Source organism: Desulfobacterales bacterium, assembly GCA_034003325.1.
GTDB lineage: Bacteria > Desulfobacterota > Desulfobacteria > Desulfobacterales > JAFDDL01 > JAVEYW01.
In genome coordinates this window covers 115,343-230,685 of record JAVEYW010000002.1, presented here as the reverse complement: position 1 = coordinate 230,685, position 115,343 = coordinate 115,343, and the positions used below count along the sequence as shown (strand labels likewise).

At 50.1% G+C, this 115,343-nt stretch carries 97 protein-coding genes (1 of these 97 cut by a window edge); 45 read left to right on the top strand and 52 right to left on the bottom strand.

The window, feature by feature from the left end:
- Positions 1 to 15 precede the first annotated feature (15 nt).
- Entirely contained in the window at positions 16 to 1,821 is a 1,806-nt protein-coding gene (locus tag RBT11_03050) for an ATP-binding cassette domain-containing protein (GenBank protein ID MDX9785730.1), read from the top strand.
- 13 nt (positions 1,822 to 1,834) lie between these two features.
- Here RBT11_03050 and ilvM read toward each other — a convergent pair whose 3' ends face one another.
- Positions 1,835 to 2,080 carry an acetolactate synthase 2 small subunit gene (ilvM, locus tag RBT11_03045; protein ID MDX9785729.1) on the bottom strand — a complete coding sequence of 82 codons (246 nt, stop codon included), beginning with the start codon at positions 2,078 to 2,080 and terminating at the stop codon, positions 1,835 to 1,837.
- On the bottom strand, positions 2,077 to 3,720 hold the full coding sequence (gene ilvG, locus RBT11_03040; protein MDX9785728.1) for an acetolactate synthase 2 catalytic subunit: 1,644 nt from the start codon (positions 3,718 to 3,720) through the stop codon (positions 2,077 to 2,079). Before ilvG ends, ilvM begins: the two co-directional genes overlap by 4 nt.
- A gap of 579 nt (positions 3,721 to 4,299) precedes the next feature.
- Here ilvG and RBT11_03035 point away from each other — a divergent pair.
- The 3 genes from RBT11_03035 to RBT11_03025 all read left to right on the top strand — a co-directional run bounded on the left by RBT11_03035 (position 4,300) and on the right by RBT11_03025 (position 7,392).
- Positions 4,300 to 4,785, top strand: coding sequence for a DUF3124 domain-containing protein (locus tag RBT11_03035; protein ID MDX9785727.1), 486 nt, complete (start codon positions 4,300 to 4,302; stop codon positions 4,783 to 4,785).
- A 45-nt stretch (positions 4,786 to 4,830) separates the two neighbouring features.
- The gene (locus tag RBT11_03030; GenBank protein ID MDX9785726.1) at positions 4,831 to 6,816 is read left to right on the top strand and encodes a cation:proton antiporter; all 1,986 of its coding nucleotides are present in this window, start codon (positions 4,831 to 4,833) and stop codon (positions 6,814 to 6,816) included.
- 87 nt (positions 6,817 to 6,903) lie between these two features.
- Positions 6,904 to 7,392, top strand: coding sequence for a universal stress protein (locus tag RBT11_03025; GenBank protein ID MDX9785725.1), 489 nt, complete (start codon positions 6,904 to 6,906; stop codon positions 7,390 to 7,392).
- Between the two features lie 92 nt (positions 7,393 to 7,484).
- Here the strand turns inward: RBT11_03025 and RBT11_03020 are convergent, their stop codons facing one another.
- Positions 7,485 to 8,801 carry an MFS transporter gene (locus RBT11_03020; protein ID MDX9785724.1) on the bottom strand — a complete coding sequence of 439 codons (1,317 nt, stop codon included), beginning with the start codon at positions 8,799 to 8,801 and terminating at the stop codon, positions 7,485 to 7,487.
- A gap of 55 nt (positions 8,802 to 8,856) precedes the next feature.
- Here RBT11_03020 and RBT11_03015 point away from each other — a divergent pair, with 55 nt between their 5' ends.
- Positions 8,857 to 9,720 carry a hypothetical protein gene (locus RBT11_03015; GenBank protein MDX9785723.1) on the top strand — a complete coding sequence of 288 codons (864 nt, stop codon included), beginning with the start codon at positions 8,857 to 8,859 and terminating at the stop codon, positions 9,718 to 9,720.
- Positions 9,721 to 9,734: 14 nt separating this feature from the next.
- On the opposite strand, the gene RBT11_03010 is transcribed toward RBT11_03015, so the two are convergent.
- Positions 9,735 to 10,283 (bottom strand): NUDIX hydrolase, encoded by a 549-nt coding sequence (locus RBT11_03010; protein ID MDX9785722.1) that lies wholly within the window; start codon positions 10,281 to 10,283, stop codon positions 9,735 to 9,737.
- A gap of 38 nt (positions 10,284 to 10,321) precedes the next feature.
- On the opposite strand from RBT11_03010, the gene RBT11_03005 reads away from it, so the two are divergent.
- From RBT11_03005 to RBT11_02990, 4 genes are all read left to right on the top strand, one after another.
- Positions 10,322 to 10,561: a hypothetical protein gene (locus RBT11_03005; GenBank protein MDX9785721.1), complete on the top strand. Its 240-nt coding sequence runs from the start codon at positions 10,322 to 10,324 to the stop codon at positions 10,559 to 10,561.
- A gap of 367 nt (positions 10,562 to 10,928) precedes the next feature.
- On the top strand, positions 10,929 to 11,522 hold the full coding sequence (locus RBT11_03000) for a PAS domain S-box protein (GenBank protein MDX9785720.1): 594 nt from the start codon (positions 10,929 to 10,931) through the stop codon (positions 11,520 to 11,522).
- 40 nt (positions 11,523 to 11,562) lie between these two features.
- The gene (locus RBT11_02995) at positions 11,563 to 14,535 is read left to right on the top strand and encodes a PEP/pyruvate-binding domain-containing protein (GenBank protein ID MDX9785719.1); all 2,973 of its coding nucleotides are present in this window, start codon (positions 11,563 to 11,565) and stop codon (positions 14,533 to 14,535) included.
- 84 nt (positions 14,536 to 14,619) lie between these two features.
- Positions 14,620 to 16,599, top strand: a complete 1,980-nt coding sequence (locus RBT11_02990) for an LOG family protein (protein ID MDX9785718.1) — start codon at positions 14,620 to 14,622, stop codon at positions 16,597 to 16,599.
- Positions 16,600 to 16,670: 71 nt separating this feature from the next.
- Here RBT11_02990 and RBT11_02985 read toward each other — a convergent pair whose 3' ends face one another.
- From RBT11_02985 to RBT11_02970, 4 genes are all read right to left on the bottom strand, one after another.
- Positions 16,671 to 16,898, bottom strand: a complete 228-nt coding sequence (locus RBT11_02985) for a cold-shock protein (protein MDX9785717.1) — start codon at positions 16,896 to 16,898, stop codon at positions 16,671 to 16,673.
- A 219-nt stretch (positions 16,899 to 17,117) separates the two neighbouring features.
- Positions 17,118 to 19,025 (bottom strand): molecular chaperone DnaK, encoded by a 1,908-nt coding sequence (gene dnaK / locus RBT11_02980; protein MDX9785716.1) that lies wholly within the window; start codon positions 19,023 to 19,025, stop codon positions 17,118 to 17,120.
- A gap of 262 nt (positions 19,026 to 19,287) precedes the next feature.
- Positions 19,288 to 19,695 (bottom strand): Hsp20/alpha crystallin family protein, encoded by a 408-nt coding sequence (locus RBT11_02975; protein MDX9785715.1) that lies wholly within the window; start codon positions 19,693 to 19,695, stop codon positions 19,288 to 19,290.
- A 13-nt stretch (positions 19,696 to 19,708) separates the two neighbouring features.
- Positions 19,709 to 20,167 (bottom strand): Hsp20/alpha crystallin family protein, encoded by a 459-nt coding sequence (locus RBT11_02970; protein MDX9785714.1) that lies wholly within the window; start codon positions 20,165 to 20,167, stop codon positions 19,709 to 19,711.
- A 198-nt stretch (positions 20,168 to 20,365) separates the two neighbouring features.
- On the opposite strand from RBT11_02970, the gene RBT11_02965 reads away from it, so the two are divergent.
- Positions 20,366 to 21,007 (top strand): hypothetical protein, encoded by a 642-nt coding sequence (locus tag RBT11_02965; GenBank protein ID MDX9785713.1) that lies wholly within the window; start codon positions 20,366 to 20,368, stop codon positions 21,005 to 21,007.
- On the opposite strand, the gene RBT11_02960 is transcribed toward RBT11_02965, so the two are convergent.
- The gene (locus RBT11_02960) at positions 20,985 to 22,277 is read right to left on the bottom strand and encodes a lactate racemase domain-containing protein (protein MDX9785712.1); all 1,293 of its coding nucleotides are present in this window, start codon (positions 22,275 to 22,277) and stop codon (positions 20,985 to 20,987) included. The two genes, RBT11_02965 and RBT11_02960, sit on opposite strands and share 23 nt — an antisense overlap.
- Before the next feature lie 260 nt (positions 22,278 to 22,537).
- On the opposite strand from RBT11_02960, the gene RBT11_02955 reads away from it, so the two are divergent.
- The 4 genes from RBT11_02955 to RBT11_02940 are packed head-to-tail and all read left to right on the top strand — an operon-like array spanning position 22,538 to position 25,242.
- A complete protein-coding gene (locus RBT11_02955) occupies positions 22,538 to 22,759 on the top strand; it encodes a 4Fe-4S binding protein (GenBank protein ID MDX9785711.1) in 222 nt (73 codons plus the stop codon).
- Entirely contained in the window at positions 22,749 to 23,897 is a 1,149-nt protein-coding gene (locus tag RBT11_02950; protein MDX9785710.1) for a 2-oxoacid:acceptor oxidoreductase subunit alpha, read from the top strand. Before RBT11_02955 ends, RBT11_02950 begins: the two co-directional genes overlap by 11 nt.
- A 2-nt stretch (positions 23,898 to 23,899) precedes the next feature.
- A complete protein-coding gene (locus tag RBT11_02945; GenBank protein ID MDX9785709.1) occupies positions 23,900 to 24,709 on the top strand; it encodes a 2-oxoacid:ferredoxin oxidoreductase subunit beta in 810 nt (269 codons plus the stop codon).
- Positions 24,706 to 25,242, top strand: a complete 537-nt coding sequence (locus tag RBT11_02940; protein MDX9785708.1) for a 2-oxoacid:acceptor oxidoreductase family protein — start codon at positions 24,706 to 24,708, stop codon at positions 25,240 to 25,242. The genes RBT11_02945 and RBT11_02940 overlap by 4 nt, the downstream gene beginning before the upstream one ends.
- 550 nt (positions 25,243 to 25,792) lie before the next feature.
- Here RBT11_02940 and RBT11_02935 read toward each other — a convergent pair.
- The 5 genes from RBT11_02935 to RBT11_02915 all read right to left on the bottom strand — a co-directional run bounded on the left by RBT11_02935 (position 25,793) and on the right by RBT11_02915 (position 30,394).
- Positions 25,793 to 27,142 carry a cyclic 2,3-diphosphoglycerate synthase gene (locus RBT11_02935; GenBank protein ID MDX9785707.1) on the bottom strand — a complete coding sequence of 450 codons (1,350 nt, stop codon included), beginning with the start codon at positions 27,140 to 27,142 and terminating at the stop codon, positions 25,793 to 25,795.
- Positions 27,143 to 27,192: 50 nt separating this feature from the next.
- A complete protein-coding gene (gene arcC / locus RBT11_02930) occupies positions 27,193 to 28,119 on the bottom strand; it encodes a carbamate kinase (protein ID MDX9785706.1) in 927 nt (308 codons plus the stop codon).
- A 38-nt stretch (positions 28,120 to 28,157) separates the two neighbouring features.
- Positions 28,158 to 29,168 carry an ornithine carbamoyltransferase gene (gene argF / locus RBT11_02925; GenBank protein ID MDX9785705.1) on the bottom strand — a complete coding sequence of 337 codons (1,011 nt, stop codon included), beginning with the start codon at positions 29,166 to 29,168 and terminating at the stop codon, positions 28,158 to 28,160.
- 736 nt (positions 29,169 to 29,904) lie between these two features.
- Positions 29,905 to 30,015 (bottom strand): cold shock domain-containing protein, encoded by a 111-nt coding sequence (locus RBT11_02920; protein ID MDX9785704.1) that lies wholly within the window; start codon positions 30,013 to 30,015, stop codon positions 29,905 to 29,907.
- Between the two features lie 34 nt (positions 30,016 to 30,049).
- A complete protein-coding gene (locus RBT11_02915; protein ID MDX9785703.1) occupies positions 30,050 to 30,394 on the bottom strand; it encodes a YajD family HNH nuclease in 345 nt (114 codons plus the stop codon).
- Positions 30,395 to 31,072: 678 nt separating this feature from the next.
- Between RBT11_02915 and RBT11_02910 the strand changes: the two genes are divergently transcribed.
- Entirely contained in the window at positions 31,073 to 31,267 is a 195-nt protein-coding gene (locus RBT11_02910) for a hypothetical protein (GenBank protein ID MDX9785702.1), read from the top strand.
- 263 nt (positions 31,268 to 31,530) lie between these two features.
- On the top strand, positions 31,531 to 32,166 hold the full coding sequence (locus tag RBT11_02905; protein ID MDX9785701.1) for a vitamin K epoxide reductase family protein: 636 nt from the start codon (positions 31,531 to 31,533) through the stop codon (positions 32,164 to 32,166).
- Positions 32,167 to 32,205: 39 nt separating this feature from the next.
- Here the strand turns inward: RBT11_02905 and RBT11_02900 are convergent, their stop codons facing one another.
- The 3 genes from RBT11_02900 to RBT11_02890 form a co-directional block, all read right to left on the bottom strand.
- Complete coding sequence (locus RBT11_02900; protein MDX9785700.1) at positions 32,206 to 32,598, bottom strand: universal stress protein; 393 nt, start codon at positions 32,596 to 32,598, stop codon at positions 32,206 to 32,208.
- 141 nt (positions 32,599 to 32,739) lie between these two features.
- Entirely contained in the window at positions 32,740 to 33,348 is a 609-nt protein-coding gene (pncA, locus tag RBT11_02895) for a bifunctional nicotinamidase/pyrazinamidase (protein ID MDX9785699.1), read from the bottom strand.
- Entirely contained in the window at positions 33,345 to 34,769 is a 1,425-nt protein-coding gene (locus tag RBT11_02890) for a nicotinate phosphoribosyltransferase (GenBank protein MDX9785698.1), read from the bottom strand. The genes pncA and RBT11_02890 overlap by 4 nt, the downstream gene beginning before the upstream one ends.
- 314 nt (positions 34,770 to 35,083) lie before the next feature.
- On the opposite strand from RBT11_02890, the gene RBT11_02885 reads away from it, so the two are divergent.
- Positions 35,084 to 35,827, top strand: a complete 744-nt coding sequence (locus tag RBT11_02885; GenBank protein MDX9785697.1) for a 3-oxoacyl-ACP reductase family protein — start codon at positions 35,084 to 35,086, stop codon at positions 35,825 to 35,827.
- A gap of 41 nt (positions 35,828 to 35,868) precedes the next feature.
- Positions 35,869 to 36,207 (top strand): hypothetical protein, encoded by a 339-nt coding sequence (locus RBT11_02880; GenBank protein ID MDX9785696.1) that lies wholly within the window; start codon positions 35,869 to 35,871, stop codon positions 36,205 to 36,207.
- A 33-nt stretch (positions 36,208 to 36,240) separates the two neighbouring features.
- Here the strand turns inward: RBT11_02880 and RBT11_02875 are convergent, their stop codons facing one another.
- From RBT11_02875 to RBT11_02860, 4 genes are all read right to left on the bottom strand, one after another.
- Positions 36,241 to 37,230 (bottom strand): rhomboid family intramembrane serine protease, encoded by a 990-nt coding sequence (locus RBT11_02875; GenBank protein MDX9785695.1) that lies wholly within the window; start codon positions 37,228 to 37,230, stop codon positions 36,241 to 36,243.
- Positions 37,227 to 38,090 (bottom strand): carboxylating nicotinate-nucleotide diphosphorylase, encoded by an 864-nt coding sequence (gene nadC / locus RBT11_02870; protein ID MDX9785694.1) that lies wholly within the window; start codon positions 38,088 to 38,090, stop codon positions 37,227 to 37,229. The genes RBT11_02875 and nadC overlap by 4 nt, the downstream gene beginning before the upstream one ends.
- Entirely contained in the window at positions 38,087 to 40,747 is a 2,661-nt protein-coding gene (locus RBT11_02865; GenBank protein MDX9785693.1) for a valine--tRNA ligase, read from the bottom strand. The genes nadC and RBT11_02865 overlap by 4 nt, the downstream gene beginning before the upstream one ends.
- A 193-nt stretch (positions 40,748 to 40,940) precedes the next feature.
- On the bottom strand, positions 40,941 to 41,822 hold the full coding sequence (locus RBT11_02860) for a hypothetical protein (GenBank protein MDX9785692.1): 882 nt from the start codon (positions 41,820 to 41,822) through the stop codon (positions 40,941 to 40,943).
- A gap of 138 nt (positions 41,823 to 41,960) precedes the next feature.
- On the opposite strand from RBT11_02860, the gene RBT11_02855 reads away from it, so the two are divergent.
- The gene (locus RBT11_02855; GenBank protein MDX9785691.1) at positions 41,961 to 42,725 is read left to right on the top strand and encodes a 16S rRNA (uracil(1498)-N(3))-methyltransferase; all 765 of its coding nucleotides are present in this window, start codon (positions 41,961 to 41,963) and stop codon (positions 42,723 to 42,725) included.
- Positions 42,726 to 42,737: 12 nt separating this feature from the next.
- Here the strand turns inward: RBT11_02855 and RBT11_02850 are convergent, their stop codons facing one another.
- Positions 42,738 to 43,232: a DUF4124 domain-containing protein gene (locus RBT11_02850; protein ID MDX9785690.1), complete on the bottom strand. Its 495-nt coding sequence runs from the start codon at positions 43,230 to 43,232 to the stop codon at positions 42,738 to 42,740.
- Positions 43,233 to 43,511: 279 nt separating this feature from the next.
- Between RBT11_02850 and RBT11_02845 the strand changes: the two genes are divergently transcribed.
- The 6 genes from RBT11_02845 to RBT11_02820 all read left to right on the top strand — a co-directional run bounded on the left by RBT11_02845 (position 43,512) and on the right by RBT11_02820 (position 56,452).
- On the top strand, positions 43,512 to 44,621 hold the full coding sequence (locus RBT11_02845; GenBank protein MDX9785689.1) for an SPFH domain-containing protein: 1,110 nt from the start codon (positions 43,512 to 43,514) through the stop codon (positions 44,619 to 44,621).
- An 88-nt stretch (positions 44,622 to 44,709) separates the two neighbouring features.
- Complete coding sequence (locus RBT11_02840; GenBank protein MDX9785688.1) at positions 44,710 to 45,837, top strand: hypothetical protein; 1,128 nt, start codon at positions 44,710 to 44,712, stop codon at positions 45,835 to 45,837.
- Positions 45,838 to 46,000: 163 nt separating this feature from the next.
- The gene (locus RBT11_02835; GenBank protein ID MDX9785687.1) at positions 46,001 to 47,395 is read left to right on the top strand and encodes a UTP--glucose-1-phosphate uridylyltransferase; all 1,395 of its coding nucleotides are present in this window, start codon (positions 46,001 to 46,003) and stop codon (positions 47,393 to 47,395) included.
- A 112-nt stretch (positions 47,396 to 47,507) separates the two neighbouring features.
- On the top strand, positions 47,508 to 51,815 hold the full coding sequence (locus tag RBT11_02830) for an amylo-alpha-1,6-glucosidase (GenBank protein MDX9785686.1): 4,308 nt from the start codon (positions 47,508 to 47,510) through the stop codon (positions 51,813 to 51,815).
- A 37-nt stretch (positions 51,816 to 51,852) separates the two neighbouring features.
- Positions 51,853 to 54,405 (top strand): alpha-glucan family phosphorylase, encoded by a 2,553-nt coding sequence (gene glgP / locus RBT11_02825; protein MDX9785685.1) that lies wholly within the window; start codon positions 51,853 to 51,855, stop codon positions 54,403 to 54,405.
- 1 nt (position 54,406) lies between these two features.
- Positions 54,407 to 56,452, top strand: coding sequence for an alpha amylase C-terminal domain-containing protein (locus RBT11_02820; protein ID MDX9785684.1), 2,046 nt, complete (start codon positions 54,407 to 54,409; stop codon positions 56,450 to 56,452).
- A 27-nt stretch (positions 56,453 to 56,479) separates the two neighbouring features.
- Here RBT11_02820 and RBT11_02815 read toward each other — a convergent pair whose 3' ends face one another.
- The 10 genes from RBT11_02815 to RBT11_02770 form a co-directional block, all read right to left on the bottom strand.
- Positions 56,480 to 56,845, bottom strand: coding sequence for a hypothetical protein (locus tag RBT11_02815; protein MDX9785683.1), 366 nt, complete (start codon positions 56,843 to 56,845; stop codon positions 56,480 to 56,482).
- Positions 56,823 to 57,524 carry a YkgJ family cysteine cluster protein gene (locus RBT11_02810; protein MDX9785682.1) on the bottom strand — a complete coding sequence of 234 codons (702 nt, stop codon included), beginning with the start codon at positions 57,522 to 57,524 and terminating at the stop codon, positions 56,823 to 56,825. The genes RBT11_02815 and RBT11_02810 overlap by 23 nt, the downstream gene beginning before the upstream one ends.
- 113 nt (positions 57,525 to 57,637) lie before the next feature.
- Positions 57,638 to 59,068: a tRNA uridine-5-carboxymethylaminomethyl(34) synthesis GTPase MnmE gene (gene mnmE / locus RBT11_02805; protein MDX9785681.1), complete on the bottom strand. Its 1,431-nt coding sequence runs from the start codon at positions 59,066 to 59,068 to the stop codon at positions 57,638 to 57,640.
- 323 nt (positions 59,069 to 59,391) lie between these two features.
- Positions 59,392 to 60,240, bottom strand: a complete 849-nt coding sequence (gene jag, locus RBT11_02800) for an RNA-binding cell elongation regulator Jag/EloR (GenBank protein MDX9785680.1) — start codon at positions 60,238 to 60,240, stop codon at positions 59,392 to 59,394.
- Positions 60,241 to 60,255: 15 nt separating this feature from the next.
- Positions 60,256 to 61,914: a membrane protein insertase YidC gene (yidC, locus tag RBT11_02795; protein MDX9785679.1), complete on the bottom strand. Its 1,659-nt coding sequence runs from the start codon at positions 61,912 to 61,914 to the stop codon at positions 60,256 to 60,258.
- Between the two features lie 216 nt (positions 61,915 to 62,130).
- The gene (yidD, locus tag RBT11_02790; GenBank protein ID MDX9785678.1) at positions 62,131 to 62,361 is read right to left on the bottom strand and encodes a membrane protein insertion efficiency factor YidD; all 231 of its coding nucleotides are present in this window, start codon (positions 62,359 to 62,361) and stop codon (positions 62,131 to 62,133) included.
- The gene (gene rnpA / locus RBT11_02785; GenBank protein MDX9785677.1) at positions 62,358 to 62,708 is read right to left on the bottom strand and encodes a ribonuclease P protein component; all 351 of its coding nucleotides are present in this window, start codon (positions 62,706 to 62,708) and stop codon (positions 62,358 to 62,360) included. Before rnpA ends, yidD begins: the two co-directional genes overlap by 4 nt.
- Positions 62,709 to 62,751: 43 nt before the next feature.
- Complete coding sequence (rpmH, locus tag RBT11_02780; protein MDX9785676.1) at positions 62,752 to 62,886, bottom strand: 50S ribosomal protein L34; 135 nt, start codon at positions 62,884 to 62,886, stop codon at positions 62,752 to 62,754.
- A gap of 231 nt (positions 62,887 to 63,117) precedes the next feature.
- Positions 63,118 to 64,659 carry an Rne/Rng family ribonuclease gene (locus RBT11_02775; protein MDX9785675.1) on the bottom strand — a complete coding sequence of 514 codons (1,542 nt, stop codon included), beginning with the start codon at positions 64,657 to 64,659 and terminating at the stop codon, positions 63,118 to 63,120.
- 15 nt (positions 64,660 to 64,674) lie between these two features.
- A complete protein-coding gene (locus RBT11_02770; GenBank protein ID MDX9785674.1) occupies positions 64,675 to 67,197 on the bottom strand; it encodes a TIGR03960 family B12-binding radical SAM protein in 2,523 nt (840 codons plus the stop codon).
- 207 nt (positions 67,198 to 67,404) lie between these two features.
- Here RBT11_02770 and RBT11_02765 point away from each other — a divergent pair, with 207 nt between their 5' ends.
- Positions 67,405 to 68,760 carry a Do family serine endopeptidase gene (locus RBT11_02765; GenBank protein ID MDX9785673.1) on the top strand — a complete coding sequence of 452 codons (1,356 nt, stop codon included), beginning with the start codon at positions 67,405 to 67,407 and terminating at the stop codon, positions 68,758 to 68,760.
- 35 nt (positions 68,761 to 68,795) lie between these two features.
- The gene (asnS, locus tag RBT11_02760) at positions 68,796 to 70,178 is read left to right on the top strand and encodes an asparagine--tRNA ligase (protein MDX9785672.1); all 1,383 of its coding nucleotides are present in this window, start codon (positions 68,796 to 68,798) and stop codon (positions 70,176 to 70,178) included.
- A 5-nt stretch (positions 70,179 to 70,183) separates the two neighbouring features.
- Here asnS and gyrB read toward each other — a convergent pair whose 3' ends face one another.
- From gyrB to rdgC, 4 genes are read right to left on the bottom strand one after another with little or no spacing between them, the layout of a single operon-like run.
- The gene (gene gyrB / locus RBT11_02755) at positions 70,184 to 72,604 is read right to left on the bottom strand and encodes a DNA topoisomerase (ATP-hydrolyzing) subunit B (protein MDX9785671.1); all 2,421 of its coding nucleotides are present in this window, start codon (positions 72,602 to 72,604) and stop codon (positions 70,184 to 70,186) included.
- On the bottom strand, positions 72,604 to 73,725 hold the full coding sequence (dnaN, locus tag RBT11_02750; GenBank protein ID MDX9785670.1) for a DNA polymerase III subunit beta: 1,122 nt from the start codon (positions 73,723 to 73,725) through the stop codon (positions 72,604 to 72,606). The genes gyrB and dnaN overlap by 1 nt, the downstream gene beginning before the upstream one ends.
- Positions 73,726 to 73,728: 3 nt before the next feature.
- A complete protein-coding gene (locus RBT11_02745) occupies positions 73,729 to 74,259 on the bottom strand; it encodes a hypothetical protein (protein ID MDX9785669.1) in 531 nt (176 codons plus the stop codon).
- Between the two features lie 4 nt (positions 74,260 to 74,263).
- Positions 74,264 to 74,878, bottom strand: coding sequence for a recombination-associated protein RdgC (rdgC, locus tag RBT11_02740; protein ID MDX9785668.1), 615 nt, complete (start codon positions 74,876 to 74,878; stop codon positions 74,264 to 74,266).
- Positions 74,879 to 75,436: 558 nt separating this feature from the next.
- Between rdgC and RBT11_02735 the strand changes: the two genes are divergently transcribed.
- Entirely contained in the window at positions 75,437 to 76,531 is a 1,095-nt protein-coding gene (locus tag RBT11_02735; GenBank protein MDX9785667.1) for an endonuclease Q family protein, read from the top strand.
- Between the two features lie 58 nt (positions 76,532 to 76,589).
- Entirely contained in the window at positions 76,590 to 76,712 is a 123-nt protein-coding gene (locus RBT11_02730) for a hypothetical protein (GenBank protein ID MDX9785666.1), read from the top strand.
- An 86-nt stretch (positions 76,713 to 76,798) separates the two neighbouring features.
- Here RBT11_02730 and RBT11_02725 read toward each other — a convergent pair whose 3' ends face one another.
- The 11 genes from RBT11_02725 to RBT11_02675 form a co-directional block, all read right to left on the bottom strand.
- Positions 76,799 to 78,946, bottom strand: a complete 2,148-nt coding sequence (locus tag RBT11_02725; GenBank protein ID MDX9785665.1) for an HD domain-containing protein — start codon at positions 78,944 to 78,946, stop codon at positions 76,799 to 76,801.
- 224 nt (positions 78,947 to 79,170) lie between these two features.
- A complete protein-coding gene (locus RBT11_02720) occupies positions 79,171 to 79,518 on the bottom strand; it encodes a MerR family transcriptional regulator (protein MDX9785664.1) in 348 nt (115 codons plus the stop codon).
- Between the two features lie 46 nt (positions 79,519 to 79,564).
- Complete coding sequence (gene pheT / locus RBT11_02715) at positions 79,565 to 81,988, bottom strand: phenylalanine--tRNA ligase subunit beta (protein MDX9785663.1); 2,424 nt, start codon at positions 81,986 to 81,988, stop codon at positions 79,565 to 79,567.
- Between the two features lie 33 nt (positions 81,989 to 82,021).
- Positions 82,022 to 83,029 (bottom strand): phenylalanine--tRNA ligase subunit alpha, encoded by a 1,008-nt coding sequence (pheS, locus tag RBT11_02710; protein ID MDX9785662.1) that lies wholly within the window; start codon positions 83,027 to 83,029, stop codon positions 82,022 to 82,024.
- Positions 83,030 to 83,110: 81 nt separating this feature from the next.
- Complete coding sequence (gene rplT / locus RBT11_02705; protein ID MDX9785661.1) at positions 83,111 to 83,464, bottom strand: 50S ribosomal protein L20; 354 nt, start codon at positions 83,462 to 83,464, stop codon at positions 83,111 to 83,113.
- A gap of 26 nt (positions 83,465 to 83,490) precedes the next feature.
- A complete protein-coding gene (gene rpmI / locus RBT11_02700) occupies positions 83,491 to 83,688 on the bottom strand; it encodes a 50S ribosomal protein L35 (protein MDX9785660.1) in 198 nt (65 codons plus the stop codon).
- Positions 83,689 to 83,905: 217 nt separating this feature from the next.
- A complete protein-coding gene (infC, locus tag RBT11_02695) occupies positions 83,906 to 84,529 on the bottom strand; it encodes a translation initiation factor IF-3 (protein MDX9785659.1) in 624 nt (207 codons plus the stop codon).
- A gap of 153 nt (positions 84,530 to 84,682) precedes the next feature.
- Positions 84,683 to 85,063 (bottom strand): LysR family transcriptional regulator, encoded by a 381-nt coding sequence (locus tag RBT11_02690; GenBank protein MDX9785658.1) that lies wholly within the window; start codon positions 85,061 to 85,063, stop codon positions 84,683 to 84,685.
- 176 nt (positions 85,064 to 85,239) lie between these two features.
- The gene (fdhF, locus tag RBT11_02685) at positions 85,240 to 88,014 is read right to left on the bottom strand and encodes a formate dehydrogenase subunit alpha (GenBank protein ID MDX9785657.1); all 2,775 of its coding nucleotides are present in this window, start codon (positions 88,012 to 88,014) and stop codon (positions 85,240 to 85,242) included.
- Positions 88,015 to 88,410: 396 nt separating this feature from the next.
- Positions 88,411 to 88,971, bottom strand: a complete 561-nt coding sequence (locus RBT11_02680; protein MDX9785656.1) for a nucleoside deaminase — start codon at positions 88,969 to 88,971, stop codon at positions 88,411 to 88,413.
- Positions 88,972 to 88,974: 3 nt separating this feature from the next.
- Positions 88,975 to 89,538: a type I restriction enzyme HsdR N-terminal domain-containing protein gene (locus RBT11_02675; protein ID MDX9785655.1), complete on the bottom strand. Its 564-nt coding sequence runs from the start codon at positions 89,536 to 89,538 to the stop codon at positions 88,975 to 88,977.
- Positions 89,539 to 89,747: 209 nt separating this feature from the next.
- Between RBT11_02675 and RBT11_02670 the strand changes: the two genes are divergently transcribed.
- From RBT11_02670 to RBT11_02660, 3 genes are read left to right on the top strand one after another with little or no spacing between them, the layout of a single operon-like run.
- A complete protein-coding gene (locus RBT11_02670; protein MDX9785654.1) occupies positions 89,748 to 90,809 on the top strand; it encodes a deoxyguanosinetriphosphate triphosphohydrolase in 1,062 nt (353 codons plus the stop codon).
- Between the two features lie 11 nt (positions 90,810 to 90,820).
- Positions 90,821 to 91,450 (top strand): hypothetical protein, encoded by a 630-nt coding sequence (locus RBT11_02665; GenBank protein MDX9785653.1) that lies wholly within the window; start codon positions 90,821 to 90,823, stop codon positions 91,448 to 91,450.
- Positions 91,447 to 92,232 (top strand): YkgJ family cysteine cluster protein, encoded by a 786-nt coding sequence (locus RBT11_02660; protein MDX9785652.1) that lies wholly within the window; start codon positions 91,447 to 91,449, stop codon positions 92,230 to 92,232. Before RBT11_02665 ends, RBT11_02660 begins: the two co-directional genes overlap by 4 nt.
- Before the next feature lie 21 nt (positions 92,233 to 92,253).
- Here RBT11_02660 and RBT11_02655 read toward each other — a convergent pair whose 3' ends face one another.
- Complete coding sequence (locus RBT11_02655; protein MDX9785651.1) at positions 92,254 to 93,069, bottom strand: SDR family oxidoreductase; 816 nt, start codon at positions 93,067 to 93,069, stop codon at positions 92,254 to 92,256.
- 2 nt (positions 93,070 to 93,071) lie between these two features.
- Positions 93,072 to 93,809 carry a YkgJ family cysteine cluster protein gene (locus tag RBT11_02650; GenBank protein MDX9785650.1) on the bottom strand — a complete coding sequence of 246 codons (738 nt, stop codon included), beginning with the start codon at positions 93,807 to 93,809 and terminating at the stop codon, positions 93,072 to 93,074.
- A 559-nt stretch (positions 93,810 to 94,368) separates the two neighbouring features.
- Between RBT11_02650 and aprB the strand changes: the two genes are divergently transcribed.
- From aprB to qmoC, 5 genes are all read left to right on the top strand, one after another.
- Positions 94,369 to 94,800: an adenylyl-sulfate reductase subunit beta gene (gene aprB, locus RBT11_02645; protein MDX9785649.1), complete on the top strand. Its 432-nt coding sequence runs from the start codon at positions 94,369 to 94,371 to the stop codon at positions 94,798 to 94,800.
- A gap of 81 nt (positions 94,801 to 94,881) precedes the next feature.
- Positions 94,882 to 96,858: an adenylyl-sulfate reductase subunit alpha gene (gene aprA / locus RBT11_02640; GenBank protein ID MDX9785648.1), complete on the top strand. Its 1,977-nt coding sequence runs from the start codon at positions 94,882 to 94,884 to the stop codon at positions 96,856 to 96,858.
- 343 nt (positions 96,859 to 97,201) lie between these two features.
- Positions 97,202 to 98,479: a CoB--CoM heterodisulfide reductase iron-sulfur subunit A family protein gene (locus RBT11_02635; GenBank protein MDX9785647.1), complete on the top strand. Its 1,278-nt coding sequence runs from the start codon at positions 97,202 to 97,204 to the stop codon at positions 98,477 to 98,479.
- A 10-nt stretch (positions 98,480 to 98,489) separates the two neighbouring features.
- Positions 98,490 to 100,823, top strand: coding sequence for an FAD-dependent oxidoreductase (locus RBT11_02630; GenBank protein MDX9785646.1), 2,334 nt, complete (start codon positions 98,490 to 98,492; stop codon positions 100,821 to 100,823).
- Between the two features lie 58 nt (positions 100,824 to 100,881).
- Positions 100,882 to 102,030, top strand: a complete 1,149-nt coding sequence (gene qmoC, locus RBT11_02625) for a quinone-interacting membrane-bound oxidoreductase complex subunit QmoC (protein MDX9785645.1) — start codon at positions 100,882 to 100,884, stop codon at positions 102,028 to 102,030.
- A 133-nt stretch (positions 102,031 to 102,163) separates the two neighbouring features.
- On the opposite strand, the gene sat is transcribed toward qmoC, so the two are convergent.
- Positions 102,164 to 103,441: a sulfate adenylyltransferase gene (gene sat, locus RBT11_02620; GenBank protein MDX9785644.1), complete on the bottom strand. Its 1,278-nt coding sequence runs from the start codon at positions 103,439 to 103,441 to the stop codon at positions 102,164 to 102,166.
- Positions 103,442 to 103,675: 234 nt separating this feature from the next.
- Here sat and recN point away from each other — a divergent pair, with 234 nt between their 5' ends.
- The 7 genes from recN to RBT11_02585 all read left to right on the top strand — a co-directional run bounded on the left by recN (position 103,676) and on the right by RBT11_02585 (position 110,738).
- On the top strand, positions 103,676 to 105,382 hold the full coding sequence (gene recN / locus RBT11_02615; GenBank protein MDX9785643.1) for a DNA repair protein RecN: 1,707 nt from the start codon (positions 103,676 to 103,678) through the stop codon (positions 105,380 to 105,382).
- 36 nt (positions 105,383 to 105,418) lie between these two features.
- Positions 105,419 to 107,611, top strand: coding sequence for an ATP-binding protein (locus RBT11_02610; protein ID MDX9785642.1), 2,193 nt, complete (start codon positions 105,419 to 105,421; stop codon positions 107,609 to 107,611).
- A 95-nt stretch (positions 107,612 to 107,706) separates the two neighbouring features.
- Positions 107,707 to 107,952, top strand: a complete 246-nt coding sequence (locus tag RBT11_02605) for a zinc ribbon domain-containing protein (GenBank protein MDX9785641.1) — start codon at positions 107,707 to 107,709, stop codon at positions 107,950 to 107,952.
- 155 nt (positions 107,953 to 108,107) lie between these two features.
- Positions 108,108 to 108,800, top strand: coding sequence for a transcriptional repressor (locus tag RBT11_02600; GenBank protein MDX9785640.1), 693 nt, complete (start codon positions 108,108 to 108,110; stop codon positions 108,798 to 108,800).
- Between the two features lie 19 nt (positions 108,801 to 108,819).
- Positions 108,820 to 109,488 carry a metallophosphoesterase family protein gene (locus RBT11_02595; protein MDX9785639.1) on the top strand — a complete coding sequence of 223 codons (669 nt, stop codon included), beginning with the start codon at positions 108,820 to 108,822 and terminating at the stop codon, positions 109,486 to 109,488.
- Positions 109,489 to 109,557: 69 nt separating this feature from the next.
- A complete protein-coding gene (locus RBT11_02590) occupies positions 109,558 to 109,971 on the top strand; it encodes an SH3 domain-containing protein (protein MDX9785638.1) in 414 nt (137 codons plus the stop codon).
- Between the two features lie 83 nt (positions 109,972 to 110,054).
- Positions 110,055 to 110,738: a tetratricopeptide repeat protein gene (locus tag RBT11_02585; GenBank protein ID MDX9785637.1), complete on the top strand. Its 684-nt coding sequence runs from the start codon at positions 110,055 to 110,057 to the stop codon at positions 110,736 to 110,738.
- Positions 110,739 to 110,742: 4 nt separating this feature from the next.
- Here RBT11_02585 and RBT11_02580 read toward each other — a convergent pair whose 3' ends face one another.
- On the bottom strand, positions 110,743 to 112,119 hold the full coding sequence (locus RBT11_02580) for a sigma-54 dependent transcriptional regulator (GenBank protein MDX9785636.1): 1,377 nt from the start codon (positions 112,117 to 112,119) through the stop codon (positions 110,743 to 110,745).
- On the bottom strand, positions 112,119 to 113,606 hold the full coding sequence (locus RBT11_02575) for an ATP-binding protein (GenBank protein MDX9785635.1): 1,488 nt from the start codon (positions 113,604 to 113,606) through the stop codon (positions 112,119 to 112,121). Before RBT11_02575 ends, RBT11_02580 begins: the two co-directional genes overlap by 1 nt.
- Before the next feature lie 948 nt (positions 113,607 to 114,554).
- On the opposite strand from RBT11_02575, the gene pilM reads away from it, so the two are divergent.
- A protein-coding gene (gene pilM, locus RBT11_02570) for a type IV pilus assembly protein PilM (GenBank protein MDX9785634.1) crosses the window boundary here: on the top strand, positions 114,555 to 115,343 show its 5' portion. Its footprint extends 294 nt past the window's final position; 789 of the gene's 1,083 nt are visible here — the first part of the coding sequence; the start codon lies at positions 114,555 to 114,557; its stop codon lies beyond the right edge, outside the window.

Sequence of the window (115,343 nt, the reverse complement as noted above, 5' to 3'; positions counted from 1 at the left end):
GGTAACGGACAGCGCATGGTACTGATCAACCTGCAGAATGTCTCCTACGGGTTCGGCGGTGTGCAACTGCTGGAACAGTTGAATTTGCAAATTAACAAGGGGGACCGGATTTGTTTGTTGGGCCGAAACGGCGAGGGGAAGTCCACGCTGATGAAGCTGATCTGCGGGGAGGTATTGCCGGATGGCGGGGAAGTGATTCGTCCAAAAGGGATTCGAATGGCGCGATTGCCCCAGGAGGTGCCCCAGCTCATGGCGGGAACGGTTTTTGACCTGATATCCCGCAATGATACCGAAATCGGCGGATTCGGCGGGGAGCCACCCGAGCCTCACCGGGTCAATGCAGTCTTGACGCAGTTTCAATTGCCGCCCCAGGCACCTTGCGAGTCGTTATCCGCCGGCCAAAAGCGGCAGGCCTTGCTGGCCCGCGCGTTTGCGCGAAAACCGGACCTGTTGCTGCTCGATGAGCCCACCAACCACCTGGATATCACCGCGATCGAACGGCTGGAAAACGATCTGCTGCGAATGGGAACCACCCTGGTGCTGGTGACCCATGATCGCGCTTTTTTGCAGAAACTGGCGACCGCCATTGTGGATATCGACCGGGGGCAAGCCGTTCGCTGGAACTGCGATTATGCCACCTATTTACGGCGAAAAGAAGAGGCCCTTCAAACCGAGGCGGATCACGCCGCAAAGTTCGACAAAAAACTGTCTCAGGAAGAAGCCTGGATTCGCCAGGGAGTAAAGGCCCGCCGAACGCGCAATGAGGGCCGGGTGCGCGCTCTCGCGAAGTTGCGGGAGATTCGAAAAGCACGGCGCGAGCGGACCGGCGATGTCACCATGACCGCGCAAACGGCCGAGAGATCCGGAAAACTGGTGATCGAGGCAACGGATATTAGCTACGCGTACTTGGGCCGACCCATTATTCACCGGTTTTCAACCACCATTTTGCGCGGCGATCGGGTGGGCATCATGGGGCCCAATGGGGCCGGCAAAACCACCTTGCTGAGCTTGCTGCTCGGCCGGCTGGTACCTGCAGAGGGGCATGTGCGACACGGCACCGGGCTTGAAATTGCGTATTTTGATCAGCTTCGCGGCCAGTTGGATGAGGACAAAACCGTTCGGCAAAACGTCGCCGACGGCAATGACACCATTGAGGTAAACGGCCGAAGACGGCATGTGATCGGATACTTGAAAGATTTTCTTTTTGCGCCGGACCGGGCCAACAGCCCGGTGCGCGTGTTATCCGGCGGTGAGCGCAACCGGCTGCTGCTGGCCAAGCTGTTTGCCCGCCCGTCCAATGTCCTGGTGCTCGATGAGCCCACCAACGATCTGGACGCCGAAACCCTTGAGCTGCTCGAAGAAGTCCTGCTTGACTATACGGGCACCGTTTTAATGGTCAGCCACGATCGAAGTTTTCTCAATAATGTGGTGACCAGCACCCTCGTGTTTGAGGTGGACGGCCATATTGGTGAATACGTCGGCGGCTATGACGACTGGCTGCGTCAACGGGCCGTGCCGGTGCCGCCAAAGTCCAAAAAAGCCGAGATCGATGCCCCTGCCCCTCGGCTCCGAACGGAAAAAAAGCGAAAACTGAGCTTTAATGAACAGCGGGAACTGCTCACGCTTCCCGGAGAGATTGAAGCCATGGAAGCCGAACAAAAGGCGCTTTTTGCCGCCATGGCAGCCCCTGATTTTTATCGCCGGGAAGCCGGCGCCATCGCCGCCGCCAAAAACCGTCTGGCCGAATTGGAAACCGCTCTGGCGGCCGCCTATGAAAGGTGGACGGCCCTTGAAATCCTTCAGGAAGAATTGAATGGATGAAAGCAGGGCCCATTCATTTCGGCACCATTTCCGGAATGTTTACGGCCGTTATTTCCGCCAGCTTTGTGAGCTGATACAACAGGATGTGCGCCGGCCGCTCGCCGTCCACGGTTAATGAGATTTCCAGATGATCCGACGGACTCAGCGTTTGCACCGTCATGGCCGTTACGGTAAATCCCCGGTGCCGGGTGACCCGCAGCAACCGCTCCAGTGCGGCGGGTTGGTTTTGCGCTACGATATGGAATATATGTTTCATCATGCGGACTCCAGCATTTCATCATTGGGCGCGCCCGGTGGAACCAGGGGCCATACATTTTCTTCGTGATCGATTTTAACTTGCAAGAGATAAGCCGTTTTTGCTTCCAGCAGGTCCTTGATGGCGGCCGCAACCTCCGATTTTTTCGTGATGCAGCGGCCCGGTATATCGAAGACCTCGGCCAGCCGGACAAAATCCGGATTGTCCCACAAAATGGTTTCGCTGTATCGTTTTTCGAAAAACATCTGCTGCCACTGCTTGACCATGCCGAGTCGCTGATTGTCCATCAGAACGATCTTAACCGGCAGGCGATACCGCCGCAACGTGGCCAGCTCCTGCACATTCATCATAAAGGAGCCGTCCCCGGCCACATTGATGACGCAGGTTCCCGGCTTGGCGATCTGAGCGCCGATGGCCGCCGGAAGACCGAATCCCATGGTGCCGAGTCCGCCGCTGCTCAGGTGTTTTTCCGGCCGGTCAAAGCGCATGTGCTGCGCCACCCACATTTGATGCTGGCCCACATCACACGACACGATACTCTCGGCGGGTTTCGCATCTGAAAGCTGCTTTAAAAACAGCGGCGCGGAAATCGTTTCCCCGGCCATATCATACCGCCATGCAAAGGTCTCCCTGAGCCGGCGGCATTCCTCTTGCCAGGGAGCGATATCTACATCGCATGCCAGCATCGGCAGCACTTCGCATAAATCTCCCAGAATGCCCACGTCCGCGGACCGGATTTTATTGATTTCCGCCGCATCCACGTCCAGATGAATGACCTTGGCTTTCGAGGCGAAGGTATCCAGCTTTCCGGTAACCCGGTCGTCAAACCGGGCGCCCACGCACAGCAGCAGGTCACATTGTTGCACGGCTTTATTGGCCGCAGGATTTCCGTGCATGCCGACCATCCCCAAAAAATTGGGATCATTCGGTGGAATGGTGCCGATCCCCTTGAGGGTCGTCACACTCGGAATTTGCGTTTGGGCGCTTAAGCGACGAAGCTCCGTGATGGCGCAGGCCATGCCGACCCCGCCGCCCACGTAAAGGACGGGGCGCCTCGCGCTGCGCAGCAGAGCGGCCGCCTGTGCCACCAGGGCCGGGTTCACCGGGCTGGGCGGCTGCGTGAAGAAAAGCGGTGGCGTGAACTCGGCCGGCGCCAGCTGAATATCTCTCGGAATATCGATCAGCACCGGGCCGGGCCGGTCCGATGCGGCAATTCGAAAGGCTTCCCGAAAGGTGTCGCTGATTTCCGATACATCCCGAATCAAGAAACTGTGTTTGGTGATGCTTAACGACATGCCCAACACATCGATTTCCTGAAATGCATCCGTTCCAATGAGGGGAGAGGCCACCTGGCCGGTAATGGCCACCAGGGGCACGGAATCCAGCAGGGCATCGGCAATGCCGGTAACGATGTTGGTGGCGCCCGGTCCGGAAGTGCAGATGCAAACAGCGGTTTTGCCGCTGGCCCGGGCATAGCCGACGGCGGCAAAGGCGGCCCCTTGCTCATGGCGGGGAAGAATATTTCGAATACCGCTATCATAGAGGGCATCATACATGGGCATAATGGCGCCCCCCGGAAAGCCGAACACCGTATCGACCCCTTGTTCTTTTAATAGTTGAATGACCAAATCAACGCCGCGCATCATTAATGCCCCCCCTGCTTGCCCATAATGTCAAAAAAAAACCCCCCTGCCTTGCGGCGCGGGGGGTAAGTGGTTAAAAAAGACCTGCGTTAGCCGAACATCTGCGCCCCCCGCTGCGATTGAATAATCGCGACGAGGATAATAATCACTCCGATAATCGGTAATGCCCGGAAATTCATCCTGTGACCCAATCAATTAGTCTGATTCGAATTCAGATACCCGAAATGAATTGTTTTTGTCAACCCTAAAAAAACCTTGATGGTAATGCCGCCCAAAACAACATGGCTTGCAAAAAGGTCGAGACCGGCAATGCCGCACGAATGAGGCCTGTTTTATTCGCGCTCACGATATCGGGCGCCTGATTCATTGCGTTCAGGCACATATTGTACTAAAAGAAAACGTGGCCATGATCATGGTTTCGGCCACGCCAGGGTATTTTTTCCAGACCGGCAGGAACTCGCTATCGCTCAAACAGCTTGCCGCTCTTCCAAAAACACCCTGGCGCGGCCTACATACCGTGGGAAATTGGCCGAAACCGTTAAGGGCAAACCGATATGATTCTATAAAAACGAGGCACCCATGAGCAAAAATCGTTCTATGGCTAACGCGGTTGCACTGTTGCTTGTCCTTTTGACAACGCTGTCGGTCCGGCCGGATGCGAAAGCGGAATTATTCGACGGTCAGACTATTTATGTGCCCGCTTATTCACATATTTATAGCGGCAATCGCGAAAGGCCTTTCTTGCTGACGGTGACGTTAAGCATCAGAAACATCGATCCAAATTACGCCATCACCCTCACCCGAGTGGATTATTATGAAACGCAGGGAAAACGATTGAAAACGTTTGTAGATAACGCGATACATCTCAGCCCGTTAGAATCCTTGCGCTATGTCATACCGGAAAAAGACAAGACCGGAGGATCGGGCGCCAATTTCATTGTGGAATGGAAATCCGACAAACCGGTCAATGCCCCAATCATAGAAACAATCATGATCGGCGCACAATCTCAGCAAGGCGTTTCTTTTACTTCCCGCGGTCAAGAAATCGTTCCGTCAAAAAAATAAAGGGGAACGGAAGTTGTATCATAAGGCTTCAACAGGAAAAAATTAGTGGGCATTGCAACCGACATCATCCTGCTGATCGTTGCTGCGTTTTTTTGCGGACTGGTGTTAAAACGACTCGGTCAGCCCTTAATTATCGGCTACATCGTGGCAGGGGTGGTTTTGGGGCCGCATACCGGCGGCCTTACGATCTCAAACATTCACGAGATTGAGCTTCTATCCGAGATCGGCATTGCGCTTCTCTTGTTCGCACTCGGACTCGAGTTTTCCCTGAAAGACCTCAAACCGGTGAAGCAGGTGGCCCTGATAGGAACCCCCATTCAGCTGGTTTCGACCATGGGACTCGGCCTTGGCATTGGACAATGGATGGGATGGGACTGGAAATCGTCATTATGGTTGGGGGCACTTATCTCTCTTTCCAGTACCATGGTCATCCTCAAAACACTCATGAGCCAGGGATGGTTGGGCACCCTTTCGAGCAAGGTGATGATCGGAATGCTTATCGTGCAGGATTTGGCGGTGGTTCCGATGATGATCATCCTCCCTCAACTCAACAATCCCGCAGTGGGGATGCCGGTTCTCGGTTTTGCGGCACTAAAAGCGGCCGCCTTTATCTTCGGAATGATTTTGCTTGGAACCCGGTTGCTGCCGCGGCTGTTGGCCCATATCGCCAAAATCGGTTCAAGGGAGCTTTTCTTGCTCGCGATCACGGCGATCGGGCTGGGTGTCGGCTATCTGACGCATATGGTGGGGCTCTCTTTTGCTTTTGGCGCTTTTGTCGCCGGCATGGTTCTGAGCGAGTCGGACTATGGACACCAGGCCTTGAGTGATATTATTCCGCTTCGCGACCTTTTTGGATTGTTGTTTTTTACTTCGGTTGGCATGCTGTTGAATCCGATGTTTCTTTTCGATCATTTTCGACAAGTTCTTCTGTTGGTGCTTGCGGTGGGAATCGGAAAAGGCCTTATTTTTGCGGTTGTCGTTCGAATTTTCAGATATAAAAATGTAATTCCGTGGGCTGTCGGACTTGGCCTGTTTCAAATTGGGGAGTTCTCTTTCGTTTTGGCAAGAGTGGGGGTTTCCACCCACTCCATTGAGAGCGAACTGTACACGTTGATACTGACTTCCGCCATTTTTACGATGGTGCTAACACCCTTTATTTCAGGTCAAACAGCACGAATCTATGCGTTTAAAAAACGATGGCTTCCCCGGGAAGCACTCGAATCTTTCAACATGCCCGATTCGGGCCTTGCCGGTCATGTCGTGATCGCCGGCGGTGGGCGCATCGGGTTTCAAATCGCACAGGTCTTTAAGCGCTTAAGTTTGAAATTTGTGATCATCGAGCTGGATCACCCACGCTTCGAACAAGCCAAAAAGGCCGGCATGGCGACCGTTTACGGGGACGCCGGCCAGGAAACGGTTCTGGAAGCGGCCGAAATCAAAAAGGCTTCCCTTTTGATTTTGACCGTTCCCGGACTTGTCACCGCAAGATCGATCGTAGAGCACGCCAAGCGACTGAATCACCGAATCGAAATCGTGGCAAGAACTTCCGGGGCAGATTACACTAACTTATTGAAGGAGTTAGGCGTGTTCGAAGTGGTGTTTCCGGAATTTGAAGCCAGCCTCGAAATGGCTCGTCAGGCGCTTTTGCGGCTCAATGTCACGGCGACAGAAATACAGCGACATACCGATACCGTGCGGCAGGAATTTCATGCCCATTTATTCAGCCGGAATAACGACTATCGCGTACTCTCTCAACTCCGAGGCGCTGAACAACAATTCGATTTGCAGTGGGTCCGGTTAGCCCCGGAAAGCCCCATGGCACACCAGTCGATAGGTAGGAGCGAAATACGCAAAAAAACAGGGGCTTCGGTGGTCGGTGTGGCCCGAGAAGAGCAACTCAAGCCCAACCCGGATGCCGATTTTGTGTTAATGCCCAATGATCTCATCGCCATTATCGGGAACGAAACCAATCGAGAGGCATTTTGTCTCATGGCATCACCCGCCCATTGTCATGACTGTTGCAAAAAGTAGGACGGGTCGGTTATGTTCTATTAGGGCGCCAACATCCATTTTAAAAGCAGTTTCAGCCACTTTTCAATTTTGAAGGGGAGGCCATGCATGTTAAAACCATATGAAAAAATTCTTTGCCCGATTGACTTTGAGCCGAATTCAGCCATGGCGCTCAAACGAGCGGCCATGATGGTGCAACGCCACGGTGGAACCTTGACGGTCGCCCATATTATCAGCAATCCTCTTTCGGAGATATACCGCGAGAGAATACTCGAGGCATGGGGAACCCAGGAAGATATAGAAAGAGCATGCATGGAAAAACCCTTCTCAGGCTTTTCCACGGTGGTTCTGGATGTAGCCAAAGTAATGATTAAGGCGTTTGTCCGCGAACACATCGGGGATATTTCCTATGAGATGTTTATCGCGCTTGATGAGCATACCTATCGGGCTATAAATGACTATGCGGAAGAAAAAGGGATTGATCTGATTGTCATGGCCACTCACGGCCGCACGGGACCCAAACGGCTTTATTTCGGCAGTGTCGCCGAAAATATTGTCCGCCGGTCCCCCTGTTCGGTTTTAATTGTGCGGTCGTAATCCGTGGCTGCCCGAAATCGATAGTCGTATTTTGGAATCGACTATTCTTCTGCTCGATTCCGATCCCCGCGATCAAAACAAGTTGTTCACGGTCAGCGCCCGGTGAGGGGTTTTTGCCGGCCGGCGAAATAGAACAAACCAGCACCCAGAAAAAAGAGAATCAAAATGGAACTGAGGCTCCATCTGGCCGCCATGCGGGAGACGGCTAAGAGCTGAGTTTCAGAGGGTGCATCTGGCATCAGTAAATACCTGGCCAAAAGACCCGCGCCGCCCACAAGGGCCGGGCCGATGATGGCGGCAAATTTGCCGAGCATGTTATAAAAGCCGAAATACTGAGCGGATTTTTCTATGGGAATCATACGGGCATAATAGGAGCGGCTTAAGGCCTGAATGCCGCCCTGCGCCAGACCGACCAGTGCGGCAAGAATGTAAAAATCAACCCGATGCTTCATAAATACGCCCCAAAGCGTAATCACCATATACATCCCGATAACAAGAAAGATGGCCTTTCGCTCTCCCCATCCGGCGCCGAGGCGGCCAAAGGCCAGGGCCGCCGGAAACCCGATAAATTGCACCAGCAGCAGCGCCAAAATCAGATCCGAAGCCCCGAACCCGAGAGACAACCCATAGTCCACCGCCATTTTCACAATGGTATCCACGCCGTCGATATAACACCAATAGGCCAGCAAAAAGAGCCATATGGGTTTAAGTTGCCGTATTTCCCTGAAAGTTTTGGCCAATTGGCGAAACCCTTCAAAAACCATTCGGCGGGTTGAGGCGGCATCGGCATGGCGCACTTCCGGTACCCAGCAAAGGGTAAATACCGTAAATCCACCCCACCACAAGGCCACGCTGACAAAGGAAAGCCGGACCGCTATGATCGTGCTTGAAAGTCCGAACCACGACGGATGTTGCGTTATCACCACATTCAGTAAAAACAACAGCCCGCCGCCTATATATCCCAACGCATAGCCCAGACTGGACACCCGAGCCCAATCCTTTTCTTCGGCAATCCGGGGCAGCAGTGAATCATAAAATACGTTCGCGCCGGAAAACCCGACACTGCCGATCGCATACACCACCACAGCCCACTGCCATTGCCCCTTTTGTATCATGGCCAGCGCAGCGGTCATCAAAACACCTAAATAAGCAAACGCGATGAGAAACTTTTTGCGCGCTCCGCCTTCATCTGCCGCTGCCCCCAAAACCGGCGCCAGAAACGCTACCAGAAGACCGGCCAGGGCATTGCCGAGTCCAAGGCGCGCCGTGCTTAAATTTACGTCCACGCCGGCGCTCCAGAATTGTTTGAAAAAAAGGGGGAAAAAACCGGCCATCACGGTGGTGGCAAACGCGGAATTCGCCCAATCGTATATGGCCCACCCATAGATGGCCTTCTTATTTGAAAGCATGCGGTTTCCTTATCGGCATTGACAAAGCCGCCTGTATCATGGTTTTTAAATCCGTATGGAACCGGACATTCGCGCTCAGCACCAGATCGAACCGGAGGATGTACTGCGGCTGAATTTCATTCGCAGCCCCAACCGGTTTGTGTTTCGCAGGCACTATCGCCAGGGCCTTCGGTCTCATGTGATGGAAATCCTGGACCCACAAGATGTGCAATCGGAAAACACGGGAATCCTGCGTGACGGCCACCTGTGGTTTCCGCGGGCCATTCCGTTAAAGGTGCTGAGAATCTTCAGGGCCAGATTCTCAAGTTTGACGGAGGCCCTTGAGGATATTGAACGGTTCAAGCGCATCCAGACCTATTTAACCGCCGAATACATAGCTGTTTCCGAAGAGTTTGTCGCGGATTACAGCGTTGGCGGCACACACCGGGTCATTCTATGCGGTCTGCAGACCTTTGTCGATGGCCAAATAGTGGACCCCTGGGCGTTGGCCGAAAACGAGCTGGCGAACGCCGCCTCGCAGACCTTTCGGGCAAAACCCCATGGTCTTTCGCCCAAAGACTGGGTTCGGCAGGTTCGGCAACACGCTGCCCGGTTTGTCGACGGCCTTCGACGCATGATTTTAGAGACTCGACTGATTCCGGATCTGGCCGGGATCGGAAATCTGCTGCTCACACCGGCGGGCGCCCTGGTTCTGGTCGATATCAACAATGTCTGCCGGGTATGTTTCCAAGCGACGCCTGCGTTGGATGAAAAAGGATATCCCACCTGCGATAAATCCATTGAGGCGCTCAGCCGGATTGAAACCTTCCTGTTAAACGCCCCCGTGTCGGCATCGGACCCCATTTACGGCTATTTTCTGACCCCGGAACGAATAGCCGCAGTCAACGACATGCATCGCGCCTTTTACCACGCCATTTAAAACAGCGCGCTCGCTTAGCGCCGGGTTGCCGATACCTTTTCCAGGTGCTGCTTGGCCAGCATTAACCCGCAGATGGTCTTGGCATCGACAACCTTTCCGGAAAGAACCATGTCAACCGCTTCGGCCAGCGGGATTTGGTGCACCTCCAGCAACTCATCCCGGTCCAGATCCTGTTTTTCGAGGCTAAGATCACTGGCAAGATACAGGTGAATCCGTTCATTTGAATATCCCGGCACGGGCACGATCCGGCCGATCGGCAGCCAGGTTTGCGCGGAAAACCCGGTTTCCTCGATCAGCTCGCGTTTCGCGCAAACCAGCGGAGCCTCCTTTGGATCAAGCGTGCCCGCGGGGATCTCCCAGATATAATCGCCCACGGCGTGGCGGTACTGGCGAATCCATACCAGGGTTTTTTCATCCGCCATGGGCACGATGGCCGCGGCCCCCGGATGCCGAAGAATGTCAATATCGGTAGTGACGCCGTTGGCCAGGGTGATATTTTCCGAGAACATCTCGAACACCCTGCCTTTGTGCAGGCGTTTGCTGCTGTTGACTGTTGCCGTCATATCATTTCCTTTGGGTGTATTCTTTTCGGTGCTGCTGAATGAGTAATATCGCTTCAGTAATTCAGCCGCCGGAATGTAGTGGCGGTATTTCCGGTATGAAGCGCCGCCGTTCGAATTTTGTACCCCACTTTATTTGCCGTTGTAAAGATGATCCTGGTTTTTCCCTGAAAGGACCTGGTCATTCAGATTCAGGCGTCAAAATCAAGCGGCAACACACAAACACATTGCCTTCGTTCCAACAATGTAATCATCTTGAATTAGATATAAAAATGCTATAGCTATAGATGGCGCGTGCCTTTGACAACAGCATGGCATCTCCCTATACTGAAAGCAGAAAAAACCGTTATCGAGGCGTTTATCCTCATCCGCTCTGGAGGATCAATGGGTCGAAATCAGCGTTTGCGGCAATGAATATACCTTGCTTCGAAAATACGGGTCTACCTTTCCAGCCGTAATTTACAGCAATCAGACGATGTATGAAGGACGATTCGTTGGGATCACGGGAGGTTTGTCAATACGGCCGAAGGCAAACAAGAGCAGCTTCAGATAGGGGTGTAATTACAATTCCTGAAAACATTATGGGATACAATCCCCAATCCGGCGTCCAGTATCCGCCGTGGTAAGCCATGACTCGGAAAGAATTTTATGACCATGATAGAAAAAGAAAAACAAGACATGCTCAGGGCGGTATTTGATGCGATGCCCTCACTGGTTTTTGTGGTCGATCGGGACGTGAGGATTCAAGAATACAATGCAGCGGCGTCCGAACTTTTAGGGGCTGAGAGGAAGGCCGTCATTAAACAGCGTGCCGGCGAAATTCTGCATTGTTTACATTCGCATGAAACACCGGAGGGGTGCGGTAGAGCGCCATTCTGTAAAAAATGTATGGTCAGGAATTCCGTCTCCGAATCTTTCCGGGGAAATCGGATTATTCGCTGTCGTACAAGGATGGAACTCACCCGGGACGGGAACAAAATCGAGATTTATGCACTGATCTCCGCTTCTCCCTTTTCCTTTCAGAGCAGGTCCCTTGTCCTGCTTGTGATTGAGGATATCAGCGAGATAGCCGAATTGCGGCGCATCATCCCCATCTGTTCCATTTGCAGGAAAATTCGAGACGATAAAGCATCCTGGACGCTGGTAGAGGCCTATTTCAAGAATAATTGGGATGTTGATTTCTCTCATGGTCTTTGCCCGGACTGCTATAAAATCGAGATGGACAAGCTGGAATCCTATTAAGAGCGGTCAAACGTGTGCTGACCTTTGAAAGGGCGTAACGGTGACGATCGAGGTCGATTATTTTGCGGAAGAGTTTGATCCGCGCTTCAGGATTTTTCATGATCTGATGCAAAAAAAGGTCGCGGATATTCTGCTGGTTTCAACCCCGTATGATGCCTGGATCATGGATGAAGACTGCCGGTTGTATGAGCGCATCATTCATGAATACGAGGGCTTAAACCTCAGCCATCCGCCGCGGCTTCACTGGGTGGGCTCCGGCGAGGAGGCCCTTGGCGAAATCGATCAAAAAAAGTTCGACATGGTGATCACCATGCCCCGGGTCTGGGGCATGGACTCCTTTTCTTTGGGTCAGCGGATCAAGGAAAAAGACCCGGAAATTCCCGTGATCATCATGACCCATCGAATTCCGCCGGCCCGGGAGTGCGCACCGGACGGCATGCTGCCGGCCGGGATTGATAGAATCTTTGCCTGGTCCGGCAATACGGATATTCTGGTGGCGCTGATCAAAAGTGCTGAAGATCGACTGAACGCGGCCCATGACACCCGGGCGGCCGGGATTCGCGTGATTCTTTTCGTGGAGGACAGCCCGTACTACATCACGTCCCTGCTACCGATGCTATACAAGGAACTGGTCACTCAGACCCAGGCGGTTCTTGAAGAGGGCTTGAATGAAGAGCACCGGTTGCTGACAATGCGGGCGCGCCCGAAAATCCTTGTGGCGGGCAGTTATGAGGAGGCCGTGAGTCTCTATGAGCAATTTGAGCCCTATGTGCTGGGCGTTATCTCGGATGTGCGGTTTTCCAGAAATTGTGAAAGAGATGATGCAGCCGGGGTAACCTTTCTCAAGCGCATCAAGCAGGAGCGCTTTGATATTCCCCTGTTGCTCACCAGCTCGGATCCGGAAAATGCGTCCAAGGCTAAATCCATTCCGGCTGTTTTTGTCGATAAAAACTCACCTTCCCTGCATGAGGAGGTGCGCTCGTTTTTCCTGGATCATCTTGGCTTCGGGGAATTTGTTTTCAGATGGCCGGACGGCCGGGAGCTCGCGCGCGCCGGCAATTTGCGGGCGCTTGAAGCGGGTATTAGAACCATTCCGTCGGAGTCCTTTTATCATCATTGCAATCATAATGATTTTTCCAGATGGCTTTTTGCCCGGACCGAAATCATGTTGGCCAGCAAGCTGCGGCCCATCACGCACGCCGATTTTTCCTTTGATTTGGAAAACCATCGCCATTATGTCCTGTCCATTATCCGGGCCCGGCGCAAACAGCGGCAAAAGGGAGTAGTGGCTGATTTCGAGGCGGACGATTTTGATCCGGATACGGATTTTTTCAAAATCGGAAAGGGCTCTCTGGGCGGAAAGGCCCGGGGCTTGGCCTTTGTTTCCAAGCTGTTGCACAGCAGCAGCGCCTTATACGAAAAATATTCGGCCGCGGATATTCTGGTGCCCCAGACACTCGTTATCACCACCGATGCCTTTGATTCGTTTGTGGAAACAAACAAGTTAAAACGCCTTTCCAACGAAACGCTTCCGGATGAAATCGTGGCCGAGCGGTTCATGGCGGGACGATTTCCCGAATGGATCAAACAGGACTTAAGGGCATATCTGGGCCAGATTACGTACCCGTTGGCGATTCGCTCTTCAAGCCTGTTGGAGGACGCCCACGCCTTTGCCTATGCCGGGCTTTATCGCACCTATATGATTTCCAACGATCATCCGATACTGGAGATCCGTCTGGCGCATCTGATTACGGCCATCAAGCTGGTGTTCGCCTCCACCTATTTTCAAGGGCCCAAAGCGTTTTCAAGGCGAGTGGGGCACCGAACCGAAGAAGAAAAAATGGCGGTCATTGTTCAGCGGATGGAAGGGGATCATTATGGCGGCTATTTTTACCCCGCCATTTCGGGTGTCGCGCAATCCCATAACTTTTATCCCTTTTCGCCGGCAAAAGCGGAAGACGGCATTGCCGCCATTGCCCTGGGACTGGGAAAAAGCGTGATGGAAGGGGAAAAAGTGCTTCGCTTCTCCCCGAGATTTCCAAAGCATCTTCCCCAGCACGCCCGGGTGGAAGATGTGCTGGAAAACGCGCAACAGCATTTTTACGCCCTAAAACTGGACGGAATTCCGCATTCGCTGACCCATAACGATGAAAAAAGTCTGGTCAGGCGCAAAATTGCGGATGCGGCCGACGAGTTGCCGATGCGCCTGCTGGCCGGCACCTATGCGCCCGAGGAAAACCGAATCAAGGAGACCACCCAAATTCCCGGAGCACGCGTGCTGACCTTTTCACAGGTGCTTAAATATAATTTGATACCCTTGCCGGGCTTGTTGAACGATATTTTGAAATTGGGCGAAGAGGGCATGGGGTGCCCGGTGGAAATCGAATTTTCAGTCAACCTCTCTCATGATTCGGACAGAAAGCCGAGTTTTGCGGTGCTGCAAATGCGGCCGATGTCGGCCGGCGCCGAGTTTTCAGCGCTCAGCCTGTCGGCCGAAGAGAGACAACGCGCCTTTTGTTATTCCAAAAATGCGCTCGGTCACGCCAAAAAAGAGGCCGTTACGGACATTGTTTTCGTTAAACCCGAGGTGTTCAGTCCCACGCGGACTCTGGACATCGCCAAAGAAATCGGTTATCTGAACAATCTGTTGACAACAGAAAACAAGAAATACCTGCTGATCGGTCCGGGCCGGTGGGGTTCTGCGGATCGTTGGCTCGGCATACCGGTGAAATGGACAGACATCTTCGGCGTGCAGGCCATCATAGAGGCAAGTCATCCGCAGATGCGGGCAGATCCCTCTCAAGGGTCTCATTTTTTTCATAATATCACGACCCTGGGCATCCCCTATATCACGATTTCCGACAATCAAACCGATGTCTTGGACTGGTCCCGACTGACCACACCATCGGTGCATCGGGACTTGTTATTTGTCACGCATGTTCATCCTGCCAGGCCGCTCACCCTGAAGGTGGATGCCCGGAGAAACGAGTGTGCTGTTTTCCATGAGATGTGACCTGATTCACTATATGCCGGTAATGTCCAGTGCGCACAGGCCGAAGTGATCGCAATCCACGTAAATTGTGGTAGGAGAAAAAGTATGAGTCGAAAGCGATGGGACAACCGTTCCTTTCGGGGACTGTTGCAGTCCGGGGATGGTATCATTACAAAGGTCGTCGAATCCAACGATCAGCGAATTCTATTTCAGGCCGCCTTTGAGCTGACCGACGCCTTTGTGGAGCGGTTGAAATATCACGCTGAGCACCTGGTATATAGTGAACGCTCCCGAATCGCCAGGTTGGGTGTAACCATTCAGGGAGAGCCGCCCTGTGCCGAGCGATTGGAAGGCAATACCCTGATTTTGGATCTGGAGGCATCCTCGGTTATTGGCGGGTATCCCGATATTAAGATTCTCAAAGACTTCTTTACCATCGGACTTCCCGTGGGGCGTTTGGTTTACCTCAACCCGGAGGCGCTTCTGACCTCCGGGGAAGTCATCGATGCCATCAACCAGGCAACACTCAAACTGCCGGCGTCAACTACCATATCAAGCGACGGCAGCATCCTAATTACGCCGCATAAGGTCATTTGCAAACTCAAGCCCGGCCTGGACAAGGAGACCTTTGGCCGAATCTTGTTTCGTGAGAACGGCAGAGAGCTTTTAAACCGGTTTCAGATTCGCGAACCGGTGCCGGCCGTCACCATCGCGCCCGGCAAAGGCGTCATCACGACCTGCTCGATGTATCTCAACGAGCATTATGTGGCGCTGCAAAGCGGGCTTTCCTTAGGAAAACACTTGCCCGCCACGATTCTTGATCCAATCAAAACACGGGGGATTCGCATTTTTCTTGAAATTGTCAACGGCAGCGCTCACCCCATCGTGAACCCGCTGATATCTGCGAAAATATACCGCGTCCCCAAAAAAGAGAAGCGATCCGCTCCCAGAACATCCGTTCACGGCAGCACGCTGTATCCCTTTAAAGAGATGAAAAAGCTGGAGGCCGCAATGGATTGCCGGAAGGGTGGCAACTGCCATTACCTCGACCGGCCGGTGGCGTTGATACCGAATAAACCCGGTGCCTTGAAGGATGCGCAGATATTCATGAACGGACCGCCGGCGCGTTGCCCGGTGTCACCAGCTGCGTGTGTAACGGCCCGGCGGGATTATTCCCTTCATAGCCAGTGCCCTCATAAATACGGCACGGCCCATCTTCAAAAGGCATTGAGCGGCAAATCTGGCATTCTGGCTCTGAAATATTTCCCGAATCTTCTGGAGCATCGGGATATTATCAACCTGGCAGCGGACGGCCTCATCAGCGCGGTCTATTTTTTTGAAGCCTCCAGAGAGCATGGACAGTTTCTCTCGGAGCAGGATCACAGCCACTTACGGGAGTACCAGGCCTTCGGATTGGACACCTATTGGATCTGTGGAGTGAATCATCAATTGATGGAACACACCATGCGCGACGGTATGGGGTATTTCGTCGTTCCGGAACGCCTGGCTGATTTTCACAAATCCATGCTGTTCGCTTTTTACGGCTCGAATATGATCCTGTCCGAAAACGGCTACGCCCGGTTGGGCCGGCTCATGGACACGCTGGTGGAATTTTGGGGAAAACGAATTGGCATCGTCACGGGAGGCGGCAGCGGCGTCATGGAACAGGCCAATACCCTAGCGCGTGAGCGCGGGATTCTCTCCGGCGCCAACTACCTGGAAATCACAGACCAATCCATGACAACGGATGTGGATTTTTGTCAGGTGTTTCAATCCACCTGCCGCCACAGCCGACAAAAATGGTTTGAAATCGCTTCATTTCCCATCTTCAATGTCGGCGGACTGGGCTCACTGGAAGAACTCGGCATCACCCTGTGTAATATGAAGCTGTCCATTTCAGAGCAGGTGCCTGTCATACTTTTTGACACCGAAAGCGGCGGCTTGTTCTGGACCGGCATGGAAACGCAGATTCGGGAAATGATCCACAAGGGCCGGGCACCGGAATGGGTCGGCGAGAATATCGTGATCACCGATGATCCGGCCAGAGTCATCGGTGCTTATCGAAACCGATTGAATTTGTTTTAAAGGAGGGTTGAAAAATTCGATGCGTGCCAAGGCCTCGGCAATTGCCCAAGGCGTTCGCTATTTAGACCTTTTCAGTTGTGGCTTTCTCTATGCAGCATAACGTTTATAGCAGTCAAGCCGGTATGACCCCGTTCGATGTCGAAAGCAACTCGGTCCCCTTCTTTTAATGGCCTGAACCCTTTTGAACGACTAGGAATCACCTCTGAGAGCTGGACGAACACATTGGCCCGTCCATGCTCTTCTTCAATGAAACCATAGCCTTGGCTGCTATTAAACCATTTTACCGTTCCTGTCGGCATCACCGCCTCCTTTAGATAGCTATGCCATTATATCGAAGAATACTATAAACTAAAAAAAAGGATACCGTAATTGGTAAAAGTACGCGTTTTGACGTGGGTATAAATACCTATACGGAAAAACGACGCACCTATGTTATGGGTTGATATGGATATCGATCAAGTGGGTGGTTGCCGCAATGGGCGGCACCCATTGAAGGCCGCCGCCCATTGCCGGGCTCGTTAGTTGACCTCTTCATATTCCGCGTCCACCACATTTTCATCCTCATTCATTGACGAGTGGGATGCGCTGGCGTGAGGTTCGGCGCCCCGGTTCGTTCCGGCCGATTCACGCTGATACAATGCCGTTGACATTGCGTGCGCAGCGTGCTGCAGGGCGTCGGTTCGGCGCGTAATCTCATTTGTATCTTCGTCTTTTGCCGCGGATTTAAGCGCTTGTATCGCGGCTTCGACCTCACCGAGGGTTGCCGAATCAATCTCGGCCCGATGCGTTTGAAGCGTTTTTTCCGTCGAATAGATCAAGGCATCCGCCTGGTTGCGGGCATCGATCAGGGCTCTTTTTTGTCTATCCTCCGCGGAATGAATTTGCGCTTCTTGTACCAGTCGATCGATATCGGCCTTTGTCAGCCCGGAAGTGGCGGTAATCTTGATGGATTGCGCTTTTCCCGTGGCCATGTCCCTGGCCGATACGTTCACGATACCATCCGCATCGATGTCAAAGGTCACTTCAATCTGGGGGGTGCCTCGTGGCGCCGGCGCGATGCCGACCAACTCAAAGCGACCCAGCGTTTTGTTGTCCCGCGCCATTTCCCGCTCCCCTTGAAGCACATGAATGGAAACTGCCGGCTGATTATCCTCGGCGGTCGAAAACATTTCGCTCTTCTTGGTCGGAATGGTGGTATTTTTCTCGATGAGCCGGGTCATCACGCCCCCCAGGGTTTCAATACCCAGCGATAACGGGGTAACATCGAGCAACAGCACATCCTGAACGTCTCCTTTGAGAACCCCTCCCTGAATGGCAGCTCCCATGGCCACCACTTCGTCCGGATTGACGCCCTTTTGGGGCTCTTTCCCGAAAATCCGCCGGACCCGCTCCTGAACCGCCGGCATGCGAGTCATACCACCCACAAGAATGACCTCGCTGATTTGCGCCGGGGTCAATTTTGCATCTGCGAGCGCCTGGCGGCACGGTCCTTCCAGCTTATCGAGAAGATCTGCCACCAGGGATTCCAGCTTCGCCCGGCTCAGCTTGATGTTCAGATGTTTCGGTCCATTGGCGTCCGCCGTAATAAAGGGCAGATTGATCTCGGTCTGAGCTGTGGTGGAAAGCTCCATTTTGGCTTTTTCAGCGGCTTCCTTTAATCGCTGCAAGGCCATTTTGTCGTTTCGAAGATCAAACCCCTGATCCTTTTTAAACTCGTCGGCCAGATAATCCACCAGAAGCAAATCAAAATCTTCCCCGCCCAAGTGCGTGTCACCATTGGTGCTTTTTACCTCAAAGACCCCATCCCCGATATCGAGAATGGAGATATCAAAGGTGCCGCCGCCCAAGTCAAACACCGCAATCTTCCCTTCCTTATTCTTATCCAGACCATAGGCAAGAGCTGCCGCCGTGGGCTCATTTATGATGCGCTGAACATTTAACCCTGCAATTTTACCGGCATCCTTTGTCGCCTGTCGCTGGCTGTCATTAAAATAAGCCGGCACCGTGATAACGGCGTCCGTGACGCTGTGGCCCAGGTAGGCTTCAGCCGTATGCTTGATGTCGGCCAGAATCATGGATGAAACTTCGGCCGGGCTATGCTGCTTGCCGTTTAATTCAATCACGGCATCCCCGTTTGCTCCCTTTCTAATTTTGTAGGGCAGCACCTTGATATCCTTTTGCACCTCGGCTGAATCGTATTTGCGCCCGATCAGACGCTTTACGCCGGAAATCGTATTTTCCGGGTTAGTAACCGCCTGGCGTTTAGCGATCTGCCCCACGAGCCGTTCGCCCGATTTGGATACCGCGACAATGGACGGGGTGGTACGGCCCCCTTCCGGGTTGGAAATAACCATCGGGTCACCCCCTTCGATGATCGCAACGCATGAATTGGTCGTGCCAAGATCTATTCCGATCACTTTGTTCATTTTATACCTCCATTGGCTACATTATTATTTATAGTTAATCATTATTAGTAATGTTAAGGTAGCCAGTATTTTTCGAATGTCAACACATAGTAACGGACGTGGCAAAAATTTTTTAATATGCTTTATTAGGAGCTGGCAGGGCATCAGTTGAAAGCGTATCGGTCATCAATGAGGCGGGTGACACAACTACCGGATAGATCCAAAAAAGAACAAGAAAGCCGAGCCCGTTGATATAATGCTCCGGACCCGGCTTGTCTCGTCATTACTGAGCAGTAACTGCAATTTTTCGGGGTGCGGCCTTTTCAACCTTCGGCAGGGTCAGGCTCAACACGCCATCATTTAACTGGGCGTCGATTTTGTCCTGGTTGATAATTTCTGAAAGGGTAAACTGCCTGTAATAGGTACCGGTGTTATATTCCACCAGAACCGCCTTTTCTTCCGCACCGCCGAGCGGGGGGCTGTCCCCGGTAATGGTCAGCACATTGTCCCGAAGGTCGATGTTCAGCGTTTCGGGCGTGACACCCGGCATATCCGCCACCAGTTTCAGTGCGTGGTCGGTTTCATAAATATCCACATCTGGCGTAAACACAAGCCCGGGCTTGGTCTGCTCCGCAACAGATGCCAGTTCTTGTTTTTCCTTTGCCTGAAGCTCTTTGGTATCGGTAGTCATGGCCCTTTCCTCCTTAATTGATTGTGATCTGTCGTGGTTTCGAAGCGGCCGCCTTTGGTAATTTCACCGTGAGGATACCGTTTTTCAAGGAAGCCTCGACCTTTGCCGCATCAATTTCTCCTGGCAGACTGATGGCCCGCGCGAACCGGCCGGCTTCACGCTCCCGGCGATGGTATTTGGCGCCTTCTTCGGGAGCCGGAATTTTGCGCTCTCCGGTAATGGAAAGATTTCTTCCGGTGGCTTCAATATTCAGTTCGCTGGATGCAATGCCCGGCAACTCCGCCCGAATGATATAATAGTCTTTGTCTTCGGTGAGGTTCATGGCCGGAAACACACTGCCTGAATAGCCGGAAAGCGATCTGTCCGGAATCCCTTCAAATAGTCTATCCATTTGTCTTCTCATTCGATTTAATTCGTCAAAGGCGCTTCTGAAATTCCAGCTCGGAAGCCCGAAAGCAGTTCTGTATATCATTTTTCCATCCTCCTGTGTTTGGGTTACCTGATATGTTTTCAGTCGCGTTGAAGGTTTCATTGCGACATCGCCCTTGGTTAATCGAAAAATAGAAATAAAAAAAAGAAAGTCAATAACGTTTGAAAATTTTTCTTGCATTATTATTATAGTAATATAATTTATAAGTAATTATATGGATTTTCGTGTGAGGAGCGGCCTATGGGACCCGATAACGAACTTAATGTTGAAGGGGAGCTTTCGTTCTCCGAGGCTACCGGCAGCGATCTACGGGGCCGGCAATCGATCCGGGCCACGTTCAAGTTGTCGGCCGGATGCATCGACGCCATCAGTATCGTGGCAAAACACCTGGGAATTAAGCAAAAATCACTGTTTGACCATTTGGCGGAAGACACCCGAAGTCTCTCATCCATTGCCCGGGAGGCGCGCGAGGCCCGGCTTCCCCCCTTAAATCGCGTTCAAAAAACCTTTGTGATCAGCCGCCGGTCGCTTAATTCCCTCGAAACAGTATCAAAGCATTATAATGCACCGCGGGACGCGCTGGTGGAATACTCGGTAAAACGCCTGTTGCCGGTCATTCTGGCCGAACGAAAGAAGCATGAAGCCCGAAAACAAGTGCTGGATGAACTGAACCGCCATTTTCAAGCGGGACTGGCGCTTCGGAACCGGATCGAAACGAAGTTGGGTGAGGAAGATCCGACCTTGTCATGGATGACGCAAGCAATGCAGGCGTACCAAAACGCTATCGCTCAGATCAGCGATTTTGTCGAAAAGGGTAAAATCATCGAGGAATTCGATCCCGAATCCTTAGGGCTGTTGTTTAAGCAAGGGGAGGCAGAATAAGGTTGCCGTCTGCATCCCATCGCAGGAAAAAATCTTTCGACAACCGAATGGTTGAGAGCGATTCCAGCTCCGGTCGCAATGCGCTGCTAGCCCAGAAGTCAAATACCTGACGCGTATTCTGGATGATAACGGCGCGAACCGCTTCCGGCGGAATCGGGCCCAGGGTTGAAAAGCAAGCTTGTATGGCCTTTTCGTCCGTGGGCAGGCGAACCGGAATAAACGCTTTTCGTATTGAATTGCTGGTTAATGCATTCAGAACGGTTTTTTCGTAATCAAGGTGCGCAAAGACCTTTTCGGTGATAAAGTCCGCATGGCCCAACCCGATGGCGTTTCCATCGGTATTTACCGTCAGGTTCAATATGGCAATGCGCATTGCGTTAAAGTCCTGTGAAAAATCGCTTTCCTTTAGATCAAGACTTCTGCCGGTCACATTCGGGTCCATGCCGGCGCCGCTGATATCTTTTCCAATGTGCTCGACAATCAACGCGTCCACCTCGCGAATGGGCAGCCTGGGAAAATGGTTCTTGGCAATGGCGAGAAGGGCCTTTTCACGACCCCACATGTTCAATGCCGGCACCGCCTCGATAATAAGCGGTTGATCATACGCATTTTCCACCACGCCAATGCCAAACCGGACATTGCTGTTTATCACAATGGCTTCCCCCATGGCGCAAAGCAGCTCATAAAACCCGTATTTCAGCGCATAGTGGTGCCAGGTGATGGCGCCCTGATGCTTGCCCAAACCGACGCAAAGCATCTTAACCAAGCCGCTTTCCATTGGGGCCTTGAATTTCGTGTGGGGCTTGATGCGGTTGATGCACAACGTGTGATCCATTTCCGCCGCTTCTTTTGAAAAATACACCGGAACATCGTTCATGACGGTGCCGATTTGCACCGTTTCCATGCTTGAGATCACCGGTGCGCCGATAGCAGCAGGCGTAACGCCCAGGGTTTCGAGCACTTTTTGCTGGCCTTCGGCAGTGGCGCCCCCGTGGCTTCCCATGGCCGGAATGATGAAGGGCCTGGCCCCGATCGCTTTTAGCTGATCACACATACTTTTGACCATGTCGGAGAGCCGGTAAATGCCCCGGCTTCCCACGGCCAACGCTACCCGGTCACCGGCCTTAATGCCGCTGTGGGGTATTACAGCACGCATTTGTGCTTCCATGGCGGCGGGAATGTCGTTGATCTGGTCTTTCGGGCGCTGTACGCGGACATGAAAAAAAGAGGGGAAACGATATGGTTTTTCAATAAAATCAGGATATCGCATCGTATTGCGCCAACTTGTTTTTTGATAGAAGCCTGCCGACCATCAACGCAACGAATTTATCCGGTTCACCGAACTGCGGATTGAACCGAAGCTTGACCTGCAAGCGTATTTTTACTAAAAAAATAAGAAGGATTTACCCGCTGCCGCCTTTTCATAACAGCATGCCGAATCGGATGCAAGCACCCAGACCGCTCAATGGGGCCTGGGTCACGGGGGCGTGTGCGATCACGGGTTGCCGCCAACGCATAAGGACAATTCACATGGGGAAAGAAAAACTTAAACGGCATGTCATTGAACGGGACTGGTGCAAGGGGTGCGGAATTTGCGTGGCTTTTTGCCCCAAGCAGGTATTGGCTCTGGATGAAAATGAAAAGGTGACAGCGCAGCGTCCCGAGGCATGCATCTGCTGCCGGTTATGCGAATTAAGATGTCCGGATCTTGCCATTGAAATAGAAACGGAGCCGTCTGATCATGAACGATAATCTAAAATTCATTCAGGGCAACGAGGCTTGCGTGGAAGGCGCCCTATATGCCGGCTTGGAGTTTTTTGCCGGTTACCCCATTACCCCTTCCACCGAAATCGCCGAGCACCTGTCCTACCGGTTGCCCGCTCGGGGCGGCATATTTATTCAGATGGAAGATGAGATCGCTTCCATGTGCGCCATTATCGGCGCTTCGCTGGCGGGTCGGAAAGTGATGACCGCCACCAGCAGCCCCGGCTTTTCATTGATGCAGGAAGCCATCGGATATGCGATCATGACAGAAATTCCCAGCGTCATCGTGAATGTTCAGCGCGGGGGGCCTTCCACGGGAAACCCCACCCATGTTGCCCAGGGCGATGTGAACCAGGCCCGATGGGGAACGCACGGGGATCATGCCTTAGTGGCACTGACCGCCTCCACGCATCAGGATGTGTTTCTCATGACGGTGGAAGCCTTTAATATCGCGGAGACCTATCGCACGCCGGTTATTCTGTTACTGGACGAGGTGATCGGGCATATGCGGGAAACCCTTCGCGTTCCGGACCCGGGCGATATTCCCCTGGTGGAACGGTTGCGGACCTCTGTTAAGGAAGGCGTCGATTACCATCCGTATCTGCCCAGGGAGGACGGCCGGCTGCCAATGAGTGATTTCGGCGGGGTTCACCGGTATAATGTGACGGGACTCTTTCACGATATGTGGGGCTTTCCTTCCAGCAATCCAAAGGTCGTTCATGGGCTGGTGCGCCATCTGGTCGATAAAATCAATCAAAACACCTATCAGCTTGCCCGGTACAAAGAATTTGACTTGGCGGATGCCCGAACCATCATAATCTCCTATGGCTCTGCAGCTCGATCCGCATTGCATGTTGTTAAAAAGGCCCGTATCAAGGGCGATCGCATCGGACTTCTGGAATTGCAAACCCTGTGGCCATTTCCCGCACACATTGTTCAGGAACGATGCGCCCAAGCGCGCTTCATTTTGGTGGTGGAAATGAATATGGGCCAGATCACCGAGTCCGTTCGTGCAGCCGTGGATTGTCCCGAGCGTGTTTTTCTGGCCAACCGGGTGGATGGGGAGCTGATAACGCCTAGCAATATTGTAGATTTTCTGCATATCATACAGGGGCGGGGGGTATAAGCATGGCGATCAAAAATTATATTCGAGAGCGGTTTTTCCCGCATATCTGGTGCCCGGGTTGCGGCCATGGAACCGTATTGAACGCCATGCTGCATGCCTTTGATAAACTTGGCATGAGCCGGAACGAAGTGGTCATGGTTTCGGGAATCGGCTGCTCATCGCGCATTTCGGGATATGTCGATGTTCATACGCTTCATACCCTGCACGGCCGGGCACTGGCCTTTGCCACCGGCGTGAAAATGAGTTTGCCGAAACTGAATGTCATTGTGCCCATGGGCGACGGCGATGCACTGGCCATCGGCGGAAACCATTTTATTCATGCAGCCCGCCGCAATATCGACATCACGGCCATTATCATGAATAACCGCACTTACGGCATGACCGGCGGCCAGTACTCCCCTTTGACCGGTTATGGAAACAAGGCCACAACGGCTCCCTTCGGGGTCATTGACCAGGGCTTTGATATTGCTAAACTCAGCGAGGCGGCCGGCGCAACCTTTGTTGCCCGTACCACCACCTACCATGTGCAGCAACTGACCGAAATGATTCAGCAGGCGATTTTGCACAAAGGCTTTTCCGTGGTTGAAGTGATGAGTCAGTGCCCCACGCATTTCGGCCGAAAGAACAAGCAGGGGAGTGCCGTGGAGATGATGGAACTGTATAAGGAACAAACCACGCCGATCGGCTCTCGGGCGAAACAGGAAAACCCGGCCCTGATTGAACGGGGCATTTTTGTGCAAAAGGAGTTGCCGGAATATTGCAGCGAATATCAGAAAATCGTAGACCATGCGAGTAAAGGAAGTACGGCATGACCCAAACCCGAATCGTTTTTTCAGGCTCTGGTGGCCAAGGCGTTATCACCGCAGCGCTAATACTGGCGGAAGCCGCAGTATTATTTGAAAATTTAAACGCCGTTCAGTCGCAGGATTATAGTTCGGAGGTCAGGGGAGGCGCCACGCGCAGCGATGTTATCATCTCAAATACGGACATTTATTTCCCCAAGGTGATTCAGCCCAATGTTCTGGTGTGTCTGACGCAAGGCGCCTACATTAAATTCAGATCCCTGATTCGGCCAGGGGGTCTTTTGCTGACGGACAGCCGGTTTGTCACTGTTGAAAAAAAGGTGGACGCCCGCCAAATGCAACTTCCCCTGTGGGAAACCGTTATGAAGACGATCGGAAATCCGATCGTCCTGAATATCTGCATGTTGGGCGCGGTAGTGGGCCTGACGAAATTGGTTCGTCCCGCATCCGTTGAAAAAGTTCTTGAGAAACGGCTGGCGGCGGGAGTCATCGACATGAACAAAAAGGCCTTGTCGTTAGGGGTCGCATTGGGAGAGAAATAGAGGCAAGTAGTAGGGCTTGCGCAACAGCATACCCCGTAAAATGCACCCAATCACATTCATTCGGGTACCTGTGGAGGAAGGTCTCCTGCGGTGCCCTTTTTTTTATCCCGCCTAAAGAAAGAAAATGACAAAAGGGTCTTGATGATCGTTTTGGCCAATTTCCCACGGCAGGGAGGCCGCACCAGGGTGTTTTTGGAAGAACGGCAGGCTGTTTAAGCGGCAGCGAGTTCCTGCCGGTCTGGAAAAAATACCCTGGCGCGGCCGAAACCATGATCATGGCCAACAAAACCGTATGAGGGATAGAATGGCTTATCACGAATTAAGATCGCTGATTTCCGGGGAAGTTCACACCGAGCGCTTCGGCGGTATATGTTGTTCACGGACGGCAGTATTTTCCGGAAAATGCCCGCTGCTGTCGTGTATCCCAACGCCACGGAAGATGTGGTAATCACCGTTCGGTTTGCCGCTGAAAACGGGCTTTCCATATAAAGATTAACCGAACCCGCAGTAACCGGAAGCCGACAGCCGGTAGTGCCGGTTTCAAAAGGACCTAAAGGCTCACCCGGAAGTTTCGGCGCGCCAGAAACCCCGACAGCACCATGTCCATATCCGGTTGGCCGATTTCCTGCAGGCTGTAAAAAACGCGAGTGCTGGGGTTGTTGATGTTGATAATGCGCGTTAAATCAATGGGCGTACCGATGACCACTGCGTCGCAGGCTGTACGGTTGATCGTGGTTTCAAGATCTTTTAGCTGTTCGGGGCCATAACCCATTGCCGGCAGTACGCACCCGATACCCGGATAAATTTGAAACGTCTGCGAAAGACGTCCCACCGTGAACGGTCTGGGATCAACCAGGACGGCGGCGCCGTATTTTTTTGCCGCCACCGTGCCGGCGCCGATCTTCATTTCGCCATGGGTCAGGGTGGGCCCATCTTCCACAACCAGCACTTTTTTCCCTTTCACCATCAGCGGGTCTTGCATTATCAGCGCAGAGGCAGCATCCACCACAATCGCTCTCGGGTTCAACTCGGCAATATGGCGTCGAACCGTGTCGATGCCTGCGGCATCCGCGCTATCCATTTTGTTGATCACCACCACATCGGCCATTCGCAGATTGGCATTTCCAGGAAAATAGGTGCATTCATGCCCTGGCCGGTGGGGGTCCACGACCGTGACATGAAGATCGGATTGCAGAAAGGGAATGTCATTGTTGCCGCCGTCCCACACGATGATATCACAGCCGGCACTATCCTGTTCCGCGGCGCGGACAACCGCTTCGTAATCGACTCCAGCGTAGATGACATTTCCGCGAACCACATGCGGTTCATATTCTTCCATTTCCTCAACCGTGCAATGGTGTTTGTCAATGTCTTCCAGGCTGGCAAATCGCTGGACAATTTGGGCGGCCAGGTCACCATAGGGCATGGGATGGCGAATGGCCACGACCTTTAAGTCCTTGGCCATTAAAATCTCAATGATACGCCGGGCGGTTTGGCTTTTGCCGCAACCGGTCCGGACCGCGCCGACGGAAATGACCGGTTTGGTGCTTTTGATTTGCGTTTTCCCCGGTCCCGGGAGCACAAAACCGGCGCCCGCCGCATTGACAATGGCGCTTAAGTTCATGACATATTGATTGGACACATCGCTGTAGGAAAAAATGCACTCATCCACATGATGGTCTTTAATGAGCTGCACCAGCTTGGTTTCCGGATAAATCGGTATGCCTTTCGGATAAAGCGGTCCCGCCAGCGCAGCCGGGTATCTTCGATCTGCAATGTCGGGAATCTGCGCGGCTGTAAATCCCACGACATGAACATTGTTATCCCCTCGATAGCACACATTGAAATTATGAAAATCCCTGCCTGCCGCGCCCAAAATCAGAATCTTGCGCTTTAACATAAGAGGCATCTCCCAATCCGCTATTTTCGAATGAATAAAAGGAAATTGGTTTAAAGGATTATTTCCGTGCCGGCCGTGCCGGCCGCAGCGCCGACGATGTCCGCCAGATCGCAGATTACCCCGCGGTTACCGGTGGCTTCAACAAACCGAACCAGCGCCTCCACTTTCGGCCCCATGGATCCGGCCGGAAAATGCCCTTCGGCCATATGCCGTTTCATTTCCGCCAAAGAAATCTTGCCAAGCCGTTTTTCTTTTGGCGTTCCCCTGTATAGGACTGCGCCGGGGACATCCGTAGCAATAATGAAAATATCGGCGACAATATCCCTGGCGAGAACGAAGGAGGCCAAATCCTTATCGATCACTGCTTCGATCCCTGAAAATCTGCGCCCTTTTCTTACGACCGGAATACCGCCGCCGCCGCAACAGATGACGATAAACCCCTCATGAATCAATTTCTTGATTTCCCGATGTTCCACAATCGTGACGGGGCCTGGGGAAGCCACAACCCGGCGAAACCCCTTATCGGTTTCTTTCATGGTATAGGGTAGGCGTTCCGCTTCCTCACAGGTATAAATCGGGCCGATGGGCTTGGAAGGGTGTTTCAGTTGGGGATCATTTTCATCCACCACCACATAGGTGATCAGGGTGACAAAATACTTATCTTCAATACCCTCTTCCATTAACGCCGTATCTAGACTGGATTCGATCATATACCCGATTTGCCCCTGGGTCATGGCGCCGATAATCTCCAGCGGCATTCTGGGAACCCGGGAGCAGGCCTCTTGCTGCAACAACAAGTTGCCGACCTGGGGGCCGTTTCCATGTGTGATGACGATGTTGTATTTTCCGGCCAACAGAGCGATTTGTTTCATGGGATGAATGAGGTTTTCCAGTTGTTCCTCAGCCGTACCGACCTGCCCTTTTTTTATCAGCGCATTGCCCCCCAGCGCGATCAATAATATCGGCAAATTTTTCATGACAACGTTTTCCGGTTTCTTCAATCAAAAGAAAGGGATCAGATCAACTCATCTCCGATAGTGGCTATTATCACCGCCTTGATGGTATGCAGCCGGTTTTCCGCTTCGTCCCAGACAAGAGAGGCCGGGGATTCGAACACGGAGTTGGTTACTTCCATGGCTGAAAGCCCGTACTTTTGATAAATATCTTCGCCGACAGTGGTTTCCCGATTGTGGAACGCGGGCAGGCAATGCAAAAATTTTACGTTCGGGTTGCCGGTTTTTTCCATGGCCGCGTCATTGATCTGATAGGGTGTTAAAAGACGAATTCGTTCCTCCCAAACCGCCGCCGGCTCCCCCATGGAAACCCATACATCCGTATAGAGAAAGTCACAATCCTTTACACCGGTGTCCGGATCATCGGTGATCGTGATGCGTGCGCCGGTTTCTTTGGCAATATCAAGCGCTGTTTTTACCAATTTCTTATCAGGTTGCAACGTCCTGGGTGCCACGGCGCGATAATCCATTCCCATCTTGGCGGCACCGATCAAAAGCGAATTGGCGACATTGTTGCGGGCATCCCCCATGAAAGCGAACCGGATGCGATTTAACGGCTTGTCACAGTGCGTTCTCATGGTCATAAAATCAGCCATCACCTGCGTAGGATGAAATTCATCGGTCAGGCCGTTCCAAACCGGCACACCGGCATATTTTGCCAGCCTCTCAACGCGCATCTGTCCAAATCCGCGATATTCGATGCCGTCATACATGCGGCCCAGCACCCGCGCGGTGTCTTTAATGGATTCCTTACTGCCAATCTGATTGCCGGTGGGCCCCAGATAAGTAACACGGGCGCCTTGATCAAAACAGGCAACTTCAAACGCACAGCGGGTCCGGGTGGAATCTTTTTCAAATATGAGCACGATGTTTTTCCCCTTCAGATACCGGTGCTCATTTCCATTGCGTTTGTCCCGTTTTAAGTTAAAAGAAAGATCGAGTAAGGCGCCAATTTCCCCCGGGGTAAAATCGAGAAGTTTCAGGAAATGTCTCTTCCTCAAATCAAAAGCCATGGTTTCTGTTCCTTTGCGGTTGAATCAGAAGCATATCACCTAACATAAGGGCTGCGTTTATCGCGTGCCTCTATAATATAAAAGAATACAGCTATAACTTCAAAGCCGGCCTTGTCAAATAATTCTATAATAAATGGGGTCAATTTCAAAAGGTTTCAGTTGGCTCAAGGTCAAGGTGCTAAAGCTGAATTGAAAACGAGGCCGATAGAGATGTCGTAATGCCGAAACCGGCGCAAGCCTAAAAAACAGCGCCGTTATGGGGCATCGCCATGCGGGGAGGTGTTAACGCTTTAAAAGAGGGGGACGAAAAGCCGGGATTCAGGTCCGGTTTAACATGAGAATTCGATTCAGCCGGCAGTATCCGATCAGAATGAGAAACAGCAATATATCAGCGCGAGAGCACCGGCTCTTCGACCGCCCATCAGTTTCAATAAAGCAAGGGCCATGCCACATCTCACTATTTTATTTGTGCTTAAATATCAAAAGGATATTATTGAAGCAAGTTGAGGCGTGCAACAAAAAGTTACAACACAGCAAAAAAAGGCAGGAAAGATGTAACATTTTGTTTCGTCCCATCGGACGGAACCGCTAACTGAAGCACCCTTTGCACATCACCGGGGCAAATAACAGAGCACCGCTATTCCGCAAGTGCCATGGGCACCCCCCAAAAAAAGATGCGCCACTTTTTGGCAACGGGACATTCTTTTTTTTATCGGCTGAAAAACGCACTATAAGCTCAAATAACCGTGACATTTTTTGCGGAAGGCTTTTTCCCTCCCGTTTCGATATCAAAAGTTACACGGTCTCCTTCTTTCAGCAACCGGAGTCTTATTACAACAATATGCATGCGCTTTGAAACCATAAAACAGCAGGGTTGATGTTCATCTTTTTTCCGTTTTATTTTTCAACAAGCCCGCCAGGGTCGCGAAAGGTCGATAGCTATCGGATTCCAGCGTGTCTTTCTCCATGGTGCTTCCGTCATAGGCCTCGGCAACCTCATGGCGCGAATGCTCATTATCATGGCAATAGATACACAACAATTCCCAATTACTGCCGTCTGGCGGATTGTTGTCGTGGTTGTGGTCTTTATGGTGGACAGTTAATTCTCGAAGTTTTTTCCCTTCAAATTCGCGGCCGCAGCGACCGCAAATTTTGGGAAACAACTTAAGCGCCTTTTCCCGGTATGTTTTTTCCAGTTCACTACGATTACGCCGCACCTCGGCAATAATCTGCTCCTGCCTGTCGACACCGGATGAACGTTTTTTTAATGTCATGCTATAGGCCTATAAGTTTAGATAACCATTTGAAAAGTTAAATAATTAAAGCGTACTCCATAACCATTCGATCGGGTTGGCAAAAGGTTTAAATTCAAGGGTGCAACTTCCGGCCGAGGGAATAATACAATCCACCGACATCAACCGCACCCAGTCGATATCCGGTTGTTTACAAGGTCGTCAATTTGCCTTTTATAAACCATCCCCCGGTACAGCGCAACGGTCTGCTGGGCAAGGGAGCAGGTTTTTTATTGAACTGGTGAAAAAACACAAAAAAAGATCAAAACCATCGATAATAACAGATTGACGCTTGTTGGCGCCTGATTGGCGCGCCGTTATCAATCGGTTCTTGCCATAAAAAATGGTGTGATGTCTCGAATTTAAATCGCTTGATGCTTCGGGGCGTTAGGTGCGCTTGAATTGCGGGAAATAGCGCCCCAAAAAGGGTCTCTATTTTGTTCCGAAAATTCGATCAAATTACGGAAAACAGTGTTTGACAGGGTATTAAGATTGCTTTATCAGTGCGCCTGTAAAAGAAAATGGAATGGTTCGGATACGAAAGGTGCCCGGAGATATTAGCCCTAAAGGCGCTGTCTCGTTGTTTTTACTATAAAAGGATGATTTTCCCGTATGTTGAAATTTGTTGTTCAGGCAAAAGATTCCCATGGGCATTGGCAAGACCATCAGGCGGCCTGGGACTATAAAGAGGCAAAGCTGCTGGAATCCGCGCTGCTTGAAAATGAGGCGGCCTGGAAGCGAAGAAATCAAAAAAGACTGACGCGAATCGTACCCACCGATCAAGCCAATTTTCTATATCACCTTTAAACAACGCGCGGTGTTTGTCATCCGGTAATACCATTTTTCCGACGCCTCCGCCGGATGACATTAGGCGTAATCCCAGCGTTTCAATCCAGTTTCCCCCGAATCGTTTTTCAGCAGCAAGGTCGATATCCGATTATCCCTGATTCCATGATGATGTTAATTTTTTTATCCCATGATTTTTATCTCCATATGGTGTATAGGGCGAGTTAGTCGTTCGTTTCAGGAGCATAAGATCCGTATCAATTTCACATTTAGGGGGTGTTGGTTTGCGGTCCAGATGGTTTGTGGCGATGGTTGTTTTTTTAATCCTCGGTTGCGGTGACTCTGTTTATCTGATTTATCATCATTACCAAGTTAACCTTTCAGAGCATGCGACGACGAGCTTTTGCGTTATCAACGATGTAATTGACTGCGACCGGGTGGCAAAAGGGTTTGGATCGACTCTTTTCGGCATTCCCGTTGCAACACTGGGGATGTTCGCCTATGTGTTTCTGCTGATTGCTTTTTTAGCGGAAAGGGTGATGCGACCTACCCTTTACCCCCACTTGTACTGCATTATTTCTTTAATTGTAACCGTCATGGTGATATTTGCCGCTTATGAGGCGTTTGTATCTTTTGTGATCATAAAAGCGGTATGCATCATGTGCGTTGCGCTCTATATTCTTACCATACTGATGATGATTGCCTGCAGGCGGGCGTTGACGACGTTAAACGGGAAAATAATCAAGACGCTTTATCATCTTTTTGTTCCGCAGATTTTATGGCCGTACGTGATTCGATTGGCAATGGTGCTATTGATCTCCGGCATGCTGACCGGGCTGATTGCCTATGGAACGGATCGATATTTGGTCAGTCATTTCATGCCGCCGGCACAGGATATGTTTTTCACGCCGACCGAGTAATCCCGATACTCTGGGAAGGCTTGATTTCGAGCACGCCGCCTATTTGACGACAATGACCGGACAATCGGCTTCCAAAATGACATATTGAGCGGTAGACCCCATCAGCAACTTGCCGATCTTGGATTTTTTTCTGGTACCGATAATAATTTTATCTATTTGGTTTTGCCTCGCAAAATCAACGAGATCCTCTCCGGGGGAGAGGCTTCTGGTAATCATGTGCGTCTCACAGTCGATTCCTTCGGCATGGAATTCGTTTTTTAGTCGTTCCAATGCCGCCTTGGTTTCTTCATATTCTTTTGCCTCCAATTCCGGTCCGTAGGGTGTCGAGGCAAGAATGTGTATCTTGGCGTTAAATGCATGGGCGTACTTTTCCGCCACTTCAAGGGCGCGAGGAGTTGCCTTCGAATTGTCATAACCAACTAAAAAGTTCATTTTGGCCTATTCCTGTGGCGGGTTAGGGGTTTTTATCCGCGATAATATAGTTATATTCAGGAAGTATGTCAATCGTAACCATCAGATAAGATATTCGATGCAGCGGCTTGTTTGAAAATAACAAAGCGGAATATCGGTGTGTCAACCAAGATCCCTTGATACCATAATTCGACACCCATCGCGCAAAAGGTCGTTTTTTGCGATGTCATAATTTTTTTCATTCAGGGGCTTAGCGGCATCTGCAATCAACGTCGCGGAAAAACCGCTTTTCAGGGCATCCTTGAGGGTATAATAGACGCAGATATCGCCGGCCACCCCGCAGCCGTAAATCTCAACAACCCCCTTCTCCCGGAGGTATCCCGAAAGTCCGGTGCTTCTGCGGTGCTGGTTGTCATAAAAAGCGCTGTAGCTATCGATTTCCGGATCGACGCCCTTGCGAAAGATCGCCTCCACAGGTCGGGTATCGAGTTTCGGGTGAAAGTCCGCGCCGAAAGTTCCCTGGACACAGTGGTCCGGCCAGAGCGTCTGGGAAATGCCGTTTAAATCAATGGTTTCAAAAGGCTGCCGACCTTTGTGATTTGAGGCGAAGCTTTTGTGCTGGGGCGGGTGCCAGTCCTGAATAGCCACCACGAGATCGAATTTTCCCGAAATCCGGTTGATCACCGCGATGATAGCATCTCCTGCGGGCACGGCCAGAGACCCGCCGGGCATGAAATCGTTTTGTACATCACCAATAATCAAGGTTTTCATCGCATATCCTCCTCGAAATTCGTTCTCTTGTGCTCGGCGATCAGGCGGTCCCGTTCCTTTTTGAGCCCGTCGCTGATACCGATCTTGTAGATATGGGGGTTTTCAAAGCGTTTGTACTCATCAGGCAGTTCATCGAGCCGGTTTTGCGAATACCGGGCAATTTCGTGCACGGATCGGGGCGGGGCTATCCGACGTCCTTTTTCCATGACCTTATGCAGCAGCGACTCCTTTGGGTATGCGCCGATAGCAAGCGATTTCAAGGGATCAAAGGGATGATGCATGTGGGCAATTTCCGTTTCTTCCAAAAGCGCCACCACGTCTGCCCCCAACAGATCCGTGCCGGTGCGAAGCCGGAAAACCTGCTTTCGGTGCGGCAGGGTGATTTTTTCAATCGATTCCGATAATTTTATGCGGGGCTTGGCATCAGCGTAAGCCAATTTATAAACCCCGTCCAAAGCGGCGTCCGGCTGACCGGTCACCAAGCTGGTACCAACGCCGAAAAGGTCGATAGGCGCTTTCTGATCCAGAAGGCTTTTGATCAGGTATTCATCGAGCTGGTTGGATGCCGCAATTTTCACATCATCAAGTCCGGCATCGTCGAGCATACGCCGGGCTTTCTTGGAAAGATAGGCCAGATCGCCGCTGTCCAGGCGGATGCCCTTAAGCTGTCGGCCCTGCTGTTTCATTTCGAGGCCCACAATAATGGCATTGGGAACCCCGCTGGCCAAGGTGTCGTAAGTGTCGACAAGGAGCACGCAATCATCGGCCCGGGATGCAGCAAAATGACGGAAGGCGGTCAGTTCGGCATCATAACTCTGAATAAAGGAATGGGCCATGGTGCCGGATACGGCGATGTTGTAATCCCGTCCGGCCCGGACGTTGCTGGTAGCGTTGAAGCCGCCGATGATTGCGGCTCGGCTTGCGTGATAACCGCCCAAGCCGTGGGCTCTTCGCAGCCCAAAATCAATGAGCGCGCGGTCTCCGGCTGCGATGCGCATTCGGCTTGCCTTAGTGGCGATCAATGTCTGAAAGTTGAGAACATTGAGAAGAAGGGTTTCAATGATCTGGGCCTGAATGATCTCGGCCTCCACGCTCAGCACCGGCCGGGTAGGAAAAACCAAGTCTCCCTCGCGTGAGCTGTTAATGGTTCCGGTGAATCGGAACTTCTCAAGATAGTCTAGAAACGTCGTATCCATGCCCTTTTGTCGCAGAAACGCCATATCTGTCTCATCGAAATGAAGGGTTTCAAGGATTTCAAGCAGGTCTTCCAGCCCGGCGAAAACCGCGTAACCGCCTTTAAACGGTATTTTCCTGAAAAAATAATCAAAAACCGCCGTGCGGTTATGGCGCGCTTTCAGAAAATAAACCTGGGCCATGGCGAGCTGATACTGGTCGGTGTAGGTGCCTGTAAAGTCAATCATGGCTTCCGTTTTTCCTGTGTTACGGGTTTCTCTTCATTCGGTATTCACGGTTTCCTCGGCAACCATATGGGCTGCGCCCACGCTTGTATCGAATAAATTCTTTTCGATATATTCGCTTGAGAATAATTGAGAATAGAATTAGCATCAGTTCTTTTTCAACAAAAAAAGTTTTCTACCGAATGGTTTCTTTGGCTAGAAAATTTTTCCTATTTTCAAATTGATTTAATACTATCAAATTGTTTTGTTTTTAATATTCGACAACTTACCATTTTTTAAATAATTTTTGGTTAAAGCACGATTTCAAGAGGAACCGCATGAAAAGATTAAAAAACCGCGTGGCTATCGTGACCGGTTGTGCCGGGGGCATTGGGCAATCCTTTTGCGTGGGGATGGCAAAAGAAGGCGCCAAAGTGGTCGCGACGGATCTGCTGAGTACGGATGAAACGGTTGAAAAAGTCAAATCGGCCGGCGGTGACATCTTGGCCCTACAGGTGGATGTCACCAGCGAAGACTCGACCCTGAAGATGGCTCGGCAAGTAATGAATCATTTCGGTCGGATCGATATTTTGGTCAATAATGCGGGTATTTATCCGGTGTCACCGTTCCAGGATATTCGCTTTGAGAACTGGAAAAAAGTGACGAGTGTCAACCTGGATGGCGTTTTTCTCTGTACCAAGGCGGTATATCCCCACATGATGGCCCAAAATTACGGCAGAATCGTTAACATATCATCTGTATCTGTCTTTTTAGGTTCCCCCTCGCTCACCCCTTATGTCACTACGAAAGCAGGTATCATCGGATTCACCCGGGCGCTGGCCTCAGAGGCCGGTGAATACGGGATTACGGTCAATGCCATTGCGCCGGGCTTGACCGCAACCAAAACCATGCTGGAAGGCTCACTTGGCGCCATTCTTGATAAAACCATCAAAATGCAGGCACTGAAACGCCGTTTGGAGCCGGACGATTTGCTCGGCGCCCTGCTGTTTCTTGTTACCGATGGCGGCGATTTTGTCACCGGCCAGACGCTTGCTGTAGACGGCGGGTTGACGCGACATTAAGGGGACGAGATACCGGAGGAAACTTCAGGAGGTTATGGAACATGAAAAATTGGCTTAATCGATTTGGGACAACGGTGATAATGGCAGTTTGTATCTGCATTTTTGGGGGCGAAATGACCGGCAATCGAATTTTGGCTGAAGAGTCGACCGTCACCATTACCGGACAAATCATGTCCGTCACCTATGGCGTGTGGAACCCCTTTGGCGGACGAAAAGCGACTCTCGTCATTCAGGATGCAAAAAGAAAGCAGCACATCGTGTATGTGGGCTTCAAGACATCCTATATACCGCACCGAACACCGGAATTAGGAGATTTGGTGACCATTATCTGTATTCGAACAGAAGGGGTTTTGGCCGGTCTGACGGTGAGCTATAATTAACAGTGCCGCTTTAAAAACCGGGTGTTCGTTATTTTATCGGGAAGGCAGAATGGTTTCCACCACGATGTTAAGATAAAAGTCCCCACGAATACCGTTGGGCAATTGCTTGCCGAGGCCTTTTAACCGCAGTATCGCGCCGTTCCGCGTGCCTTCCGGTATGCTTACCCTGAAAAGGCGGCGGGAATGCCCAGTGGGAATATTGATGAGCTTTTGCGTGCCGGCCATGGCCTCGTAATGGGTAATGCGAAGAGTGCCGTAAAGGTTCGCCGCTTCTTCTCCTCCGGCAGTAGGCCGGATCACCTGAAGCCGATCGCTGGTCTTTCGTGCCGCAGCCCTGCGAAACGCATCCCCGAGACCGGAGACCGGCACCTGCAAAAACAGTTTTATAAACAGCATGCCGAAAACAAATCCGCCCACATGCGCCCACCAGGCAATGCCGCCCGCGTTGCCGGCGCTGCCCGCCGCGTTAATGAACTGCATGAGAAACCAGAAACCGAGAAAGAAAACGGCCGGTATCTCAACGAACCAGGGAAAAATCAAAATGGGAATAAGCGTTAAAATCCGCGCGCCCGGATAAAGCAGAATATAGGCGCCCATCACGCCGGCGATCGCGCCGCTGGCCCCGATGATGGGAATATTGGAAGACGGATTGAACATAAAATGCGCGAACCCCGAAAAAAGGCCGCACAAAAGATAAAACATCAGGTACCGCAATGGGCCCAAGCGATCCTCGATATTGTCTCCGAAAATATAGAGTGACCACATATTGCCCAGCAGATGAAAAAACCCGCCATGAAGAAACATGAAGGAAACCAGCGAAATCGCCTGCTGCCCAAAGGTAAAATAATCGGAAAGTTGCGGAAGGGTATACCGGGCGGGCACGAGGCCGTAAAGGTAGGCAAAGCGATCCAGTCCCGGGCTTTGGGACGGTTGAAACAAAAAAATCAGCACGTTGATACCGATCAGGGCCGTATTGACCACGGGATACGTTTTAGAAGGGATCGTATCGCGAATCGGTATCATCGGCTGTTTACCCCGGGGTCCTTGGCCTTGATGCGCATACTTAAATCAACGCTTTTGGCCGAGTGGGTCAGTGCGCCCACGGAGATGATATCGACCCCGGCATCCGCCAGCGGTATCAATGAATCGATGGTTACATTGCCGGACGCTTCCACCAAGGCGCGCCCCTGAATTAACGTGACGGCTTCTTTTATTTCCGGCAGCACCATGTTGTCCAGCATGATGACATCCGCGCCGGCAGTTAAGGCATCCTGAACTTCCGTGAGATTGCTTGCCTCCACCTCGATTTTCACCAGATGGGAAATCCGCTGCCGGGCCGCCTTTACCGCCGGGCCGATACCGCCACATACGGCAATATGATTGTCCTTGATTAATACGCCGTCGTATAACCCCGTTCGGTGATTCTCCCCACCGCCCATGCGCACGGCATACTTTTCAAGGACACGCCATCCGGGGGTGGTTTTCCGCGTGTCCACGACACGGGTTTTTCGCCCCGAAAGCCGGTCCGCGAACGTCCGCGTAAGCGTGGCGATGCCGGATAAGCGCTGCAAAAAATTAAGGGCGCTTCTCTCACCAATTAATAACCCTTGCAAACTTCCCCTGGCCGTTAATACGACATCGCCGATATGGATTGGGTCGCCGTCCCGATACGAGGAGGAAATTTTGATGGCATCATCCAGCCGGGTAAACACGCGGTTCGCGATTTCCAGACCGGCCAGCACGCACGGTTCTTTGGCAACGATTTGCCCTTCCCCCGTCATTTCCGGTGAGATCAGGTTTTCCGTCGTGATATCGCCGTGGCCGATGTCTTCAGTCAATGCAGCTTCGATCAGGTGATCGATCGCCGGTGTCCAGAGGCTCATACGATTTCCTTAATTCTGGCCAGGTTCGCTTGAAGCTTGATTCGCTTTTCGGTTAACAGCGCATGCTTTTCCTTTACTTTTTCAACCACCTCCGGCGGCGCTTTGCCCAAAAACCCCTGGTTGGACAGTTTTTGGGTAAGGCCGCCAAGCTCGCCATCGAGCTTCTTAATCTCTTTAGCGAGTCGCTCGATTTCCAGGTCCACATCCAAAATACCGGATAGGGGCACATAAATCGTCGCATCATCCGTAACGGCAGTGGCCGAGGCGGGCGGACGCTTGCCTGCTATCGTGACGGAAAGCGACTTTAATCGGGCAAGCCCCTTGGCAAGAGACTCAAACTGCGAAAGGGTTTCCCGAACACCCGCATTCGAAGACTGAACCTGCACGTCCAAAGCCTGGGACGGCGGCAAGTTCATCTCGCCGCGAATATTTCGCACCCCGGTAATGAGTTGAATGAGCTGATTCATTTTTGCTTCCGCATCCGCATTCCGGACAATGCCGTTTAAATCCGCCGCTGCCAGCGGGTAAGCGGCGGTCATGATGGAGCCCGCATTCGGCAGAAGCTTGTGCCAAATCTCTTCGGTCACGAAGGGAATAAAGGGATGCAGCAGCACCAGTGTTTCCTGAAGCACCAGACGGAGCACGCCGATGGTGGCACGGCGGTCTTCGGGACTTTCCGGGTTATAGAGCACCGGTTTGATGGCTTCCAAGTACCAGTCGCAGAATTCATGCCAGGCAAACTGGTACAGAGCGCCGGCCGCATCGTTAAAGCGGTAGGTATCCAACGCGTTGGTTACCGTCTCGGTCACATGGCGCAGCCGGGATAAAATCCAGCGGTCCGGAACGGATCTTCGGTCGGCATCGTCGGCAATCGATGCCTCCACTTCGTGCATCATGGAAAAGCGCGCCGCATTCCAGAGTTTATTGATAAAGTGCTGATACCCTTCCACCCGGCGTTTGGACATTTTGACATCCCGGCCCTGCGCGGCAAAGGCCGCCAGCGTGAACCGAAAAGCATCCGTTCCGAATTCATCGATTATCTCCAGGGGATCAATCACATTGCCCTTGGATTTACTCATCTTTTTGCCTTCTTCATCCCGCACCAGGGCATGCACGTATACGTCCTTGAAGGGAACCGCTTTCATGAAGTGAAGCCCCATCATCATCATACGGGCCACCCAGAAAAAAAGGATGTCAAATCCGGTCACCAGCACCGAAGTGGGATAGAAGGTCTTGAGCAGTTCGGTTTCATCCGGCCAGCCCATGGTGGAAAAGGGCCACAGCGCGGAGCTGAACCAGGTGTCCAGCACATCGGCTTCCTGCACCGGATCAGCGGCGCCGCAACCCGGGCAAGTCGTCGGCGCGGTCATGGCAACCACCATCTCTCCGCAGGCCTCGCACGTCCAGGCCGGAATCTGATGGCCCCACCATATCTGGCGGGAAATGCACCAATCCCGAATATTGTTGAGCCAGTCAAAATAGGTGGCTTCCCAGAGGCTCGGAATGATTTTCGTCTCGCCATTTTTCACCGCGGCAATGGCTTTTTCAGCCAGCGGCTTGGCTTTTACAAACCACTGCCTGGACAGATTCGGCTCAATGATGGATTTACAGCGATAGCAATGCCCCACGCCGTGACGAATGGACTCGATTTTTTCTAACAGACCGATTTCTTTCAGCGCGGCCAGTACGGCTTTCCGGCACTCAAACCGGTCCAGTCCCTGAAAAATGCCGGCATCTTCCGTCATGCGGCCGTCATCCCCGATCACCTTAATATGGGGCAGGTCGTGGCGTTGGCCGATTTCAAAGTCATTGGGATCATGTGCGGGGGTTACCTTGAGCCCACCGGTGCCAACCGAGCGGTCCACGTAGGCATCCTTTATAATCGGAATTTTCCGGTTCATCAGCGGCAACATCACCGAATCGGTCGAAAGGTTCACATACCGCTCATCTTCGGGGTGAACGGCCACGGCCGTATCTCCCAGCATGGTTTCCGGTCGCGTCGTGGCCACCGTAATGCTGCCGGATTTGTCGGCAAACGGGTACCGGATATGATACATATTGCCGTCCAGCTCTTCATGCTCTACTTCCAGATCCGACAAGGCCGTATGGCATCGCGGGCACCAGTTGATGATATAATTGCCGCGATAGATGAGTCCTTCTTCATAAAGTTGAACAAATACTTTTCGAACCGCGCGGGAGAGCCCCTCGTCCATGGTAAACCGCTCGCGGTCCCAGTCACAGGACGCACCCATCCGTTTTAGCTGATGAATGATGGCACTGCCGGATTTTTCCCGCCATTGCCAAACCGCTTCAATGAATTTTTCTCTTCCCAGATCGTTTCGGGTCCAGCCCTCCGCCGCCAGTTGTTTTTCCACGACGTTTTGGGTTGCGATACCGGCATGATCCGTTCCGGGCATCCACAACACATTATCACCCCGAAGACGACGATACCGGCACAGAATATCCTGCAACGTATTATTCAGCGCATGTCCCATGTGCAACACGCCCGTGACATTGGGCGGTGGTATGACAATGGAATAGGCTTTCCGGTCACTGCTTTCTTGGGCAGAAAAAAGGCCTTCCTGTTGCCAAAAAGCGTACCATTTTTTCTCCACCGCATGGGGTTCATACCCTTTGTCCAAAGAATCACTACTCATTTGAATCTACTCCTTAATCCGCTCTCAGCTGGGCGCAAGCGCCATTAGCTGAACACGCAGCCTTCTATCCGGCGGCGTTATACACAACCTTTAAATAAATGAAAAGGGGATTATCGGCCGGCAACAGGAATGGGGGGCTTGGTGGTTATGCCGTTCGGCCATCCGGCATTTGCCGGATGGCTTGCGTACCGGTTTATTCCATATCGGACAAATTGCTTGCCAAAAGTTTTTTCAGGCGTTTGATTTCGTTTGTCACCGCTTTTTCAATGGCTGCCGTAAGCAGGCGGTACATTTTTTCGCCCAGCATTCTTTCTATTACCCGTTCAAGCGCCGCCTCCACTTGAGTGTTGGAAACCGGCAACGTTGCAAGCTGGTTCTCGTCAGACGCATCCGCCAAGCTCATTCCCATTGCGCCTACTGCCGCTTTATCCGCCGCTGCTTCCGCATCTATCGCCGCATCCAATGCTTCCCCAAGTTCAAAGCCGTCTTCAAGCAGATCTTTTGCGCGGGGGGCAAGCGCACTTTCTTTCGGCGGAATAACCTTGTCCGATTCAGTGCTTTCATCTTCAAGCAGCATCAAAATATCTTCCATGTCGGCATCACCTTCAGCCGCTTCCGCAGGCACGGTGGCCGGCTCTGAAAAATCCTCGCCGGGCGCCGCTTCACTTAACTCCAGAATATCTTCATCGTTTTTCGGGGCCGGGAAGGACAATGCTTTTTGGGAACGCCTGATCCCAGCACTATCGTTCACGGCCGTTATCGGTGTTTCCTCCGTAAGGTCCAAAATGTCATCATCATCATCGTCTGCAACCGCTGTATCCGAAGCCTCCTCCAGCAATTCGAGAAGGTCCATATCGTTCACTTCATCCGGTAACAATACGTCTTCGGTCAAATCAAGAATATCGGCCTCGGATGCGCCGACCGCCGGCTCGGGGGAAACTTCCTCGTGAAGCATGATAATGTCGCTGTCGCCTGTCTCCATAGGCGCGGCTTCGTCCGTTAATTCAAGAAAATCATCCTCCTCGGAAAACATTTCCTCCTTGGGTGTTTTCTCGAAATTTCTTTTTTCGTTCATGAAACCCCCAATGTCGTTATAAAGCTTGTGCGGAAGATAAAAGCAAGCCCTTAATAATATTTTGAAATCTGTACCATAGGGTGCCCGGTGTGTCAAGACGGTTTGCATTTCCGTTTGTTTGGGTGTAATAAGCTGATTATGCGACGCTTTTTCATTGATCCCACTACCGCCGAGGGCGATACCGCATGCTTGTCGGAGACCGATTCAAGGCATATTCGCTCTGTTTTGCGCCTTAAACCGGGTGCGCCCATTATTCTTTTTGATGGTGCGGGCAAAGAGTACACCGCCCGCGTGACGGACATCGCTCAAGATCGCGTCTCCGTCTCAATTCTCGATCGCAGATCCTGTGCTTCGGAATCCCCCGTCCATATCACCATCGCGCAGGCCTTTTTAAAAGAGAAAAAAATGGATACCCTGATCCGGTCACTAACGGAGCTCGGCATCAACCGAGTGATTCCGTATTTTGCCCATCGATCCGTCCCGCGACCGGAAGGTCACAGGATAGATGCCCGGGCCGAACGGTGGCAAAAAATAATTCGGGAGTCTTTAAAGCAATGCCGCCGAAGTCATGCGCCGGAAATGATCGCAGCGGCTTCTTATGAAGAAGTGATCAGGCTGAGTGCGCCATGCGCACTAAAAATCGCTTTCTGGGAAAAAGCGGTTGACCCCGTACCGACGTCAATATTCAGTCCGGATCCCGAGCGGGGAAAACAGATCTTTATTTTACTCGGGCCGGAGGGTGGCCTGACTGAAAAAGAGATAGAAACCGCAACCGCCGCCGGGTTTGTGACCGCCACGCTGGGCCCCCGCATCTTGCGGGCTGAAACAGCCGCCCTGGTTGCATGCAGCCTGATGCAATATATCTTCGGCGATTTGGGCGGACAACCGTGGCGACCGGCATAACGCCGTCGGTATCTAAGGCTGCAATTCAAGACGTTTAATTTCCGCTTCTATCTCAACCATTCGGGTGTGAATCGTTTGTTCCTTTTCTATCAACGCCTTTATGTAAGGGCGGTTTTTATATTTTCTTTTATTTCTTCTTGACTGAAACCCTTCATCGTCATCTATCGCCTGCTTTTGCGTTAATAACCTCTGATATTCCTTTTCAAGCGCGTCTTTTCTTTTTTTGAGTTCCTTTTTCCGAGCAATTTGCTCTTTTTGAATTGCATCCTCGGCTTCCCGTTGCTGATAATCAGATTCTGTTGTGGGTTGGGCACTGTTATCCGCCGGAGCGGCATATTGATATTCGTTTTGTTCCATGACCTCCAAACGCTTGTTTTCCGGAACCGTTGTCAGATCATTGGTGTAATGCATCACTCCGTTATCATCAACATATCGGTACATTTCAGCAGCCGCAGGAAACGCCACCCATAACCATCCGCTTAACATGAGAAAAAATACGGTCTTCATTGGCTCACCCGCAATAATCAAATGATTGAAGCCATCACCCCTTTGGGTAATGCCCGTTAGCCGACTTTTATGCCATCACGCTTCCTATTTTTTACTCGCCCTAATCGCAAAAATCAAACCTTATGCCGAATAAGGGGTACACCAGCTTGACATGCCCGGCCGTATTTGTAATGATCGCAGCCAATTCATCCTGAAATGACCACTTTGTCTTTTATATTTCAAAGGATTTCACCAGATGTGGGCTGTCTGATATCACCAACCTGCAGAGGATGACCTTCCATGAATAGTAACCACCTTGTGTTTCTTGAGAATATCGAATGGCTGGATGACTCGGGCCGCACCCTGGTTCAACGGTTTCCGGAAAAAGGCTCTGGGGAGATTAAGTATGGCGCGCAGTTAACCGTTCGGGAAAGCCAATCAGCCGTTTTTTTCTATCAGGGCAAAGCGATGGGCGTGTTTGGACGGGGCCGGCATACGCTTAAAACAGCCAATATTCCCATATTGACCAAAATAGCCAGTCTTCCCTGGGCCATGAGCAGCCCCTTGCGGGCAGAAGTGTATTTCGTAAACTTGAAGGTGTTCACCAATTACACCTGGGGAACCAGGGATCCGGTCGCTTTCAAGGATTCGCAGCTGGGACTGATACGGCTCCGCGCCTTTGGTTTGTTTAACTTTCAGGTGTTTCAACCCGTTTTGTTTATCAACACCATGGTGGGAACCCAAGGTCTCTTTACCACGGATGCCGTCGAGGAATATCTAAGCCGGGTTATTCTTTCACGGTTTAACGATTTTATGGGAGAAAAAATCGACTCCATTTTGAACCTGCCGGCCCGGTATGATGAACTTTCAGAAGGCCTTCAACAACGCCTATCCGAAGATTTTGTCCATTTCGGCCTTCGATTGACGCACCTCTACATCAATGCTGTCACGCCGCCACCGGACGTGCAAAAAGCCATTGACGACCGCAGCCGTATGGGCGTCTTTCAGGACATGGACAAGCTGATGAAGATGAAAGCCGCCATGGCGATGGAAAAGGCGTCCGAAACCGAGGGCGGCGGCATGGGAATGGCCATGGGGTTTATGATGCCCGCCATGTTCAGCCGGTATTTCGAAGGGACTACGACACCGGACGCCGCCGCGGGTTTTCACTGTCCCGAATGCAACCATTCGGTGCCCGGGGACGCCAAGTTCTGCCCCGCCTGTGGGCATCAGATTGTGGTGTTCCGGCAATGTCCGAGATGCGGTAAAAATCTCACCCCCACGGCCCGGTTCTGTTCCCGTTGCGGTCATTCGGCAGAAGAAAAATTGCCCCCGAAACATTGCGTGCATTGCAGCGCCGAACTCTTGCCTAACACGGTTTATTGCGGTCAGTGCGGAGAGAAGAATTAGTCTTTTTATCGAACATCAATGCCCCCAGTGCGGCGCTCCGGCTATACTTAGCGATGCGGAGCGGTTGTTTCAGTGTGACTACTGCCGGGTGAAATCATATTTAACCACAACCGGATACTTCCGGTATGCCTTGCCCCATGCCGCACCCGCGGAAAAGGAACTGCTTTATTTTCCGTACTGGCGATTTAAGGGGATGGTGTTCTGGTGTCTTCCGGAAGGAATTCAAAATCGTTTTGTTGATGTGAGTCATCAGGCCGTGCCGGCCGAGGCCTTCCCAATCTCTTTGGGCCTTCGAAGCCAAGCATTGCGGTTGCGGTTTGTGACAATGGAAACTCTCGGAAAATTCATAGCGCCCACCTTAACGCTTAAAGCGTCCATGAACCTTCTAAATATCCGGTTCGATGCCGGGCATGCGCACCGCGCAATATACCGGGTCGGAATCGGTGACACAACCAGTCTGATTTATGCGCCTTTTTATTTGGAAGACAAACTCTTTGATGCGGTCCTTAATGAACCGATCGCCACACCGAAAGGGTTCGACGTTTCAGCCCTGATCGGCAAACATCCCGCTGGAAATTATCATTTTATTCCTGCCTTGTGCCCGCAATGCGGGTTGGACTTGGTTGGGCATCCGGAGTCACTGGCTATCGCCTGTTACAACTGTCGAACGATCTGGCAAGCCAAAGGCCGCAAGTTTGAAAAAATTACCGTTTCTTTTCTTCCGTGGCAAGGGGATAACGCTGTCTACTTGCCTTTCTGGAGAATTAACGCTGCGGTTTCGGGCATTGCGCTCGACTCTTATGCAGACCTGGCCCGATTGGCCAATCTACCAGCAGTTGTAAAGGCGCGGTGGGAAACGCTGCCATTTTATTTTTGGGGACCAGCGTTTAAGGTGCTGCCTCAAACTTATCTGCGCTTGCTTACAAACACTACCCTGGCCCAACCCCTTGACGCCCTCTCTCGGGGTATGCCGGAAGGGACGATTTATCCCGTTGGGGCACCGCTTTCCCAAACCCTCGACAGCCTTATGGTTGCTCTGGCCGGCCTAATAAAACCCCATCGGACCTTTACGGAAAATTTGAACCGGATTCATGTTGCACCGCAAAGCTATTGTTTGGCATATCTGCCGTTTCAGGAGACGCATTATGAATTCGTTCAACCCCGAATGAATCTGGCTGTAAACAAGAATCAATTGGCCATGGCGAAAAACCTATAGTTTCATTCTGTTGTGCGCTGAAAAAAACGTAAAAAAACGGTTTTTACCCGTCAGCCGTGAAATTAAGTTCCTGTTTGACATGCCCTCTTTTTTTGAATTAAGTTAGACGAACAGAAATAACCCCTCCCATTGTGCATACCTGAAGGAAGGAAATAGCAAAATCATGCCTGTTGCAGATGCTGTCCCGAATTATCTAACCGAATGTATTGAAAAAATGAAGGCGGAAGGCCTTTCGGACCGAATCATCAACACCTTCTCCTTTTATTACCTGCAAGTGGTCAACGGCGCCGACGGTTTGTTGTATGAAAAAGATATTGAGCCCTTACACATTGATGAAATTGAGGAAGATGATTGCCTGGCGGGATGCAAAGAGGTGGGGGCACAGGTCATGCCACGGACTGTTCGTATTGTTTTAAACGGTGGTCTGGGAACCACCATGGGGTTAACCCGCGCCAAGTCCCTGATTCATGCCAAAGAGGGGCTTTCTTTTCTGGAAATTTTGCTGGCGCAGGCAGATCTCGGTCATACCGCGCTTTGTTTTATGAACAGCTTCAGCACCCATGAAGATACATGCGCGGAAATCATGCGGATAAAGCCGGCCCGAAAACCGCGGACGTTTCTTCAACACAAATTTCCGAAAATTTCACAAAAAGATTTTCGACCGGCCAAATGGCCGCTGGATACCAGGCTGGAATGGAACCCTCCCGGGCACGGGGATGTCTATATCAGCCTTTACTCGTCCGGATTACTGCAGCAACTACTGGATGAGGGCATTGAATATGCGTTTATTTCCAACTCGGATAATCTGGGGGCCGCCCTTAATCTTAGAATGTTGGGGTACTTCTCTCAACATGAGGTGCCGTTCATGCTCGAAGTGGCCCGTCGAAAACCGTCCGACGCAAAGGGGGGACATCTAGCCCGCCACCGGAACGGGCGAATGATTTTACGCGAAACCGCCCAGTGCCCGCCCACGGAAAAATCATTATTTCAAGATATTAACCGGTATCGATTTTTTAATACCAACAACATCTGGATCAATTTGTCCTTTTTAAAGACGCTGATTGAAAAAGAGGGGATCGTTCCTTTGCCGCTCATTTTAAATTCAAAGCCCCTTGATCCCCGGGATGAGACCAGCCCGCCTGTATATCAGGTGGAAACGGCTATGGGGTCGGCGATCTTTCTTTTTGAAGGCGCTACAGCGGTCTGCGTACCCAGATCCCGCTTTCTGCCGGTGAAATCCTGTAATGATTTACTCGCCATTCGTTCAGATCGCTATTTGCTCACATCGGAAAAAAGCCTGGTCCAAAATCCAAACGTGCAAACCGAGTCGATTCAAATTGACCTCGATCCCCGTTTTTTCGGTCGAATCGACGACTTTAACCGACGGCTCGGTCGGGGCACGCCGTCGCTGCTCGCGTGTGATGCCCTGAGCATCACCGGCGATGTTTCATTCGGCAAGAATGTCACCATTATCGGAACGGTTGCCATAAATAATCCCGGTCCGACTCCGTTTGTTATTCCGGATGACACCATTCTGGAAAACGAGTTGATTCAATAGCGCTCCGGTTTTATTTTTCGAATTGCAAATACCGACCGGCAACGGTATTCTCTTTAAACTATTTTCCATTTTTTAATGTCCGCCGACTTTCGGTGGCGTTTATATCGAAACGATGACTATCTCTAACAGCATTCAGCAACGTCCGAGCCCCGGGCAACGGATACTCCTTTTTCGGGGAGATGTCCTCACGTTCCGACTAACGCCGCCCGACGGCAAAAACGGGAGCGCGTGGCTGCGTACCAATATCGGCCGCGCCGATATCACCCGGGAAGAAACCATCCGCAGTGTTCAGGAAAACCTTCCCCCCCTGAGTCGGGACTGGTTTGATTTTCCCATGCACCGCAGGAACGGAGATAGTTTTGAAATTACACTCCCTTTATGCGAGATCGGGCATTTTGAAGCCAAGTGTTTTTTTCTTTGCACAGAGCAGTCCGACCCGATCTGGCCGCCGGGCCCAAATACCGAGGTCAATGTAGAACCAGCGGACACCTGCTGCGCAAATATTCTATACAACGCCTTTGTGCGACAATTCGGCCCGAACAAGGCGGGTAAGGTTGCGGAAACCGATGCATTGAAAAATGAAATTCAGCGCCTGGATGATATCGGATACACGGTTATTCCGCCTTCCGGAACCTTCAGAGACCTCATCGGCGAACTCGATTTTATTTTAGGGACATTGGGCTGCCGGTTTATTCAGCTGCTGCCGATACACCCCACCCCCACCACCTACGCTCGCATGGGCCGGTTCGGCAGTCCCTATGCGGCATTGAGTTTTACCGGTGTCGACCCCTCTCTGGCCCAATTTGACCCCCACGCCACCCCCATGGAACAGTTCACGGAGCTTGTCGATGCCGTGCATCGGCGCCACGGCAAGCTGATTCTGGATATTGCCATAAACCACACCGGCTGGGCGGCCGAACTCCACTATACCCATCCCGAATGGCTGGATCGTGGGCCGGACGGCCGCATCAATGTGCCGGGCGCGTGGGGTGTCCAGTGGGAAGATTTGACCAAGCTGGACTATCGGCATTCAGCCCTGTGGCAATACATGGCGGATATGTTTCTGACGTGGTGCCGGCGCGGCGCGGATGGCTTTCGATGTGATGCCGGATACATGATTCCGGTTCAAACCTGGAAATACCTTATTGCCAAGGTGCGAACGCAATACCCCGACACCCTCTTTTTTTTGGAAGGGCTCGGGGGAAAAATTTCGGTCACCCGGGAGCTGCTGAACTTCGGCAACTTTAACTGGGCTTACTCCGAACTGTTTCAAAATTACACGCGGGAGCAGATTGAATCCTACTTGCCGGAGGCGCTTCAAATATCCCGTGATGAAGGCCTCACCGTCCACTATGCGGAAACGCATGACAATCTGCGGCTGGCAGCAACGTCAAAGGCTTACGCTCGACTTCGCACGGATATGTGCGCACTGTTCAGCCCAAACGGCGCGTTCGGTTTTGCCAATGGAGTGGAATGGTTTGCCACGGAAAAGCTTGTCGTACACCAGGCCAACTCCCTTAACTGGGGCGCCGGGGAAAATCAGGTGGAAAACATCGCCCGCCTGACAGCGCTGCTGAAGCATCACCCTGCATTTCATGATCAAACCGAATTGACCTTGGTCCAGACGGGTCCGGGAAACCATGTGGCCATGTTGCGCCATCATCGGCCAAGCGGTAAGAAACTGCTGATTATCGCCAACCTCGATTCTGAACAGGCCTCCCGGGCGACATGGCAATCCTCCGCCATGGCCTTTAAGCCCCCATTGACGGACTTGCTGACAGGGGCGCTTGTGGCGGTTGCGCTGGATCACGGAAGCCCGTCCTGCCGGTTGGAAGCAGGCCAAGTGGTCTGTCTCTCACCGATTCGATCGGAACTGTCAGCCCTTGATGCGATACCCAGCGGCAAGATCGCCCCCGTACCGAGGATTATTCACCAGAGACTCCGGGCAAAGGCGCTTGAGGTTTTTTGCGCCCTATTCGGGAGAGGGGATCTGGGGGATTTTGATCCGAGTGCCGCAGCGCAACGATTGGCCGAACATCCTGAGTCCTTTTGCCAAAGCCTTTATCCACAAGGGGGAATGCCCCGGGTCGTTTCCTGGCAATGGCCACGGGATAATCGACGGGTCGTGATGGTGCCGCCGGCGCATTTTTTGCTCGTACTGTGCGACGTCCCATTTTGCGCCCAAATTATGGATAACCACCGGACGCTTGCCCGGGAAGAAAGCCTGCCCGCTATGGATCATCGCTGGTTTGCCTTGTTTCTTCCCCAAGCGACTTCCGGCGAACATTTGCCCCGTACGCTACAGATGACGGTATTCGAGAATCCTGCGGTACATACTAAAAGTCAACTGCTTATCCTATCACGCCCGGAACACCTCTTTGTTCAGCGATCATTTATTCGGTCCGATTTACAGCTTTCCCCACGAATGCTGCTGCTTACCAACGGCATCGGCGGCATGAGCCGCGCGCCGGTATTATGGGGCCGGCTTCAAAGCCGTTACGACGGCTTACTGGCCGCCAATTCGGCCCCCGACCACCCCGTGGACCGGTGGGTTCTGTTCAGCCGCTGTCGCGCATGGGTGGTATTTCAAGGATTTTCTCAGGAAATAACCTTTAACTGCTTTCACTCCTTTTATGTGGATGATCACCGCCGTGGTGTTTGGCGGTTTCATGTCCCCACCGGGCAGGGAGAGCACATTCGACTGACCATCGAACTGCAAATGACAACCGGCTCAAATGAGGTCACGCTCACCTTTTATCGGCACCCGTCCGCCAAACGTTTTCAGCGATTGACGGATGACCGGCCCGTCCGGCTCATTTTACGACCTGACTTGGAACATCGCAACTTTCATGCGACGACCAAAGCCTATATGGGGCCTGAAACCGCATGGCCCGCCGCCGTCTACGCCCGAGTCAATGGCTTTTCTTTTACGCCGGACCAGGCAAAACCGCTTTTAATGGAAATCTCACGAGGAGAATTCAAACCTGAACCGGAATGGCAATATATGGTAAACCGGCCAAAGGATGCGGAGCGCGGCTTCGACCCGGACTCGGACTTATTCAGTCCGGGATATTTTCAGAGCGAGTTGGCCGGAGATACGGCGATTGTGCTCACTGCCAAAGCCCCTTTTGCCTCGGAACAGCCGCTCGCTCCCCGGCGTGCCTCTCCGGAACCCATTATCAACGATACGATTCATGCCGTCGCCAAACCAGCGGATTGCGCTTCCATACTGAAAGACGCCTTATCTGATTTTGTCGTAACACGGGAAAAGCTTAAAAGTGTTATCGCCGGATATCCCTGGTTTCTCGATTGGGGCAGGGATGCGTTGATTTTCGCTCGGGGATTGATTTCTATCGGCAAGCTTCAAGAAGCGAAGAATATACTGATTCAGTTCGGCCGATTTGAGGAAAACGGCACCTTGCCCAACATGATTTCAGGTGCTCAAGCGGCCAACCGTGACACCTCCGATGCGCCGTTATGGTTTATCGTGGCCGTGGCGGATCTGCTGCGAGCCGAAAACAACAAATCTTTTCTTGCTTCCCGCTGCGGGAATCGAACGATGGCGACCGTTCTTGTCTCCATTGCGAACGCCTATGTTTCCGGAACACCCAATGGGATTTGCATGGATAAAGGCACTGGGCTTATCTTCTCTCCGGCGCATTTTACCTGGATGGACACCAATCATCCCGCTGGCACCCCTCGCGAAGGGTATCCCATTGAAATTCAAGCCCTCTGGTATCATGCGCTTGAATTGCTGGCCCGTGTAGACCCCGCAACCAAGAAAAATCGTTGGCGTGCCATTGCCAAACAGGCGCGCACGGCTATTTTAAGACTTTTTTTCATGAAAAACGAGGGGTTCTTCTCGGATTGTTTACATGCAGCGCCCGGTGTTTCCGCCGATGTTGCTGAGCCGGATGATGCGCTTAGGCCCAATCAACTACTGACCATAACTTTAGGCGCCGTTACGGATGAAGAGATATGTCACAAGACACTCAGCGCCTGTGAAACGCTTCTAGTACCCGGAGCGATTCGAAGTTTAGCGGATAGACCTGTGAAACGGGCGCTGCCTATCCTTCTTATGGGTCAACCGCTTAACAATCCTCATCGACCATATATGGGAAATTATACAGGAGATGAAGACACGCGCCGCAAGCCCGCTTATCATAACGGCACCGCCTGGACATGGCCGTTTCCGGCCTTTTGTGAGGCCTGGTCAATGGTCTATGGAAAAGAAGCCGTTCCCACCGCATTGGCGTGGCTCGGCAGCTCATCCCGTCTTTTGATGGACGGGTGCATCGGGCATTTGCCTGAAATTCTTGATGGGGATGCACCGCATACCGAAAGAGGCTGCGATGCTCAGGCGTGGAGCGACAGCGAATGGATACGGGTTTGGCATAAATTAACGGTCTTATCCCCGTAACACCGCCTTTTTATACTGTTCAACAAAGGATACGGATATGAGCTATTTGCAAACCTTTCAGGTTTTTCCCATGATTCCGGAGCCGTTGCTCTTTCTTGAAAAATTGTCTAGAAATCTGTGGTGGTGCTGGCAGCCGGACGCCATCGAACTTTTTAGACGCATTGATCCCAAAGGGTGGGAAAACGCGAAGCAAAACCCCATCGTTTTTTCGACTTTCCTCAGCCAGCGTCGACTCGAGGAATTATCCCGGGACAACAGTTTTCTCGCCCACCAGGAACGCGTCAAGGTTCGGTTTGAGCAGCAAGTGCTCGCCGACCATACACGCCATACGGATATCTTTGAACAACGCGGCGCTATTGCTTATTTTTCGATGGAATTCGGTGTTCATGAAAGCCTGCCGCTTTTTGCCGGGGGACTCGGTGTGTTGGCCGGCGACCACCTTAAATCCTCGTCCGACCTGAATCTGCCGATGGTCGGTGTGGGATTGCTCTACCGACAGGGTTATTTTCAGCAATATTTGAGCCCGGATGCCTGGCAACAGGAAGCCTACCCGGATTCGGACTTGTTTCAACTTCCCATAAAACGCGTGAAAGACTCGAATCGCAACTCCCTGCGCATCAGTATCACCGGACCCGAAGGCCCGATCCATTTTGCGGTCTGGGTTGCCCGAATCGGCAGGGTACCGCTTTTCCTTCTAGATACCAACCTCATTGAAAACACTCAGGAGGCCCGTGATATCACGGCACGGCTGTATGGTGGAGATTTCAGAGTGCGGCTGGCTCAGGAAATGGTGTTGGGTATCGGCGGTATGCGCGCGTTATACACCTTGGGCATTGACCCGATCGTCACCCACATGAACGAGGGACATTCCGCTTTTGCAAACTTGGAACGCCTCTCGCAAACCATGGTTCGTAAAAATCTGGACTTTAAAACCGCGCTTCAAATTATTCCCCGAGCCACCGTCTTCACCACGCATACGCCGGTCTCAGCCGGGCATGACGAGTTTCCACCCTCTCTCGTTCGGCCGTATATAGCGCCTCTCGCAAAACAGCTCAAAGTAACCACGGACGAAATTTTAGCCATGGGGCAACATGCCGGTTCCGGCCTTGATGCGCCCTTTTCCATGTTTATTTTAGGACTTAGAATGTCTCAGTACTGCAACGGGGTCAGCAAGCTGCATGGCAGCGTCGCCCGCAAAATGTGGTCGCATGTCTGGCCCGGGCACCCCGAAGATGAAGTGCCGATTTCCCACGTCACCAACGGGATTCATGCCGCCACGTGGATATCTCCGGAAAATGCCGATCTTTTTGAGCAATACCTGGGATCTGACTGGAGTTTGAAAGCCGATCAGCCGGATATCACCAATCGCATCGATGAAATATATAATGAAGAATTGTGGCGCGCCCATGAAGTGGGTCGCACCCGTCTGATTCGAACCTGTCGAAAAATGATGGCTCGACAATATAGCAAACGGAACGCTTCAAAGGCTGAAATTGAGAGCGCAGAATCGGTTCTTGACCAAGGCGTGCTGACAATCGGTTTTGCCCGCAGGTTCGCCACCTATAAACGAGCCCACCTGCTTCTGCAGGATCCCGACCGGCTTCGGGCATTACTCAACTCTGAAATTCATCCGATTCAGATTATTTTTGCGGGAAAAGCGCACCCCAAGGACAATGAAGGAAAGATGGTGATTCAGCAACTCATTCAGTTCGTTCGAAACGAAGGGCTGCGGCATCGCGTGATTTTTCTTGAAGACTACGACATGCAACTTGCCCGCTATCTTGTTCAGGGCGCCGATGTCTGGCTTAATACCCCCAGGCGGCCGTTGGAAGCCTGCGGCACCTCCGGCATGAAGGCCGCCTTAAACGGTGTTTTGAACGTCAGCATTCTGGATGGGTGGTGGTGTGAGGGGTATTCCGCTGGAAATGGATGGCGAATCGGAAATGGGGAAGATTATAATGATCACATTTACCAGGATGCCGTCGAGAGCCAGGCGCTTTACAATGTGTTAGAAAACAATGTGATTCCTTGTTTTTATGACCGAAAAGAAGGAGATGCGCCGGAACGCTGGCTAACAATGATGAAGGCGAGCATGAAAATGGCGCTTTCCGAGTTTTCCGGGCAGCGCATGGTTTCCGAATACGAATCCCGGTTCTATCTTCCGGCAGCCAAGCGCTATCGGGATCTATTTCTAAACGATTGCGAATCGGCCAAGGCACAACTTCAACTTCACGAACGGTTTCTTCTATTATGGAAGGATATTCGCATCAAAACACCGCAACAGGAGTCCGAGGGGCCGTTTCGTGTCGGGAACGAATTTAGAGTAACCGCCCACGTTCAACTAGGAGCCATTAAGCCCGAAGAAGTCGATGTGGAAGTCTACTACGGCCTGTTTAAGACGATTGACTCTCTGGCCCTCGGCCAAATTATGAAAATGCAACCGGAACAAGATTTGGGTGACGGTGCTTACCGTTACGTCTGCAATATTACCTTTCGGCGTTCCGGCCGTTTCGGGTTTACCGCGCGGGTTCGACCGCGAGCGGACGGTTGGATTAAAAACACACCGGGATTTATCACTTGGGCCGACTGAAATGATTGAATCACTCTCAAAGACTCAAACGAAAACCATCGAGAAAAAGATTTCACAACTTCTTTTAAAGGATGCCTTTCTAATTCCCTATCGACAGCACCTTCAACAACGGCTTCGCGCCATTGAAACAACAGCAATCGCACTCACACGGGGGAATACCAGTATTCAAGACTTTGCATCCGGCCATGAATTTTTCGGGCTTCATCGAAAAACGCAATCATGGGTCTTTAGAGAATGGGCCCCCTATGCCGAGGCGGTTTTTTTAGTCGGCGACTTTTCCGACTGGCAACCGGACGCGCGATTTGCGCTGAAACCCGTTACAAATACCGGTGTTTGGGAAATTCAATTGCCATTGGAATCAATTAGGCATCTGGCTCTTTATCGGCTTAACGTTTTTTGGCCCGGCGGAAACGGGAATCGAATTCCCGCCTATGCCCGCAGAATACACCAGGACATGGAAACAAATATTTTCAATGCGCAGATATGGCATCCTGAAACACCCTATCTATGGCAGCACCCTGCGCCCGAGAAGCCCGCAGTCCCACTCATATATGAAGCGCATGTGGGAATGGCCCAGGAAAAGGAGGGCATCGGCACCTATGCGGAGTTTGCCGAGCACATTCTTCCAAGAATTGTTTCTGCCGGTTACAACACGCTTCAGCTCATGGCCATACAGCATCACCCGTATTATGGCTCTTTCGGATATCATGTTTCCAGTTTTTTTGCCGCATCCTCGCGCTTCGGAACTCCGGATGAACTTAAGGCCCTTATCGATAAAGCGCATGGCCTCGGGCTTTATGTGCTGATCGATCTGGTGCATTCACATGCGGTATCTAATGAGATAGAGGGCTTGAGCCGTTTCGACGGCAGCGAATACCAATATTTTCATGAAGGCCCTCGCGGCTATCACCACGCATGGGATTCGAGATGTTTTGACTACGGAAAGCCTCAGGTGCTTCATTTTTTGCTGTCAAATTGCCGTTTCTGGTTGGATGAATACCATGTGGACGGATTCCGGTTTGATGGTGTGACCAGCATGATCTATACGCATCACGGCCTCAGCAAAGCGTTTACGTGCTATGACGATTATTTTAATCCTGATGTGGATTTGGATGCGCTTATCTATTTGGCGTTGGCAAATCGCATTATTCACAATGTTCGGCCAAATGCGATCACCATTGCCGAAGATGTTAGCGGCATGCCCGGACTCGCGGCACCCGAGGCGCAAGGTGGTATCGGGTTTGATTATCGATTCGCCATGGGCTTGCCAGACTTCTGGATTCGCCTGGTTAAAGAGCAACCAGACGAAGACTGGCACATGGGCCGGTTGTGGCATGAATTAACCAATCGTCGACGCGATGAAAAAACAATCAGCTATGCGGAAGCGCACGATCAGGCCCTGGTTGGTGACCAAAGCCTCATATTTCGCCTTGCCGGAGAAGCCATATATGCGCACATGCGAATCGAAGACACGCACATAGGGATTGACCGGGCGGTAGCGCTCCATAAGATGATACGGCTCATCACGCTGGCCACTGCCGGAAACGGATATTTAAATTTTATGGGAAATGAATTCGGACACCCGGAATGGATCGATTTTCCCAGAAGCGGAAATGGCTGGTCTTACCGATATGCCCGGCGACAATGGCATTTGGTGGATGATCCCGAATTAAAATACCATCAACTATGCGTGTTTGATCGAGAAATGATCCGCCTATCCAAAAGTTTTCTAATTCTTGAGTATGCCAATATCGTGTTGCGCCATGAACATAACGACGACAAAGTGATTGCTTTTGAACGGGGGCCATTACTGTTTGTTTTTAATTTTCATCCCAATCTCTCTTTTCCCGATTATCATATTCAAGCAACGCCCGGATCATATCAAATGGTTTTGGACAGTGACGCCAACCGGTTTGGTGGGCACAATCGTCGTCTCGCCGATCAAACCCATCACACCTTGTCCCAATCGGATAAAGGCTCTAATGCCTCCGCCCATCTTAGCTTATATTTGCCGGCGCGAACCGCTATCGTACTAAAAAAAATATAGGGGGCAGACACGCTCATCTTGAACCCGCTATGCCCCTTCGGTTTCATCTTTTTTTTGCAACGACTGATACCAGCAGGAAAATTCATACATTCCGACATAGCGCTCATCATTGTTGATAATACCCAAGCACAGATCCAGCACGCCTCGGGCGTAATCATTCCCATATTTTTCACTGGCTGCCGTTTGCAGAAATTCCCGAACCAGCATATGCGTTGTTCTCTTATTTTTATCTCCGCGGATATCGATGGGATCTTTCGGAATCTGAAAAGGGTCCCATTCCTCATAGCCGATTCTCAAGACCCGCTTCTGCCCCCTTGAAGACATGCTGTCAAAAATAGCTTTTTTTCTCTCTTCTTCTTCGGGAGAAAGCTTATTTGTCTTTTCTTCCTTCATTGTCGGCCCCCTCTTGGTCCGGGTTTTGTAACGGTTTAAGTCCTAGATACTCCTCATTATAGTCCGTCAACAACACCATAGATACCGGCACCAGCAACTCGCCTATCGCTGTATAGCGAGACTTAATGGTCACCGCCAATTCATGAGACAACGCAAATAGATTTCGTTGCATTTTTTCAAGGTGAACGGTTGGATAGGTTTTACCCTTTATAAACCCTGATTTTCCGCAGGTATGAGACACTCCGGCAATTTCCGTCGGCACGCCATAGAAACGGCATGTTATCGGTCGATGGGAATAGAGGTCACAGCGGTTCTTTTCATTGAGCAGCGGACAACGTACCCGTTCCCCCGCCATCTCTAAAATGATTTGTGTTTCGGTCTTTCCTTCCTGAAGTTGTCGAAAGGCCTCCCGCTTCAGCTTATAGGCTTTTCGGTCCGCCCGGTTTGCCTTCTCGAGAATATCTTCGCGCTCCCGGCCGGAAAACAGTTTGTTAAAATAATAATTCAAGTACAACGCCTCTACCAATGTTACATCAAACATGGCATGGCAACAATCCGCGCACTCAAGCTTACACTCGATTTCCTTTGGAAACTGCGCTTGTACCTGCTCAAAAACCAGGTCTGCTGCTTTTGCCAAAACTTCGTATCGTTCAAAAAAAGGACCAAAGTCCAAAGACATCGCCACCACCCCTCCATTCTATTGTCTCCTCAGCCCCAACCTCTTCGCTCGGAGACGGTTGTTTCACGTGAAACATTCCGACAGCAACAATTACTCGCTGCTTTTTTTATAGTTTACTTGCCAATGCAAAACCGTCCAAAAATATGCTCCAAAATATCATATCTTGGTTCTTTTCCAACAACCTGATTAAGGGCGCTCTGCGTTTCTTTTAGATCAATGGCCAAAAGTTCGGGGGGTAATTCCCCCGCAAGTCCTTTTCGCGCACGACATGCGGCGTGAAGCCCCTTTTCAATCAAGCTCTTTTGTCTCAGGTTTGGAACAATTCGACTTTCTTCAAGCCCTTCTTTTCCGATCACATAGTGATATATTCTTTCCTTGAGACGGTCGATTCCTTTTTCATAACGCACCGATATTCTGATAATATCTTCTTTTAAAAACCACCTCCCCGGTATTTCAACCGGTCGATCCTTCTCTTCCAGATCAATCTTATTAATCACCAGAAGCCCGGATTTTTTCGCTATTTTATGATAAACGGCAATATCCTCATCCGTCACGCCCGCGCCGGCATCAATCATAAAGAGAACAAGATCGGCCTCTCCGGCTAGTCGCTCCGCTCTTAGAATTCCGACCGATTCAACGGGATCCACCGATTCGCGCACACCTGCGGTATCCACAAGCACGACCGGCACACCGTTTATGTTAAGCGTTTCCTCAAGGCTATCACGAGTCGTTCCGGGAACCTCGGTAACAATGGCGCGATCCTTTTTAAGCAGGCGGTTCATTAAACTTGATTTTCCGACATTCGGTCGCCCCATAATAATGATCCGAATGCCCTCTCTAATGAGATGCCCCTGCTCATAATTTTTCAAAAGGATTTCCAGCGGCGTGATAACGACTTTCTTTAAATGCTCGCCGCACGCACCATAACTTATGTCTTCGCAATCATCTGGAAAATCTATAGCGGCCTCCAACTCGGTGAGCAACTGGGTGACCCCGCCACGAACATTTTCAACAATTTCTCTTAGAGAACCGTTTAGCTGCTCTGAGGCCAGTTGAAGCGATCTTTCCGTTTTTGCATTGATCACATCGATAATAGCCTCTGCTTGCGTCAAGTCTATTCGTCCGTTTAAAAAAGCTCTCTTTGTGAATTCACCAGGCTCTGCAAGCCGGGCGCCTTCTTTTATCACCAAATTTAAGATGCTATTGAGTCCAACCGCACCGCCGTGCGCTTGAATTTCAACCACATCTTCGCAGGTATAAGAATGTGGCGCCGGCATATAAGCGAAAAGCGCTTCGTCTAAAATAAAACCGCTTTTCGGATTCACGATAAGGCCAATTTGAAGTCTTCTGGGCGTAAAGTGCGCAGCGCCCCCTTGATTTCCGTTTTCACGCCTTTCATACCGAGTCGCGTGCCGATGCCGAAAGATTTTTTCGCCGATTTCCCTGGCAGCAGGACCTGAAATTCTAATAATACCGACACCCCCGGCCCCGATCGGGGTGGCCATCGCGGCAATGGTATCCATTTCTATACCCTTATTTTCCATCTCTGCTTATCTTCAGCAAATCGTCTCAAAAAGTTTCACCCGCTCCTAGTTTTCTTTTAATATGCAATCGTACAGGCGTGTTACCGCTTTTCGCAAAACTGCCGGCCCGCTTTCCCTGTTTATCGTTTTTCATGTAGGCCTCATTTCCGGCCGCTGTCCATGGGACCGATGACTTTCATCGTAATGCCGGGCGACGCAAACATTATGGGAAAAGAGGGTGGGCTAACGACGGGATGCGAACAATGGGTGCAAATTAAAAAAGCCTCTTTAAGGAATAAAACCAGTTCGATTTGTGGTGAATGAGACCGGGCGAGGTTTCCCTTTTATTGTGCCTCGACAGTTTGTTCCTCTCGCTTCTTCCCGCCATTTTTCTTTGGAAATATCATTAATTTGCGGTAAAATCCGCTACCCATGCTTTGAGTTCTTACATCCTTGTGATCTTTAAGCGCCATATGTACAATCTTGCGATCATGAACGTTCATCTCCCCAACCGTCACGGGTTTTCCGACACGAACCGCCTTTTCTGCAAGTCGGGCCGCCATTTCTTCAAGATTGGCTTTTCTGTTTTTTAAATATCCCTGCACATCGATTTGAAGCCGAATTCTTTTTTCGCTGCTACGGTTGATAATTTTTTCAATAATGTATTGAATCGCTTCTAGTGTTTGTCCTCTTTTTCCGATAACAACCGCGGATTTTCCGCCAATCACATTAAACAAAACCCTTTCATCACTCTCTTCCACCTCGATGCTCGCCTCGGTGGTGATCATGTCTAAAATCTTTTGCAACGCGGCTTTTCCCGCTTCTATCGCCTCTTCGGAGCTTTGGTTGCTCCGGCTGTTAATGGTCGTTTTAATTTCTTCGGATAGCGTTTCCTGCTCAATGGAGGTTGTCCGCTCTTCTTGAATCTCCCTTTTCACAGGTTGTTGAATCGAAACCGGCGGTGTTTCAGCCTCTGTAACCGGACTTTTCTCTGCTTCTTTTCGCGATCGCTTTTCTTCCGGCAGAGAAATTTTTATTTTGGCTTTTTTGGCCCCAACCAGACCGAAAATACCGGTTGACCCATAGGATATGACCTCATATCTAATTTTTCCAATTGGCAGTTTGTATTTTTCCGCTGCTATTTTGAGGGCCTGTTCAACATTTTTTCCTTCTATCACTTTTTCGGCCATCATCTAACCCCTCCGTCATTAAGCATTTTTTTTGCTGACAACGTACTGTTGCGCAATTGAAAGAATGTTGTTCACCAGCCAGTAGAGTACCAGTCCCGACGAAAAGTTGATAAAAATAACGGTAAAAATAATCGGCATAAACATCATCATTTTCGCTTGGGCAGGATCTCCCATGGGCGGCTGCATCTTTTGTTGAATAAACATGGTGGCGCCCATGATAATAGTTAGTACCGGAATACCATACGGCGGCTCCATAAAAGGAATCGTAATGTTAAAGTGAAAGAGTCGATCCGGTGCGGACAAATCATTAATCCAACCCAAAAACGGGGCGTGTCTTAACTCCACCGCTTCGTACAACATTCTATAAAAAGCAAAGAATACAGGTATTTGTGCAATCATCGGCAAGCACCCCCCCATGGGGTTCACCTTATACGTCTTGTAGAGCCTCATCATTTCCTCGTTAATCCGCTTTTTATCGTCTTTATATTTTTCACGAATTTCGGCCATCAGCGGTTGCATCCGTTTCATTTGATTCATCGAGCTATAACTTTTTTGACCCAGTGGCCAGAGAATGATTTTAATCAGAATGGTAAGAATTATGATTGCGAACCCATAGTTCGGTATAATGGTATAAATTTTGTTCATGATCCATAAACAGGGCCGCGCAATAAAATCAAACCAGCCAAAATCGATGGCTTTCTCCAATCCGGTTCCAAATGTCTTCAGAATTGAAATCTTGTTGGGTCCGAGGTAAAGATCAAAGGACGCATTTTTTACGTCATGAGGTGCGATGATGGCTTCTTTACCAATCCAACCGATAGAGAGGGTTTCTTCCCCTTTCAATAAAAGCTGCAAACCCGCTTCTCCGTTTTGCTTCGGAATAATGCTCGTCATAAAGTATCTGTCCTGAAGCGTAAACCATTTGATGTCGCCGTGGTATAAATTTTTATCCTTTATACTGTCTGTTTCGATCTGTTGTAGCTTCCCATTGATAAACGCAGCCGGCCCTTCAAAACCATATTGCGAACTTTCCGGCGGCCGATGATTTTCAAGAGAGACCGCCAGACGGCTGTTAAAAGACACCTCGGAGTTGTTTTGAATTGTTATATCAAGGCCAATCAGATAAGAGTTCGGATTAAAGGTGTACCGCTTTTCGACTATCACACCCTCCGGTGACACCCATACAAAGGGAATGCTGACCGTTTGATCTTTTACGACGAACTGATCCGGTGTTTTGTCCACGGAAAAAACAGCCCCTTGAAGTCCAGGAATCGTGTTTCCGTTAAGCCCCATATGAATGGTACCATTTTGATTTGTTTTGGATATTAATTCCTTATCCATCGCGTCGGCAGCCACCGTTTCCTTATATTGCTTTAGACGAAAACTCTTAAAAATCGCGCCTCTTGTATCAATTTCCACCGTATAAAGCGGGCTTCCTACAGAAATCGTTTTTGCGGGGACCTGCTTCTCCACGGCCATGGCCGGTGCCATGACGGTTTTCTCGGCAACGGATGATGTTGCCGTTTTCGAATCCGGCCGTGTCTCTTTAGCCACATCCTGAAGCACCGAGTCTTTTCCCCCGGCAACGGGGTCTCTTTTTTCAGAGAAAAAATAATTCCATGCAAGAAACACAAGCAGGGAAAGTGTAATAGCTATAAACATTCGGAACTGTTCCATATTGTTCTCCTATCGGTACCTGCGCCTATTATGATGAAAATATACCATACGTCAGTTCCGTTATGGGAATAGCGGCTGGGGGGTAACTGTTTGAGGCAGGATAACCGGCCTGTGTAACAACAGAATCCGGTTGAGCCGAAGTCGCGATAAAAACACTTTCACCGTACGGATGTTTTGATTTGAAAGGGATCGATATTCAATGTTGTTTCTTTACCGCTATGGCACAGGATCAACGCCTCCCGGGTGGAACGGGTGGCATTTAAGCACTCTTTTCCCGGCAAGCCACGCCCCTCTCAAAAAACCGTATCGCTCAATCGCCTGATAAGCGTAACTTGAACAAGACGGGTAGAATCTGCATGCGGGACCGATCAACGGTGAAATGAATAATTGGTATGATCGGATCAGCCACAAGGCCACCCTTTGATCTAGACGGCTTGGATTGATCATCTTCGCAAGGATACTTTGCTGAATAAATGCCCGAGCGCGCTTAAACTTGCCTCCGGCGATAGCGCATCGGCGCCCTTTTTTGCGATAATGTTGATATCCAATACACCCTGAAAAGAATCTTTGTTCGTTCGAAAGTATTCTCGCACGCGCCGCTTAATTTTATTTCGGACGACCGCACATCCGATTTTTTTAGTGACCGTGATCCCCAGACGCGTTCGGTCGCTCTCGCCAGACGCATAAATCGCAATAAAATTAGTTGTATATATCCGCTTCCCCGAAGCAGACAACCGGATATACTCGTGCCGTTTTAAAATTCGGTCCGCCTTGGAAAAGCTGTTTCGAGTCAATTATTACCCCCGGTTCCCTCGATCATCACCGGAATATGCCTACCTACAGCGCCAGTCTCTTTCTCCCCTTGGCACGTCTGCGTTTGATTATCCTTTGCCCCCCTTTGGTGGACATTCTTTTTAAGAACCCATGATTACGCGCTTTTTTCAGTTTGCTTGGTTGATATGTTCTCTTCATATAATCCCTCTTTCATTACAATATGTTGCTTTCTACCCAGGGTTTTCCGTCATCGAGCCAAAAATTAATCTTGTAAATGAAACATAATTTTTTTTCCAAGTCAATATACTTTTTATTCGAAAACAGGCCGATCGCTCGTTGCCTCCTAAATTGCAACCCCCATTGCGTTATCAATTTCACCCCCATCAAATACGCACATAACCAGCTGGAACAAAAATTAAAAACACTCCGTTATTGTTTCAGAATTTCCAGAATATCGTATTGTTCCAGATGAAATTTCTCATCCGGATAGATCACTATTTGTTTTCCAACGGTTCTTTCTAAGGAACCAATTAAATAATTTTCCTCACCGTGAAGCAGGTCGGCGATTAGCGGATTAACGCGAAGCGCAATCCGCCCCCCCATACTATCTCTGCCTTCACGAATGATATCCCGGTAAATGTTATAACAAATCGTCCTTTTGGACAGCAGATAACCCTGTCCTTCGCAATAATAACAGGGCTCGCAAAGCACTCTCGGCAACGGCTCCCGAATTCGTTTCCGGGTCATCTGAACCAGGCCCATCTCGGAAATAGGAAGAATATGGGTTTTGCTTTTATCCTTTTTCATTTCGCCTTTGAGTGCATTAAAGACCTTTTCCTGGTTTGCCTTCTTCTCCATATCAATAAAATCAATAATGATAATCCCCCCGATATCCCGAAGCCTTATCTGATAAGCTATTTCCTTGACCGCTTCCAGATTGGTTTTGAGAATCGTCTCCTCTAAATTATGTTTTCCGACATATCTTCCTGTATTGACGTCTATGGCCATCAAGGCCTCGGTATGCTCCAAAACGATATACCCGCCCGATTTCAACCACACCTTTCTGTTGAGCGCTCTGGAAATGTCACCCATCAGGTTAAAGGCGTCAAATATGGCCTCGTGTCCCTCGTAGAGTTCAACAGAGCTTTTTAAACTCGGCATGATCCCTTCCAGAAAAGCCAGAACCGTTTCGTATTCCGAGCAACTATCGATAATGACCTTGTCGGCCTCGTGCGTTAAAAGATCTCGCACCGCCCTGAGGCTGACACTTAGCTCCTTATGAAGCAACGCCGGAGCGGTGCTCGTCTTAAATTTTATCTGAATATTTTCCCATAGATTTTTTAAAAAGCCCATTTCGTAGGCCAGTTTTTCAGCGCCAATCCCCTCTGTGGCGGTTCGCACAATATAGCCCATTTGCCCCTGGCTAAGAGACAATACCTGCTCTTTTAACCGCTCCCGCTCATGCTCGTCCTCGATGCGCCTGGACACACCGATGCGATCTGAACCCGGCATCAATACAAGAAATCGACCGGGAAGCGAAATGTGTGAGGTAACTCGAGCGCCTTTGGATCCAAGCGGGCTCTTGGCCACTTGAACCAGAATTTCTTCGCCCTCTCTGATGATGTCCTCAATGGATTGGTACGCGCTCAATACAGGTTCGTCCCCGCTGCTCGCGCCGACTTCAGGCAACATTACCGCCGCATCCTTCGGCTCTGAAAAAATATCCTGAGTTTCTTTGTAGTTGTTCGTATTCAAATCATTGACATGAATAAAAGCCGATTGATTTAGCCCGATATCCAAAAAGGCCGCTTGCATGCCCGGAAGTACCCGGCACACCTTGCCTTTATAGACATTTCCGGCGATATTGGCGTCTTCCCGGCGTTCGATCATAAGCTCGACCATGGTACCGTCTTCCAACAGCGCCACACGGGTTTCCGGCTCTGTGACATTAATGACCAACTTTCTGTACATGGTCTTCCCCCTTATTTAAATATCAGCGGTTCCTGTTTTTGTGACAAGCGCCCGCTTTATGGTTTCATCGGACAACTCAAACACGCTAGCGAGAACATCCGCCGGCCGCGCGCTGCCGCCGCCGTCTTTTTGAAGCGTGAGGGTCAGTCTTTCAGGGGCCTGAATATGAATTTGGCCTATCGCCTGCTTTAAGTCGATCGTTTTAACTTTTCCCTTGGCATTGGTTCGCGAAACCACCACCGACGGTTGTTCCTCAAATCGCGCCAACCGTGCCGGGTCAAAAAGCCCATCGGTCAACATTATGGTATAGGTTGTTTTCCGAATACCCGATGGTTTGGTTTTCATCGGGATCAATTGCACATCAAAAACAGAGAGCCCGTTTGCAAGATGGGCGTTAATCTTTTCCATCACCACGCCGGTGGATATGTGGCTTGGCACAATGATGGTAAAGCTTTCATCCTCGCTGGCCATTCCCAGCGGCGGGGGATCATCAAAAGAAACCTTGGGCATGGGATGAAACCCCTCGGTATATTTCAGTGGTATGCCGGCCCTTCGAATCGCCCTTAACAGCATGTTCACCAGTTCCAGGTGTCCCAAAAACCGCGCCTCACCTATCTTTTTATAACGAAGATAAAGCTTTTGATAAATGATCGGAATCTCTTTTTTTTCGGTTGCCGGCCGCGCCGGCTCGCTGTCACTTGGGCAACCTGAAAAAACCTTGGGTTCAATTTGCTCAAAATCACACACGCCACAGCCTTGGCAATTGCCGTAACGACAGTCCGGTGTTTCAGCGCCCGTCAACGATTTTTCCAGCTCTCCGATCAAATAGGCCTTGTTTATCCGCATATCAATATGATCCCAAGGGAGCGGCTCCAAAGGATTCCGGTTCCGCGTGATGTAAAAATCCGCATTCAGTCCTGTTTGCTCAAGCGCTCTTTGCCATCGATCATATCGAAACTGGTCCGACCATCCATCAAAAAGGCATCCCTGCTGATAGGCCGCTTCCAGCAATTCCGATAGGCGTCGGTCGCCGCGCGCCCAAAGCCCCTCTAAAAAACTGGCTTCCGGTGCTTGCCATTTGAATTGAATCCGGTGTCTTTTCATTCGATCCTGCAGCCACGAAAATCGCTGTTCGGACTCGTCAATCGATAGTTGCGCGGCCCATTGGAACGGCGTGTGCGATTTGGGGATAAACGTATTGACACTGATATTAATTTTTCCTTTTCGACCCGCGGCACCCGGAATTTTTCGAAGTTCGTTGATCAATGCAACCATTGCCTCAAGATCTGACGCCCTCTCCGTCGGCAAGCCAATCATAAAATAAAGCTTGATGACCTGCCAGCCCAGCTTAAACGCATCTTGAACCGTTTGGATAATATCTTCTTGCTGAATGTTTTTATTGATGACATTCCGAAGCCGTTGGCTCCCGGCTTCGGCAGCGATTGTAAACCCGGTTTTCCGCACTTTTTTTACCAGGGCCATCATTTCCGTGTTCAGGGTGCCGGCACGAAAAGAGGGTAGAGAAACCGCCACGCGATCGGCCTCTCCCCGAGCCATCAGGTTCGCCAAAAGCGGCCCGATACAACCGTAATCACTGGTACTCAAAGACAACAAGGAAAGGTCTTCATATCCCGTATTGGCCAACGCGTTTTCGGATAAACGCAACAGTGTGCCCATGGCCCTTTCCCTTACAGGCCTGTAGATCATGCCCGCCTGGCAAAATCGGCAGCCACGGGTGCAGCCGCGGCTCACCTCCAACCGCAGGCGGTCATGAACCGGTCGGCCGAAAGGCAATATCGGTGCTTCCGGAAATGCTGCGGAATCCAGATCGCCGATAATGGCTCGTCGCACGGGCGGTATATCCGCCCGCGTCGGCAACATGTGCTGAAAGCCGTCCGAATCAAAGGTCGGTGTGTAATATGCCGGGATATAAACGCCTGTAATTTTGGACCATCTTAAAAAAAGTGATTCTCGATTCGTCTCTCCACTTTCCCGCCATTGAATCCAGCTTTTTGCCATCTCCGGCAGGGCGGTTTCTCCATCACCGATCAGCATCGCGTCAAAAAAATCCGCCAATGGTTCCGGATTGCTGGTGCAAGGGCCGCCGCCAATGATAAGTGGATCACTTTTTCCGCGCTGATTCGCCCGAAAGGGTATGCCGGCAAGATCGAGCATATACAAAATATTGGTATAGTTAAGCTCATAGAGAAGGGAAAACCCAATGATATCAAATTCCCTTGCCGGCCGGCCGGACTCTAGGGCGCTCAGTGGGATGTTATATGCCCGCATTTGAGCAGCCATGTCGATGGCCGGTGCAAAAACGCGCTCAGCAAGCATCTCTTTATCACTATTGAGCGAATGATATAGAATTTGAATACCGAAATGGGAGGTGCCGATCTCATAACGATCCGGAAATGCGAATAAAAAATTAAGTTTAACCTTTCGGGGGTCCTTATGAATGCTGTTTATCTCCGTGCCGAGATATCGGCTGGGTTGTTCCACCAACGGCAGCATATCTTGAATGGTCTTGATGCCCATGATATATTCTTTTTCATCCGTATGTATCGATTACGATACGCGAATGTCCGTCCGAAAATGGATGTGACACCCGCTGTATCGCGACTTGGTTTTATTAATACGTTCGATTCATAGCCTAAATCTGGTGAAAAGAAAATGGCCCCGTTAAAAAACTCGCGATCATGCCGCGTCCCGCACACCCGCGTTTTCGTACGGATTCTTTTATTCTTGATTCTGTTTCAACTATCGCTATTCGCTCAACGGGCAAGTGCCGTTGAAGATGCGCGGGAAACGCCGGTGGTCCGCGCCGTTAAACGGGTAAGCCCCGCGGTTGTCAACATCAGTACGGAATACGAGGTTCGGGCTCGCACCAATCCTTTTTCGGGATACCGCGCCAATCCCTTTTTCGATTCCTTTTTCAAGGATTTTTTCGATCCGGAAATGGAACAAAAATATCAACGATCCAGCCTGGGGTCGGGGGTTATCATTGATGGCGAACGCGGGTTTGTACTTACCAATGCCCATGTGATTGCAGAGACTGGCGCCATTAAAGTGATTCTTAAGGATGAGCGGGAGTTTGAAGCCCAAATTGTCGGCGCCGATTCGGATTCGGATCTGGCGGTTCTAAAAATTATATCCGATACGCCGCTGCCGGATGTTAAAATGGGGAATTCGGACGATCTGATGATCGGAGAAACCGTCATCGCTATCGGAAACCCGTTTGGTTTTTCCAATACGGTCACCACGGGTGTGATCAGTGCCCTTGATAGAAGCCTCCGCGTAGAAAACAGCGAATTTCACAATTTTATTCAAACAGACGCATCCATCAACCCCGGCAACAGCGGCGGCCCGCTGCTGAACATCAACGGCGCACTGATCGGCATCAACACGGCGATTTATGCCAAGGCACAAGGCATCGGATTTGCCCTACCCATTAACAGGGCCAGGCGAATCGTTTTTGATTTAATTAAACACGGCGAAGTGATTCAATCCTGGATTGGTGTGATGGTTCAGCCGGTGGATGAAAAAATAGCCCAGTACCTGCACCTCTCCGAGGTGTCGGGTGTCATGGTCCGCAGTGTTGCGTCAAAAGGTCCAGCCGATTCCGCGGGGATTAACGTCGGGGATGTCCTTATTGCCCTGGGACAAAGGAAACTGTCTTCTTCCGGGGACTTTCAATCGGCGTTGCATGCCTATGGGGAGGGGGATCAGATTCCGGTAAAATTGATACGAGACGGCAAAATAAAAAGCGTTCAAGTCCGGGCCGCTCTGTTTCCTTTGGCTGAAGCATTAGCCCATGCGTATGAACTGCTCGGTATAAAGGTCGAGAATCTCTCTCGAACCGGCGGGAAATCGTCTGCCCGCCGGAACATGGACGGCGTTATGATTACGGAGATTTCCAATCGTTCTTATCTGGCGCATATCGGCGCAAGGCCGGGGGACATCATCAGAAAAATAGATGATATCACCATTCATTCGATTGAGGACTTTAAAAAGGCGATTGCTCGATATCATTTAAAACCATCTTTGGTTATTTTGCTTCAGCGCGAAGACGCGCTGTATCATATCACCATCAAACTATAGCGGATGCCGTATTTCTTAGACCGGAGAAAAATCAAATGAAAAGAACAAGGGTGAAACAGGCCTTAACCGCAACAGCGCCCATGGATGAGATCTTGGTAAAGGGCTGGATGCGAACCCGAAGAGATGCCAAAGCATTTTCTTTTATCGAAATAAACGACGGTTCATGCCTGAAAAATTTACAACTCATCGCCCCGCCCACCTTACCCAACTATGAGGACGTTCGAACGCTTACCGTCGGGTCTGCTTTATCGGTCACCGGCTCTCTGTTGCCCTCTCAGGGAAAAGGTCAACAATGGGAATTAACAGCGAATCGAATTGATATACTGGGTGTGGCTTCGGAGTCGTATCCGTTGCAAAAAAAACGGCATTCCGACGAATTTTTACGCGGCATCGCGCATCTAAGACCCAGAACCAACAAATACGGCGCCACCTTTCGCATTCGCGCCGATCTTTCCTGGGCTATTCATCGCTTTTTCAGAGACCGGGGATTTCATTACCTTCACACGCCCATCATTACGGCGTCGGACTGCGAGGGTGCCGGAGAAATGTTTCAGGTCACCACCCTTAACACGGACAACATTCCCAAAATAGACGGGCGAACGGATTATTCAAAAGATTTTTTCGGCACCGAATCGAATTTGACTGTTTCGGGCCAGTTGAACGCCGAAATGTTTGCCCTGGCTCTCGGTGATGTTTATACCTTCGGGCCCACGTTTCGAGCTGAGAACTCAAACACCCGGCGCCATGCGGCCGAATTTTGGATGATTGAGCCGGAGATGGCTTTTTGCGATTTAACCGGGGATATGAATCTGGCCGAAGAAATGATAAAATATCTAATTGCCTTTGCCCTGGATACCTGTCGGGAAGATATCGGTCTGTTCGCGGAGTTTGTCGATAAAACGCTCCTGTCCTCATTGAAGAATATTATAGAACATGATTTTATTCGGCTGCCGTACCAAGAAGCCATTCATATTCTCGAAAAATCAGATCTTTCTTTTGATTACCCCGTGCGCTTCGGAACGGATCTTCAGACGGAACATGAGCGCTATCTGACCGAACAGCATTTCAAACGGCCAGTAATTGTTTATAATTACCCCAAACACATCAAACCGTTTTATATGCGGGTCAATGACGACGGACAAACGGTTGCCGCCATGGATGTGCTGGTTCCGGGGATCGGCGAGATCATCGGTGGCAGTCAACGCGAAGAGCGCCTGGACGTATTGGAAGCCAGAATGGATGAGACCCATTTATCAAAGCAAAATTACGAGTGGTACCTTGATTCCAGGCGGTTTGGCAGTGTTGAACACAGCGGATTCGGTCTTGGATTTGAGCGGTTGATGATGCTCGTCACCGGTATTAATAACATTCGCGATGTTATCCCTTTTCCGAGAACGCCGAACAGTATTGCGTTTTAGCGTTCTTATATATCCAGCATGCTCACTTCCAGGGCATGGTTCTGAATAAATTCCCGTCTGGGTTCCACCTCGTCCCCCATCAATATGGTGAAGATGGCATCCGCTTCCACGGCATCCTCGACTTTCACCTGCAGCAGATTTCGGCAGGATGGATCCATTGTGGTCTGCCATAATTGATCCGGATTCATCTCGCCAAGGCCCTTATATCTTTGAATCGAAAGGCCTTTTTTGGATTCTTCCAGAATATGGTGCAATAATTCCTTTTTGCTGGTTACGGACTTTTTGTCCTCGGGGTTTTCTTTATTATGAATGTCAAACGGCGGAAAATCATGGGGGATCAACTTTTCATTGAGAAACAATGCTTTTTGATAGTTTTTGGACAGGATAAGACCTCTGCCGATTTTCGTTACTTTTCTTTCACCACCGTAGTTGGCTTCCATTACATCTTTATTGGCCGGTGCGGTTAAGATGATTTCAAACACCTCTCTTTTTTCATTCCATTTAATCGGGCTCGCCTCATACCCGAGTGTAATCAACCGTTCGCAAAGCCCCTCCATTTTGTTCCGGTCCTGCAGAAACGCCTTGTCGGCTACGCCTTCGCGTAAAAGAAGTTCAATAATATCTTCTGAGACACCCCGCCGGTTAAGTCTTTCAAGTGTGCTGAAATATTCTGAAAGATTACAAACAAAAAGATACAGGGGGTGATCTTCAAGCACGGTTTTTTCGCCGGAGGGCCGAATCGTTTTCCTGTCGCTGATGCGCCTTAAAATATGATCATTTAACTCGCTCTCATCTTTGAGATATATTTCATTTTTGCCCTTGCCGACCTTGAGCAACGGCGGCTGCGCGATATATAAAAATCCTTTATCCACGATTTCCGTCATTTGACGATAAAAAAACGTCAAGAGCAGGGTTCTGATGTGGGAACCGTCCACATCGGCGTCCGTCATGATGATCACTTTTTGATATCGTATTTTATCGATATCATATTCCTCGCTGCCGGCGCCGGTTCCCAGGGCGGTCAAAATATTTTTAATTTCTTCGCTGCTTAAAATTTTGTCGAATCTGGCTTTTTCAACATTTAAAATTTTACCCTTGAGCGGCAAAATAGCCTGAAAGCGTCGATCTCTTCCTTGTTTGGCGCTACCGCCGGCGGAATCCCCTTCTACCAGAAAAAGCTCTCTTTTTCTGGGATCTGTTTCCTGACATTCGGCTAGTTTGCCGGGCAAGCTGGCATCGACAAAGGTTCCCTGTTTTCGGGCCAAGTCCCGGGCGCGTTTGGCCGCATCCCTGGCCCTTGCCGCATCCACGGCCTTGGCCATTATCCGTTTGCCAACAGCCGGGTTTTCTTCAAGAAACATGGCGAGTTTCTCATTGACGAGAGACTCCACCAATCCCTTAACCTCACTGTTACCGAGTTTGGTTTTGGTTTGTCCTTCAAACTGAGGATTTTTGATTCGAACACTGATAACGGCCGTAAGTCCTTCCCGAACATCATCGCCGCTGATTTTAGCCTGAAGATTTTTGGGAACGCCTCCGCTGATGGCATATTGATTAATGGTTCGCGTCAAAGCGGATTTAAAACCGATCAGGTGAAAACCGCCTTCCGTGGTATTGATATTATTAGCAAAAGAAAAAATTTTCTCCGCATAGGTATTATTATATTGCAACGCAACTTCTATTTGAACGTCGTTTCTCTCCCCCTCAATAAACACGGGTTCGTGTACCGGCGAATGATGGCGATTAAGATATTCAACGAAAGAAACGATCCCGCCGTCGAAATGAAATTCCTTTCTTTCATCAATTCTTTCATCCTCGACCGTGATGTTGATACCCTTGTTCAAAAAAGCCAGTTCTCTGATTCTTCTACAGATGGTATCATAATTGAATTCCACGGAATTGAAAATCGTTGCATCCGGCTGAAACCGAACCCGGGTGCCCCTTTTATCCGTAGTGCCGGTGACCGACAATTCGCAGGTCTTTGCCCCTCGGGCGTAGGTCTGATGATAAATTTTTCCGCCCTGATAAATTTCTATATCAAGTATTTCGGAAAGGGCATTGACTACCGAAACCCCCACACCGTGAAGTCCACCGGACACCTTGTAAGAATCGTTGTCGAATTTACCGCCCGCATGCAATTTTGTCAGCACCACTTCCACGGCGGGCACTTTCTCGGTTTTATGAATCCCCACCGGAATACCACGCCCGTTATCTTCGACACTCACACTTCCGTCGGTATGAATCACCACGTGTATCGTATCACAATAGCCGGCCATGGCCTCATCAATGCTGTTATCCACCACCTCATAGACCAAGTGGTGAAGACCGGCGACATCCACATTCCCGATATACATCGACGGCCTTAAGCGAACCGGCTCAAGACCTTCGAGTACATCGATACTACTCTCATCGTATATATTTTCCATCACACTCTCATCGGCATAATTGCACTTAAAAAACTATCATCATCTCGGTCAAAAACAAGACAGGGTCTGTCTTCACCGGACAGAAACAAAATCACCGTACCGCCGTCTATTACATTTAATGTATCGATAAAGAATCTGGGGTTAAAGGCGATTTTCATATTATCCCCCTCAAAGTCTATATCCATATCCTCCTTGGACTCTCCTAACTCCGGGTTAGCAGCTGAAATGGAAAGTTTTTTCTTTGAAAAATCAAATATGGCCGCCTTATAATCTTCCGAAGAGAGAATCGACATGCGTTTAAGCGTCATGAGAAATTTACCCTTTTCAAGCGCGATAATATGGCCGTCCTCTTTTTCTATTATTTCCGAATATTGCGGAAAATCACCTTCCAACAATCGAACGATAATGGTCTCCGCATCTTTTTTAATCACTAAATTGTTATCCTTGATGCCGATCTTGACATCACCGATCGGTTCCAAAAATTTATTGACTTCATTGAGCGCTTTTTTGGGAATTAAAATCGAAGGTCCTTCCGGCAATTCAAATCCGGCATCAAACCGGCAATCCACCATGGCCAGGCGGCTGCCGTCCGTGGAAACCATTCTGATCTTTTTTTCATCACCGGTGATTTTCCGCTCAAACGAAACACCGATAATATGCGCTCGCTTATCATCGGAAGATCCGCCGCCGATCATCAATGCCTTTTCAATCATTTTCTTAAGGGTACGAGAGTCCATTTCAAAAAAGGCAATCTCTTCGATTTCGGGAGCGTCCGGGAAATCATCCGGATTCATACCAACGATATGATAGAACACTTTTTCATCACCGATTTCAATCCACCGGTTGTCCACTTCCTTTAAGATCAGATTATCGTTCGGATAATCCCTTACGATCTCATAAAATTTCCGGGCGTTAATCGCGATGACGCCTTGTGTTTCAATTTCCGCCGGATAGGTCCCTTCAAATCCGGATTCAAGGTCTGTCGCCATCAAGGTAATTCCCGAATCAACGGTTTTAATCAAAACGGTTTCCGTGATGGCGAGACTGCTTTTCCGGCCAGTCAGTCCCTGCACTTTAGACAGCACATCGAGTATGTCGCTTTTATGAACGGAAAATCTCATTTCTCATCCTTCCGCAGTTATCCATTTTTTTATTTTCGGCATTTCTTGATGGTGCCATTTGTCCGATATGCGGCGTTTGATAAACTCATTGAAAAGAAGGGTTACCAAATCCACCGCTTTGTCATAAAGATAGGATCTTTCAAGTACGACCCCTTCTATATCCTCCCGGGATTCCACGGGACCCGTTTCCGGTATTTTCAGATTACAAAGGCTTAAACTCTCCCCTTTTATCGTAAACTGCCATCGCTGGTCGCCTGATTTCTGCAATAAATTGATTTCCGTCACCATCGCTCCTTTTTGCAGCGCCAGCCGACCTTCTTCAAGACCGGCATCGTCTCCTTTGATGCTGATGGTTTCCATGGCATTGCTTTGCCTGTTTTCCAACACCATGTGATTGCCAATATTAATAGAAACCAAGTCTTTCTGAAGCGTTATCAGCTCTGATGGGTTATTTTCAATACAAAACCATACCCAGGTCAGAAACTCAAATCCCAAAAATTTATATCGGTTATATGCAACGGCAACATCCAGCATGGCTCTACTCCGTAAACCCGACTGGTGATAACGTCGATAGGCTGTCGACTTGAGAATCGGAAAGACCGGCGGTCAGCGTGGCCGCGGTATATGGAAAAAGACGAATCAGGTTCAGTTTGAAGGATTTTGAAAAAAGGCTTTCCAACGCCTCGTTCGCCGCTTTCTGATTTGAAAAAAACCAAAGCTCGCGCGCTTCATATTTCCATAGGACATCATAGAGATTCGGCGTGGCGGGAATTCTTCGGTGCAGTGCATGAACCACCGCATCCTTGATCAGCTTTTTTTCCTCCTTTGATAAATATTCCCGCCTACTTTCTGCTAATTTTTTCGCCATCTCGATCGCATGGTGTTTATTGACAATCTTGGCGGAAATACTTTTTTTATCGATTCTCAATGAAAAAACAAAGTGAGGTCCGATGATAAATGACGATCCTTCAAACATTGGTCGGTATGGCGTATCAAACGCGGTCCATCCAACCGCCTTGTCGGTTTCTTCATTATCGATCTCATAGATGGTATTTTGTTTTAATCCGCTCTCAACGGCTTCGATGATCGGGTCAGCCGGTTGGCCGTCCACTCTATAGCGCGTGATGGAAACACTTGATGACAATAACCCCATAGGCCGGCTTTATATCCCGTTTTTTATGATATGCTGAAAGGTCTTGAAAAAAATGAATTATTAGCCTGAACATATAACTTTTTAAAAAGGTAAACACAAGGGAATTTTGTCGAAAATATTTTGATGAAAAATGGACTTAACAAACTAATATGATATGTTTTTTATGAGTTTAATGCTGAATAGTATCATTGATACCTCTGCGATATTGACATTCCCTTTTTGATGGTTGTTATATTAGTTTCTTTTTAATAAAGAACACTAATCATAATAAGGGGTGTTCACAGTGTTTATAATTTATTATTTATTTGAATTTATATTATAATCGCTATCAGATAGGGGTTTAAAACGCATGTTGAAATTTCACGGGAATTCATTGGAAAAGGACAAAGTGTTCATTTTCGTTTATAACTCACTTGTTTTAAACATTTGTTAAACCCTCGAAAGACCAAAGGGACATATCGGATTACCTGTTGATAATATAGTTCCTGCACATATAAAAGGTTTTCTGCCTGAAGGCGAATACGCCAACGTTGCCAATAAGGATGGGTGTCTCATCGAATGAGATTCATCGCAGATTTGCATATTCATTCCCGATTTTCGATGGCAACGGCTCGAAATCTTGATTTTGAACATCTTTATATTTACGCCCAACTGAAAGGCATCACCGTGGTGGGAACCGGCGATTTCACTCACCCTGGGTGGTTTTTGGAAATAAAGGAAAAGCTTGTGCCGGCTGAACCCGGTTTATTCAAACTCAATGAGGCAGCCGCGAGAATGGCCGATAACCAGGTGCCGATCGCCTGCCGAAAACCGGTAAGATTTATTCTTTCCTGTGAAATTAGCAATATATATAAAAAGAACGGACGGACACGAAAAAATCACAATTTAGTTTTTCTTCCAAATCTCGCGGCAGCCGAGCGGTTTAATGCACGGTTGGGGGCGATCGGAAATGTTAGGGCGGACGGAAGGCCTATATTGGGCCTTGATGCCAAACATCTTCTTGAGCTATCGCTTGATATTTCAGATTCTTCTTTTTTCATTCCCGCACACATTTGGACCCCCTGGTTTTCCCTTTTCGGATCAAAATCCGGTTTTGATAGTATGGAGGAATGCTTTGAGGAGTTGACCCCGCATATTATTGCGGTGGAAACCGGCCTCAGCTCGGATCCGGCCATGAACCGGCGGATTTCCGGACTGGACCGATTGACGTTGGTGTCTAATTCGGATGCGCATTCGCCCCAAAAACTGGGACGTGAGGCCAATCTGCTTGAGACGACGCTTTCCTATGAGGGTATTCGCTCAGCCATCGCCTCAGGAGATCCGGACCAGTTTCTCGGTACATTTGAATTCTATCCGGAGGGGGGAAAATATCATCTCGATGGTCACCGAAAATGCAATATATCCTGTTACCCGTCGGAAACGGATGCCACTAACGGCGTATGTTCCGTTTGTGGAAAAACCGCTAACCCTCGGTGTGCTCTATCGCGTGGAAGCTCTTTCCGACAGGCCGAACGGCATAACGCCGGCAAAGACAATTCCGTATGTGAAGATAGTCCCTCTAATCGATATCCTCTCAGAAATATACGGGGTCGGACCCGACACGAAAAGAGTAACACGGCAATACAAAAATATAACCGAAAAACTCGGCTGTGAATTCGATGTTCTTACCGGGTTATCCATCGAACACATAGACAGTATGGGAATTCCGCTGTTGGCGGAAGCCATTGATCGAATGCGGCGCCGTAAGTTAACGATTATTCCGGGTTTTGACGGTGAATTCGGACGCATTCGAATCTTTAACGATCAGGAGCGACTGCACTTATTGGGGCAATAATAGGATGACTGAAACCGTGGGTCTTTTGGACGCCGTGCGAAGAAGAAACGGGGTGGCGATGATGGATTATATTTAACCGTTGAAAATCAGGCGGAAAAGCTTTCTGTTTGATCCTTTCGGCTAAAGGAACGTACAGAGACCGATCCTGGTGCGAAACATTGAAAAAAAGAGACAGCCTCTTTAAAGCTTTGAATGGAGATAGTAACAAAGACGGAAGGTCCTGTTCTTCTGGCCGGACCCTTCTCAAGTCTATGAAGTTGAAATTGAAAGGTGATTGGTGAGATGAGCCGGATAAATTCCTGAAGGGAAATCCCCTTGGCGCGAAGGTTGAATACCATCGGAAACGGCCATTTCGTTTCCAGATCCCAGGTAACATTCAGAATCTGCTGAGAGCCCGAGCTGTTGGCGTCCATTAGATTTCTGCACGATTCCAAATGAAAGGCCACCCCCCGCTCACTCAGTGACGCCACCACACCGGATTGGCCCGGAAACGGCTTGCAGCATTTAGAAAATTTATGCACCGCTTTTTCAATGTCTGATACAATTAATGTATTTCGGGTTTCAGTCGCCTCTTTCCGGCTGCGGAATTCGGGTTTTATATCCGAGAATTGATCAAAATAATAAAGGATCAACTTGCTCGACAGAATATCCTGGCCGATGCGAACGTACATTTGTGAAAAATCTTTGATATGATGAATATTCAGGATAAGGGACATGGTTTCTTCTTTTAGAAGTTCCGGCGAAAGCCCATGGCGAATTATCTCCTGAAACAGAATTTCCCTCCCGATTTTTTTAGCTGCGGACTGCCGCCGTTTTTGCAGAAGCTTATTGACCGCGCTTCGTGCTTTTGGTGTCATGCACAGTTTTTCTAAATCCGAGTCGACATCAAGAAGCTCTTCGGATTGGATTATTTTAACCGTATCCCCGTCGTTAAGTCGCGTGGTGGGGCTGACGCGGCGACCGGAGATTTCCGCGCCATCGCAATAATCTCCCAGGTCCGAGTGAATTTTATAGGCAAAATCAAGCACAATGCTTCCACGGGGTAAATAATGGATATCTCCTTTGGGCGTATATACGAAAACTTCAGCGGAATAGGCCATCTGAATTAAATTTTTCCGCTGGGAGCTGGCGCCGCCGTATTCGCCTATATTTCGCAACAGATCGCTGATTTCCCCCCAGTAGGATTCTTGTAAGTGAATGGCATTCCACTGGTAACGTAATCCGGAGTTGGACAGCAGATCCATTTCACGTGTTCGAATTTTAATCAAATAATCTCGACCACCCTGGTTGATTCTGACATGCAAACTTTGATAACCATTGGGTTTTTGGTTGGCGATATAATCTCGAATCGATTTTGGAATCGGTTTTAAATGCCGATTAATTTCACCCAGAATAACGTAGCATGCAATGGGATCATCCGTGTGCAGAACAATAGTGAAATCCACCATGTTTTCAGCGTTATTAATATCGATGGTCTGTCTTAGATGGGAATAAAAACTGCATAGACCCTTGGTGCGCGGACGAAGTGAATATTCATGCGGAGATAAAGAGAGAATATGGCACAATGTTTCATGAATGTTTTTTACTTCTTCGGAAAGAAAAAGCTCTTTGGTGATATTATGTATTTTTTTGCTTTTTCTTGGAAAAAGATAAGATAATGCCAAATTATATAAATTTCGCTTGATGGCGTAAAGATTCAGTTTTGCAGCAATGGGCGCATAGACCCGAAGGGTTTCAAGCGCAATCCGTCTTCGTTTGGATTCCGGAAGACTTGAAAGGGTTTGCATATTATGCAACCGGTCGGCCAATTTGATAAGAAGTACGCCGAGTTGACGGCTGGCACTGAGAAAAATTTTACTATGCGTCAGATCGCTTTGTACGGCACGGTCTTTTTGTTGCAATTGCAGCTTGGTACACCCATCTACCAAGTTGGCCACAGTGGTGCCGAAAATGGATTCAATATCTCTGATGGTGACGGAGGCCACATCTTCCACGACATCGTGCAGCAGGGCGGCAGATATCAATAACGGATCTTTGATACTTAAATCTCGAATCAGGCTTTCAGCAACGGCAACCGGATGATTCAGATAGGGCTCTCCGGATTTTCTAAAATAACCGGCATGGTGTTTGTAGGCATAGGCGAGAGCTTCGAAGAGAATTTTATTTTCTTCTTCCCCTTTTTCAGGGAAATACCGGGACAAAATGCCGCTATAATGTTCTAACGGCAATTCCAAATGATTTTTTTTTGATTTCCTCAGTGGTTTGGATTCCATAGGTCTTTATGTTGCCAGGATGGTTAAGAGAACCTTTTTTATAGCACGCATTCAAGGACGTTTTCAATCACATTTTAGGATAGTCTCTTGTTTCTAAAGAGATTTATCCTTGGTGAAAAAAGCGCTTAATTCGGTTCGGTTGTGTTTTAGAGGCGGCAAACGGCCACGAGGGTACAAATTCGTCGCTAGTCGAGAAAGTCTCGAATGGAAATCAACTCGGTTCGAATTTCGTCAAGAAGGGTTCTGGAAAACAGATTGTTCGGGGTTTCCGAATCCGATTGAATACAACGCTTGGCTCCCGCGATGGTAAACTTTTTATTATACAACAGATCTTTAATTTTCAGAATCAGCAAAACATCTTTTTTTCTGTAAAGGCGTTGGCCGGATGCAGTTCTTTTGGGCCGAATCTGCTTGAATTCGGATTCCCAGAACCGAAGAACATGGGTGGGAAGCCCAACAACGGAACTGACCTCGCCGATTTTAAAATAAAACTTGTCGGGAATAACCCCCTCGGGGTCATTGCTGTTTTCCATGGATATAGCCCGCATAAACAAAAACATCCGGACAAGCCACGGGTTGTCAGGCAGGCAAGTCAGCCTTAAACTCCCGAATCAACTGTTCGGATATTTTCTGATGACGGTTATTAATTAATTCATCCGCCAGCGTCTCCGTTGTTGAGCGATAAGTGATTCTGAACGAAACACTCTTTTTGCCCTCGGGGATTGGCTTTCCTTCAAAAACGTCAAACAGGTGAACGCTTTCAAGCAGCGCATCCTTCCCGGCTTTTGTTTTTTCAAGAATACGCTGTGTTTCGATTTCCTTATCGATAATAAGCGTGACATCCCGGGAGGTGGCCGGGAATTTGGATAGGGCGGCAAATGTTTTTTCCGTCGGAATGAACCGGGATATTTTGGCAATGTCCAGCTCAAAAATATAAGCGGTCTGTCTTAAATCAAAATGGCGAAGGGTTTGTGGGTGCACCTCTCCGACAAGGCCGATAAGCAAATCTCCGATATACACGCCGGCCGTATACCCGGGTTTGGTATATGTGCAATCATCATCGGCCAGCCGTGTGAAGCAGGCATCTTTGATGCCGAGCCCTGAGAGCAGGCTTTCCAAAGCCCCCTTTATGTCGTAAAAGTCGCTGTTTGCCGGCGCCTCATGCCAGACGGGTGCGGATCGCAGTCCGGTCCATAATGCAGCCGCTATTTCGGTTTCTTCGGGAAGATCCTCTTCAGCGGCGGCGGTAAAGGTCTGTCCGATTTCAAAAAGCTTCAACTCTCTAATTTGTTTACTGTTATTTCGACGCATCGTTTCTAAAAGCCCGGGAATCAAGGAGCTTCTCATGACCGCCTGATCTTCACTTAAAGGATTTAAAATTCGGACGATGTTTCTTCTGGTGTCATCGGTTTTTAGCTGAAGCCGGTCGCAAGCATCCGGATGAATGAAGCTGTAATTGATGGCCTCAAAAAAACCGATACCGGTCAGAATCGTTCGAATGGCAGATCTCAAGCCGGTTCCACTATGCAGCAAAACCGTTTCTGCAGGCATTGCCGGTAATGTTGTGGGGATTTTGTTGTAACCTGAAAGCCGGGCGACTTCCTCGATCAAATCTTCGGGCCGACTAATGTCGACTCGGTAGGATGGGGGTGTCGCCTGAATAAGATCCGAGGCGGTTTCTGGCTTTGTCTTGGCTGCAATTTCCACCAGGGAAAGAAAATCGAGAATCTCATGTGGATTAAAAGCGGTGCCCAACAGCCGATTGGTGGCCGCTACGCTGAGTGTTATCGTCGGCGCCTTGTTGGGTCCCGGATGGTCATCGATATAGCCGCTGACCATACAGCCGCCGGTAATGTCCACCATGAGTTGCGCTGCGCGATTCATCGCATTAATCGTCCCATGAGGATCGACACCCCGCTCGAAGCGATGAGACGCGTCGGTGGCGAGCCCAAGTAGTTTCGCTGTTTTTCGTATGCTTTGGGGCGAAAAACAGGCGCTCTCCAGAAGAACGCGGGTGGTGTTGGGCACGATTTCCGAATTGAGCCCGCCCATGACTCCGGCTAGGGCCACCGGTTTTTTTCCATCGCAGATCATCAGCATCTCTGAAGTAAGCCGTCGCTCTTTTCCGTCCAGGGTGACAAAGGTTTCTCCATCCGAGGCTGTCCGAACCACGATTCTGTTTTCAGCCAGCAGATCGAAATCAAAGGCATGCAATGGTTGTCCGGTTTCCATCATGACAAAGTTGGTGATATCCACAATATTGTTGATGGGGCGCAGGCCAATGGAAAGTAGGCGGTCCTGAAGCCAAAAAGGAGAAGGAGCGACCTGAATGTCTTGGATCAGTCGGGCGGCATATCGCGGGCAATGCGCAGGCGCCTCGATCGTAACAGAGGTCAAATTTAACATTTCCGCGCCACGATCAGAAATGATCGTTTCCGGATATCGAACCTGAAGCTTTTGAATGGCGGCAACTTCGCGGGCGATACCGATCATGCTCAAACAGTCAGGCCGATTGGGCGTAAGACCAATTTCAAACACCACGTCGGAAAGCCCAAGTGCAAGGGGAAGGGGTTGGCCCACGGGCGTTTTTTCATTGAGGATCATCAATCCGCCGCTGTCTGGTCCGAGCCCCAGCTCGGATTCACCACACAGCATACCGTCTGAGCGCTGGCCGCGGATGACTGATGAGTTGATTTCCATTCCATTCGGTAACACCGTTCCCGGAAGGGCGACGGGAACGAGAATACCGGGTGCGGCATTTGGTGCGCCGCAAACAACTATGTGTCGGGCACCAGACGTGTCGACATTGCAAATTGACAGTCTATCGGCGTTAGGGTGGGGCGCGACCGTCAAGATTCTTCCGACAAGAACCGACTGAAGACAGGCAAATCGATCCGTAATCGATTCAACCTCCAACCCGGTCATGGTTAACGCATCTGCGAGCTCCTTAACCGCCATTTGAATAGGAACGTATTCTTTTAGCCAGCGTAAACTAACCTTCATGGAGAGGCACCCTCTGAATTTTTTCGGCGCCCGTCAGAATTGACGGAGGAGTCTGAGGTCATTTTCGAAAAACAACCGAATATCATCAACACCGTATTTGAGCATTGTCAACCGCTCAATACCCATGCCAAAGGCAAAACCAGTGATTTTGCTCGTATCATAGCCCACATTTTCAAACACGGCTGGATGCACCATTCCGGCGCCAAGCACTTCAAGCCATCCGGTTTGAGAACAGACGCGGCACCCTCTTCCGCGGCACATGACACAGAGAATATCCACTTCGGCGCTCGGTTCGGTAAAAGGGAAAAAACTGGGCCGGAACTTTAATGCGGTTTGGTCATCAAAGAACTTATGAATGAAGTAGGTAAGGATGCCCTTAAGATCGCCAAAAGAAATGTTTTCGCCCACCATCAGCCCCTCGATCTGGTGGAACATCGGGGTGTGCGTCAAATCGGAGTCGCACCGATAGACTTTCCCTGGTGCGATGATACGCAACGGGGGCTTATGTTTTTTCATGGTTCGAATCTGAATCGGCGAGGTGTGTGTACGCAGAACAATGTTATCAGAGACATAAAAGGTGTCCTGCATATCTCGGGCCGGATGATTTTTAGGTATATTGAGCGCTTCAAAATTATAATAATCAAGTTCCACTTCCGGGCCCTCAGCCACCGCAAACCCCAATCCCGTGAAAATGTCGCAGATTTGTTGTGTGACTTGTGTCAGGGGGTGCAACGAGCCTAAGGTAACCCCTCTGCCGGGAAGAGAAACATCTATTCTGTCCACAATATGGAAGGGCTTGGTTTCAAAGGCCTTCATCGCGCTTGCGGACGCTTGATCCAAGCTGATCTTGACCTCATTGGCCCGTTTACCGGCGTTCGGCCGTTCTTCAACGGGAAGAGAGGATATGTTTCGAAGAAACTGGGTGACAATACCCTTTCGTCCCAAATATCGAACAATGACCGCTTCGACGCCGTCCCTATCGGTTGCGGCGGTAATTTCTCTCAGCCCTTCATCGTGAATCTGATCAATCGATTTGTCCACTGGTTACTCTGCTCTATCCGTATGCTGCTATCTTTTTGGCCGAACCCAACGAATTTCTATTGAATCGGTTCCCGGTTAGCCCTACTGAAGCCGTTGGGCCGCCAGACCGGCAATATGAGCAAATCCCTGGGGGTCGGAAATGGCCAATTCGGCAAGTACTTTCCGATCCAAATCGATATGGGCCAATTTTAAACCGTGTATGAATTTGCTGTAGGACAAATTACTCATGCGAGAGGCCGCATTAATGCGGGCGATCCATAAACGGCGAAAATCACGTTTTCGGGTTCGGCGGTCCCGATAGGAATAGTTGAGCGCTCTATCCACGGTATCAGCAGCGGTCCTGAAGAGTTTGCTGTGGCCGCCACGAAACCCCTTGGCAAGGGTCAATATTTTGTTTCTTCGTCTTCTGGCTTTAAAGCCTCTTTTGACTCGCATATGATGTCTCCTTAAAAAACTCTCGGTTATCCGTTTGGCAGAAGTTGTCTTATTTCCCGCATATTCGTTTTGTCCACAATCTGACCAAGCCGCAAGGACCGTTTGCGCTTGGTGCTTTTCTTCGTCAGAATATGGCTATGGTGGGATTTTTTAAATACGACCTTTCCCGTACCGGTCATTTTAAACCGCTTCGCGGCGGCCCTGTTGGTTTTAATTTTTGGCATGAGATATCCTCTCCCGGAGATTAATCTTTAAAATTATTCCGCCGCAATAGCGGGTGGTTATCATGAATATTCGGCCGGAGAAGATCTCCCCGGATAAAAAACAGGTGGCGCGAGCAACCGCTTAAAAACGCCCACGCCACAGCTAACGACTCATTTTTATAGGTGCTATTCCTCCCTTAGGGTATAGGGAAGAATCGGTCATTGATTCGGTATGGTGTTATGATTTCGGTGATAAAACCATTATCATCGTTTTGCCTTCAAATTTAGGTTCTTGCTCAACGACGGCCACGTCTTCAGTCGCTTCGACAATTTTTTTCAGCAATTCCCGGCCGAGTTGGGCAAGGGTGATTTCTCGGCCCCTGAAAACGACGGTTACCTTGACCCGATCCTTTTTCCCGATGAACTTGATAATATGACCAATTTTTGTTTCTAAATCATGCTCACCCGTTTTAGGGCGCACTTTTATTTCTTTAAGCTGGAAGCTGCTTTGCTTCTTTTTGGCTTCCTGAAGCTTTTTGGTCTGTTCATATTTATATCGGCCATAATCCATGATCTTACAAACCGGTGGGTTTGCGTTCGGGGACACTTCAACCAAATCCAAACCGAAATCACCTGCCGCAGCAAGGGCCTGATGGGTTGGAATGATGCCGATTTGATTGCCGTCCGGGTCGATAACCCGAACCTCCCTCGCGCGTATTTCCCTGTTTATGCTGACACCGGAATCGCTTGACCTGTTGTCCTTGTTGGTGCGTTTTATAGCTATGCTATCACCTCCGACCGTCGTTATTATTAAGGGCCCCCCGGCGTTCTTGATTTGCACCGGAAACCCGTCCCAATTCATTCAGTGCCCATGAACAAAAAAGGGAATGCTATTAAACAGCAGAAACCCATATCCGAAATCACTAAGAGATTCAAGGGAAAAATTCAAGAAAAATGTGGAAGATAACTTCCGATGATCGTATCGGTTAACCTGCGCTCAAAGAAGCGTCAACGGTCATCCGTTCCTATTCAAGGGCAAATAAGCCCCCAGATGCTTTTCAAGCTGGCGGTCGGTTTCTTTTTCGATATGTTTTTGGACCTTGTCAAATTCGGACAATAGCGTCTCCGCTAGAGGCGTCAACCGGGAACCACCACCGGTAGCGCCGCCGATGGTTTTTATCAGCAGCTTTTCCCCGAGCCGATCTTCCGTGGCCTTTATTCTGGCCCAAATGGCCCGGTACCCGATCTTCAGCTCCTTGGCTGCAGCATGAATGGAACCGTGGCGTTGGATGGCGCGCAGGATTTTGCAGCGACCCAATCCAAAGACGATGTTGCCTTCGGCATCTTGAATCCAGACATTGGAGCGGGTGTAAAATGTTGTTGGTTTTCGGGTCATATCGGCAAGCCATACGAATGAGCATGTGTTGACAAGGTTAAATCTATTGTTCCGCATACCCGGATTTATATGTCGCAATTACCCACAACATAAACCGATCGCGGATAAATAACAAGACCGCAGCGCTATCATCGGTAAAGAGGGCGTTGGGAATTCCTAATCAAGAGATGAGCGGCTTAATCGATTTTTTCAAGCCTTACGGCACAAGCCTTGTATTCGGCCGTCAGGGTGACCGGATCAAAGGCGGGATTGGTCAGCCAGTTTGCGTTGTTCTCACGAAAATGAAAAGCCATCCAGACAAGACCGGCCTGAACTTCTTGGGTGACGCGGGCTTTGACCTCTACCGCCCCCCTTCTGGAGCGAACCCGAATTCTTTCACCCTGGGCAATCCGGTATTTTTCGGCGTCCATGGGGGAAATATCGGCGGTTTCCTCCGACAGAAGATCATTGAGTCCCTCGCACCTCCCCGTCTGCGTACGGGTATGATAATGATACAGGCGCCGGCCGGTACTCAGTACCATGGGGTATTCGGCATCCGGAACTTCTGCCGCCGGCGTCCAGTCTACCGGGATGAAGGCTCCCTTTCCAGCAGTGAAATTACCATCCTTGTGCAAAAACCGGGTTCCCGGGTGGGCTTCATCGGGACAGGGCCACTGAAGGCCGTCGTGCTCGATACGATAATATTTGATACCCGAAAGCGGGGGTGCAAGAACCGAGACCTCATTATCCCAAATTTCCCTGGCGCTTTCGGATGCCCACTCATGCCCCATTCTTTTGGCGATTTCTCTAAAAATCCACCAGTTCGGCTTTGCGTTTCCGGGCGGTTGGCTGGCGGTTCTCACCCGGCTTACCCGGCGTTCACTGCTGGCAAAGGTGCCGTCATTTTCACTCCAGGCCGCCGCAGGCAGCACCACATCCGCAAATTTCGTGGTTTCGTTCAGAAAGATATCCTGCACCACGAGGAACTCGGCCGACGCGAGTTCATGCTCGACCTTTTTAATGTCCGGCTCGGTGCAGGCAAGATTTTCCCCGAAGATGTAAAACCCCCGGACCGCACCCGACACCAACCCGTCCATCATTTTTGGCATCATGAGGCCGATGGTGTTTGAAAGATTTTCAACCCCCCATGCGCGTTCAAATTTTTCCTTTGCTTTGGGGTCTGTCACCGGTTGATAGCCCGGATAGACATTGGGCAATGCGCCCATGTCGCAGGCTCCCTGAACATTGTTTTGCCCGCGAAGGGGATTCACGCCGCCGCAGGCCATGCCCATATTCCCCAGAAGCATCTGAAGATTGGCCGTGGACATGACATTGTTTCTGCCGCAGGTGTGCTCGGTGATGCCAAGGGTGTAACACAGCATGGCCGGTTTGACTTTCGCAAGCAAACGGGCCACCTCATAAATGACCGCCGGATCAATACCAGCGATATTCGCAGCACGTTCGGGCGGAAATTCCAGGACCTTTTCCCTTAGTGGTTCAAACCCTTGTGTGTGCGCTGCGACAAAGGCTTTATCGTAAAGATCCTCTGCTATCAGGACATGCATCACCCCGTTTAAAAAGGCGATGTCGCTGCCGACCTTGATTGGTACGTGAATGTCGGCGTAGTCCGCCAACCGGTGCTTTCTCGGATCGACTAGAATCAGTTTGGCACCGGATCGAACCGCATTTTTAAGAAAGGTCGCGGCCACCGGATGCGCCTCGGTCATGTTTGACCCAATCACCAGGAACATTCGGGCTTTTTGAAATTCATCAAAGGAATTGGTCATGGCACCCGAACCGAAAGATGTCGCCAGACCGGCGACTGTGGGGGCATGTCAGGTACGGGCGCAATGATCGATATTATTGGTCTTGAACACCGATCGAAACAATTTTTGCATTTGATAGGAATCTTCGTTGATGCTTCTGGCACAGCTAACGCCGGCCACAGCCGACGGACCGTCTTCCGCGATGATCTTTTTAATGGTGTTGGCAACCAGATCGAGGGCTTCATCCCAGGAGGCCTTTCGAAACACGCCGTTGTCCTTGATCAGTGGATCGGTGAGGCGTTCGGGTGAATAAATGAAATCATATCCGAAACGCCCCTTGACACACAGTCGGCCCTTGTTCGGCTGCGCGTCCTCGACACCGGTGACTTTCACGATTTTCCCCTCACGGACATGGAGTAACTGCTGGCAGCCCACTCCGCAATACGGGCAGGTGGTGCGGATGGTTTGGGTTTCGAGCGTTCGAAGTTGATAACGGGCTTTTTTATCCACCAGGGCGCCGACCGGGCAAGCCTGAACACACTCCCCGCAATACACACAGTTCTCATCGACAGCAGGGTATTCTCCTGAAAAGGCGCCGTCCGTATCTATGTCTGGAAAATCAAACCGGATAGCGCCATTCACCTGAATTTCATTGCACGCCTTGACGCAGCGACCACAGCGAATGCATCGGGAAAAATCGCGCACAATCATGGGAATATTCGTTACCGGTCGGGGAAAGGAAAGCGGATCGCCTTTTCTGCCGATGCCACCCGCCACCTGGTATTGATAGGCCAAGTCCTGAAGCCGACAGTCTCCCCAGGCAGGACAAAGGGCCTCCTCGCCCTCATTTGAAAACGTGCTCACCTGGAACGCCGCCCAGTCCTTCTCCGCAGATGAGCCGATGGCACAGTTGTGATTGCCGGAGGAGAGTAATCTGGATAAAGTCTGTTTTCTTGCCGCCACCACCCGTTTCGATTCCGTCAGGACGACCATGTTATTGGCGGCAGGCGTCGTACATGCGGGTACCAGCTCCGCGCGGTCCTCAACCGCCACCACACAGATGCCGCAGGTGCCGGTGGAAGAAGCGCCTTTCAAATGGCACAAGGTCGGAATCCGAATACCGTTTTCCGTTGCCACATCGAGAATGGTCTGATTCGCGCTAACCCGATACGACGCGCCGTTGATAATCATCTCTCCTGCCGCCATGCCCACACCCTCCTGTTTTTTTCCAATGAATGTTCATCGAACAACAATTTTTTATAAAGCCGGCCATGCCCGTGAGTTGCCTCCGTTGCCATTAGAGTTTCCCGCGCAGCGGAATCAGGGGCATCTCGTTATGACAATAACGTCATAACGAAGAGAAAAATTAATTGAACCGTAACAAAAAGTCAACCGATATTCGGGATAACGCCAGGGCAATCTATGTAGAAATGAACAGCTGGGAGCGAAAGCCTTGAGGGGGATCGGATGGAAGCTGCGGCACTGTTTGAACGCGTTCCGCGTGAGTTTGCCGCAGCTGGAATCCGATTTTTCTCAAGGCTGAAGCGGGCTATGGGTTACATGCGATTGCCCTGGGGATAACGCGGGGCGGTATCGATGGCGTTACGTATTCGGTGTAACAGCGGCGGGAATAGCAGACGGTTGGGCAAGGGTATACTCGGCCAGAAAGGTGTTTTTCAGATAACCGTTGGCAGGGTTTTCAAAATAGGCTTTAAACAACAACAGGCTTTCATGGCGCAGCACATGGGGAATCAGCGAGATGGCGGCTTTCCGATACAAAGGGGGCATGGCGTCCAAATCACATCGCGTGCCGCCGCCCATCGCATCCTCGTATGCATAAACGATATGGGAGATGCCCGAGATAAGAAGTGCGCCGTAGCACATCAGGCAGGGTTCAAGTGTGCAGTAGGCCGTGATACGCCTTGTGTCGATAGCCGGCTTTCGTCGGCTCAGGCGGTTAAGTGCCAATATTTCCGCGTGATCGGTTTCATTGGGCGCATGTGAGGCGGTGCCTTTTCGCGCGCCTGAAGCAACCACCCGATCCTCACAGACCAACACACAGCCAACCGGAAACTCTCCGGCCAGAAGAGCGGTTTGCGCTTCAACCAGCGCTTTTCTCATAAAAAGTTCATGATGCGGGTTTTCAGAAACGGTTCGCCACATGACTCACGGGTCTCCCTGTAATCTGCAGATGGTATCATCGCATGGGCAGGCACCGTCGACTTCAAACGCATAGAGAATTCGAGATTCCATTTCAAACCGTTTTTCGTCGATCTTGGTCATCGTTGCCGCGCTTAACGTTTTTTCAAGCTGGCGCCTGGAGGGTATGGTTTCAAGGCCTTCGGATAGAATGTTTCCGGACTCGCCGTCAAGAATTTCCGCGGATTTACCATTGGTGACAACTACGATCGGCACTTGGTAAGGCGCGCAGATTCGGGACAGGGATAATGTCGATCGGCGTCGGGTGACAATGGAGCCCGGCCCATATTTTATGATCATGCCGATAATCGAGGAAAGATGTATCGTAAAATCGAGCGGAATGTGCGCCCGACACGCTCCGGCAGAAACAAGGATGCGTTGACGCGGCAGAATGTCGCTTTTTTGATATCCTTTTTGCTCAACGAGGAACGTTGCCAGCTGCTGCCGGTCCCTCTCGTCGAGCGTGTCGTCCAGCGTCTCGCCGGTGAGAAAGTCGGAAAGCCTTCCGAGTGTGAGATGATGACCCCCCATCCTTTAATCTTTCATGTTTCTGAAATTATAAAATAAAAATTAGAGCAACCCTCACTGTTTTTCGCTTGTTTCAGGGAAATGTCCAGTTCGATTATTCCTTTACAAGTATAACGATTTATGAAAAGAATGAAAGGCCTAAAATTATCTGGAGCCCTTTGCAAAGCGGTTGTTTCCGAAGGACATCGTCTTTGTGTTGATGCATATATTCCATGTCGATACGAGAAGAATTTGAAAAAAGGGAAAAAAGCTTTGTCTCTCCCTGCGGATGCCTAAGCGCTCAATCGCGGGGCCGCGTAAAAAAAGAGCCTCTTTGTCCCATTCGAACCGTTTTTCAGCAGGACCGGGATAGAATTGTTTATTCGAATGCGTTTAGACGGTTAAAGCAAAAAACGCAGGTCTTCCTGGCGCCATTGGGCTTGGGTGATCACTACCGAACCCGGTTGACGCATACACTGGAAGTCTCTGAAACCGCTCGAACAATAGCCAGGGCGCTCCGGTTAAACGAGGACCTGGTAGAAGCTATCTCCCTCGGTCATGATTTGGGGCACACCCCCTTCGGGCACAGCGGCGAAACCGTTTTGCAGGAGATTTATTCCCGCCACTTTTCTCACCAGAAACAAAGCCTGCGGGTGGTCGACAAACTGGAAAATAAAGGCGAGGGGCTGAACCTAACCTATGAGGTTCGCGACGGCATATTAAAGCACGCCAAAGGCTATGGCTCGATTATTTCGAGCAAACCCGGTGAGATGGCGGTCACTCTGGAGGGTCGGATTGTTCGGGTATCCGACATCATTGCGTATTTAAACCATGACCTGGATGATGCGATACGAAGTGGCGTGATCCGGCGGGAGCAGATTCCGACTTCCATCGTGACCACGCTTGGCCGAAACCATTCCGAGCGTGCCACCACCATGATTCATGATCTGATTTATTCGAGCCAGGGGCCCAACGGGAGCGTCACGCTCACCATGAGTGACGCGATATATACGGAAATGTGCCGGTTAAGAGAATTTCTATACACGGAGGTCTATCGATCCCCACGCGTCCATAATCAGTTCGTGAAGGCCAAAAAGATATTATCGGACCTTTATTATTATTTTCTCGAAGAAGAATCATGCCTTCGCGAAGAACTCGCCAAGATGGAAATGGATAAACGCCCGTTGGATTTTCAGCCCAAAGAGCGCGTGGTTTGTGATTTTATCGCCAGCATGACGGATCGGTATGCGCTGGACCTTTATGAAAAAATATTTTTTCCCACCCCTCAGGTATGACCGGAGCGTGAATGCATTTTTTTCCTGATGCCGATTTACGGACACAAAAAGCGCTTGCAGCGATTCTCGGCCGGCTTGGCGGCCTGTTTTTACGTATGGAACAAAAATACGATGAGGCCGCGCGCGCATATGGGTTTCATTGTGACGGCTGCGCGGAAAACTGTTGTGAAACCCGGTTTTACCACCACACGCTGATTGAATATGCCTTTTTAGCGCAGGGCGTGGAAACCCTTGCTCAGGAGATACGAGAGAGCGTGCTCACTCAAGCGGTGGCGGTTGTTGATAAAACCCTCGCGGCGGATAAGGCAGGCCGAAAAATTCGCATCATGTGCCCGCTTAACCGAAACCAACGGTGCATAGCCTATGCGTATCGCCCTATGATATGCCGGCTGCACGGCATCGCTCACGAGCTACACTCGCCCAATGGCGGCATTTTGCGGGGGCAAGGGTGCCGGCAATTTGACGCCTGTGCTCAGGGAAAGCCTTATTTTCGATTTGACCGAACCCCGTTCTATCGGGAAATGGCTATCCTGGAACAGGAGGCGCGCTTGATTACTGGAATGACACACAAGATAAAAATGACCGTCGCAGACATGCTGATGGCGCAACATCGGATTACCAGGAAGGACTCCCCTCCGTGAAGCGAATCGATTTCGAGGAAATAGATGCATTGCCCGGCCGGCGGCTCGGGCCGAAGGACACGTTTTCTTTTCGATGCCATCCCGGGATCGGTTGTTTCAATCGGTGTTGCCGAAACCTGAATCTGTTTCTGTATCCCTATGATGTGCTCCGTCTAAAAAAAAACAGGGGGATTTCCTCTGATGCGTTTATCGAACAGCATGTGGATGTGGTCATGCGCGAGGGGAACTATTTTCCGGACGTATTGCTGAGAATGTCTGATAATGAAGAAAAAACCTGCCCCTTTCTTCTTGACTCGGGATGCGCGGTTTATCCGGATCGCCCGGATGCCTGCCGAAGTTTTCCCCTTGAATTCGGCGTGATTTACGGAGAAGGGTATCAAAAACCGCAAAGGGTCTGCTTTTTAAGGCCACCGGCGTTTTGTTTGGGACCTAATGAAACAACGCCCTGGACGATAGATGCCTGGGTAACAGACCAACAGGCCGACCCCTACCATCGCATGACGGCCCGATGGGCGGAATTGAAGCAACGGTTTCAGGTCAATCCCTGGGGAACGGCCGGCATGGAAAATCCCAAAGCGAAAATGGCCTTCATGGCTGCTTATAACGTGGATAAATTTCGGGAGTTTGTATTCGGCAGCAGCTTCCTAAAGCGGTATAAGGTTGAAGCAACCCTATTAAAACATGTTCGCCGCAGCGATTCGGCGTTGCTGCTGCTGGGGTTTTCATGGATAACGCTATTTATTTGGGGGCAATCGTCTCCCGATATCAAACTTAAAAAATAGCCTGAACACAAAAATTAACGCTTAGACCACCCCGTCGGGCATTGGGCCCATTTTCTCTCCGCCCAGCGGATAGCCACCGTCTATTCGCAATACGCTACCTGTCATGAAGGGGGCCTCCTTGATCATAAACATCACCGCCTTGATGACATCCGAAATGGAACCGGTGCGTGCTAGCAGGGTGTGATCCAGCAGCGCCTGTTTTTGGACATCGGTCAAAAGACCCCATCCCCGGGTATGCCCGGCATGACGCGTTTCCATAAAACCGAGCATAATTTCGTTAACCCGAACCTCCGGCGCCCCCATGCGGGCCCATGTTTCGGTTAATAGCGAAACGCCCCGGTTTGCTGCGGCGTACCCATCGTTAAAAATATACCGGGCCGGGCCGCTGCGGCCGACAATACCGGCGATGGAGGAAAAATTGATGACGCAGCCGTCTCCCGACGCCTTTAAGTGCGGCAGCGCGGCATCAAACACCCACCTTTTGGCGCGTAAGGTGGTGGCAAGTTCCAGATCCCATTGCTCTTGCACATAAGATCCGTGAACCACCGGCCATCCGCCCCGTTCAATATTATTGATCAGAATATCAAGCCGACCGAATCGATTTAAAACGCGTTGAATGACTTCAGCGATGGTTTCGGTTTCCAACAGATTCGCCCTAATAATAAGGTGCTCTTCCCGGGTGGCGCAAAGATCTGATTCTAGTTGCGGCAGATGTTCTTGCCAGTCGTGGTAGGTAACAGCCACCTTGGCGCTGTCTGTTGCCAGTGCCAGTGCGATCCCCTTTCCGATCCCCTTGATCGCCCCTAAAACCAGAGCGACTTTGCCGGATAGTTGCATTGTTATTCCCTTCCGCCTTTTGAGAAAAGAACCTGTTGAATCCAGGTCATGGCAAAGTTCAGCAATGCTGTGTCATCCGAGCGAACCGGTTCCAGAATATCAGAAGCGGGGAGATTATCACCGAGAATCCCCTTTTCAACTATTTGATGCCGAAAAGAATCTAGATCATATAACGCCATGTGACATAAATGGGCCGACTTGGTATCCAGGGGGCCGGGCATCAGGCAATTTTTCAGATGGATGATTTCCATCATCTTGTCATTCATCTCATTGTAGATGTGAAGGCCCTGATCATCGAGCCATTCGGTAACCGTCCAAGATTTTCCCGAACCGAATCCCCCGCAATGGTCTTCTTTTATAAGGAAATACTGCTCGGTTACCTGCCCGCTTTTTCGATCGCGGGAAAGCGCTCTGGCCAGGGGATACAGGCGACAGGAGGCTGGCCGGTTGTTGTATATCAGACACCCTTCTTTCTTCACGAATGGGCATGTAACGCCGGCGCCGGGGCTCGTCTTCAATGTAATCACGGGCAAACCGGACGCCTGTCCTGTGTGACTGCACGTGTATCGGGATAAAAATTCAGAGGAAGGCAAACCCAAGTGCTGCTTGGCCCGCAGAATATCGTAGGGGGTCAGGTATTGATTCAAATCCTGGCAACAGTCGTTAAAACAGGCAACCCGGTGGTTGCATGAAAAGGTAAACCGGTCGTTTTTGGAAATGGGAAAGATAGGGTCATCCATGGTTCAATCGCTTCCTTGTGATAGTGTCATGGTTGTAGTTCGCCGGTGCGCGAGGACGACGCCATCATCATCGGTGAACCAGTCATCCTTTAAATAGAAACGCTTTTTGTGCGCGTCAACCCTTTTAATGGCGATGCCCCCGAACGCCACTATATATAGTGCTCAAAACGGGTTTTTCCCGCCAGATCTTGCAATTAATGAATAGAATCTTGATTCAGCTCACATAATTATAATTAATTGCCCGCCAAAAATTCTTGACAACTATTGGCGTGGGTGATATTCGAATATTCTTGTACGAATAGAATCTATCTTGTTGCTTTTAAAGGATATATTCATAGGAATGGCACAAGGGGGCGGCGCGAATGAGCCGCTTCGGCATTCAGGATAAATCAGTCAATGGACTGTATTAAGAGGAAAAAAAGATAAAATAGCCCACCATAAGACGCTTAAGGGCAAAAGATGAAGGGAGGTGTCGAAACGCTTAAGACTTAACGAGGTGAGTCTTTTTTTAGGGATGTTCAATTTGGAACCCATGAACTTAATTGAGGAGGTATGTTAAATGCCAAGTTATGTAATTCAGGAAAAATGTGATGGTTGCAAAGGCGGCGATAAAACAGCATGTATGTATATTTGCCCCAACGACCTGATGGTGTTGGATCCCAACGCCATGAAGGCCTATAACCAAGAACCGGATCAGTGCTGGGAATGCTTTTCCTGCGTAAAGATTTGTCCGACCCAGGCGATTGAAGTTCGCGGCTATGCCGATTTCGTACCCCTGGGAAGTAGCATCATGCCGATGCTTGGAACCGAAGATGTGATGTGGACATGCAAATTTAGAAACGGCCTCATCAAACGCTTTAAATTCCCCATTCGGACTACCCCCGAAGGCGCCGCCAATGCGTATGCGGACCTAAAAGGTAAGGATCTTAACAGCCCGCTGCTTTCGACACAGGAAGCGGACGGCGTTGTTTTGCCGGTACCCAAAGCATAAGAACGGTCGAAGACCATTGGCAAGATCCTTTTAGAAGCGAATTTGAAAAAGCTATCTTTCTAATTTGAAGGAGGAAATAATATGGCATTACCGAATAAACCGACGGGCGAAATCAAAGCGGTAAGAGACCCTGAAGTCGTTGAGCGCGAAGTTGACATCCTTATCGTTGGCGGTGGTATGGCTGCTTGCGGTACGGCGTTTGAAATTAAAAAATGGATGAAGGATGGTCAAACCGTATTGCTGTGTGACAAGGCCGCCATGGAACGAAGCGGCGCCGTTGCGCAGGGGCTTTCCGCCATCAATACCTATGTCGGCGAAAATTCGCCGGATGATTATGTCCGCATGGTTCGTAACGACCTGATGGGTTTGGTTCGTGAAGACCTGATTTTTGACTTGGGCTGTTATGTGGATGATTCCGTCCATTTGTTTGAAGAATGGGGCCTTCCGATCTGGAAATTATCCAAAGAGGGAAAAAACCTGGATGGTAAAAAAGGCCAGGCAATGGGTACCTTGAAAAGCGGTGCCAAACCGGTTCGTACCGGCAAATGGCAGATCATGATCAACGGCGAATCTTACAAACGCGTTGTCGCTGAAGCCGCCAAGAAAGCCCTGGGCGAAGAAAACATTCTGGAGCGCGTCTTTATCGTTGAGCTGCTGCTGGATGCCAATAAGCCCAACACGATTGCTGGCGCGGTTGGTTTCTCTGTTCGCGAAAACAAAGTTTATATCATTAAATGCAAAACCATGATGGTCGCCTGCGGCGGCGCGGTAAACATTTATCAGCCGCGTTCGGTAGGTGAAGGAAAAGGTCGTGCTTGGTATCCGGTATGGAATGCGGGCTCCACCTACACCATGTGCATGAAGGTCGGTGCGGAACTTTCAATGATGGAGAACCGATTCACGCCGGCTCGTTTCAAAGACGGTTATGGCCCGGTCGGCGCTTGGTTCTTGCTCTTCAAAGCCAAATTGCTCAACGGCTTGGGTGAAAACTTCAACGCCAGCGATGCTGCGAAAGCCGAGTTGCAGAAATATGCACCTTATGGAACCGCCGCCATTACCCCGACCTGTCTGCGGAACCACCTGATGCTGTTTGAAATGAAAGAAGGCCGCGGCCCGATACTGATGGATACCGTCACGGCGCTGGCGACACTGGGCGCGACCCTGGACAAGAAAGAACTCAAGCATCTTGAGTCCGAAGCCTGGGAAGATTTCTTGGACATGACCTGCGGCCAAGCCAACTTGTGGTGTGCGCAGGATTGTGAGCCCGAAAAGAAGAATTCCGAAATTATGCCGACCGAACCGTACCTGCTGGGATCTCACTCCGGCTGCTGCGGTCTGTGGACCTCCGGTCCGGATCTTGACTGGGTGCCGGATGCTTACAAGATCAAAGCCGATAACGGCAAGGTCTATAACAGAATGACCACGGTTAACGGCCTCTTCACCTCCGGTGACGGCGTCGGTTGCTCCGGTCACAAGTTCTCTTCCGGTTCCCATGCCGAAGGCCGCATCGCTGCCAAGCAGATGGTCCGTTACGCAGTTGACCATGCGGATTTCAAACCGACCCTGGCCGAGAGCAAGGAAGCATTGGTGGACCTGGTTTACAAACCGGTTCGTGTCTTCTTGGACAATTGCAACTATACCACCGCGGTTGATATCAACCCCAACTACATCAAACCCAACGGCATGATGTATCGTCTCATGAAAGCCACCCATGAATACGGCGCCGGTACGGCCACGTATTATCAGACCTCCAGCAAATCGCTTGAGGTGGTAATGGATCTGCTGCAGACCATGCGCGAAGATTGCGAAAAAATGGCTGCCGGCGATCTGCATGAACTCATGAGAGCTTGGGAAATTTATCATCGTATCTGGACGGTTGAATCGCATCTGCGTCACATTCAGTTCCGGAAAGAAACCCGTTATCCGGGCTTCTACTATCAGGCCGATTATCCCGGACAGGATGATCAGAACTGGTTCTGCTTTGTGAACTCCAAATATGATCCCAAAGCAAAAGCCTGGGATGTATTCAAGAAAGATTACATCAAGATTGTTTCCTAATGAATGACGTTTCGGCGCTATCCGGCCGATAACGAAATGCAAGACCATGCCTCCAGGCGTCCATGGGACGCCCTGGGGGCATCTTATTAATAATCGGCGGACCGAAGCGCGAATCAGGCACCGGCTTTGGGCGATATCCTTATGGCCTTATGAAGGGTAAAACTGGAAATTCTGAAACCAACGGACCTGCAGTGGTTTAGAGTGTCCAGCTTTGACTTTGATCAGGTTTGCAAAGGATATTGCCTGAAGGAGCGGAACAGGTCCGCACCAATCGAAAACGCAAGATCCGAATGGAAAATAACCCAACGAATCGAATACCGATATTTATGTACGGAGGGATAGCATGACAGAAAACAAAGGAGCCCCTGCAAGTGGCAGTATCTTGGTTGTTGGCGGCGGAATCAGCGGGTTGACCACCGCCCTGGAAGCCGCTGAAGTGGGGTACGAAGTGTTTTTGGTCGAAAAGAATCCTTACCTGGGTGGAAGAGTGGCGCAGCTGAATCAGTATTTTCCCAAGCTATGTCCTCCGACCTGTGGCCTTGAAATCAATTTTAGAAGGATTAAAGACAACCCCAGGGTGAAAGTGTTCACCTTGGCGGAAGTGGAAAAAGTCTCGGGAGCCCCGGGCAATTACGATGTTCGCATTAAATTGAATCCTCGGTATGTCAATGAAAATTGTACGGCCTGCGGGGATTGTGCGGCCGCCTGTGAAACGGAAATTTCCAGCGATTTTGACTTCGGCATGAAAAAAGTCAAGGGTGCCTATCTTCCCTTTGAAATGGCGTTTCCGTCCCGATACGTCATTTCCCCCCAGATTGTCGGCACCGAGGATGGCAGGCGCTGTAAAGCCGCCTGTAAGTATGATGCCGTTGATTTGGACATGACTGAAAAAACGATTGATCTGAAGGTGGGCGCGGTCGTTTGGGCCACGGGCTGGCAGCCCTATGATGCCTCTCGCATCGACAATCTGGGATTCGGCATGTATTCCAATATTATCACGAACATGATGATGGAGCGCATGGCGGCTCCCAATGGACCGAGCAAAGGGGTTATTTCCCGGCCTTCGGACAATAAGGCGCCTGAAAGCGTTGCGTTTGTGCAATGTGCCGGTTCCCGGGATGAGAACCATCTTCCCTATTGCTCCTATATCTGCTGTATGGCCTCTTTGAAGCAGGCCACCTATATTCGGGCCCAATATCCGGATGCCAAGATATACATTTTTTACATCGATCTGCGCGCACCGGGGCAACGATACGAAAAATTCTATCAGCAAATCAAAGCCGACAAGAATGTCTTTTTCATCAAGGGCAAGGTTGCGGAAGTCGGTGAGGATTCAAGCACCAAACAGATTACAGTGGTGGCTGAAAATGCGGTTACCGGAGAGAAGATCCGGCAGACGGTGGACATGGTTGTGTTAGCCACGGGAATGCAGCCCACGGCATCCGTCGCCAAATTGCCGGCCGATCTGACCTACACCGAAGACGGGTTTATCATTAACGACTTCGATAAAGGCGGTATGTTTGCGGCAGGCTGCGCCAATAAACCGGCGGATGTGGTGTCGTCCAACCAGAATGCAACCGGAATGGCGCTGAAGGCGATTCAAACCCTGGTGAGGAAGTAGGAGGAAATCCATGAATATAAAGAGTGGTGTATATATCTGCAAAGGGTGCGGCATCGGCGAATCTCTGAATGTGGAGGCGCTATGCGGCGTAGCAGAAGAAGAAGGGCTCAGCTGCAAAACCCACGAGATGCTTTGCGGTACGGACGGTGTGGCGTTGTTGAAAAAAGACATTGCTGAAGGCGTCAACGGTCTGGTCATCGGTGCTTGTTCTCGCCGGGTCAATTTTGACGTATTCCGGTTCGACGGCTGCATTGTAGACCGGGTGAACCTTCGGGAAGGCGTGGTATGGAGCCATCCCCGATCAGCATTCCCAGCCCTGACCGAAGAAGAAAAACAGGACAGCGACAAATTCGATCGGGTCCAGATGATGGCTGAAGATTATGTGAAGATGGGGATTGCCCGGGTGGCCAAATGCAAACTGCCGGAACCGTATCAGGTCGAAAGCCTGTCGAAAAAGATATTGGTTATCGGTGGCGGTATGGCCGGCATTGCGGCGGCGCTGGATGCGGCCAAAACGGGCTATGAAGTCACAATCGTGGAAAAAGAGGCCACACTGGGCGGAAAAGCCAAGGGCTGGCGCAGCCAGCTGCCGGTGGCGGCGCCCTTTGATAAACTGATTCCACCGGTTGTAGCCGCCAAGGTTGCCGAGGTTCAGTCCAATGCCAACATCACGGTGCGAACCAACACCGTGGTTGCCCGTATCGCCGGCGAACCCGGAAATTTTACCGTTACATTGAAAAATCCGAATGAAAAGATCGAGTTCGACGTGCCGTTTCCGCTCCCGGCTGAAATGAGAGTGGATGAGAGCGGCAAAGAACTTGATGCTGAAAATCTTCATAAAAAATATTTGGAATACAATCAGGGAAAGGTCGACATTCTGAAATTCGACCCCAACGGCGAAAAATTTGGCGCTGTGGTGCTGGCTGCCGGCTGGCGGCCCTGGCTGCCGAAGGCAGATGAGCTGGCGCATCTGGGCTTCGGATCCAACCCGAATGTCATCACCAACACCCAGTTTGAAGAAATAGCCGCCAAAGGAAAATTGATTAGGCCGTCCGATGGAAAAGAAGCCAAATCCGTGGTGTTTATTCAGAGCCCGGGGCAAGGTGACGACAAAGATTTTGATTATTGTGGTTCGGTTACCAGCATGGTGGCGCTGAAACAGGCCAAATATGTCCGAACCGATTATCCGGACGGAAAAGCCTATATTTTCTATCAGCATATGCGGACCCCCGGTCTTTCCGAAAATTTCTACAAAAGCATTCAGCAGGATCCGGGAATTTTTATGACCAAGGGGGAAGTGATCAACGTTGCGCAAAACGGTGCCGGCTTGGTTGTGGAAGCGGACAACACGCTGTTGGGCGAAAAGATTCAGGTCAAGGCGGATCTCGTGGTCCTTGCCACCGGCATGGTGCCGGTGACCGTGGATGATCCCGTTGTAAACCTGGCTTATCGGCAAGGCCCCGGCTTCCGGGATATCGGCCTTTTTAACGGATATGTCGACTCCAACTATGTCTGCTTTCCCTATGAAACGCAACGGACTGGTATTTATGCCGCGGGTTGTATTCGTCGCAGCATGACCGTGGAAGAGTCCATGGAAGATGCGGCCGGCGCCGCTTTAAAAGCGATTCAGTGCATTGAATCTGTCAACCGCGGGGTGGCTGTTCATCCCAGATCCGGGGACATGACCTTTCCGGACTTCTTTTTTCAACGATGCACGCAGTGCAAGCGTTGTACGGAAGAGTGCCCTTTCGGCGCTCTGGATGATGATGAAAAGGGAACGCCCAAACCGAATCCGGCCCGATGTCGACGATGCGGCACCTGTATGGGTGCTTGCCCGGAACGGATTATCGGGTTTGCCGATTACAACATCGATAGTATCGGTTCCATGGTAAAGGCCGTCGGCGTTCCTTCCGAGGATGATTACAGTGAACCCCCGATGCGTATTCTCGGCCTTGTCTGTGAAAACGACGCGTTGCCCGCCCTGGACATTGCCGCAATGAACGGACTGAGCTATTCCGCCGATGTTCGGCTTATTCCGATTCGCTGCCTGGGGTCCATGAATGTGATCTGGATCAAGGACGCCTTAAGTCAGGGGATGGATGGCGTGTTCCTTCTGGGATGCAAACATGGGGATGATTATCAGTGCCATTTTATCAAGGGCAGTGAGCTGGCGGATATTCGAATGAAGAAAATCGGGGATGCGCTGGCAAGCTTGGCGCTTGAAAATGAGCGGGTGGCCCAGTTTAACCTGGCCATTGATGAATACGACAAAATTCCGAAGATCATCAATGATTTTGTTGAAGTGATCGAAGGACTGGGACCGAACCCCTTTAAGGGCTTCTAATTCTAAGCGGATATCCGAAGCCGGTTTTCTGGCTTCGGTATGATAAGGAGGTAACACAATGGCGGAGAGATACCTTGCGGATCCTGATATCAGTTTTATTCAGGATGTGATCCGGCTGGGCGGGGCGGACGTGAAAAAATGTTTTCAGTGTGCGACCTGCTCCGTGGCGTGCCCCATTTCGCCGGAAAACAAGCCGTTTCCCAGAAAAGAAATGATCGCCACAGCCTGGGGATTAAAGGACAAACTGATCGGTAATGCGGACATTTGGCTGTGCCATAATTGTGGGGATTGCACCACGCGTTGCCCCCGAGGGGCTAAACCGGGTGATGTGCTGGCGGCCGTGCGGGCATATGCTGTTTCGGACTATGCAACGCCGAAGGTGATCGCCAAAGCGGTACAGGATCCTAAAAAGCTGCCGATTCTGCTGGCTATACCGGCGGTGATTATTCTCGTGGTCGGGTTGATTCTTAAGATGTTCGGCGTGGATTGGCTCAATTTTGCGCCTACTGGCGATCATCTCTGGCAGGCCGATTATATCGGCAATTTGCTGGTGGATATCATTATGGTGCCCACCTTTATGGCGGCGATCGTTGTTTTTGCCCTTGGCCTTAAGCGGTTTTTGGCGGATATTCATGCCAATGCCCTGGCGGAAGGAAAAACGGATAAAGAAACCATCGATCCGAAAGGGTTCGGGCAAGCCTTCCTTCGTATTCTGCCAACGATCGCAACCCATAAAAAATTTAACGAGTGTACGGAAAATGTAGAGCGTTCAACGGCTCACATGATGGTGCTCTTTGGCTTTATCGGCCTGTTTATCGTTACGGGTTGCTTTTTTGCGGCCGAATGGATCTTTCACATTGATGGGCCTTACAGCCAGATCAATCCCATCAAGTGGCTGGCGAACGTGGCGGGTATCGCACTCGTGATCGGCGGCTTTTTGCTGCTGAAAAACCGCCTTGCAAACACGAAAAGCGTTAACAGCTATTGGGACTGGTCGCTGGTGGGACTGGTGCTGGGGTTGGGCGTCACCGGTATGCTCACGGAAATGCTCCGACTAGGCGGTCTTTACGATCTGTCCGCAATCGTGTATTTTTTGCATCTGATTTTTGTCTGGAGTCTGTTCGCCTATACGCCGTTTTCTAAATTGGCGCACCTGGTTTACCGAACCGTGGCCATGACCTATATGGAATACGCCGGCAGAAAATAATTCGCGCGGGTTTTTAAGTTAATCAAAAAGGGGCGATGCTGTGCATCGCCCCTTTTTGATTGTGGGCCATAAAAGAAAAAAGAAAGGGGCTTTGTAAAAAGCCCCTTTCTTTTAACGAATGATATAAACGCGATTATTTTTGGCCGGTAGCGGCCGCATGTGTTTTAATGGCTACTTTTTCCGTCAGGCCGGCATAGTACTCGCGAAGAATGTCGAGAACTTCTTCACGGCCGAAGTGATCCGCAATGGGGGTGCCTTCGGATAAGCCCTTGCGCAGCATGGTGCCGGACAGAAGCACGCGATCTTCTTTTCCGTGTGGGCAGGTTCTAAGAGAGGCCATTCCGTCACATTTGACACAATAGAAAGTCCAGTCAATCTTCAGCGGGGTGCACAGCAACGCCTTGCCGGGCTCGGCAGGGGTCGGGATTTTATCAAAAATGGTCTGTGCTTCGAACATCCCGTAGAAATCGCCCACGCCGGCGTGATCCCGGCCGATAATCATGCGGGAGCATCCGTAGTTCTGGCGGAAGGTGGCATGCAACAGGCCTTCACGCGGTCCGGCATAGCGCATGTCCAGCGGATAACCGCCCTGAACGACCTTGTCTTCCACAAAGTAATTTTTTACGAGCACATCAATACACTTAACGCGAACTTCTGCGGGAATGTCGCCCGGTTTCAGGTTTCCGACCAGAGAGTGAATGAATACGCCGTCACAGACTTCAACAGCGATTTTGGCCAGATACTCATGGGAGCGATGCATCGGGTTTCTCAACTGAAGCGCGGCAACCTCTTTCCAGCCTCTGTCTTCGAAAATCTTTCGGGATTCAGCTGGCCGCTGATAGATTCCTTTATACTTAACGGGATATTCGCCTTCGCTCAACACCTTTACGGTTCCGGCCAGGCAAACATCTTTCTGATTCATCACCATCTGTACGCCGGGATGGTCTTCTTTGGCGATCTTCCAGAAATCCTCAGCGGTTTTGGTGCCTTCGCCCATGAAGACTTTTTCACATTCCCATTTTTTGTCGTCCGCGCTCATGGCCCATTTTTCGGTCACTTTCATGGTGCCCATGATTTCTTTTCCTTCCGGATCATACAACGCGATTTCATCGCCTTCTTTGATCGCATCGGCTTCCGCCTTGGAGGCATCAAGCGTCACCGGAACGGGCCAGAAGGTGCCGTCTTGCAGCAGAAAGTTTTCGCAAACCCCTTTCCAGTCGGCGCGGGTCATAAACCCCGTAAGCGGGCTGAACCCACCGATACCGATCATGATCAGGTCACCCTTGACCCGGGGAGAGATCGCTACTTGTTTCAGGCCTTCGGCCTTTTTCTTTTCAGCCGCGAGTTCCGCGCCTTCAAGAAGGCAGCAAGTAAGGCCTTTTCCACCATGCGGGGGAATCAAATTTGACATGTTTTGTCTCCTTTCCAATCGTTTATTTTATGTGATAGGCTTAACACGACCTATATGCCCAAAGGTAACGAGATTATAAAGGAAAGGGCTACTTGTCAAGAGATTTCGCGATTGTGTTCGCGAATGTTGGGGGAACGGTTTTCACCCTTTGCTTTACAAACCCGGTTCAGTATGCCATAAAGCGGTAATCGAAAACCCCCATCCCCATCATCATGCTCGAGTCTGACTAAGGCCATGCTTCAGGAACTTACCATACGCAACATTGCAATTATTGATGATTTGACGATCCGTTTTTCCGAAGGATTGACAATTTTAACCGGTGAAACGGGTGCCGGAAAATCCATCATCATCAACGCCGTCAATCTATTGTTGGGTGGCCGAGCGTCCACGGAACTGGTTCGTACCGGCGCTGATAGCGCGGAACTGGAAGCCCTGTTCCGCATTAAGCCCGAAACACCGACGGCAAGGGTTATGGCCGAGTATAACCTGGAATTTTCCGAGGGGTTGTTGATTCGCCGAATCATCTCCCGGCACGATAAGCATCGAATTTACATTAATGGGCGGCTGGCAACCGCACAACTGCTTGCGGCAGTTGCGGAAAATTTAGCATGCGTATCCGGGCAGCACGCTCATCAGGGCCTTTTAAGGGAAGAAACGCATCTTCTGATACTGGATCGGTTCGGCGGACTGGTGCCGCTTAGAGAGCAGATGACGAGTTGTTATCGGGAAATGTTGCCGTTGATGGAAAAGCTTAAGGCCCTGCAACGTTCTCAAAATCACAGTCAGGAGCAGGCGGCGTTGCTTGAATTTCAAAAAAATGAGATCGATAAAATCGCACCGGCCCCGGAAGAGGATACCGTGCTTGAAAAAGAGCGTGCCCGGTTAAAACATGCCGAGGCGCTGTATCAGGCAGTGCACGGCAGCATTCAAGCCCTCTACGGCGAACAGGGTGCCGTAGTCGAGCAACTGGCGGGCGTCTTAAAAGCGCTTTCCAGCGCGGGCCGGATCGATTCGGACCTTACCCCCATGATCACCACGCTGACCGACACCCAGTTTCAAATAGAGGATGCCGTTGCCGCCTTGAGGGCATATGCTGATCGATTGCAGATGGATGAGCGTTTGCTTGAGAATGTGGAAGCACGAATCGATGTGCTGAATAAACTCAAAAGAAAATATGGGGGAAATCTGGGCGCGGTTTTTTCTCACAGAGAAGCGATTGAGGCGGAGTTGGCCGGTATGGAAACCCTTACAGAGGACATAGCCGCCATCCGCGTCCAACTGGATGAAAAGTACGCTCGGACCGCCACCTTAGCAAGGTCGCTTTCTGAAAAACGGACGCAAGCGGCTGTCGGGTTTGCCGTTCAGGTGGAAAAAGAGCTGGCCGATTTGAAAATGAGGGATACGACATTTGAGGTTTCCCTAACGCAGGTGCCGGCCGGAAAGAATGTGGACGCGTACCTGAAGCTCGGCGAGGCCTTAATGGATGAAAGCGGCATGGATCGGGCGACCTTCATGATCGCACCGAATGTGGGCGAGGCCTTAAAACCGTTGTCCAAAATTGCATCGGGTGGGGAACTCTCTCGTGTAATGCTGGCGTTGATGGCGATATCGGCGCAAAGCGAATCGGTCGGACTCGTTGTTTTTGATGAGGTCGATGCCGGCATCGGCGGGGATGTGGCGGAGATGGTGGGGGAAAAAATGGTGAAACTGGCCAAGTATCATCAGGTTCTCTGCATTACGCATTTGCCGCAGATTGCCAGGTTCGGAAACCATCATTATTACATTGCCAAGCAGGTGTCCAAAGGCCGTACACACACCACGATTTTGCCCCTGGATGAGCCGGCGAGAATGCAAGAAATCGCCAGAATGCTCGGAGGGGTTACCATCACTGCGGCGACCCTCTCCCACGCCCGGGAAATGCTCACGAAAGGATCTACTTAAAAAGCCCCAGTTGCACTCAAGTAAAGGACCGGGCCCATGGATCTTTATTTTAGTTTGCCGCCGCTTTTGTCGTTGTCGGGATTTTTCGGGCTGGGCCTTTTGATAAACTTTAAGGCTCCGAGGAACAGAACCAATAAATTATTCATATGGATCTGCCTTCTGTCCAGCTTGCTGTATCTGGATATCCTGTATGCGTTTAATACCGGCAACCGGATCGCGGCGCTGTGGATCAGCCGGATGGATCATCTCTTTGTCGCTTTTTTGGTGCCGCTTTATCTTGATTTTTTTCATTCCTACCTTGGGGAAAAACCCCCGCGGTTCTTAATTCCCGCTGCGCACGGGATAGCGTTTCTGTTTATGTGCCTGGCGTTAACGCCTTGGTATATTTCTGATATGGCACGGTATGCGTTCGGCTTTTTTGCAAAAGCGGGGCCGCTTTACCCTTTGTTCGGCATTATCGGGGTTGCGGCGACCGCGTATGTGTCCATGCTGGTTTACCGGGTAGTTCGAAAAGAGCCGGAGGCGTTTCGGAAAAAGCAGCTTTGGTTTGTGTTTGCCGGGTTTGGCGGGCTTGGCGTTTTAAACGGGCTGAATTTTTTTCCCATTCACGGTGTTTGCGTTTATCCGCCGGGCAATTTTGCGTTTATCCCCATGGCATTGTTTGCCTACGGCCTTTCTAAGCATAACCTGTTGCATACGGACACTTTTATCAACAGGGGGTTGGTTTACTCCGTTTTAACGGCGAGCCTGACCTGCTTATATGCGCTTATTGTGACACTGATGACCAAGCTGTTCAGCCGAGCAGATGTGTTCAACTCCGTTGCGTTCCCCTTTTTTTTCTTTCTCTTGGTGGCGATAGTTTTCGGGCCATTAAAATTACAGATACAGCATCTGATCGACCGGTTTTTTTTCAGGAAAAAGTACGATTATCAGCAAGCGCTCAAGCGTATCAGTAAAACGATCGTGTCCGTTCTGAATATGGATGCCATCGGGAACACGCTGATTCAAACTGTGGTCGATACGATGCGGGTTCGTGCCTGCCGGCTGGTGGTCACTCCTGCGGATGGTAGGGCCCCGATTTGTTTCAGCTATCCGGAGGATCCCCAGTCGTGCATCCAATTATTGGATCAAAGCCATCCCCTGCTCCGGTGTTTATTCAAAGAACAAAATCCGGTTGAAAAACAAAAGTTGTACCGGAGACTGAGCGAAAAGGGTATGGCTGCCGTTTTCAGGGACATGACGGAAAATCAGGTGGAACTGGCAGTGCCGCTTATTTTTAAGAATCAATTAAACGGCTATTTTTTGTTAGGCCCCAAATACTCCGGGGAGCCTTTTAGTCGGGAGGATATCGATCTGTTGGAGACCCTTTCCGGCCAAAGCGCCCTGGCAATTGAAAATGCCAGGTCCTATCAACGGGTTGACGAATTAAACCGGAAACTTGAAGAAAAGGTGGTTGCCAGGACACAGGCCTTGCAGCAGGCGCTGGAAGAAAAAGAGCGGACGCAAGAAAAATTGATTCGATCCGAGAGCCTGGCCGCTATTGGCCAGCTGGTGGCCGGCGTTGCGCATGAGCTCAATAATCCCCTCACCAGCACCGTCAGCTTGGTTCAGAGCTCCATTGAGGATTTGAACGACGACGTAATGAGTGGTGCGCGAAAGGAAACGATTGAGGATCTAAAGTTTGCAGACAAGGAACTTCGACGAGCCAGGAATATCGTGACGAGTCTTTTGAGCTTATCACGCCAAACGGATACCTATTCGGAAGCGGTTGAACTCAATGAGGTGATTCGGGATGCCTTGCGCGTGCTTTATAATCAATACAAGTATAGAACCTTTACTTTACTGGAACGGTACGCCGAGGATTTGCCGGAAATTCAAGGCAACTTTGCCGGTCTTGGCCAAGTGGTGTTAAATATCGTTCAAAATGCATTCCAGGCCATGGCGGGCAGGGATACGGTCGTTGAGCTGGTGACGGCCTACGACCGGGAAAACCGAAACGTACTGTTTAAATGTCTTGATTCCGGGCCCGGTATTCCCCCGTCTATTCGGAAAGATATTTTTAACCCTTTTTTTACGACCAAGGCGCCAGGCAAGGGCACGGGGTTAGGGCTTTATCTGTGTTATGAAATTGTACGTAAACACAGCGGTGAGCTTTTTTATACGGATCATGACGGAGGGGGGGCCGGGTTTATAATGATTCTTCCGGTAAAGAACGAATATGCCGAATAGGGGTTGTTTTACCGTGTGTAAGGATGTAAAGTGCTGTCATTTGAGCGTTTAGAATGGAGAAGTGTGCCAGCGCAAATTTTTTTTGGAGTAAGAGCATGCCGATATATGAATATAAATGTATTAACTGTATGGAATTTTTTGAAAAGCTGGTTATGCGCGTGGAAGGGAATGAAACCGTAACCTGCCCGAAATGCGGCAGCACGGCTCCCGAGCGCGTGATGAGTGCTACCAATTATGCCATGACCGGCGGCGGCGATGGCGCCGCAAGTGTCCCCAGTGCCCAAACGCGAACCTGTTCAGGCGGCTCCTGCACCACCTATAATATTCCCGGTCCTAAATGAATTACAGCCGCGTAGCGGCAGCAAACAAAAAAGCCGGACGATGGACAGAGAGGCGCACCCCCGTTATGTGTTTTACCAACGGAACCGATTTCTATTGTAACTTCAATGGGATGTGCGGCCTTCGAGGGAAGGGCTATCGGCCATAGGGTCTATATATGAAACCGCTTCACCGTCAGGAACAAGAGCAGTTTAAAAAACTGTTTCAACAGGAAGATGTTGACCGATTTGAAGATCGTTTCAAAATATTGGCGGTATTCCTCCAGACGGAACAACATGTGACCGTGGATGAACTTCAAGATCTGCTCAAGCAAAACGGTCACCAGTTTCAACGTGATTTTGTACGAAGCACATTGCTCATGATGTGCCGATATGGGTTTGCCCAAAAAAACACATTTGAAAAAGCGCCCACTCGATACGAGCACCGGCATTTAGGGGACCATCATGACCATATGATCTGCATCAAATGTGGCAAAATCATAGAGTTTGCCAATTCGGTGCTCGAAGACCTGCAACTGGAAATTGCGGCAAGCCGTGGCTTTCATATGCTTCAGCACAAAATGGAAATATATGGGATATGTCGTGATTGCCAAGCGGACCGAACGATTACCACTGCCCTTGAATCGGCTCAGCCGGGAGAACGCGTGGTGATAACGGATATCCTCGGCGGCGGTACGGTTCAAATGCGTTTAACGGCCATGGGGTTGCGGCGAGGCGATATTGCCGAAATAATTACAAACTATAAAAGCGGGCAGATTGTCATTGCCCTGGATCAAAAGCGCTATAGTCTCGGAAGGGGGTTGGCCCGGAAGATCCTTGTGCAGCCGGCGTCTTCAGAGGATAGCGCATGAATCGTTTTTCGGGTGTTCTATGGTAGGGAACCCCAGGCAGCGCAGCGGCGAGGACAGGGAAAGAATCTTTGCCGTGGGAGATATTCACGGGTGTTATGATAAGCTCGTGGCGCTGATGGGAAAGATAGATGTGGACTGGAACCTTGACAAGTTGATTTTTCTCGGTGACTACATCGACCGGGGTCCGAATGCTTTTGAAGTGGTTGAATATTTGGTAACGTTAAGGAAGAAATATTCTCGAATTATCTTCCTTAAAGGCAATCATGAAGAGATGCTGGAAAAATATCTGTCCGGAGCCGATCGCCTAAATTATCTTCAGGATGGCGGGCAGCCGACGCTTGATAGCTATCTGAAGCATTGGCGGGGCGAGGGTGGGCCGATACCGGAGGAACATCTTGACTTTTTTCGTTCCCTTGTTTTATTTCACGAGACAACCGATTATATATTCGTTCATGCGGGCTTAAGAGTGGGGGTTCCCCTGGAAAGGCAGGTAGCTGGTGATCTGTTGTGGATCAGGGATCGTTTTATTCAATCAAAGGGAGATTTTGGCAAACGGGTGGTGTTTGGGCATACGCCGTTTCAAGAACCGTTGGTGCAGAAAAATAAAATCGGTATAGATACCGGGGCAGTTTACAACAATGAGCTGACCTGTGTTCGATTGCCGGATGAAACTTTTTTCAGTGTTTAACAGCAAGCAACGATGGGGAGACGATCCATGATAGGCAGACGATTTGTTATAATGTCAGCAGCGGTCGGTATGACGATATGGATAATATCCATGGCGCAACCGGTGTTAGCGGAGCCATTCGCCGTGAGTGTGCCGGAAGCCAATATTCGATCTGGGCCGGGACAGTCCAAAGATTTATTGTGGAAGGTAGAGAAATATCACCCGCTTGATATTGTAGAAAAAAAAGGCGATTGGTACCGGTTCCGGGATTTTGAAGGGGATGAGGGCTGGATACACAAGTCGCTCGTGGACAAAATTCCGGCCGTGATCGTAAAACAAAATAATTGCAATGTACGGTCCGGACCCGACACCAAAAACGAAACGCTTTTTAAGGTTGAAAAAGGAATTCCTTTCAAGGTGTTAAAACGCGAGGGAAAGTGGCTTCAAGTCCAACATGCCGATGGGGATACGGGCTGGATTCACAGCTCTTTAGTCTGGCCCTGATTCGATTTGCTCGAAAGGCTGAAGGAGACGCGGGGTTGATGATAACCACCTTTTAGACGGTTAAATAATGGGGGCGGAAATAAATGGGCGGCTTGCGGGTGTCACGGAAAAGCCTTAAGGAACCGGATGAGTTTATCTCGTTTTCTTCAAGGCTGCTTAAACAGGCATTGATGCACAAAACCAAAATATTGCTGGGTGCTGGCGTATTATTGGGCGTTCTGGTGCTGTTCTCGGTGATTAATTATTTTTCGAATAAATCGGAAAACCGAGGATCCTTGTTGCTGACACGGTTGATGCATCAGTATGACAAGGCGGTTACGGAGAAGGGGCCGCAAAAGGCTTACGAATTGGTTCAGCCGGATATTCAAATGGTTATAGACAATTATGCCGGAAAGGATTGCGGAAAATTTGCACGACTGTCAGCGGCTCATTATTCTTTTCGGGCCGGAAAATTTGACGGCGCCGCGGCCTTGTATTTGCAGGCTATGAACGATTTCAACTCCTCGCCATTACTGAAAAACATGGCCGCCTTCGGGCTTGGTTATGCCTATGAGGCGCAGAAGGAATATGAAAAGGCGGTTCAATTATTTGAAAAACTATCCGGGAAGCCCGACATGCTGATGGACGATGAGGCCCTTTTTACCCTTGGGCGATTATATGGCCTTTTGGGGAAAAAAGATTTACAGGTGAAGGTATTAAGCCAACTTTCCGAGAAACACCCGAATTCGATTTATACGGAACTTGCGACAAACGAATTGGCGGGATAATCTTTTAATGGCCGACATCCAGCTTAAATTTTTTAATTTTTTGATTCAGACCGCTTTTTCCGATGCCGAGCAACTCCGCTGCTCGGGTCTGAACATTTCCGGTTGCATTCAGGGCGCGCTCGATCATCATTTTTTCCACCATTGCCAGCGTGTCATTCAGATTGGCCGTGATGGGAACGGCGTCAATCTGCCAGGCGCTTCCCGCCTGGCTGGTGAAATTTTTCGGTAGATCGGCGACGGATATTTTTTCCCCGGGACACATGATCATGGCGCGTTCAATCACATTTTCCAACTCTCGGACGTTGCCGGGCCAGGAATAGTCGTAAAAAAGACGTTCGACATCCTGGTGCGTGCCGGTTACGGGCACACCGCTTTTCCTTTCGTTCGCGTATTTGCGGATAAAGTGCTCTACCAACAACCGAATATCCTCTTTTCGATCTTTCAACGCGGGAATTAAAAAATGCAGCACATTTAACCGGTAATATAGATCTTCTCGAAAACGGCCGCTTTCAACTTCTTTTTTCAGCTGCTTGTTTGTGGCTGCAATAATGCGGACATCAACGGTTAGGGATTTGGTGCCCCCTACCCGTTCAAACATTCGCTCCTGAAGCACGCGAAGAAGCTTCACTTGAAGGTTAAGGGACATTTCGCCGATTTCATCCAAAAACAAGGTGCCCCCATCCGCCAGCTCAAAGCGTCCTTTTTTCAAAGCAATGGCGCCTGTAAACGCCCCTTTTTCATGCCCGAAGAGCTCACTTTCAAGCAAGGTTTCGGCCAACGCACTGCAATTAACCGCTACAAATGGTTTGTCTCGACGAGGCCCGTTATAATGGATGGCTTTGGCCACTAGTTCCTTGCCGGTGCCGTTTTCTCCCTCTATCAGCACGGTGGCATTGGCAGGCGCCACTTTTCGAATGGTTTCGAACAAGTCCTGCATGGCGCGGCTTTTTCCGATAATGTTATCGAACCGGTAAAGGGATTCCACCTGATTTCTCAGGAGACGGTTTTCCTTTACCACCCGGAACATTTCAATGGCCTTATTGACGTAAAGGATTAACCGGTCATTATCAAAGGGCTTGAGAATGTAACTGTACGCGCCCTTTTGCATCGCTTCGACAGCCTTATCCACTGTTCCATGAGCCGTCATCATAATGACGGGCAATTCCGGATCTTTCGCCTTGATGTGTTCCAGTAATTCTATTCCGTCCATTGCCGGCATTTTCATATCGGTTAAAACCAAATCGATTTCCGCCTGGTTAAGAATGGTTAGCGCTTCAGCGCCGCTGTTTGCGGTGAGGGCTTCAAACCCTTCATCCTCCAAAACGGCACTTAAAATAAGCGGATAGTTTTTTTCATCATCGACGATTAAAATGGTTTCCATTAGCTTTCACCTTGTTTGAGTGGAAGGGTGATGGTAACCTGAGCTCCTTTTACGGGACGATTTTCAATTATGATGTCGCCACCATGGGACTCTATGATATTTTTTACAATGCCGAGCCCTAAGCCGGTTCCAGTATCCTTGGTAGTAAAGAAGGGGTCCCAAATGTTCTCCATGGCCGATTCGGGTATGCCTTGCCCCTCGTCCCGAATGGCTATTTGAACGCCGGTGTTGTTGACGGTTTCGACGGAGACGTCAATGGTTCCGCCTTCCGTCATTGCTTGCATGGCATTAATCAAGATGTTAAGAAACGCCTGGTAAAGCATGGATGAATCAGCTAAGATTTCAGGTAGTTGATCTGCGTATTGGCGTTGAATATGAATTTGTTTGTCCTTGAGTTGGGCGGAGAGAAACGAGATGTTTTTTTCAATTACCGATTCTATTCGAATGGATGTCAGATTCGGTGGATTGGGTTTTGCGTAATTGAGAAAGTCGGTAATAATGGCGTTTAGGCGATTGGCTTCTTCGACGATGATGTTCGGTATTTGGTTCGCCGGGTCAAATTTCGCCATTTTTTTCTTTAACAATTCCGCAGAGCTTCGAATGATGCCCAACGGGTTACGGATTTCATGAGAGATACCGGCGGTCAGCTCGCCCAGGGCCGACAGGCGGGCGGCGCGGCTCAGTTGTTCCTTTAACCGGAGCCGCTCTTGAGCACGGGATTCAAGGATGCCTTCGCCTCGCTTTACGACAAAGCGGAGCACGAGAAATAGCAATCCCATCACGGTCGTGCAGGCGATAACAACCATTTTTTGAAACCTGAAGATGGTTTTGTAGTCATCGGAAAGATTCTGTACGATTTCAAAAACACCGAGGATGGGGCCGGGGTGCTCATTTTCAGGCTGTTGCATGCGAAGCGGCGAGAAAACAAAGCCCTTTCCTTTGAGGAAAATAAGGGTTGGGGATTCAGCGCGCAAAGGGGCAAAGGTGACCATTTTTACCTCCTTGGGTGCACCGATCAATATTTCAAAAAAGCTGCCGCGTTGAACCAGCTTGGAGCTGAAAAGCCCTTCTACCGCCTGCTGGTATCCGGTTCCACCCGCGTTTTCACGCCCGACAAGAGAAGTATCAAAGCTGTATGAAATGACGTTGCTCATGTTGTAAATATTAACCATATCAACATTAAAGCTGTGAAGGGTGTTGCGAACCACATTGTCCATTAGTTCGAATTGCTCTTTATTTCGAAGTTGAATTTTTTCAAATCGCCACGCAACGGGAATATTGAACTGGTAGAAAACTTGATGGTTCAGATTCTCTATTAGAAGTCGAGCATAATCTTCACTTTTATTTCGATAAACGGTTCTAAATCCGTGTGTAAAAAGCACGGAGAGAATAAGGGCGCCAATGAAAATAACCACAAGGCTTGAGAAGGTAAAGTATTTTACAAGGCGATAGGGTTTGCCCTTGTCTTCCGATGACGGATCGCGCATCTATTTTTTTTCCGAAGTAACGGGGTACGCGCACAAAAGAACAAACGGAAAAACTATTATTCTCATGGCGGGACAGGGTGCTTGTCTAAATGACCTCTTGTGAATGTTTTTAGAAAAAACGCGCGGAAAAGTCAAGCTAAACCTTTATTTTAATTAAAACTATTATTGTTTAACCTGTCTACGGGCTATGCGCTCAACAAAGCGGTGGCCCCGTGGGACCATTACGGGCCTTATGCAAGGTTTGCGCAACGGCATAATGCATTGCGTTCAAAACAATCCCCCAAGTTGTTGATATCAATTTTTTTTCAATGAAGTATTCATTCTATTTGTGACACTGCTTTCCCGCCTTTTCTCACAGATATCTTGTTGATTTTATATTGATAAACGATTATTTGGGGGGATCGGGAGAGATGTTGTTAGACATGTTAACGCATCAGGGGGTCGGTTATGTACCCTTAATTGTGAAGAAAAATAAAAATTTTGGTTGACATTTTGTTTTTTATGTTGAAAACGTAATGTAAGACTTTCGGTGTTGACCGGTTAATTCAAGCCTTTTTTTATCTACAGTACTATTATATAAGAAGGTTGTGTATAGAGCGATTGTTGCTATAAAGAGAGTCTGATTGCTTCGTGCCGGGCAAGCGGTGTCTTCCGGACGAGGTGAGACCGGAGAAATTCGAATTATCCATTTCTCTTTACTCCGGAGGGATTTAAGGCTGGCTTGAAGATATTGTTGTGTCGTTATTCGGCCCCATGTTAAGGCGCCCCGTGGTGCCTCTTATTCACAACGGGGGAATCTTTGAAAATGGTTTTTTAAAAAAGGGAAAGTCCGCGGCATGTCAGGCCTTTGTTTCAGTCGCGGCGTGATTTGCCGAGAGCGTTTACCTGGCAACCCTTTGTTGCCGTTGCTTTTCACATGAATATACGTTTGGTGAATGAGAGCTGAACATGGTGTTTAAAAGAAAAGACCATCTCGTTGGCCTGGATATCGGTTCCCAATCCATTAAAGTTGCCGAAATCAAATCTTCCAAAAATGCCCGAACATTAAAAAAATTCGGTATGACGGAGCTTCCACCCGGTCTAATCGAAGAGGGCGCTATCAATGATCCCCAGGCCGTGGCGGATGCGATTCGCCAGTTATTCAAAACATACAATATAAGAGAAAAGAAAGTAGCGCTTTCAATCGGCGGGTATTCAATTATTATCAAAAAAATCAATCTTCAGAAAATCAGCGAAGAGCAGTTGTTGGAGACGATTCATTTTGAAGCCGAACAATATATTCCATTCGATGTTAACGATGTGAATCTGGATTTTCAGGTTTTAGGGGAAAGCGAGCACAATCCGGATCAGATGAATGTGCTGTTGGTGGCGGCCAAAAAGGAGCTTATCAGCGATTACATCAATTTGGTTCAGATGGCCGGTCTTGAGCCGGCCATTATTGATGTGGATGCTTTTGCGCTTCAGAATGTATATGAATCAAGCTACGTGCACCTTATGGCGGACGAAACGGATGAATCCGACGTCCCGGCCACCGCGCTGATCGATATCGGCGCGAGCAAAACCTCGCTTAACATTTTAAAGGGCTTTACGTCACTGTTTATGAGAGATATTTCCTTCGGTTGCAACCTGATAAACCAAAAAATTGCCTTCCAGTGCGATTGCAGCATAGAAGAAGCCGAGAGAATAAAACGGGATGATTCCTCGGGGCGTCTTTCCGCAGAGAATCTGGCTGCAATT

Coding starts and splice junctions, on each gene's coding strand:
- ilvM (MDX9785729.1), bottom strand. CDS start 2,080: ATGATGAAACATATATTCCATATCGTAGCGCAAAACCAACCCGCCGCA.
- yidD (MDX9785678.1), bottom strand. CDS start 62,361: ATGATCAATCCAAGCCGTCTAGATCAAAGGGTGGCCTTGTGGCTGATC.
- RBT11_02865 (MDX9785693.1), bottom strand. CDS start 40,747: ATGAGTAGTGATTCTTTGGACAAAGGGTATGAACCCCATGCGGTGGAG.
- RBT11_02585 (MDX9785637.1), top strand. CDS start 110,055: ATGGGCGGCTTGCGGGTGTCACGGAAAAGCCTTAAGGAACCGGATGAG.
- RBT11_02985 (MDX9785717.1), bottom strand. CDS start 16,898: ATGCCGACAGGAACGGTAAAATGGTTTAATAGCAGCCAAGGCTATGGT.
- RBT11_02590 (MDX9785638.1), top strand. CDS start 109,558: ATGACGATATGGATAATATCCATGGCGCAACCGGTGTTAGCGGAGCCA.
- qmoC (MDX9785645.1), top strand. CDS start 100,882: ATGGCGGAGAGATACCTTGCGGATCCTGATATCAGTTTTATTCAGGAT.
- RBT11_02820 (MDX9785684.1), top strand. CDS start 54,407: ATGATTGAATCACTCTCAAAGACTCAAACGAAAACCATCGAGAAAAAG.
- glgP (MDX9785685.1), top strand. CDS start 51,853: ATGAGCTATTTGCAAACCTTTCAGGTTTTTCCCATGATTCCGGAGCCG.
- RBT11_03050 (MDX9785730.1), top strand. CDS start 16: ATGGTACTGATCAACCTGCAGAATGTCTCCTACGGGTTCGGCGGTGTG.
- RBT11_03025 (MDX9785725.1), top strand. CDS start 6,904: ATGTTAAAACCATATGAAAAAATTCTTTGCCCGATTGACTTTGAGCCG.
- RBT11_02890 (MDX9785698.1), bottom strand. CDS start 34,769: ATGATTGACTTTACAGGCACCTACACCGACCAGTATCAGCTCGCCATG.
- RBT11_02835 (MDX9785687.1), top strand. CDS start 46,001: ATGCCTGTTGCAGATGCTGTCCCGAATTATCTAACCGAATGTATTGAA.
- ilvG (MDX9785728.1), bottom strand. CDS start 3,720: ATGCGCGGCGTTGATTTGGTCATTCAACTATTAAAAGAACAAGGGGTC.
- RBT11_02600 (MDX9785640.1), top strand. CDS start 108,108: ATGAAACCGCTTCACCGTCAGGAACAAGAGCAGTTTAAAAAACTGTTT.
- RBT11_02680 (MDX9785656.1), bottom strand. CDS start 88,971: ATGTGGCGAACCGTTTCTGAAAACCCGCATCATGAACTTTTTATGAGA.
- RBT11_02970 (MDX9785714.1), bottom strand. CDS start 20,167: ATGATATACAGAACTGCTTTCGGGCTTCCGAGCTGGAATTTCAGAAGC.
- RBT11_03035 (MDX9785727.1), top strand. CDS start 4,300: ATGAGCAAAAATCGTTCTATGGCTAACGCGGTTGCACTGTTGCTTGTC.
- RBT11_03000 (MDX9785720.1), top strand. CDS start 10,929: ATGACCATGATAGAAAAAGAAAAACAAGACATGCTCAGGGCGGTATTT.
- RBT11_02690 (MDX9785658.1), bottom strand. CDS start 85,063: ATGACCCGAAAACCAACAACATTTTACACCCGCTCCAATGTCTGGATT.
- aprA (MDX9785648.1), top strand. CDS start 94,882: ATGGCATTACCGAATAAACCGACGGGCGAAATCAAAGCGGTAAGAGAC.
- RBT11_03015 (MDX9785723.1), top strand. CDS start 8,857: ATGGAACCGGACATTCGCGCTCAGCACCAGATCGAACCGGAGGATGTA.
- RBT11_02580 (MDX9785636.1), bottom strand. CDS start 112,119: ATGGAAACCATTTTAATCGTCGATGATGAAAAAAACTATCCGCTTATT.
- RBT11_02960 (MDX9785712.1), bottom strand. CDS start 22,277: ATGCGATATCCTGATTTTATTGAAAAACCATATCGTTTCCCCTCTTTT.
- RBT11_02955 (MDX9785711.1), top strand. CDS start 22,538: ATGGGGAAAGAAAAACTTAAACGGCATGTCATTGAACGGGACTGGTGC.
- arcC (MDX9785706.1), bottom strand. CDS start 28,119: ATGAAAAATTTGCCGATATTATTGATCGCGCTGGGGGGCAATGCGCTG.
- RBT11_02975 (MDX9785715.1), bottom strand. CDS start 19,695: ATGACTACCGATACCAAAGAGCTTCAGGCAAAGGAAAAACAAGAACTG.
- gyrB (MDX9785671.1), bottom strand. CDS start 72,604: ATGGAAAATATATACGATGAGAGTAGTATCGATGTACTCGAAGGTCTT.
- RBT11_02815 (MDX9785683.1), bottom strand. CDS start 56,845: ATGAAGGAAGAAAAGACAAATAAGCTTTCTCCCGAAGAAGAAGAGAGA.
- jag (MDX9785680.1), bottom strand. CDS start 60,240: ATGATGGCCGAAAAAGTGATAGAAGGAAAAAATGTTGAACAGGCCCTC.
- RBT11_02900 (MDX9785700.1), bottom strand. CDS start 32,598: ATGAACTTTTTAGTTGGTTATGACAATTCGAAGGCAACTCCTCGCGCC.
- RBT11_02940 (MDX9785708.1), top strand. CDS start 24,706: ATGACCCAAACCCGAATCGTTTTTTCAGGCTCTGGTGGCCAAGGCGTT.
- RBT11_02745 (MDX9785669.1), bottom strand. CDS start 74,259: ATGCTGGATGTTGCCGTTGCATATAACCGATATAAATTTTTGGGATTT.
- sat (MDX9785644.1), bottom strand. CDS start 103,441: ATGTCAAATTTGATTCCCCCGCATGGTGGAAAAGGCCTTACTTGCTGC.
- RBT11_02965 (MDX9785713.1), top strand. CDS start 20,366: ATGGGACCCGATAACGAACTTAATGTTGAAGGGGAGCTTTCGTTCTCC.
- rpmH (MDX9785676.1), bottom strand. CDS start 62,886: ATGAAGAGAACATATCAACCAAGCAAACTGAAAAAAGCGCGTAATCAT.
- RBT11_02720 (MDX9785664.1), bottom strand. CDS start 79,518: ATGGAAAACAGCAATGACCCCGAGGGGGTTATTCCCGACAAGTTTTAT.
- dnaN (MDX9785670.1), bottom strand. CDS start 73,725: ATGAGATTTTCCGTTCATAAAAGCGACATACTCGATGTGCTGTCTAAA.
- RBT11_02630 (MDX9785646.1), top strand. CDS start 98,490: ATGAATATAAAGAGTGGTGTATATATCTGCAAAGGGTGCGGCATCGGC.
- RBT11_02875 (MDX9785695.1), bottom strand. CDS start 37,230: ATGATACCGATTCGCGATACGATCCCTTCTAAAACGTATCCCGTGGTC.
- RBT11_02855 (MDX9785691.1), top strand. CDS start 41,961: ATGCGACGCTTTTTCATTGATCCCACTACCGCCGAGGGCGATACCGCA.
- RBT11_02845 (MDX9785689.1), top strand. CDS start 43,512: ATGAATAGTAACCACCTTGTGTTTCTTGAGAATATCGAATGGCTGGAT.
- RBT11_02910 (MDX9785702.1), top strand. CDS start 31,073: ATGTTGAAATTTGTTGTTCAGGCAAAAGATTCCCATGGGCATTGGCAA.
- RBT11_02775 (MDX9785675.1), bottom strand. CDS start 64,659: ATGTACAGAAAGTTGGTCATTAATGTCACAGAGCCGGAAACCCGTGTG.
- RBT11_02610 (MDX9785642.1), top strand. CDS start 105,419: ATGGATCTTTATTTTAGTTTGCCGCCGCTTTTGTCGTTGTCGGGATTT.
- RBT11_02665 (MDX9785653.1), top strand. CDS start 90,821: ATGCATTTTTTTCCTGATGCCGATTTACGGACACAAAAAGCGCTTGCA.
- recN (MDX9785643.1), top strand. CDS start 103,676: ATGCTTCAGGAACTTACCATACGCAACATTGCAATTATTGATGATTTG.
- RBT11_02650 (MDX9785650.1), bottom strand. CDS start 93,809: ATGGATGACCCTATCTTTCCCATTTCCAAAAACGACCGGTTTACCTTT.
- RBT11_02670 (MDX9785654.1), top strand. CDS start 89,748: ATGTCGATACGAGAAGAATTTGAAAAAAGGGAAAAAAGCTTTGTCTCT.
- nadC (MDX9785694.1), bottom strand. CDS start 38,090: ATGAGCCTCTGGACACCGGCGATCGATCACCTGATCGAAGCTGCATTG.
- RBT11_02920 (MDX9785704.1), bottom strand. CDS start 30,015: ATGCATATTGTTGTAATAAGACTCCGGTTGCTGAAAGAAGGAGACCGT.
- RBT11_02880 (MDX9785696.1), top strand. CDS start 35,869: ATGAAAAATTGGCTTAATCGATTTGGGACAACGGTGATAATGGCAGTT.
- RBT11_02635 (MDX9785647.1), top strand. CDS start 97,202: ATGACAGAAAACAAAGGAGCCCCTGCAAGTGGCAGTATCTTGGTTGTT.
- dnaK (MDX9785716.1), bottom strand. CDS start 19,025: ATGAACAAAGTGATCGGAATAGATCTTGGCACGACCAATTCATGCGTT.
- RBT11_02575 (MDX9785635.1), bottom strand. CDS start 113,606: ATGCGCGATCCGTCATCGGAAGACAAGGGCAAACCCTATCGCCTTGTA.
- RBT11_02950 (MDX9785710.1), top strand. CDS start 22,749: ATGAACGATAATCTAAAATTCATTCAGGGCAACGAGGCTTGCGTGGAA.
- rplT (MDX9785661.1), bottom strand. CDS start 83,464: ATGCGAGTCAAAAGAGGCTTTAAAGCCAGAAGACGAAGAAACAAAATA.
- pheT (MDX9785663.1), bottom strand. CDS start 81,988: ATGAAGGTTAGTTTACGCTGGCTAAAAGAATACGTTCCTATTCAAATG.
- RBT11_02655 (MDX9785651.1), bottom strand. CDS start 93,069: ATGCAACTATCCGGCAAAGTCGCTCTGGTTTTAGGGGCGATCAAGGGG.
- RBT11_02860 (MDX9785692.1), bottom strand. CDS start 41,822: ATGAACGAAAAAAGAAATTTCGAGAAAACACCCAAGGAGGAAATGTTT.
- RBT11_02830 (MDX9785686.1), top strand. CDS start 47,508: ATGACTATCTCTAACAGCATTCAGCAACGTCCGAGCCCCGGGCAACGG.
- RBT11_02735 (MDX9785667.1), top strand. CDS start 75,437: ATGAGATTCATCGCAGATTTGCATATTCATTCCCGATTTTCGATGGCA.
- asnS (MDX9785672.1), top strand. CDS start 68,796: ATGAAAAGAACAAGGGTGAAACAGGCCTTAACCGCAACAGCGCCCATG.
- RBT11_02850 (MDX9785690.1), bottom strand. CDS start 43,232: ATGAAGACCGTATTTTTTCTCATGTTAAGCGGATGGTTATGGGTGGCG.
- RBT11_02595 (MDX9785639.1), top strand. CDS start 108,820: ATGGTAGGGAACCCCAGGCAGCGCAGCGGCGAGGACAGGGAAAGAATC.
- RBT11_02770 (MDX9785674.1), bottom strand. CDS start 67,197: ATGGGCATCAAGACCATTCAAGATATGCTGCCGTTGGTGGAACAACCC.
- RBT11_02810 (MDX9785682.1), bottom strand. CDS start 57,524: ATGTCTTTGGACTTTGGTCCTTTTTTTGAACGATACGAAGTTTTGGCA.
- argF (MDX9785705.1), bottom strand. CDS start 29,168: ATGGCTTTTGATTTGAGGAAGAGACATTTCCTGAAACTTCTCGATTTT.
- RBT11_03020 (MDX9785724.1), bottom strand. CDS start 8,801: ATGCTTTCAAATAAGAAGGCCATCTATGGGTGGGCCATATACGATTGG.
- RBT11_03005 (MDX9785721.1), top strand. CDS start 10,322: ATGAGTAATATCGCTTCAGTAATTCAGCCGCCGGAATGTAGTGGCGGT.
- RBT11_03010 (MDX9785722.1), bottom strand. CDS start 10,283: ATGACGGCAACAGTCAACAGCAGCAAACGCCTGCACAAAGGCAGGGTG.
- infC (MDX9785659.1), bottom strand. CDS start 84,529: ATGAATTGGGACGGGTTTCCGGTGCAAATCAAGAACGCCGGGGGGCCC.
- pncA (MDX9785699.1), bottom strand. CDS start 33,348: ATGAAAACCTTGATTATTGGTGATGTACAAAACGATTTCATGCCCGGC.
- mnmE (MDX9785681.1), bottom strand. CDS start 59,068: ATGGAAAATAAGGGTATAGAAATGGATACCATTGCCGCGATGGCCACC.
- RBT11_02945 (MDX9785709.1), top strand. CDS start 23,900: ATGGCGATCAAAAATTATATTCGAGAGCGGTTTTTCCCGCATATCTGG.
- RBT11_02885 (MDX9785697.1), top strand. CDS start 35,084: ATGAAAAGATTAAAAAACCGCGTGGCTATCGTGACCGGTTGTGCCGGG.
- RBT11_02990 (MDX9785718.1), top strand. CDS start 14,620: ATGAGTCGAAAGCGATGGGACAACCGTTCCTTTCGGGGACTGTTGCAG.
- RBT11_02935 (MDX9785707.1), bottom strand. CDS start 27,142: ATGTTAAAGCGCAAGATTCTGATTTTGGGCGCGGCAGGCAGGGATTTT.
- RBT11_02675 (MDX9785655.1), bottom strand. CDS start 89,538: ATGGGGGGTCATCATCTCACACTCGGAAGGCTTTCCGACTTTCTCACC.
- yidC (MDX9785679.1), bottom strand. CDS start 61,914: ATGGAACAGTTCCGAATGTTTATAGCTATTACACTTTCCCTGCTTGTG.
- aprB (MDX9785649.1), top strand. CDS start 94,369: ATGCCAAGTTATGTAATTCAGGAAAAATGTGATGGTTGCAAAGGCGGC.
- RBT11_02605 (MDX9785641.1), top strand. CDS start 107,707: ATGCCGATATATGAATATAAATGTATTAACTGTATGGAATTTTTTGAA.
- rdgC (MDX9785668.1), bottom strand. CDS start 74,878: ATGGGGTTATTGTCATCAAGTGTTTCCATCACGCGCTATAGAGTGGAC.
- rpmI (MDX9785660.1), bottom strand. CDS start 83,688: ATGCCAAAAATTAAAACCAACAGGGCCGCCGCGAAGCGGTTTAAAATG.